Origin of the sequence: Salinivibrio costicola subsp. alcaliphilus (assembly GCF_001996185.1) — a bacterium.
GTDB classification, from domain to species: Bacteria; Pseudomonadota; Gammaproteobacteria; order Enterobacterales; family Vibrionaceae; genus Salinivibrio; species Salinivibrio costicola.
The window spans coordinates 1-113,401 of record NZ_MUFR01000004.1 but is presented as its reverse complement, the minus strand read 5'-3'; the positions used below and the strand labels follow the sequence as shown (position 1 = coordinate 113,401).

Below are 113,401 nucleotides of genomic sequence, written 5' to 3'. Positions count from 1 at the left end.
ACACACTGCCGTTAAGTGGCCTAAGCTGCCAAGGCTGTGTGAAAAAAGTGACGAAAGCGCTCGAGGATATCGACGGCGTTCGCATTGAGGACGTTGACACCCAATCACTCTCGCTTGAGACCTGGGGCGAAAGCGAACAATATTCTCTTCGCCAAGCCGTCTCAGCAATTGAATCGCTTGGCTATCATGTCGGCTACCGCCATCATTTCACGTTAAGTGGCTTAAACTGTGGCCGCTGTGTCGCTAAAGTAGAAGCAGCATTGGACGAGCAGCCCACCGTGTTTACACACGCCGTCAGCAAAACCCATGCCGAGGTGCACACGAGCTTGAGTGCTGATGCACTGATTGAGATTATCCACCAGCTGGGTTATCAAGCGGCACGCGCATCTGATAATGACGCAAACGTGAGCACTGACAACGAATCACCAGCGCAGACAGACGCACGTAACGCGAATCCAGAAACCTCAGAAGCATCAGAAGCATCAGAAGCATCGGAAGTATCGGAAGCCAAGTCATCCTCGGTCGATAATCCTGCAGATTCAAGCAAGGCCAGCCGTCAGCAATACGTATTATCCGGTATGACCTGCGCAAGCTGCGTGCAAAGCGTAGAAAATGCGATTAGCGGTGTGGATGGCGTGGCGAACGTGAGCGTTAACCTAGCCGAGCGTAGCGCGATTGTTAAAGGCAGTGCATCGTCAGACGCCATTGTTGCGGCAGTAGCAAACGCTGGCTATGGCGCGGAAAAAGTCGAAGACGATAATGATCGGCGTGAGCGCCAGCAAACCCAGCAAGCCAACGAGCTAAAAAACTTTAAACGCAGTACGTTCGCGGGCTTAGGCTTGGGGGCGCCACTGATGGCTTGGGGCGTATTCGGTGGCAGTATGACCATTCAATCGAGCCAAGATCAGTGGGCGTGGGGCGCCATTGCGGTGGTAACCCTCTTGCTTCTTGCAACCGGTGGCCGTCACTTCTTTGCCAATGCCTGGCAAGCGCTGATGCACAAACGTGCCACCATGGATACGTTGGTGGCGCTCGGTACCGGTGCCGCGTGGCTGTATTCCACCGCGGTGGTCATCGCACCTGCATTATTCCCAGAGCAAGCCCGTCATGTGTATTTTGAAGCCTCAGCCATGATCATTGGTTTGATTAGCTTAGGCCATGCGATTGAAGCACGTGCCCGTGCCAATACGTCTAAAGCACTCGACCAATTACTTGATTTACAGCCACCTACAGCCTTAGTCATTGAAAACGGACAAGAAACAGAGCGTCCGCTTGTTGAAGTGAAACAGGGAATGACACTGCGGGTTAAACCTGGCGCTAAGGTACCGGTTGATGGTGAAGTGGTTGATGGCAGCAGCTATATCGACGAATCCATGCTGACCGGTGAGCCTGTGCCTGTTCATAAAACAGCGGGGGACACGCTTCATGCCGGGACCGTGAACCAAAAAGGTGGCTTAACCTTTAAAGCCACTGGTGTGGGCAGCGATACCATGTTGGCACGTATTATTGATTTAGTGCGCGAAGCGCAAAGTAGTAAGCCTGAACTGGCGAAGCTTGCCGACCGTATTTCAGCGGTATTTGTGCCTATCGTGGTCGCCATTGCCATTGTTACCGCGGCTATCTGGTATTTTGTCGGTCCAGAGCCGTCGGTTAGCTACATGCTGGTCACCGCGACCACGGTGTTGATCATCGCCTGCCCCTGCGCGCTTGGCTTGGCGACCCCTCTATCCGTTACCGCTGCGGTGGGTCGCGCCGCCGAAGTCGGGGTCTTAATCCGTGATGCTGATGCGCTGCAAACCGCGGCAAAACTGCACACCTTGGTGTTTGATAAAACGGGCACACTGACCCGCGGCCAGCCCGAAGTCACGCATGTGAATGCTATTCACGGCGACCAAGAGCGCCTCATGGCAATTGCTGCCTCACTGGAGCAACACTCCGAGCACCCATTGGCCCAAGCGATTGTTGGCTATGCCAAGCAGCAGACACTGTCGTTGCCGACATCAAATGACTTTAACAGTGAATCTGGCAAAGGGATCCAGGCCAAGATCGACGGTGAACGTTACTACATCGGCAACCAAGCGTGGATGCAGGCACAAGGGATAGATACTGACGCCCACCAAACCGATATCGACGCCATGACTCAGCGTGGCGAAACCGCGATTTACCTTGCCAATGCGGACAGCGTACAAGCGCTTATTGGTGTCAGTGATCCGATTCGTGATGATGCCATAGACGCTATCGCTCGCCTGCAACAACAGGGGCTTGAGGTGATCATGCTCTCTGGCGACCACCCAGATACCGCCAATGCCATTGGCCGTCAGCTGGGCATTGATCACGTTATTGCCGGTGTGCTGCCTGATGGAAAATCGGAACAAATCCAGTCTCTCCAACAGCAAGGTAAATGCGTTGCCATGGTCGGTGATGGTATCAATGATGCGCCGGCACTTGCGCAAGCCGATGTCGGTGTGGCGATGGGCAGCGGCAGCGATATTGCGATAGAAAGCGCGCAAATTACGCTGATGCACCAACACCTTGGCGCCTTGGCAGACGCCATTGGGCTATCTCAAGCCGCGGTACGCAACATGAAACAAAATCTCTTTGGTGCCTTTATCTACAACACCTTGGGGATCCCGATCGCTGCCGGCATCCTTTACCCCTTTACCGGCATGTTGCTCAGTCCGGTGATCGCGGGTGGCGCAATGGCGCTCTCTTCGATCACGGTGGTGACCAATGCAAACCGATTACGTTTTTTCAAAATAAAATCAGACGATAAGTAACAAGGAGCGATAATGAAGCGTTTACAACTACTTGTAGCAACAGTGGGCCTAATGAGTGCCTCGGCGATGGCCGCGAGCGGTGTGGTGTATAAATCCCCCAGCTGTGGCTGCTGCGACGATTGGGTTGAGCATATGGAGCAAGCCGGCTTTGAGCTAGAGGTAAAACCGCATGACAACATGGCGTCAGTCAAGCAAGACATGGGCGTCCCAGCTGATATGCAGTCATGTCATACCGCACGTATTAATGGCTATGTGATTGAGGGACACGTTCCTGCCCAAGAGGTGAAAAAGCTCTTGGCCACCAATACGGGGTTAGAAGGACTGGCCGTTGCAGGCATGCCGATTGGCTCACCAGGTATGGAATACGGCGATCGTCAACAGCCTTATACGGTCATGGCGTTTGATAAGGCAGGCAATACCCAAGCATTCCAGCACTACCCTAAGCCTTAAGTGCTGGACCGAGAAAACGAAAAAACCCCAGCCAAAAGGCTGGGGTTTTACGTTGGTCGGTGAAGAGGGATTTGATGGGGCGGCCCCCGCGGGACCGGCTCCCGGCCCCGACCAAATACGCTCTCCACTACCTGGATAGTGGTCGGTGAAGAGGGATTCGATGCGACCGGGCTCCCGGCCCCCGACCAAATGCGCTCTCCACTACCTGAATAGTGGTCGGTGAAGAGGGATTCGAACCCCCGACCCTCTGGTCCCAAACCAGATGCGCTACCAAACTGCGCTATTCACCGTTAATGCTTTTTACGTCAACCAAGTAATCTTAGTTTACTCAGTTTTAAAATAGTGGTCGGTGAAGAGGGATTCGATGCGACCGGGCTCCCGGCCCCCGACCAAACGCGCTCTCCACTACCTTGATAGTGGTCGGTGAAGAGGGATTCGATTGGACCGGCTCCCGGCCCCCGACCAAATACGCTCTCCACTACCTGAATAGTGGTCGGTGAAGAGGGATTCGAACCCCCGACCCTCTGGTCCCAAACCAGATGCGCTACCAAACTGCGCTATTCACCGACATATGACAAGTTTTACGAACTGATGTTCGTCTTGTCAAGCACAGAGCTATGCGATCAAATGCATCCCCGTGCTGAGGTCGCCTATCATACTCAAGCATCACGAAACCTCAAGCCCTAATCACGTATTTTTTCTCCCCTCTCAGTTAAACGGTGAAAGTCGCATCAATTGCGAGCAAATTGTGATCGCATCGTTGTTAACAAGTGTTGATAAATTGTTCGACATTTCTATTGATCTTGATCAGTATTCAACACAGTTCCTATTGGCATTCTGACCCTACATTAACGGACACGAGGGTACAGACTATGGACTTTTGGCTTGATCTACTTTTCGGCAACGCCGTGGGCTTGTCATCCATGATTGTCATCATCTGTACATTTGCCCTGATCAGTTTCTTTGGCGGCTATTTTGTCTACAAAGTGATGACATCTAAACTTCAATAACCTGTTTTATTGCCTACCTATCTTTAAGCAAACTTGCTTAACCTAGTGTTACACGGTTGGTCACAGAGTGTGGCGCTAGGTTTCTTTTTTTATTTTCGTTTATACTGTCCCAAATGACTCCACGACGTAGATGGCCCTGTAGTGATGAGTGATAAAAACGAATTTGAGCTATTCCGAGAAATGATGTCTGACGTGGCGCCAATCGAACAGGACACGGTTGAGGACCAAGCCGGACCGCACTCGCCGACTGAAGCGCAACTTGCCCGTCAGTACGCAGCACAGAGGTTAGCTCACAGTAATCCTGAGTATCTATCACTGGATTATGCCACCATGGTTAAACCCGACGACGTCATGGCTTATAAGCGGGATGGCGTGCAAGACGGGGTCTTTCGCAAGCTACGCTTGGGTAAATATGACATTAATGCTCGGCTTGATCTGCACAAGATGTCGTTGGAAAAAGCCCGTGATGAAATTCTCCGCTTCCTAAAGCAGTGCCAACGAATGGACGTGCGTACCGTGATTATCGTTCACGGTAAAGGCGAAAGGAGCAACCCACCGGCAATGATGAAAAGCTATGTCTGCCAGTGGCTGCAACAAATTTCTGACGTGCTCTGCTTTCATTCTGCTCTGAGGCATCAAGGCGGCTCGGGTGCGCTGTATGTGATGCTCAAAAAGAGCCAAGAGAAAAAGTTAGAAACCCGCGAACGACATCTCAGTCACCGTGCCTGAACAACAAAAAGACTGGCGAGTTGCCAGTCTTTTTGCTTTATTGCTTTATTTTCTTTACTGCTTTACTGCAGCGTAAATACCACGCGTATTGCCAGCGCGATTAAAACCACCCCTGACAGCTTGTCAATCCAAGCGCCACGATGACGGATTTTGTCAACAATGGTGGGGCTTGAGAGCAAAAATGCCACCAATGTATACCAAAGCCCGTCAATCAATAACGGGGTTAGCACAATCACACTGCGACTGAATAAGTCAGACCCTACTGCGACGAATTGACTGAATAAGGCAATAAAAAAGAGCGCCAGTTTAGGGTTTAGCATGGAAATCATCGCGCCATCACGCGCCGCTTCGCTAAGGCTTGCGGTTTTGCCCGCCTCTAGCTTTGCCGCGACGCCGCCTTTGCTCAGGAGTGATTTGATCCCTAACCAACCGAGATACGCCGCCCCTGCGTAGGCGATAATCGTGAACAAGATAGGCGATTGTTTAAAGATAACCGCTAACCCTAACATGGTAATTAACGCATACAGGCCAACACCAAACGCATGGGCCCATGAGGCGACAATGCCATGTAGGCGGCTGTTAGCGAGGCTATGTTTTGCCATCACCACCAAGCTGGGCCCTGGTGACATCGCTCCCAGCATACAAACTAAGGCTAACGATGCCCAAATGGTCAATGTCATGCTTGTTTATCCTCTTTTTTACTCGCCAATCGCGGCATACTGCCCCGCGGTTAACGTCATCAGATCGTCCGGGGATAGTTCAATTTCTAAACCGCGACGGCCCGCGCTAACGCACAGGGTTGAAAACTGTTTTGCTGAGGCATCTAAAAACGTCGGTAGACGCTTTTTCTGTCCGAGCGGACTAATGCCACCGACAAGGTATCCGGTTGCGCGTTGTGCCACCTGAGGGTCGGCCATGGTTGCTTTTTTCCCGCCCGCGGCTTTTGCGGCGGCTTTAAGGTTTAAGCTTCCTTTTACCGGCACAATAGCAACGGCCAGCTGTTTACTGTCACCATTGATACAAAACAATAAGGTTTTAAAGACTCGGGCCGGATCCTGCCCCAACGCTTGAACCGCTTCATCGCCAAAATTTGGATTATTTGGATCATGCGCATATTGATGAACCGAGAAGGCAATTCCCTGTTTTTCTGCCAATTTTATTGCTGGCGTCATAATGTTTCTCTACTACTCCAACACCGCATTATCATTACATAAAAAAAGCGGCACTGCATCGGTGCCGCTTTATCTTTATCGCCATTTTATCCGGTTTTATTTGTAAACAATCTCACCTTGTGGCGCATAATCGTTGACGTCGATGGGGCTGTTTGCTTCAAGGTAGTCTTTAAGCACCTCCGCATCGACAAAACCTGTGTTGACGTTACCTGGGTGGTTAGTCAGTTTTGGATAACCGTCACCGCCGGCCGCATTAAAGCTTGGCACGGTAAAGCGATAGGTTTTTTCCATATCAATCGGTTCGCCGCCAATTTTCACATCGTGAACGCTGCCGTTTTCAACCACCATTGAAACGCCGGCAAATTGGACATACGCGCCAGAGTCTGCAGGTTTGGTGCCAACCACATTGAGGTAATCCATCACTTCTTTACCGCTCATGTCGGTGTAAGTGACCATGTTGCCAAATGGCTGCACTTTAAGCACGTCTTTGTAAGTGATATCACCGGCGATAATAGAGTCACGCACACCGCCTGAATTCATCACCGCAAAGTCAGCGTTAGCGCGTTCCATATGCGACTTAGCAATTAAGCGGCCTAGGTTGGTTTGCTGGAAGCGCACCACATCACGATCGCCTTCTAGCTTGCCGTTACTCTCAGCAATCTTAACGTTGAGCTTCTCTTGGCCTTTGTCTTGGTATGGCTTCAAGAAGTCATACAAAGCTTGGTCTTTTGCTATTTCATCTTGAATAAAGACGCGCTGGCTCTCACCATCAACCTTGATTTTCTTTTTCAGGTTCACAGGAATAAGATCGTAGCTGACAAGATTTAAATCGCCATTCTGGAATTCAAACTCGGCTTTACCGACATATTTACCCCATTCATGGGCTTGCATGATCCACGCGCCGTTTTGCTGGTCTGGGGTACACGCATCACCGGGCTCGAAACTCTCGTTATACGTGTTCGGTCCTTCCATACAAACCGGCTCTTGTGAATGGCCGCCGATGATAAGGTCAAGGTCGCCATCATCCATATAGCGCGCCAACGCCACATCACCCGGGGCGTTTACACCGCTTTTGCCATCGGCATAGTGGCCCATATGGGTTGCCGCAATAATGATATCCGGCTTTTCGGTTTCTTTGAGCTTGGCGATCACTTTTTTCGCTTCTGCTTTCGGATCACGGAAATCAAGCGAGCCAATGTACTCAGGGTTACCAATTTTCGCGGTATCTTCTGTGGTCAGACCGACAACCGCAATTTTTAAGCCATTGCGCTCAAACATCTCGTAGGCCTGGAATTTACGCTCGCCCGTTTCTTTATCGTAAATGTTGGCAGACAGCATTGGAAAATCGGTCCACTGCATTTGCTGCTCGAGCACGCTCAATGGGTTATCAAACTCGTGGTTACCAATTGCCATGGCGTCGTAACCGATGCGCGTCATCCCTTTAAAATCCGGTTCCGCGTGGAGTAGATCAGACTCTGGGACACCGGTATTGATGTCACCGCCTGAGAGCAGTAGCACTTCACTGCCTTCTGCTTGTGCTTCTGTACGCAGCTCATCGATCAGCGTTTTGCGCGCGGCCATGCCGTATTCGCCATAGCGGTTGTGCCAGAAACGACCGTGATTGTCGTTGGTATGAAGAATGGTGAGTTTATAAGTGGTATCTGGCGCCCAACCTTGCTCTGGTGTCTCAGAGCCTGAGTTGGCACACCCTGCCAATGATGCAATTAACGCAGCACTAACCGCTGCCTTTAAACAAAGACGTTCCTTCATGATCATAGACCTTTTTAGCGAGGGATAAACCACCATCGACATCATTGTCGGTGGTTAGAAAACGCTATCTAGTCTAAAAGAATTGTTGCTATAGCGCTGAGCCATTTCATATTTTTGTTGCGATGATCACTATACGATATCCAAAATTACTGACTTTGGTGATCGGGGCAAAATTTCTAGAGCCAAGACTCTAAGCCATTAAAAAACGGTGCAGCCTTTGCTTATCTAATGAGACAGGCAAAGCCAGCACCGTGGTTTTATCAAGTGACGGTTACGCGCGGCGCGCTTGCCACCAATGACGACTACTAACAGCAATTAAGGCAGAAGCGGCTAAAAAGAAACAGTAGTAAGAATGGCTGACAATCACTAAAGGAGATAGCCCAAAGCTTGCACCGAGTAACAGAATTTGTGCGCCATAAGGAATCATGCCCTGCACGACACATGAAAAGATATCCAACAAGCTTGCACTTCGCTTAGCCGGTACGGAATGCTCAGTTGCTATATTTTTAGCCACTTGGCCCGAGACAACAATGGCCACGGTATTATTGGCCGTGCACAAGTTAGCGAAAGACACTAACAAGGCGATGCCAAACTCGCTCGCACGAGAATGATGCTGACCTTGGTTTTTCTGAAAGCGGACAATCACTTTATTGACTGTGTTGGTCAAAAAGCTTAATCCACCTTGGCAACGCATCAATTCAGCAATACCACCAATCATTAACGAGAGTACGAAGATTTCTTGCATGCTGGCAAAGCCGTCTTTGACCTCTTGGCTAAACGTCATCAAGGTAAAGTCAGGCGTGCTCATCAGACCCACGCCCATCGCCAGCAAAATACCTGAAGTCAGGACAACAAACACATTTAGTCCCGCCAGGGCCAATACGATGATCGAAAGGTAAGGGATAACCGCCAAGTAGTTAATGCTCTCAGGCGCTTCAACTGGCGCACTTTGATTATTAAATACAAACAGAATGATCGCAGCGATGGCAGCAGGAATGGCAATGCCAACGTTTTCTTTAAACTTGTCACGCATGCTACAGCCTTGTGAGCGCGTGGCCGCGATTGTGGTATCAGAGATAAACGATAAGTTATCGCCAAACATCGCGCCGCTCAGCAATACACCTGCCATGACAGCGGGCGATTGACCGGTTGCAGTGGCCATGTTCAATGCAAAAGGCGCAAGCGCGGCAATGGTGCCCATCGAGGTGCCCATTGCGGTGGAAATAAACGCCGCAATCACAAACAAGCCCGGCAGAATAAGGCTTTCGGGGATCAGCGCTAAACCAAGATTGACCGTGGCTTCCACGCCCCCGGTTGCATCCGCCACCGAAGAAAACGCGCCAGCCAGCAAGTAGATTAAACACATGGCAATAATATCACCATGTCCCATGCCACGAATGAGCTGCTCAATGGCCGTATTCAGGCGCTCACGGCTTAGGCCAATGGCCAAGATCACCGCGGGTAAAATCGCGACGTGTGCAGGCAATTGATAAAAGGCGTAGTCGACACCTTCTAAGGTAAAATACACGCCCGATCCAATAAAAAGGATTAAAAATAAAATCAGGGGAAGCAGTGCAAGCGCAGAAGGCTTCGGTGTGGTGTTTGCTGATGTTGTCATCGCAGTTTTGTTATACCTCTTATAAAACTGTCAACAAGATTACAGCCCTCTAGCCGTCCAGTCAACAAATAGACGTCTAAACATCTAAAAAACGAAGAGACACAAAAAAAGCTGCCAACGTTGGGCAGCTTTTTTATGGGTATCGATAGGCCGGATTAGCGAATATCGATATCTTCAAAGCTTTTGATCACATCATCCAGGGCTTTCATTTGCGCGAGGAAAGGCTCGAGTTTATTCAGCGGCAGGGCTGAGGGGCCATCACAACGGGCATTATCTGGGTCTGGGTGCGCTTCGATAAACAAGCCAGCAATTTTAGTGCCTAGACCTGCACGTGCTAAATCAACGGTTTGCTGACGACGGCCGCCGGATGCAGCGCCTTGCGGATCGCGACACTGGAGCGCATGGGTCACATCAAAAATAATTGGGCTACCGTTTGAGGCTTTTTTCATCACATCAAAACCCAGCATATCAACGACCAGGTTATCGTAACCATGGCAGCTACCACGCTCACACAAAATCACCTTCTCGTTGCCGCACTCAGCAAATTTATCAACAATGTTGCCCACTTGCCCCGGGCTCATAAATTGAGGCTTTTTCACGTTAATCACCGCATCAGTTTTGGCCATGGTTTCGACCAAATCGGTCTGGCGAGCCAAAAACGCCGGTAACTGAATCACGTCGGCGACTTCCGCCACGGGCGCGGCTTGGTATTGCTCGTGAATATCGGTGATCACTTTGACGCCAAAGGTGCGCTTGAGCTCTTCAAAAATCTTTAACCCTTCTTCCATCCCTGGGCCACGGTAAGAGTGCACCGAGGAGCGATTCGCCTTATCAAACGACGCTTTAAAGACGTAAGGAATGCCAAGTTTGTCAGTCACTTTGACGTAATGCTCACAAATTTGCATCGCTAAATCACGTGACTCCAGCACATTCATGCCAGCAAACAAGGTGAACGGGCGATCATTCGCAACAGGTGTATCGCCAATATGGACGGTTTTTTGCGTCATAGGGGTATCCTTTATCATGCGTTAACACGCATTAATGTAACGTCGGTTGCTCTTCGTTAAGCGCTTTCACTTGCATTTTTAACAGCTCAGCGGCCGGATCGTCCGGGCACTGCTCAATAAAATATTCATAGTCGGTCGCCGCTACGCGATCGCAATCCAACTGCTGAAAAATATAGCCACGATCACGAATTTCGTAAGGATCGTCTGGGCTAAAGGTCAACGCAAGCTCACTACAACGCAGTGCCAGGGCGTACTTTTCTTCGCGTAATAAAGCACTTTTGGCCACCGTCAGCCAACGACCAATAATGGTTGGATTGTCGCTCGGCAATAAGTGTGAATCCTCAAGCTCCGCCAGCGGCCCTTGGCTCCCTTTTAACCAACCGCGTAAAGTACGTTGGCTCACACGTTCGCCATTGAAGGGGTTAATAAACACAGGAGCGTTATCCAGTTGATCAATTCTCAACACTAATTGACTAGGAAAAGCGATGGGTTGAACGGGTAAAGATAAGCGCTCACAGAGGTATAAAAACACTGCCCCCAGTGAAGCGGGGATCCCGGTTTTACGCGCTAAGACTTTATCCAAAAAGACATTATCGGAAGAAAAGTACTGTTCGATATCGCCTTTAAACTGCCATTGGTGATAAAAAAGACGGCATAATCCCTCAAGACGCAGCGCCATATCGGGCTCGGCGCCGAGCTGATGCTCCGCTTCATCCGCGAGACGATCGAGAGAGGCCTTCACTTGATGAGCGTCGATCGACGCGTCAATGGCATGGTTGAGGCTGATAGCCCCTTCTGCCAGTGTTAGCGAATCTAATTGTTGATCGGTTAATGGCATCATATTTATCCCATTAGGTGTGGAACTTTAATCAGTGCTAAGTTAGCGGCGGCATAGGCCCACCCTAATGCACCAAAAAACGCCAGTGTCCGGAACAGTTTGCCGCGGCTGTAGTGTAAAGCAACAAAGCCTAATGCAATGTAAGCCAGTACACAGGTCAGCTTTTCGGTTAACCACGCACCAGACTCTGTAAACGGTATAAAACCGGTGACAAAAATCAATGCGACACCGGTGGTCAATAACAAGGTGTCGACCACGTGCGGCGTGACCTTGACCCATTTTTTGTTCATCATCTCGCTATCACGCATCACCCATACGAAACGGATCACGAATAAAGAGAGGCTTAATACCACGGTCAGTAAGTGGGTGTGCTTGAGGGCCATGTAGATCATAATGATTCCTGCTTCCTGTCAGTCTCAATTAACGTCGCTGTGCCAAGGTGATTCTATCGAGCCCAGCGTAATCTTGTTGGGTTTGGAGATTGTGCCAACCCGCTTCTTTCCATACACGACGCACCGCTTCTCCCTGGTTGTAGCCGTGTTCGACCATCAACCAGCCAGAGGCGACTAAGTAATCGGGGGCGGATTGACCAATATAACGAATATCTGCCAACCCACTGTCTTCAGCCACCAGCGCACTCATGGGCTCAAAACGAACATCCCCTTGTTGCAGATGCGGATCCGTCTCATCGATGTAAGGCGGATTACTGACAATCAGATCAAACCGATGCATATCGCTTAACGCCTTAAACCAGTCACTTTGAATAAAGTGGACGTTGTTAATTTGATGCGCATCCGCGTTTCGGCTTGCCAACATCACTGCTTCTGGCATCAAATCAACGCCCACAACGGTGATATCGGGGCGCTCACTGGCAATGGCTAATGCCACCGCTCCCGTGCCGGTGCCTAAGTCTAACACCCGACAAGGGGTCGCTGGCAGAAGCGCTAACGCCTGCTCTACCAAGAGTTCGGTTTCTGGACGCGGGATCAACGTCGCTGGCGACACATTCAGTCTCAGGGTCCAAAAGTCACGGTAGCCCAGAATGTATGCAATCGGCTCTCCTTGCAGTCGGCGGGCAAACAGCTGACGAAATTGCGCCAGTTGTGCCGCGGTGAGTTTGCGCTCGGGCCAGGTATAGAGATAGCTGGTAGGTTGCGCTAACACATGGCAGAGCAAGGCTTTGACATCAATGCCCGCTGAGCCACCGGATAATGCGGTGAGCTCAGTGGTGCTATCGGCCAGCAACGCGCCTATCGTGACTGTCATTATGGATGCTCAGACAAGGCCGCTAATTGATCCGCTTGATGCTCTTGAATCACAGGATCCACCAAGCTATCGAGATCCCCTTGCATCACATCGTCTAAACGATACAAGGTTAAGTTAATGCGATGATCGGAGACGCGACCTTGCGGATAGTTATAAGTCCGAATCCGATCGGAACGATCGCCCGAGCCAAGCAGGTTACGACGGGTTGAGGCTTCCTCAGCGGCGCGTTTTTCTTCTTCCGCTTTAATCAAACGTGCTGCCAGTACTGACATGGCTTTGGCGCGGTTTTTATGTTGTGAACGCTCATCTTGGCATTCCACCACAGTGCCGGTCGGCAAGTGAGTAATGCGAATCGCAGAGTCCGTGGTGTTGACGTGCTGCCCCCCCGCTCCTGAGGCTCGGAAGGTGTCAACTTTCAAGTCGGCCGGATTAATTTCAGGGGCTTCCGTTTCTGGCACTTCAGGCAAAATCGCCACGGTACACGCTGACGTATGGACGCGACCTTGCGACTCGGTGGCAGGTACGCGTTGTACACGGTGACCGCCGGATTCAAATTTCAGCACACCGTAGGCGCCTTCGCCAGCCACACGTGCAATGACTTCTTTAAAGCCGCCGTGCTCTCCTCCACTGGCACTGATCATTTCCAGCTTCCAACCGCGTTGCTCGGCATAACGGCTATACATGCGGAACAAGTCACCCGCAAAAATCCCGGCTTCGTCGCCACCGGCCCCAGCACGGATTTCCAAAAAGCAGTTACGGTCATCGTTCGGGTCTTTCGGCAACAATAAGATTTGCAGCTGATCGGTCAACGCAACAATGCTTTGCTCGGCTTGCGCGACTTCTTCTTGCGCCATCTCGCGCATGTCAGGATCATCTTCGTTGGCCATTTCTTGCGCTGCCGCGAGGTCTTCTTTGGCTTGCTTAAACGCCGTAAAACATTTGATCACTTCTTCCAGCTGCGCGTACTCTTTCGACAGCGCACGAAATTTGTTCTGCTCACTAATGATTTCAGGCGTTCCGAGCAGGTGTTGTACTTCCTCGTAGCGCTCCGCCAGCGATTCTAGCTTCGCTAATATTGATGCTTTCATAAATCTCTTCGTTAGTTGTCGCTGTCCAGCCCCAAGCACGTACGCATCACGGCCAGTTTATCGGGCTCACCATTTTGGGCAGCCTGCTGCATCGCTTGTGTCGGAGGGTGGATCAGTTTATTGGTCAGGCGGTTACTAAGCTGGCGTAATACGCTTTCTGCGTCAGCCCCATTGGCAAGGGCTTGAATACTCTGCGCCAGCTCCGCCTGTTTAATGTGTTCGGACTGTGTCCGGTATTGCTTGATGCTATCTACCGCTTCGCGTGAACGTAACCAGCGCATAAAGTCGGCGCTTTCTTCGGTGACAATGGCTTCTGCTTGGATCGCGGCCAACTTTCGTTGTTCTCGATTGTGCTCCACGATGGATTGTAAGTCATCCACACTGTACAAATAAGCATCCGATAAGTTGCCCACTTTCTCGTCTATGTCTCGTGGTACCGCGATATCGATTAACAGCATGGGTTGGTGGCGTCGCTGTTTCAAGGCTTTTTCAACCATCGCTTTTTCAATCAAAGGCATGGGCGCCGCCGTTGAACTGATCACGATATCGGCGTGGCAAAGCTGCTCGGGTAACGCGTCTAAGCCAATCACTTTGGCATCAAACTGTTCAGCTAAACATTGAGCGCGCGATTGCGTACGGTTCGCAAAGATAATTTGGCTGCATTGATGCTCATGCAAATGTCTCGCAACCAGTTCAATCGTTTCTCCCGCGCCAACCAACAATGTGGTGACGTCCGCTAAGGATTCAAAAATCTGGCGGGCCAACGTACAGGCCGCAAATGCAACAGATACCGCGTTGCCACCAATTTCGGTCTCGGTTCGTACCCGTTTTGCCACCGCAAAGGTTTTGTGGAACAATTTTTCCAACGAGCCGGAAATCATATCGGCATCACTGGCACTGGCGTACGCTTGTTTAACTTGACCTAATATCTGCGGCTCACCTAACACCAAAGAATCTAATCCACAGGCAACACGCATCAGATGCTTCACCGCAGATTGTTCCTCGTGATAATAAATGCTTGCCATCAAACTTTCGCCACTGAGTTGATGAAAGCGTGTGAGCCATTCAACCAAGACCCCGACACCAGGCTGATTTAACTCGGCGTAGATTTCGGTGCGATTGCAGGTTGAGACAATCACACAGCTGCGCACCTGCGGATGCTCGGAAAGCTGCCCTAACGCCTGCTCCAGTTGTTGCGGCGAAAAGGCGACCTTTTCCCGCAGCTCGACGGGGGCCGTTTTGTGATTGATTCCGAGAACTAACAGGCTCATGAAGCGTTGTTACCGACAGCACCAGTAAGGATTGGAGCGGGGGATTTTACTTGATGCCCCCCGTGAATTAAAGCGAACATTGTATCGCAGTATTTTCGTGGTGCGGAAATGTGAAGCCTCACGAGATTGATGACAGACTGGCCAACAACAACTATACCCATTCTTTCCTCCCGCACGGCTAAGTGCCTAACTGACTTCTCTCACCTCGGCGCTTATGGCAAAGTAATGCCAAATGCTGATCACTGTCTGTTGACGTTATAAAAGGATACTCGCTTTCATGTTCTCCTGTATACGTACTGTTTTCTCTTGTATACGCGCTGGTTTCTCTTTTATGCGCACTGGCTTCCCTTGTATACGCGCTGGTTTCTCTTGTATACGAATCAGTATGTTGACGGTCGTCTTTGCGGTGCTCTCTGGCTGTGCAACGGCGCCGGCTCCTACCACAGAATGGCAAACGCATCGCGCATCGCTTGAGACCATAGACTGTTATACCGCACGCGGTAAGGTGGCTTTTATCGCACCAGATACGCGCTTTTCTGCCAACCTTTACTGGCGCCATTCTCCGACTGAATCGACACTGCGGCTAACGAATTTTTTGGGAACCACCCTGTTGTCTCTAACCATGAATGCGCAAGGTGCGACCTTGGTTGATGATCAGGGCAAGCAATACCAAGACCCTAATCCAGCCCGTTTGATCGCCTATTTGACCGGCGCCCATTTACCCGTTGACGCGCTTGCCCCTTGGTTGATTGGCCTACCACGCGCACAAGACCGCTTTTCACTCGGCCCCGATAACCGCTTGGCCGCCCTCGACGACACACAAGGTTGGGATATCGATTATCAAGGCTACAGCGCCGAGACCCAGCCTGCGCTTCCAACTCGAATCACGCTCAGTAACGACCAGCAAACGATCAAACTGATGATTTCTACTTGGACACTCGATAATGACTGAAACAACCTACTGGCCAGCGCCAGCGAAACTTAACTTATTTCTTTATATCAATGGACGCCAAGCTAATGGTTATCACGAACTGCAAACCTTGTTTCAGTTTTTAGATCACGGTGACACCTTGGCTATTACGCCTAATCACAGCGGCACGATCAACCTTAGCCCCGCCATTGACGGCGTCGATGAGAAAGACAATCTGATTATCAAAGCCGCCAAGGCGCTGCAAAATCATACCGGATGCTCACAAGGCGCAGATATTCATCTGGAAAAACATTTGCCCATGGGCGGCGGGCTGGGCGGAGGCTCATCAGATGCAGCCACGACCTTGGTGGCGTTGAATCATTTATGGCAAACCCAGGTGAGCCAGACTACACTGGCAAACATTGGCCTAGGCTTGGGGGCTGACGTGCCTATTTTCATTCACGGTCATGCGGCGTTGGCGGAAGGCGTTGGCGAAAAATTGACGTCTGTATGCCCTGATGAGAAATATTACTTGGTGGTTAAGCCAGATGTGTCTATTTCGACCGCTGCAATTTTTACTCATCCAGACTTGCAAAGAAGTACGCCAAAGCGCACAGTTTCTGAGCTTATGGAGCAAAAATACGAAAACGATTGCGAAAAGATAGCCCGTAAACAATTCCCCGAGGTTGATAAGGCTGTTTCGTGGCTGCTAGAATATGCGCCGTCTAGGATGACTGGGACAGGCGCGTGCGTGTTTGCCGAGTTTGACACCGCACATGATGCCCAGAACACACTCGACACTATGCCTAACTGGCTGACAGGGTTTGTTGCACGAGGGTTGAACCGATCGCCCCTACTCGATGCGCTACAACAACTCGATGCACGACAGCAACACACTGTGAGCCAGTGACTATTAAATGGATGCAACCCGAGGTTTCCACCGTGCCTGATATGAAGCTGTTCGCTGGTAACGCGACACCCGTTCTCGCCCAACGTATCGCAAACCGTCTTTACATGTCACTGGGTGACGCCACTGTTGGCCGTTTTTCTGACGGTGAAGTGTGTGTTCAGATTAACGAGAACGTGCGCGGTAGTGACGTGTTCGTCATCCAATCTACCTGTGCACCGACCAATGACAACTTAATGGAATTGGTCGTGATGATAGATGCGTTCCGACGTGCGTCGGCTGGCCGCATAACCGCAGTTATCCCCTACTTTGGTTATGCCCGTCAAGACCGCCGCGTACGCTCCTCCCGTGTTCCTATCACCGCAAAAGTTATTGCAGATTTCCTTTCTAACGTTGGCGTTGACCGCGTACTCACTGTGGACCTCCACGCAGAACAAATTCAAGGCTTTTTCGACGTCCCTGTTGATAATATCTTCGGTACCCCTGTGCTGCTTGAAGACATGCTGGCGAAAAATTTAGAAGACCCAGTGGTCGTTTCTCCTGATATTGGCGGGGTTGTGCGAGCGCGTGCGACGGCCAAACTATTGGATGACACTGACATTGCCATCATTGATAAGCGCCGTCCGCGTGCTAACGTGTCGCAAGTCATGCACTTGATTGGCGACGTTGAAGGCCGTGACTGCATCATTGTTGATGACATGATTGATACCGGTGGCACCCTGTGTAAAGCCGCCGAAGCCCTGAAGAACCGTGGCGCTAAGCGTGTATTCGCCTATGCAACGCATCCGGTATTCTCGGGGGATGCAGCGAAGAATATCGCTGAGTCCGTCATTGATGAAATTGTGGTCACTGACTCCACACCATTGAGCGCCGAAATTCAAGCAACCGGGCGTGTGTCTCAATTAACACTGTCGGGCATGCTGGCAGAAGCGATTCGCCGTATCAGTAATGAAGAGTCGATCTCTGCAATGTTTAATTCTTAACGCATTGTCATAGACCGACAAGAAACACCCTGCCCTTGTGCAGGGTGTTTTTTTATTGCCCATTTTGAATGGCTGACTCGATTCTTTAGCCATATCAATGGTAGGATATGGCGCCTTTTTGCGTGGGCTCGATGCTCACCGGCTACGATAAGTAGATAGATAGCGAGAAACGTCGTGAGTAATCAAATCCGCTTACTAGTGGGATTGGCCAATCCAGGCCCTGAATACAGCCAAACGCGCCATAATGCCGGTGCTTGGGTCGTTCAGGAGCTAGCACGTATTCACAACGTGCCGCTAAAAGAAGAGAAAAAGTTCTTCGGCTTAACCGGCCGTATCAATGTACATGGACACGATCTCCGTGTGTTGATCCCGACCACGTACATGAACTTGTCGGGTAAAGCGGTGCAAGCCATGGCCAACTTTTACAATATTCCCGTCGACGCCATCATGGTGGCGCATGACGAGCTAGACTTACCACCCGGTGTGGCCAAGTTTAAGCAAGGTGGTGGACACGGTGGCCATAATGGCCTGCGTGATACCATTAGCAAACTTGCAAATGACAAATCGTTTTATCGGCTTCGGATAGGCATCGGTCATCCGGGTCACAAGGATAAGGTAGCGGGATACGTGCTTACCAAAGCCCCCGCTAATGAGCAGAGCCTGCTAGAGCAGGCCACTGACGAGGCAGTACGCAGCCTCGAGATCCTGCTCAAAGATGATCTCGCCAAGGCGCAAAATCGTCTACATACCTTCAAAGCACAGTAATTTTGATTAAAGGGTTACCATCTCATGGGTTTTAAATGTGGCATCGTGGGTCTACCAAACGTAGGCAAATCCACTCTGTTTAATGCACTGACCAAGGCCGGCATTGATGCGGCTAACTTTCCATTTTGTACGATTGAACCCAATACGGGCGTGGTCCCTGTTCCTGATCTACGCTTGGATGCGCTGGCGAAAATTGTCAATCCACAGAAAGTGCTCCCCACCACGATGGAGTTCGTTGACATCGCCGGCTTAGTGGCCGGCGCATCGCGCGGTGAAGGTTTAGGGAACAAGTTCCTAGCGAACATCCGTGAAACCGATGCGATTGGTCATGTGGTACGTTGCTTTGAGAATGACAATATCGTTCACGTGGCAGGTAAAGTGGATCCGGCTGATGATATCGACGTGATTAACACCGAGCTTGCGCTGGCTGATCTTGAAAGCTGTGAGCGTGCGATGCAGCGCAACGCCAAAAAAGCCAAAGGTGGCGATAAAGATGCCAAATTTGAGCTAACCGTGCTTGAAAAACTGCTCCCCGTCCTAGAAGAAGGCAAGATGTTGCGCTCGGTCGAACTGAGCAAAGAAGAAGCCGCAGCAGTACAATACCTTAACTTTTTGACGCTTAAGCCGACCATGTACATTGCCAACGTTAATGATGATGGTTTTGAAAACAACCCATACCTCGACAAAGTGCGAGAGATTGCCGCCCAAGAAGACGCAACCGTGGTGGCCGTGTGTGCGGAAATCGAAGGCGAGATTGCCGAGTTAGATGCCGAAGAAGCGGCGGCTTTCTTGGATGAAATGGGGCTAGAAGAGCCAGGCCTAAACCGCGTGATTCGCGCCGGTTACGAGCTACTCACTCTGCACACCTATTTTACCGCAGGCGTGAAAGAAGTACGTGCTTGGACGGTGCCGATTGGCTCGACCGCGCCACAGGCGGCGGGTAAAATCCATACCGACTTTGAAAAAGGCTTTATTCGTGCCGAAGTGGTTGGCTATGATGATTATATCGCTAACAATGGTGAAAACGGCGCCAAAGATGCCGGTAAATGGCGCTTGGAAGGGAAAGAATATATCGTTAAAGATGGCGATGTGATTCACTTCCGTTTCAACGTTTAATACGCACATACGTTATGCTTTAGGGTGCGTTGTCGAGACCCCATCCTATTGATATTTAGACCAGCCTCCGGGCTGGTTTTTTTATTCCCATCATTCAACGTTCTCCGCCACCTACTCGGTAGGCTTTGCCGTTAAATTGTTCAAAATGGCGATTATTGCAGCCAATGAATGCAAAATCACAAAAAAAACAATAACGAGACCTTGACGACTTTCGCCCAGATCCGCATAATTCGCAGCGTCTTAAGGCACTATGCCTGACAGAGTGGCTACGTAGCTCAGTTGGTTAGAGCACATCACTCATAATGATGGGGTCACAGGTTCGAATCCCGTCGTAGCCACCATTAATTTTATAATTCGGCATGATGTTTAAATGGCCGGGTTAGGTAACACCTACTGGGGTATCGCCAAGCGGTAAGGCAACGGGTTTTGATCTCGTCATTCCCAGGTTCGAATCCTGGTACCCCAGCCATATTAAAAAGCCCACACCATGTGGGCTTTTTTGCGTTTAGGGGCTCGTGTTCACTTAATCCGTTAAAGCGCTATCCCCATTTTGGCTAGTTCCGCGCGGCATTGCTGTACATCGGTAAAGGGTATGCCCGCCATGCCCAGCGCTTTCGCACCTTCCACGTTCGCAATTCTGTCATCCAAAAACACGCAAGAAGCTGGGTCAAGGTGGTAGTCATCCAACAAGCGTTGATAAATAGCAGGTTCAGGTTTCAAACACCCTACTTCGGCTGACACGATGGCACCATCAAACAGCGACCAAAACGCATAGCGCTGTTTTAAGAACGCAACAATTTCGCGCACATTATCGGTTAACGCATAAACCCCATATCCGGCCTGTTTGGCCGAGTGAAGTAACTCGACACTGCCGTAAAGACAAATCTGAGTCTGTTTAATGTAATAAAACAGCGCTTCAAGCTGTGCGGGGCTAAGCGCCGTATCATCGGCAAAACGCTGCTTGGCTTGCGCCTCGGTGAGCGTGCCACGATTCAGCGCTTGCCAAGTATCGCTCTGGAAGATTTGATTGGCATGCGCGTGGGCATCTGTCGCTTCCCCTAAGGTTAAGCGGATAATTTCTTCTGGTGACCAACGCACGATCACATTGCCAATATCAAAAATAATCGTCTGGTAGTTCGCCATATCACGTCCTTGTTCTTGTCGCGAAGGCTAGAGCCCTAACGCATACTTCAATACATGTTTTTTCACCGGGCCGCTGTGTTCAGCCAGTTTAAACACCGCATTACGTGCCAGTTTTAAAGGCGTGATTCGGTTACTAAACGCGGCATAAAACACATCCATCCCGGTTTGCATCACCATGTTATCCGTACGGCGTGCTTTTTCGTACGCCGCTAACGTTGACTCTGCTTGCCATTGTGCGCCTGCATCGGCACAGGCATCCAGCAACGCGCTCACGTCTTTGAAGCCTAAGTTCACCCCTTGCCCCGCGAGCGGGTTAATGGTGTGGGCGGCATCTCCCATGACTACTACGCCGTTACGATGGTACTGCTGGGCATGACGACGCGTTAGCGGAAATGCGCCCCAGTTGATGGGGGTGACATCACCCACTTGTGGTGGGAAATGGCGCCCTATCTCGGCTTTAAGCTGCTCAGCATTGAGCTGACACAACTGTTGAACTCGCGCCGGGCTGTCATACCACACTAATGAGGCATTGTTGCCGCACAATGGCAGTAATGACCGCGGCCCTGAGGGAAAGAATTGCTGCCAGGTAATATCTTGTTGGGGCGCGGCCGTTTCGACATGAATTAACATGCAATGCTGACGATAATCCCAGCTGGTAAGACCGATTTGCGCGTAATCTCGCACTTTCGAGTGGGCACCGTCGGCACCAATCAACCAGGGCGCTTCTAGTGTTTCGCCACTGTCTAATTGGAGTTGATGCAGACCGCCCGCCTGCGTCATACCCGTGATAGAGGTCGGTGAGACAAGGTGCAAATTGTCAAAACGAGCAAACTGTTGCCACAAGCCGAGTTGAATCAAGCGGTTCTCGACCATATATCCTAACTGTGGTAATTCGAGTTGGTCGGCACTGAAACACACACGGCTGTCTTCTGCTTCCCAGGTTTCTAATCGTCGATAGGGACAGACTCGCATGGCTTCAATGTCGGCCCATGCGCCTAAGTCTTGAAGCAAACTGACAGACGCATGAGATATCGCAGACACCCGTAAATCCATCGGTTGTGACGCATGGAAAGGATCCGGTTCTTGGCGTTCTATCAATGCCACCTGCCGACCTTGGCGGGCAAGTCCTAATGCGGCAGCGGCACCGACCATGCCACCGCCGACAATAATAATTTCAAATTGATTCATGACTGTCTCTTTGTCCCGTTAATGCCAGCATTCTACTGAAGGTAAACGAGAATTCGATATCAATCCGATCAAAGTGGGGGCAAATTCGCTTTTCCGATCTCGTTTTGCGGCGTCGGCTCAATCACTTATCCAGATTGACACCATTTCTCCCAGCCTGTGATCTGGTCAGCGATATAGGAAAGCAGTACAATACGCGGCTTGCCAAGCTGATTGACTGATTAAAAACCATACAGCTTGAAAGGGTAATGTCGACCATAAGATTAATAATGAGCGTGAAGTTACATGGCTAAGAAACTGCTGATCAAAACCTGGGGTTGCCAAATGAATGAGTATGACTCATCCAAGATGGCAGATCTGCTAAATTCTGCCGGTGGCTATGAGCTGACCGAACAACCAGAAGACGCAGATGTTCTCCTCCTCAATACCTGTTCAATTCGTGAAAAAGCACAAGAAAAGGTATTCCACCAACTGGGGCGTTGGAAAACACTCAAAGACAAGAATCCAGAGCTGGTGATCGGCGTTGGTGGTTGTGTGGCAACCCAAGAAGGCGATCACATCCGCGAGCGTGCGCCTTATGTGGACGTCATTTTTGGCCCCCAAACGCTACATCGCCTGCCTGAAATGATAAAACAATCACGTGGCGATAGCGGCACAGTGATGGACATTACCTTCCCAGAAATTGAGAAGTTTGACAGTCTGCCTGAGCCGCGTGCCGATGGCGCGACAGCGTTTGTCTCCATTATGGAAGGCTGCTCGAAATACTGTACGTTCTGTGTTGTGCCGTATACGCGCGGCGAAGAAGTGAGCCGTCCGCTCGACGATGTGCTGTTCGAAATTGCCCAGCTTGCCGAGCAAGGTGTGCGTGAGGTAAACCTGCTAGGCCAGAATGTGAATGCCTATCGCGGTGAGACCCATGATGGCGACATCTGTACCTTTGCTGACTTACTGCGCTATGTCGCCGCTATCGATGGTATTGATCGCATTCGCTACACCACCAGTCACCCGGTTGAGTTTACCGATGATATCATTGAGGTGTATCGTGATACGCCAGAAGTGGTGAGCTTTTTGCACTTGCCGGTACAAAGTGGCTCTGATCGAATCTTGACCATGATGAAACGCCCGCACACGGCGATTGAGTACAAATCCAAGATCCGTAAGTTGCGTCAGGCACGTCCCGATATCACCATCAGCTCAGACTTTATCGTCGGCTTCCCGGGAGAAACCGAGCAAGACTTTGAAGCGACCATGAAGCTGATTACCGATATCGACTTTGATATGAGCTTCAGCTTTGTGTATTCACCTCGCCCAGGGACGCCAGCGGCAGATATGCCTGACGACACACCAGAGCAAGTGAAAAAAGAACGCCTGTACCGTTTGCAGCAGCAAGTGAACAGCCAAGCGATGCGCTATTCACGTATGATGCTAGAAACCGAACAACGTATCTTAGTCGAAGGGCCATCGCGTAAGAATCTTATGGAGCTGCGCGGCCGTACTGAGAATAACCGAGTGGTCAACTTTGAAGGCTCTGTCGATTTGATTGGCCAATTTGTTGACGTAAAAATTACTGAAGTGATGCCAAACTCGCTCCGCGGTGAGCTGGTTCGTACCGAAAAAGATATGGACTTGCGTGTCGCCGTCTCGCCAACCGAAATCATGGCGAAGACGCGCAACGAAAACGAGCTTGGTGTTGGTGTATACACGCCATAACGCGTTCATCAATTCAACGGCGTCGGGTGACCGGCGCCGAAAGCGAGGATAATCTTGTCTAAAATCATCTCTCTTGACCTTACATTAGAACCTGCCGACAACACCCGTCTTGCCAACTTATGTGGCCCGTTTGACGATAATATCAAACAACTAGAGCGCCGCTTGGGTGTTGAAATTAGCCACCGCCATAATGCCTTTACGGTGATGGGCAAACCTCACACCGCCAACGCCGCCGTCGACATCTTAAAGCGGCTGTATGTGGATACGGCCCCCGTGCGTGGCAGTTCGCCCGACATTGAGCCCGAAGCCATTCATTTGGCGATCAAAGAGTCTGGCGTGTTAGAACAGAACACCGAATCGAGCATCCCTTACGGTAAAGAGATTAACATCAAGACCAAAAAAGGGGTGATTAAACCGCGCACGCCAAATCAGGCGCAATACATCGCCAATATGGTCAATCATGACATTACTTTTGGCATTGGTCCGGCGGGCACAGGTAAAACCTACCTCGCCGTCGCAGCCGCGGTAGACGCGCTGGAACGCCAAGAGATTCGTCGGATTTTGTTAACACGTCCAGCGGTTGAGGCGGGTGAAAAGTTAGGCTTTTTACCTGGCGATCTCAGCCAGAAAGTCGATCCTTACTTGCGTCCACTCTACGATGCCTTGTTTGAGATGCTCGGTTTCGAGCGGGTCGAAAAACTGATTGATCGTAATGTGATCGAGGTAGCACCGCTGGCTTATATGCGTGGCCGAACCTTGAATGATGCTTTTATCATCTTAGATGAAAGCCAAAACACCACGGTCGAGCAGATGAAAATGTTCCTGACTCGGATTGGCTTTAATTCACGGGCCGTCATCACCGGTGACGTTACCCAAGTCGATTTACCGCGCAATGCCCGCTCAGGGCTACGCCATGCGATTGAAGTGCTGTCTGACGTGAATGAAATTAGCTTTCACTTCTTCCAAGCCGACGATGTGGTGCGCCACCAAGTGGTTACTCGTATTGTTCAGGCCTATGATAAGTGGGAAGCAGAAGATGCGAAGGCACGCAAAGAGGCTGAAGCACGTCGCCGAGAAGCGCGTGAAGCACAGCAGGTCGCGGTGCAACCAACCTCTATCCCACCACAGGACCCATCATGAGCTATTACGTCGATGTGCAGGTCGCCTGTGATGACGAACAGGGGCTGCCCAGTGATGACCAGCTTCAAGCTTGGTTTGAACATGCAATACGCGAAGCCAAGCCTCAAGCGGAAGTGACGATCCGGATTGTGGATGAAGGTGAGAGCCAGAGCTTAAATCGCGACTATCGTGGCAAAGATAAACCGACGAATGTGTTATCTTTCCCCTTTGAAGCACCTCCTGGGGTAGACATAGATTTACTCGGTGATCTGGTGGTATGTCGCCAAGTTGTTGAACAAGAGGCACAGCAGCAAGGCAAAACGCTGATGGATCACTGGGCACATATGGTCGTCCATGGTAGCTTACACTTATTGGGCTACGACCATATTGAGGATGATGAAGCCGAGCAAATGGAAGCCTTGGAACGAAAGATCCTGGCAACCATGGGGGTCAGTGACCCTTATGCGAATGACTTCATTGAGCGTTAACTAACTGAATGAAATTGAATGAACGACGATAATTCGCAAAACGCAGACGGTCCGAGTAGGAAGACCTTCTTCGAACGGCTGGGTCAGTTTTTCCAAGCTGATCCAAAAGACAGACAAGAACTGGTGGACGTATTTCGCGACTCAGAGCAAAACGCCCTGATCGATCAGGACACCCGGGATATGCTGGAAGGTGTGATGCAAATCTCTGACATGCGTGTGAGAGATATCATGATACCCCGTTCGCAGATGGTAATCGTTGAACGATCGCAGTCATTGGAAGCGATCATTAATATTATTATTGATGCCCAACACTCACGTTATCCTGTGATCAGTGATGACAAAGACCATGTTGAAGGCATCTTGCTTGCGAAAGATTTGTTGCGCTATCTGCGCCCCGATGCTGAAGATTTCGACATCGAAAAGGTCTTACGCCCTGTTGTGGTGGTACCAGAGAGTAAGCGGGTTGACCGTCTACTTAAAGAGTTCCAAGAAGAACGCTACCACATGGCGATCGTCATCGATGAATTCGGTGGGGTATCAGGTGTTGTCACCATTGAAGATATTCTCGAAGAAATTGTAGGCGAGATCGAAGACGAGTATGACGATGAGGAAGAGCAAGAGATTCGCCAACTCAGTCGCCATACCTTCTCGATGAAAGCACTGACCACCTTAGAAGACTTTAACGAGCATTTTGGCGCCCAGTTCCAAGATGACGTGGTAGACACTATCGGTGGGTTGGTTATGACCAGTTTTGGTCATCTTCCTGATCGTGGTGAAGAAGTCGACATTGGTGACTACCATTTTAAAGTGACGGCCGCTGATAGTCGTCGTATCATTCAGCTACAAGTTACCATTCCAGACAGTAGCGAATCGAACAGTGAAAACGCCTAACCGTTTACGCCCATTGGGGCAGCCATTATTGGCTGCCCTTTTTGGTGCGCTTGCCACCCTCGCCTTTTCCCCTTTTTCCTATTGGCCCTTTATGTTGGTCGCGCTCTGGGGCTTGTTACTTCTTCTGCAAGTTGCTTCCTCGCCCAAACGCGCGGCTTGGATAGGTTTTAGCTGGGGGCTCGGCCAGTTTACAACTGGGGTAAGCTGGGTGTATGTCAGTATTGACCATTTTGGCGGGATGCCTGTGATCGCAGGCCTGTTTTTGATGGCACTGCTTATCGTCTATTTATCGCTTTACCCCGCGCTATTCGGCTGGCTGATACATAAATCACCCATCAAGCAAGCGGGCATAAAATGGACGATGCTGGCACCTGCCTTGTGGTTAGTGGTTGATTGGTTAAGAGGTTGGGTATTTACCGGTTTTCCCTGGTTATGGCCAGGTTATAGCCAAATAGACAGCCCGTTTGCGGGTATCGCCCCGGTACTGGGTGTACAAGGGATCACGCTCGTCTTGGTGTCGCTTGCGGGCTTAGCCGCCTTGGTGACCCCCCATTGGGGACAATGGCAGGGGCGTGTTCGCCTCTTCGGTATGATCGCTATCATAGGGCTTTTTGCCGTCAGTGAAGGGCTCGGGTCGGTCAAGTGGACAACCAAAACCGATCAGCAGCAAACGGTCTCACTGATCCAAGGCAACGTCCCTCAAGCACTCAAGTGGCGCGCCGACCAACGCTGGCCAACCTTGATGAAGTATCTGGATTTAACCCGTCAACATTGGGACAGTGACGTGGTGATTTGGCCAGAAGCCGCCATTCCCGCATTAGAGCGAGATCTTCCCCGCTTTTTTTCGCAGTTAGACCAAGCGGGCAAGCACAATCAAACCACGGTGATCACGGGGGCGCTCGATCAGCGTGAGGATGGCACCTATTTTAATAATGTGCTCGCGCTCGGTGCAAAAACACCGCGCTATCAGTATCCAGCACCCGCCCAGTACAGCAAACATCACTTACTCCCCTTTGGCGAGTTTGTGCCGTTTGAGTCACTGCTGCGTCCTTTGGCGCCGATTTTTAATCTGCCCATGTCGTCATTTTCTCCAGGCGAAGCGATTCAATCAGCTTTGCCTGCGAACGGCTGGGAATACATTACCGCCCTGTGTTATGAAATTGCGTTTCCCGCGCAAATCCGTGAAAACCTCACCGCCAGTAGCGACGCCATTATTACCCTCTCAAATGACGCCTGGTTTGGCCGCTCTATTGGGCCTTGGCAACATCTAGAAATTGCGCGTATGCGCGCGCTCGAGTTCGGATTACCCGTGATCCGAGCCACCAATAACGGGGTGACGGCTTTAGTCGATGAACGCGGTCAGATTGACGCCTCATTGCCACAATTTAAGACGCAAGTTTTAACCACACAAATTACTCAAACACAGGGGCTGACACCCTACCGTCAATGGGGAAACGGACCGCTTTGGATGTGGATTGTTATCAGTGGCCTGGTGAGCCTGATTGCTTGGCGTCGTGCTACTTATCCACAAAAAGGCTAGCGGTCGTCGCTAGCCTTTAGGTTTGACTATTGCTTTTCAGGTCAGATTAAGACGTCCACACAAACCACAGGCGTTGATTGTCGGTTGAATCGGCATCGCGGCTATCCGTCAGTGCTGGGGTAGCAAACAACAACTCGGTTGTCTGCTTGTCACTATCAGTATCGGATACAGCAGTCTCACTCTTGTCCTCTAACATCGTGCTGTCTTGCTCTTCAGCGGGTGCCATCGTACGTGCCTCACGCTCTTGAGGCGTCATCAAGCGAATATGTCGATTGGCGGTGAGCTCGTTGATTAGTGCTTGTTGAGAGGCCGCTAAACGTACATCGAAAATCAGGGTATCATCGTTTAATTCTGCTAAGTGCACCTGTTGTAGCGCATTTAACCCCGCTAATGTGCGCTCAAGATCGACATAGTCATCGCCGTTATCCATGCCTGCAATGGCAATTTGAAGCGATGCACGCTCATCATCGTTATCGAGTACCACACCAGTTTGCTCGGCATAGTAATCAGCAATAGTATCAATCATGGCTTGGGCATTATTGGCTTGCCCGCGAGTTTGATCTGATTGCATGTCACTGGTATCAGGGAAGAATTGCCAACGGATCCCTTGCTCAGTCAACTTTCCGATCACAATGCCATCGGGCTGGTAGCGCTGACTGGCTTGCTCAACAGGATCAATAAAGCCGCCCCACAGATCACTGCTAGAGATCGCCATCAAATCATCAAAGTCACCCACCGGAATTAACACCGGCAGGCCGCGTATGGCCGCTGCATCACGTAGTTGGTCAATCACAGGACGCCCACTTTGCTCCCAAATAATTTGCCGGTCGCCATCACGGTCATCGACAAGCCACACTAATACTGCTGGGCGAGGGCTCCCCCATAAAGGCAACCCTGCCTGGCGCAGCACGGCGCGAATTTTTTGACTATCAAACCCGACTTCGAGTGTTCGCTGTGCGGCACCATCAGATTGATCCTTGCTTTCTCCATATCCGAGCTGAGAGATGAAACCATCAACGTCTTGCTGCGCTTGCTCGACCGCAGGATTATCCGACACCTCGCGTTGTCCCGAGACTTTAGTCAGTACCGCGATCAGCGCTTGTTTTTTTGCCGCTTGTTGTGAGGTTTGCGCGCCATTATCCAGCGGGATACTGGCATGATAAAGGGGGCTTGCCATCGCACTTGGCAACCAAACACAGGCAATAAGGGCCAACAAAAATCGATTCATAGTTTTTCCACATGGATAAATGGGCGTCCAGCGATCATAAGCGGATAGCGCTAGGTTCAGCAATCCTCAATTGTAAAAAAGAGAGGACAAAGGGGGTCGCACCACCAGCAAACACCATTGATTCGATGCCATCAAGGCGAGCAAGCGATCATGAGGCTAACTATGTTTGCATATGGATTAAAATGAAATCCGTTACATCATTTATTTGCTACCGATCTCACATTTAAAAACATGATGGGAATCACATAAACGCTTTGTGCTAGCATTGCGCGATTTTTTTTGGAGGTGAGATTATGTTGCAAGTTTTACAAGGGGCACAAATGCTGTTCGTCGCATTTGGTGCCTTGGTGTTAGTGCCACTGTTAACCGGGCTCGACCCGAACGTCGCACTCTTTGGGGCCGGGATCGGTACCCTGATATTCCAAGTCATCACCCGCCGCTCTGTCCCTATCTTCCTTGCCTCTTCCTTCGCTTTTATTGCTCCCATTTTGTACGGCGTCAACAATTTTGGTATTCCCGCCACCATGGGTGGCCTCATGGCAGCCGGTGTGATCTATTTATTGATGGGCGCCATCATTCGGATTAAAGGCGTGGATATTATTCACAAGCTCCTGCCACCGGTTGTAGTTGGCCCTGTGATTATGGTTATCGGCCTTGGGTTGGCTCCCACCGCCGTGAATATGGCACTCGGTAAAACCGGCGATGGGAGTGAGCAGTTAATTGCGGGGGATATGGCTATCTGGATCTCTTTGCTGTCATTGCTCACGACCATTGCAGTGAGTGTCTTTGCGAAAGGCTTTTTCAAATTAGTCCCGATTATGGCAGGGATTGTGGTGGGCTATGTTGCCAGCCTCGTCGTTGGTATTGTTGACTTTACTCAAGTTGCGAATGCGAGCTGGTTGATGATGCCTGCTTTTACCCTCCCAGAGTTTAACATCAATGCCATCTTATTTATGATCCCTGTCGCCATCGCGCCTGCCGTTGAGCACGTAGGCGATATGCTGGCCATTTCCAATGTCACCCGTAAAGACTATCTGAAAAAGCCAGGCCTACACCGCACGATGGCCGGTGATGGTGCCGCAACCATTGCCGCTTCACTGTTCGGCGCGCCACCTAATACCACGTATAGTGAAGTGACGGGCGCGGTAATGCTGACCAAAGCGTTTAACCCCAAAATCATGACCTATGCGGCGGTCACTGCCATCGTACTCGCCTTTGTGGGTAAGCTCGGGGCAATGCTGCTTACCATTCCTTTACCAGTGATGGGCGGGATTATGATCTTGCTGTTTGGCTCTATTGCGACCGTCGGGCTCAATACCTTGATTCGTAATCAAGTCGACCTACATGATTCGCGTAACCTTGCCATTGTTGGTGTCACCTTGGTATTTGGTATCGGCGGCATGGCGTTTGGCATTGGCGATTTTAGCCTGCAAGGTATTAGCCTGTGTGGTGTGGTAGCGATTGTGCTCAACTTGGTACTCCCGCGCCAAATGGGCGAAAACCATATTGTTGACAGTGCGCAAATGGAAGAAGAAAAGCACTAATCCCCCAACCTTCATCCATTAAAAAGGGCGCTGACATTCAGCGCCCTTATCTTTTGTCATCAGACTAACGTACCTAGTCTTCAAGATAACCGGATTTAGCTTTGTGCTGCGCGCGCTTCAACCAGCTTGATCGCTTGGTCGATGCGAGCAACTACCCGATCTTTACCAATCAGGTGCATCACCGCATCAACAGATGGGGATTGACCGCCACCCGTGACTGCAACACGCAATGGCATGCCGACTTTACCCATACCAACGTCTAGCTCTGCACACGTATCGGCAATCACCGCTTTCAGGGCATCAACCGTCCAATCATCCAGCGCTTCAATCTTGCCTTTTGCTACTTGCAACGGCGCTAAAGCGACGGGACGCAGATGTTTTTTCGCGGCGGCCGCGTCTATTTCATCAAAGTCTTGGTAGAAGTAACGGCTTTGCGCGGCTAATTCCACCAAGGTGTTGCAGCGCTCGCCAACCAATCCAATGACGTCTGTCAAGGCAGGGCCTTGGCTAGCGTCAATCTGTTGTTGATCAAGATGCCATTGCAAGTGCTTAGCGACCTCGTCCGGATCACCATGCTTAATGTAATGGTTGTTCAACCAATGCAGTTTCTCCGTATTGAACGCTGACGCCGACTTGCTGATCGCTCCCAATGAGAAAAATTCAATCATTTCTTCCATTGAAAATATCTCTTGGTCACCGTGCGACCAACCAAGACGCACAAGGTAGTTACGCAACGCTTGCGGCAAGAAGCCTTGATCACGGTACTGCATGACGCTGACCGCACCGTGGCGTTTAGACAATTTGGCGCCATCGTCGCCTAGAATCATCGAGCAATGAGCAAACTCAGGAACGGGCGCGCCCAGTGCCTCGTAGATATTAATCTGGCGCGGCGTGTTGTTAATGTGATCTTCGCCGCGGACAACTTGGGTGATCCCCATGTCCCAATCATCCACGACGACGCAGAAGTTGTAAGTTGGGCTGCCATCCGTTCGACGAATAATTAGATCGTCAAGCTCGCTGTTGGCAATCTCAATACGACCACGAATTTTGTCGTCAAAAACAACCTTACCCTCTTTCGGGTTGCGGAAACGGATCACATGCGGGTCATCCGCCTTGGCTTGGCTGTTTGCTTCAACCACTTTGGGGTGATTAGCATCGTAACGTGCCTTTAAGCCATTCGCTTTTTGCTCTTCACGAATGGTGTCCAAAAGATCTTTGGGCGCATAACACTTGTAGGCTTTGTCTTCGGCCAGCAACTGATCGACTAATTCGTTATAACGATCAAAGCGCTTGGTTTGGTAGTACGGCCCTTCATCCCAATCAAGACCTAACCATTCCATGCCGGTTAAAATAGCATCAACCGCTTCTTGGGTTGAGCGTTCGATATCAGTATCTTCAATTCGCAAGACAAATTGACCGCCTTGGCTGCGTGCTGCTAACCAAGAATACAGTGCGGTACGTGCACCGCCCACGTGCAAAAAGCCGGTTGGGCTGGGGGCAAAGCGGGTTTTGATAGTCATTAGGATCCCTATCCCAGTGCTGAGAATGATGAGTAACGGTTAGTTTACCAGTCTAGGTAAATTCCACAATCAGGCCATGTGCAGAGGCTGCACATGGCCATGTAAACTACTGGTTGATTAAGGCGATCATCGCGTCTTCGTCGAGGACTGTTACGCCAAGATCTTGTGCTTTCGTCAGTTTAGAGCCAGCCGCTTCACCGGCGATCAACATATCGGTTTTTGCCGAGACACTGCCGGTCACTTTCGCGCCCAGTGCTTGTAACGCCGTTTTGGCATCGGTGCGTGACATTTGCGATAGCGTACCGGTCAGCACAATGGTTTTCCCCGCCAGCGGTTGTGCCTGTTCGTCTGATGGCGCACTCACCGCTGGCCAGTGAATGCCGGTGTTGAGCAGCGCATCTAAAACCGCTTGGTTATGTGGCTCAGCAAAAAAGCGAACGATATGACCCGCGACAATGGCGCCCACATCAGGTACCGCAATCAGTGCTTCTTCATCCGCTGCACGCAGAGCGCCTAAGGTTTTAAAATGCAGGGCAAGATTTTGCGCGGTAGCTTCACCGACTTCTCGGATCCCAAGCGCATAGATAAAGCGTGATAACGTCGTCGCTTTGGCTTTATCCAACGCATCAACCAAATTTTGCGCCGATTTCGGCCCCATTCGATCGAGCTGCGTCACACGCCCTGGGGTTAAAGTGAAGAGATCGGCAGGCGTTTCAATCAGCTCTTTTTCAATTAACTGCTCGACAATTTTATCGCCTAGGCCGTCAATATCCATTGCCTTGCGTGAGGCAAAGTGTTTAATCGCTTCTTTACGCTGAGCCAGACAAATAAGCCCGCCGGTGCAGCGTGCGACCGCCTCACCCTCAATGCGGATCACGGCCGACTCACAGACCGGACAGGCGTCGGGAAACACAATCGGTTTCGCCTGCGCCGGACGCCGGCTTTCCACGACGCCAACCACTTGTGGGATCACATCACCCGCACGGCGAATGACCACAGTATCGCCAATGTGCACGCCTAAACGTTCTATTTCATCACCGTTATGTAAGGTCGCGTTGCTCACCGTCACGCCCCCGACAAAAACAGGTTCAAGCTTAGCCACTGGTGTGATAGCGCCCGTGCGGCCAACTTGAAATTCAACATCGTTGAGGCGGGTGATTTCTTCTTGTGCCGGAAATTTATAGGCAATCGCCCAGCGTGGTGCCCGTGCAACAAATCCGAGCGTTTCTTGGCTGGCTATCTTGTCCACTTTGATCACCACCCCATCAATTTCATAGGGCAGATCATCACGGCGAGCCAGAATATCTTGGTAGTAGGCTTTAACGCCCTCAAGCCCCGACACTTGTTTTACTTCTGGGCTCAGGGCAAGCCCCCATTTTTTAAGCCTATTTAAGCGCTCGCTCTGCCCTTCTCCGAACGGTGTCGACATCACGCCCACCGCATAGGCATAAAAGCTCAGCGGTCGATTGGCGGCGACTTTCGAGTCAAGTTGACGCAGGCTACCCGCCGCAGCGTTCCGTGGGTTAGCGAAGGTTTTATCGCCACGCTTTAACGCTGCCTCATTAAGCGCTTCAAAACCTGCTTTCGGCATAAACACTTCGCCACGCACTTCTAAACGCTCAGGCCAATCCCCTGCTTGCAAGGTCAATGGGACATTGCGAATCGTTTTTACATTGTGCGTAATATTCTCGCCCGTGGTCCCATCGCCTCGCGTCGCGGCCTGCACCAATACACCGTTTTCATAAATCAGGCTGACAGCCAAGCCATCAAGCTTTGGTTCACAGGTATAGGTGACGGGTTCAGTGTTACCGAGTCTGTCTTTGACTCGGCGCTCAAAATCGACGAGATCATCATCACTGAACGCGTTACCAAGCGACAACATCGCCAGCTCATGGGTAACGGTTTCAAAAGCGCTCAGTGGCGCGCCGCCTACACGCTGGCTAGGCGAATCTGACGTCACCCATTCAGGATGCTCAGCTTCAATGGCCAGCAACGTTTGCATCAAACGATCGTATTCGGCATCGGGCAGCTCAGGTCTGTCTTCAACGTAATAACGGTAGGCGTGATAGTTGAGCTGATGCTTAATGTCATCAAGTTGTTGTTTACTGTAAGCCATGGTTTGGTTCGTCGTATCAGCAGAGTTGCAGACAAGTATATCGATAAATCGCCAACAGCGGGAGCCATGTCCCGCTGTCCGTCTAAGCAATCATCAATCGGTGTTAAGCGCGTTACGAGGCGTTGAAGGCTTTCACTCGCTCACGGTATTCATCAAGGCGTGATGGTGTCATCATTGAGCGGGCATCATCTAATACCAATCCACCCAACTCATCCGCAATTTGTTGTGCCGTTTGCAGCATCAATTTAAAGTTTTGCTCTGGCTCACCGTAGCAAGGTAGCGTCATAAAAAAGCTGACCCCTGGCGTTTCAAAGCTCTCTGAGTGACTCACATCAAAGGTGCCGGGCTTGACCATATTCGCGACGCTGAATAGAACCTTACCACTGCCAGATAAGTCTGAATGACGATGATAAATCCCCATGTCACCAAAGCGCAGTCCATATTGCTCAAGGGTCGGAATTAAGTCCAAACCACTAAATACCGCATTATTATTGGCATGCACGTGTAAGACTAATACTTCGGTATCGTCGGGCTCATCGGCTTGGGTTGCCGTTTTTTCTGACTGTTCTGACGCACGCTCGTGGCTTTCATGCTCATCAACCTCAGCTTGAGTCGCCTCGTCGGTATGCATTGTTTCCGCTTCTGGTGGCGCGGAGGCGATATTGGCAGCTTCTGTCTCTCCTGTCTCGTCGCCATCATTGGAAGCAACCGACGCAGAGACAAAGCTAGGATCATCATCGGTTGCCGACATTGACGGGTAAAGCGTTTGTTCTGAGTCAGACGCCACCTGAGTGTCACCGGCAAATAGAGGATCAACATCAGGCTTGTCGCCGAAGCTGACAGCAGGCTCCTGACGCGCGGGCTTTTCATTGCCATGCTTAGTATTGCTGACCACTCTCACCGCACCAATACCGTCTTGGTCAAACTTTTGCGCGTCGTTATCGTCTTCCAGTTTTCCCAAGGGCTTTTCGCCGAACTTGGTCGTCTTTTCTTTCTTGTTTGTCCAGAGACCATGCAAAAGCAAAGCTGCAATTGCTAATGCTCCCAAAACAATCAGTACAAGGCGCAATTCCTGCATCATTGATTCTCAAATCTATCTATGTTCAGCGTTTTGATTAGCTTATGTCACAACGCCGACAGCTTTGCAAACGTTAGTGGAATCATAAGCGGGGCCCGATGGCTGACGCAATGCGTTAATGGTCAACTTAGTTAACTGTATCAAAAGTTGGGAAGAATTTAACGAATCGAGACACACAAATCCGTAAACTTTCCCATTATGGGGTCATTGTCATCGCCATGGCTCCCCCATACTATAACCGCAAACCGTCAGTCGATACCGTAAACCATCAAGGAGAAACAATGAACAACGCGACACGCCCTCGTCCTCAAAGCGGCGCGGGCTACCTTTTTCAGGGGTTTTCATTAATGATGACCCCCGGATTACGCCGCTTTGTGATCATTCCGATCCTCGTGAATGTGCTGCTACTCGGCGGGGCGTTTATCTATTTACTCTCACAATTTAGTGAATGGCTCGATCACTGGATGGCTATGCTACCTGAGTGGTTATCCTGGCTCTCGTTTGTGATTTGGCCTTTGGTCGTGATTGCGATTTTAGTGGTGTTCTCCTACGCATTCAGTACTCTCGCTAACTGGATTGCGGCGCCATTCAACGGCTTATTGTCTGAGCATCTGGAAGCGAAACTCACCGGTGCCCCCGCGCCCGACGATGGGGTAACGGGACTTATCAAGGATGTACCGCGTGTTATGAAGCGCGAGTGGCAAAAGCTAACCTATTACATACCCAAAGCACTCGGATTATTGTTATTGCTTTGGATCCCCGCCATTGGCCAAACCTTAGGCCCTGTGCTTTGGTTTTTATTTAGCGCTTGGATGATGGCCATTCAGTATTGCGACTACCCGTTCGATAACCATAAGGTCGCTTTCCCAACCATGCGCGATACTCTCAAACAACAGCGAGGCACCTCGTTGAGCTTTGGCGCAGTCGTCATGTTGTTTACGATGACACCTTTACTGAATCTCATCGTCATGCCTGCCGCAGTATGTGGTGCAACCGCCATGTGGGTCGATCGCCATAAAGAGCAGTTGGGGCGTAATTAGCGCCCTTTACGCTTTCACACTCACAATAAGATATAACCAACCGATCCTTTCAAAAACAGGCATTAGCGATATGCTTGGAGCAGTGATTTAAATCGGTGTCATGAAGGAACGATACAATGGGCAAGATTTACGAAGACAATACGCAAACAATTGGCCATACCCCACTGGTACGCCTAAACCGTGTTGCTAAGCCGAATGTGTTAGCAAAAGTAGAAGCACGTAACCCAAGCTTTAGTGTGAAGTGCCGCATCGGTGCCAACATGATCTGGGATGCGGAAAAAAAAGGCACCCTGAAACCAGGCATTGAGCTGATTGAACCTACGAGTGGTAATACCGGGGTTGCGCTGGCTTATGTTGCCGCAGCGCGCGGGTATAAATTGACGCTTACCATGCCAGAGTCGATGAGCCTTGAGCGTCGTAAGCTACTTAAAGCGATGGGCGCGACATTGGTGCTCACCGAAGCGCCTAAAGGGATGAAAGGCGCAATTGCGAAAGCAGAGGAAATCATGGCGCAAGCGCCTGGTAAATATCTTATGCTCCAGCAGTTCGACAACCCAGCCAACCCAGAAATTCACGAAAAGACCACAGGCCCTGAGATCTGGGAAGATACTGACGGTGAAATCGATGTGTTTGTTGCCGGTGTCGGCACCGGGGGGACACTGACCGGTGTGAGCCGCTATATCAAAAACACGCAAGGGAAAGCCATTACCACCGTCGCAGTGGAGCCCGCGGAGTCACCCGTGATTGCTCAAACTATTGCTGGCCAAGACGTACAACCGGCCCCTCATAAAATTCAGGGCATCGGCGCCGGCTTTGTCCCAAAAAACTTGGATATCAAGTTAGTTGATCAGGTCGTTTCTGTGAGCTCAGATGAAGCGATTGCCATGGCACGCCGCTTGATGGAAGAAGAAGGTATCCTAGGTGGGATCTCATCAGGCGCAGCCGTTGTCGCCGCGAACAAAATTGCCGAGCTCCCCGAGTTTGCGAATAAGACGATTGTCACAATTTTACCAAGTGCCGCCGAGCGTTATCTCAGTTCGCCACTATTTGCTGGCATGTTCACTGAGCTGGAAACAGAGCAGTAACAGCAGGTTAGCAATCTTCAACTGGTTTCTTCCCACAACAAAGGCCCAAATTGGGCCTTTTTTGTTTGATTTTTATATTAAGCTTTAGTAAAACACAGCAACATTTTTATTTTCCGCATCAAAATAAAAGCCCTTGAGGCGAGTGAGTGGAAGGTCAAAAATGAGAGAAAGATGACATGAAATTGACATGGATTAAGCTATCTGGTCGATTTCTTGGTTAGGTTAGCGTCAACGGATAGCGAAATCGCCCGTTAGCGGTTAAGCTAACCTTATATTTAATACATAGATTTAAAAAAATACAGAAACGGGGTGAATCATGTATCAGAAGCAAGTTGAAATTAGTGCAGAAAACGGCCTACACACTCGTCCAGCGGCGCAGTTCGTCAAAGAAGCAAAAAGCTATGACGCTGACATTACTGTTGAGTCGAACGGTAAGAGCGCGAGCGCGAAAAGCCTATTTAAACTGCAAACCCTTGGCTTGACCAAAGGCACCAAGGTGACTATCTCTGCTGAAGGTGCGCAAGCACAACAAGCCGTTGATCACCTGGTAAAACTGATGGACGAGCTGGAGTAATCCGGCTCTTTTTCTATCGGTTTTAAGTTGGATAAACGTAAGGTAAAGCTATGATTTCAGGCATCCTGGCATCACCTGGTATTGCTTTTGGTAAAGCACTGCTGTTGCAAGAAGAAGACGTTGTCATCAATAAAGATAAGATTGATGCGTCTCGAATTGAAAAAGAAATTCAGCGCGTATTGGATGCTCGCGAACAGTCTAAGACGCAACTCGAAGCGATCAAAGACAAAGCAAGGGAAACCTTCGGCGAAGAGAAAGAAGCGATCTTCGAAGGTCACATCATGCTGCTAGAAGATGAAGAGCTGGAAGACGAGATTGTCAGCTTCATCAAATCTAACCATGCCACTGCAGATCACGCGATTTACGCTGTGATTGAAGAGCAGGCGGTGACGCTTGAATCTCTGGATGATGATTATCTGAAAGAGCGTGCGGCAGATATCCGTGATATTGGTTCTCGTTTTGTTAAAAACGCACTCGGCATCAACATGGTGTCTCTGAGCGCGATCAACGAAGAGGTGATCCTGGTTGCGAATGATCTGACGCCTTCAGAAACAGCACAGGTTGACCTGAATTATGTGCTCGGTTTTATCACCGATATCGGTGGTCGCACCTCGCACTCGTCGATCATGGCACGCTCGTTAGAGCTTCCAGCGATTGTGGGCACTAACAACGCCACCGCCAATGTTAAAAACGGTGACATGTTGGTGCTTGATGCAATTAACAACCAAATTGTCGTTAATCCTTCTGACGACGAGCTCAACAAGTTTAAAGCGATTCGTGATCAACACATCGCGGAAAAAGCCGAGCTCGCGAAGCTCAAAGACTTGCCTGCTATCACATTAGACGGCCACCAAGTCGAAGTGTGCGGCAACGTGGGCACAGTAAAAGACTGTGACGGTGTAAACCGTAACGGTGGTGAAGGTGTGGGTCTTTATCGCACTGAGTTCTTGTTCATGGACCGTGACTCGCTCCCTACTGAAGAAGAGCAATATCAAGCGTATAAGGCGGTCGCAAAAGCGATTGATGGTCACCCAGTGATCATTCGCACCATGGACATTGGCGGTGACAAAGATCTGCCTTATATGGACCTGCCTGAAGAAATGAACCCATTCTTGGGCTGGCGAGCCGTCCGTATCAGTCTTGACCGTCGCGAAATTCTCCGCGATCAGCTACGTGCGATTCTACGTGCATCGGCACACGGTAAAATTCGTGTCATGTTCCCGATGATTATTTCTGTCGAAGAAATCCGCGAGCTAAAAGAAGCGATTGAAACCTACAAAGCAGAGCTACGCCAAGAAGGCCTCGACTTTGATGCTGATCTTGAAATCGGTGTAATGGTTGAGACACCGGCCGCGGCTGCAATCGCTCACCACCTCGCGAAAGAAGTGGAATTTTTCAGCATCGGCACTAACGATTTGACCCAATACACCTTAGCGGTCGATCGTGGTAATGAGCTTATTTCACACCTGTACAATCCACTGTCTCCTGCAGTACTAACGGTTATCAAGCAAGTGATTGATGCCTCACATGCTGAAGGAAAATGGACGGGGATGTGCGGAGAGCTTGCAGGTGATGAGAAAGCAACGTTACTATTGATGGGAATGGGTTTGGATGAGTTCAGCATGAGTGCCATTTCTATCCCTCGCATCAAGAAGATTATCCGTAATGCCAACTTTGCTGATGTGAAAGCGATGGCCGACACAGCGCTCACTTTGCCAACTGCGGCAGAAATCGAGGCCTATGTCGAAAAATTTATTGCGGAAAAAACCGCTTGCTAATATACAATCAGCAAAGAATTACTGCTTAGGAGCAACACTATGGGTCTGTTCGACAAACTGAAGAAGTTGGTGTCTGAAGACAGCAACGACGCTAGTGCTATTGAAATTATCGCCCCATTGTCGGGTGAGATCGTCAACATCGAAGACGTGCCTGACGTTGTGTTTGCTGAGAAAATCGTCGGTGATGGTGTTGCGATTAAGCCATCTGGTGACAAAATGGTAGCGCCAGTAAACGGCACTATCGGTAAGATTTTCGAAACCAACCACGCTTTCTCAATTGAGTCAGACGATGGCGTCGAGCTTTTTGTTCACTTTGGTATCGACACCGTCGAGCTGAAAGGCGAAGGCTTCAAGCGCATTGCCGAAGAAGGTCAAACGGTTAAAGCCGGTGATACCGTGATTGAATTTGATTTAGCGACACTCGAAGAGAAAGCGAAATCAACACTGACACCTGTTGTGATCTCGAATATGGATGAGATCAAAGAGTTGACCAAACTATCAGGTGCCGTCACTGTGGGTGAAACCCCAGTATTACGCGTCACCAAGTAATAAACCGTCTCTGGTTTAGACAAACGCAGCCAATTGGCTGCGTTTTTTTTAAGCCATCGCTCGGCCATCACTCGTAAACTGAAAAAAGAAGCGTTTGACGCGTCGGCTTCTTGCCCAATAAAGGCTTGCCCAAGCTAGCCAAAGGCCGTGTAAAGCAAGCAGCCAATCAAACTGCCCCCCAGTGACGATGAACGTTTGCCAGACTTGATAAGCTTCCCATAGCCATAATAGCCAAACCCACCAATAGCCAATGTGCCAGTGTTGTCTTAGCCATTCAGGCGCTCTGTCGCAGTTACCGACTAATAACAACAACCCGAGCGGCACCACGCCAATTGCCAAGCTTATATAAAACGCCGATAACTCAGGATAAACCAGCGCGAGCAACTCACTACCCTGCTCTCGACTCACGCCAGCCATTGCCAATAGCCACCACGCGCGGCTTAATAACAGTAAACACAACACGGCAATCTGCGGTGCCTTGATATACCCTTTGTCGTCAAAGTGATGAAATGTATCCATAAGCTTATTGATTGAGAAGTCACATATTTACCATGGCGACATGCAATAAAAACTGCAAGCCTAAAAGTAAAATTTGTTATCCTTGGCTGGAGTTATTTATTAAGCGTTACATGGAGCCCTTATGGCCAAAGCCAAAGCCAACGCGACGATTTCGCCAGAAACGCAACAAGACGCCATGCGCGTTGCGAAAGCCACACAAAAACCGGGACAAACAAAAGCGCAGACCAAACTGATTGCACAAGGGATTGAAAAAGGGATTGCCCAATATAAAAAGGAACAAAAAGCAAAAGCACGCGAGCAGGATAAAGCACGAAAAAAACAACAAAATAAACCATCAAGCGCCGCGCCTGTAAAAGCATCTCAAGCCCCGGTCGATGATCTTACCCCCGCTGAACCTGGGTTAGATAAAAGCTACAGCAGTCTCCCATGGCTTTTACTTGTGATAAGCTGGATAGGGTTCATTGGCTATATATTGGTGAGGGCGTAATGTGGAAGCGACTGATAACGGTTATAGGGATCATCACTTTGGCTGGCTGCAGCAAAGGAGAAACGATGGCTAAACATCCGCCAGTGACGGCCTGTGGCGATAGTCCCAACTGTGTGTCCACGGCAGATACCCGAGAAAAATTCCAGCTGGCACCGCTTTATATCGCCAACGACAACGTGACGTTTTCAGCCATTGTCGCGCATATCGCCGCCATGCCGCGCGCTGAGGTCGTCACCTCGCAAGATAATTACGCACACTTACGCTTCACCACTAAGGTGCTGCGCTTTGTGGATGATGTTGAAGTCTCGCTTGAGGGCAACCAGATCGCCCTTCGCTCCGCATCTCGGATTGGCTACTATGACTTTGGCGCCAACCGTCAACGTGCCGAGGTCATTCGCCAACGTTTAACCGACGCTGAGCTTATCACGCCTTAAGCGAGCAGCTAGTTGATATAAGAGCGAATATCGCGCTTTTTATCTTCGACCCAATCACGGCGGAACGGTCCCCAGTCTTTAAGCTGGTAGTAACCGTCGTTATGACGCTTTCCATCTTGGATAAAAGTCATATCAATACCGAGCCCAGACAGTGATTTCAATACATCTTGGATCGTACGACGGGGCCAGCCTGTCGCCTCGATAAGGCGTGGCACATTTGGGCGTTCCATTTCTTCTACCAACACGGCAAGATAGAGACGCCGGGCGAATACCGGGTTTAGTTCCATATGAACCTCCAACAGTTACGAATGTTCCCATTATTCATGCCGCCTGCGAAGAGGCTTTGCGTTTGATCAAAAGGCCATCAAATCGACGTGCTGCAGACTCATTTAGTGGCACATTTCACACGCTTCATCCCTTATCGCATCGCCAAACGGCCCCTTCCCCACTATTGCGTTCAATGTTGAGCGATGTCACTCTTAATTGTCCGTAAATAATGATGATAACGACCATGACAACTGTATTTGGCATTAAAAACTGCGACACCCTAAAAAAAGCCCTTAAATGGTTGGATAACCAAGGCATTAACTATCAGTATCACGATTACCGCAAGACGGGGTTAGATGCCGAGATGTTACAGACCTTTGTTGCCGAATTAGGGTGGGAGCCTTTGATTAACAAGCGTGGCACCACTTATCGCCAGCTAAGTGACGAACAAAAAGCCAGCTTAGACCAACCCCGTGCGATTGCGATCATGTTAGACAATCCAGCGATCATTAAACGCCCTTTACTCGTACACGAAGGGAAGTACTATCTTGGCTTTAAAGAGAGCCAATACGCTGAGATTTTCGCGTAATGTAAGCACTTATTTACTGTTGCTGTAAGGAAACTCCAATGACTGATACTGCTACGCTGGCTTTGGCAAAAGACTTGATCAATCGTGAGTCGGTCACACCGGAAGACGCGGGTTGCCAAGCTCAAATGATTGCTCGATTAGAAGCCCTGGGCTTTACGATTGAAACCATGGTGTTTGACGATACCACCAACCTTTGGGCGCGACGGGGCACTGATGGGCCGCTCTTCACGTTTGCGGGCCACACCGATGTCGTCCCCGCTGGCCCGCGCGATCAATGGCATACGCCGCCATTTGAAGCCACTGTCATTGACGATCACCTTCATGGACGTGGCGCCGCGGACATGAAGGGCTCACTCGCCGCCATGGTTGTGGCTGTTGAGCGCTTTATTGCCGAGCATCCAGACCACTCGGGTTCACTCGCGTTTCTGATCACGTCGGATGAAGAAGGACCCTTTATAAATGGCACCACACGTGTCGTCGATACGCTGATGGCTCGAAATGAGAAAATCGACATGTGTATTGTCGGTGAACCCTCAAGTACGAATCACGTCGGTGATGTGGTCAAAAACGGTCGTCGCGGATCCATCACTGGCGATTTGTACGTTAAAGGAATACAAGGCCATGTCGCCTATCCGCACCTTGCAAGTAATCCTGTCCATCAGGCCATGCCAGCGCTAACAGAGTTAGTGCAAACAGTGTGGGATAATGGCAATGCTTTTTTCCCACCGACAAGCTTTCAAATCCCAAATATTGAGGCAGGTACCGGCGCAGCCAATGTGGTCCCGGGTGAGTGTCATGTGCAATTTAACTTCCGCTTTAGTACCGAGCTAGATAGTGAAACCATCAAACAGCGAGTTTATTCTATTTTGGACGCGCACGGGCTCGACTACACCTTAGAATGGACCCACAGTGGTGACCCGTTTTTGACCGATGAAGGTACCTTGCTTGATGCAGTTGTGGCCGCGGTTGAAGAGGTGAATCATCAAACGCCGCAATTACTGACAACCGGTGGCACCTCCGATGGTCGTTTTATCGCCCAGATGGGCGCTCAAGTGATTGAGCTGGGTCCGGTCAATGCCACGATTCATAAGGTCAATGAGTGTGTGAGTATTCCTGACTTAGAAAAGCTGACCGACATGTACCAAAAAGTGTTGGAAAAGGCGCTACCGTGAGCCTATGCGCAGCACAGTTGATTGGGCAAGACTCTTCAGCCCTTCAACCAATGAACGCGCAACCTGGGGCGCCCTGTTTGCATCAGGATGTGTTATCTGACGTCGCCGCCTTACAACAGGCGGCGAGTCGTGCTGGGTTCGCGTTGAGCGTCGCCAGTGGTTATCGCGCTTTTGAACGCCAGTTGGCGATCTGGAATGGTAAATTTAACGGCGATCTGCCTGTCCTTGATGCTCACAGCCAACCAATGGATATAACCCGCTTATCAGACAAGGAACGGGTGCACGCGATCTTGCGCTGGTCGGCGTTACCCGGCGCCAGTCGACATCATTGGGGAACAGACATGGATGTGTACGATAAGCAGTCTCTTATCCCTGATCAGCCGCTGGCTTTAACGCCCCCCGAATACGACAGCGGCCCGCAAGCGGCCTTTTCTTCTTGGCTACATGCCAATGTATCAGCATTTGGTTTCTTTCTTCCTTATGCGAGATACCAAGGCGGGGTTGCCAGAGAGCCATGGCACATCAGCCATATTGCCACCAGTGCGTCAATGTTATCCGCTTTCTCTCAGGATATGCTCGCGGCTGCGATCACCCATGCGCCGATTTGTGGGAAAGACGCTATCCTCGGCCAATTAGATTGGATATATTCAACTTACGTCACCAACTTATGCGAGGTGGAAAGATGGAATGGCTAACCAATCCTTATGTGATTATTACCATTGTGGTCGCCGTGGTCGTGAGTAACATCATGGCGCTCAAATACACCGCCAACGCCAAGTTTGGGCTTAAATACAAAGACAAGCCTGATAAGCATCAACGTTCAGCGCCTGACGATGACGCAAACGATAATACCGACCTCCCTACTGATAAGAGCGACGATAAAAAATAGCGCCATATCCATGGCGCTATTTTATTTACACGGTGCTATTATCTTCACACGCGACGCAATCGTTTGCTTTTTAAGCCAAAAAATTATAGGGCTAAGCCGATACGCTTTGCTACTTCGATATAAGCTTCTACCACACCACCTAGACCTTGGCGGAAGCGATCTTTATCCAATTTTTCTCGCGTGTTGGCATCCCACAAACGACAGCCATCTGGGCTAAACTCATCGCCAAGGACAATATTACCGTTGACGTCAACGCCAAACTCCAGCTTGTAGTCCACCAGCAATAAGTCACCCTCAGCAAACAGCGCCTTAAGCACATCGTTAACCTGATACGTCAGCGACTTCATGGTCGCTAATTGGGCTTGGCTCGCGAACCCTAAGGACTCACACAGTGATTCATTGACCATAGGATCATGCAGCGCATCGTTTTTTAAAAACAACTCAAAAGTGGGTGGAGTGAGTGCTGTGCCCTCTTCTACGCCCAGTCGGCGACAAAGTGAGCCCGCGGCAATGTTTCTTACCACACACTCAACCGGGATCATATCGAGCTTTTTCACCACGCACTCGGTATCGGACAACAGTTGGTCCATTTGGGTGGGAATACCTGCCTGCTCAAGCTTTTGCATGATGAAGTGATTGAACTTGTTATTCACTTCACCTTTTCGCTCAAGTTGCTCAACACGCTCACCATCAAACGCAGAGGTGTCATTGCGAAAGTGCAGAACAAAGCGGTTTTCATCATCGGTTGCATAAACAGATTTTGCCTTACCGCGATACAACTCAGCACGTTTTTCCATTACCTATTCTCTCCATTAGGCGCTAAAAAATAAGGGACGCTGTCTGGCGTCCCTATAAGATTACTGCGATGTGGCCTGGCTAAGCTGCGCAATGGCCGCTTTCAGCGCTGGGCTAAGCGCTTCTAACGTTGCTTTTTTAACCGGCTTTCCATCACTGTCGGTCACATTGATTGAGGTGCGGTTGCCTAAATCCCCTAACAATAGTGTGTAGCTATTGTCCGGCAGCGAGATAGGTTCAACCCCAAGGGCTTGCCAACGCTCATCATTCGGCGCAACGTGACGCGTTTTCACCGTACCTTGCGATTGGTTGCGGCTTTCTACCGTAAATCCGAGCGGTTTAATCATCTCAGGAAGTTTTTCCCATACGACCTCATACGGAGCACGCGCAATAATCACTGGCAAGCCACTTCGATCAGTACCAAAACTCATCGGAATATCTGACTGACGTTGCGCAGCTAAACGGCGCGCCTCTGCACGTAGTGCTGCATCATGGCTCACCGTAATCAGATTGGTCATTAAGGTGTTATAGCGTTCCTGCTCTGCCGGCGTCAAAGGTTCATCACTGGCCTTGGCGCGTGAATCAATCATATTGACGCCCAGTGCAAATCGCCGCCCTTGTTCGAGTCGTGATAGGCGGAACCGAGCCTGATGAGCACTGTCTTCTTTTTCCCAAGCGATCCAGCCGGTGTCAATTTGATCTGCGGCTTGTGTCTCAACAGGAATGGTCTTATCGTTCGCCAGACGTTCAACGGTTTCCCATAATTGGGTAAGCTGCTGCTCATTGGCAACCGCGACGGTTATTCCACGACTGTCACGCTCAATACGCGCCCCTGGCACTAAATCAAGCACTTGACGCGGCGGACGAATATCGACATTTTTGCCGATTTCGCCCTTAAAGTCTTGCTCAGGGATCTGATAATTGGTGGAAAAGTAAGGCGCTTGATCCGGCAAGGTTTGCCACTGCGACAGCGGGGTCGTTTGCAAGTAGCTAAAATCATCTTTGGCTTGACGGCGTTGCTCGGCGCCACCACTACAGGCCACCAGCCCGGTGACCATGATGGCACAAAGGCCGAGCTTAAATACTGGTTTCATTGACACTCCAACGGCTTAAACAACACCCGCAACCTGCATGGCCTCTCGGACATCGGGACGCAAATGCTCGCTTAATTCGGTTAATGGCAGACGAAGATGGCCATCCGCAATCAATCCCATTTCTCGGACTGCCCACTTCACAGGGATCGGATTGGCTTCGTCAAAAAGGTGACGATGTAAAGGGATCAGCGTCTCGTTGATTGCATGCGCTTGGTCTGCTTCACCGGCGCGCGCCAATTGAATCATTTTGGCCATTGCCGCAGCGGCAACATTGTTAGTGACCGAAATCACACCATGTCCACCAGCAAGGACAAAATCTAGCCCTGTTAAATCATCACCACTAAATAAGAGGAAGTCATCGCCACAAAGTTCCCGATGAATGGCGACACGACTGACATCGGCAGTGGCATCTTTTAGGCCGATAATATTGTCAAAGGTCGCTAGGCGCGCCACCGTTTCAGGCTGAATATCTACGGCGGTACGACCGGGAACATTATAGAGAATCTGAGGTAAGTCGGTCGCTTCGGCAATGGCTTTATAATGCTGGAATAAGCCTTCTTGCGTCGGCTTGTTGTAATAAGGGGTCACACTCAAACAAGCGGCTACGCCCGACCCGGCAAACATTTTACTGAAAGTGATCGCTTCGTGGGTGGCATTTGCCCCCGTACCTGCAATAACGGGAATCCGTCCATCCGCAAATTCCAAGGTCTTTAGGACCACTTTAATGTGCTCATCCACGGTTACTGTCGACGACTCACCCGTTGTGCCCACTGCGACAATCGCATCTGTGCCCGCTTGGATATGAAACTCGACCAGTTTTTTCAGGCTAACGTAATCCACCTCGCCATGTGCATCCATTGGTGTGACGAGCGCCACTATGCTTCCAGAAACCATGTTCGTCTCCCTTATTGGTGATGCTTGCAATGTTACTTTTGGCGCTGGGTAAACACAAGAATAACCCTGCGCGCTGGCGTGTCTTATTCGACATTTCTTACCGCTACATTCAAGTTTGCGATTTTATCATTGAATCAGCGTCTCGTTAGCGTCAATAAAAGGTCAAACACTGTCAAGAGCGTGATCGTAATATCAAAAACTTGCGTAATCTCGAGCACCCTCTATCATCGTCAATTCGGTTTACCGACAAAAAAGGAAACGCAGCGCATGCAAACATTAACGGAAGGCGCTCTAGCGCCCGATTTTTCATTGCAAGATCAAAATGGCGACACCGTCACGCTTAGCCAGTTTCAAGGCGAAAAACGCGTCCTCGTGTATTTTTACCCCAAAGCAATGACACCAGGCTGCACCACACAAGCCTGCTCTTTGCGTGATACTAAGGCCGAGCTCGACGCGCTGGATACCGTGGTGTTAGGTATCAGCCCGGATCCCGTCAAAAAGATCGCCCGCTTTGTCGCGCGCGATGAACTCAATTTCACCCTACTGAGCGACGAAGATCATGCGGTTGCGGATGCATTTGGCGTCTGGGGACCCAAGAAGTTCATGGGGAAAGAATATGACGGCATTCATCGCCTCAGCTTTTTGGTCGGCAAAGATGGCAAAATTGAACATGTGTTCAATAAGTTTAAGACCAAAGATCATCACCAAGTGGTATTGGACTTCCTGAACCAAGCCTAGGACGGCGCCTTATCCTGCCTGTTAACAAAAAAGCGCACGATGAATCGTGCGCTTTTTTCAAACGATGACCATGGGTTCACTCAGCCCACAGGCTTTGCCAATGCTTCTGGATAACCACGCTGTACCGCAAATTCACACGCAGCGCTGACAATCTTAGCGGTCGACGGGCGCGTCATGACGTAATGAGAGGTTGGCGAAATCCAGCCGGCATCTTCAAATTGCGTCAGGACTTTGTTTATCGCCGTCAGCGCCGAGGAGGCTTTCACGATTTCCATCCGAGCGTAGCGCTCACCATCGAAAGACACATCCGACGCCCGCAGCGACGGGTCCTCACCGGGAATTTGTTGCGCTCCACACAAGGGTTTTCCTCCGACTTCGGCCTGCTTAAATTCAGGCAGCCATTGAGCAAAATGTTCGATGGCCCGGTCCGTGCGCTGGCACACTTGATCCCAGTCCCAACCTTGATCGATGTTTTTAACATAGCGCGCGTCGACATTCGGTTGCGCCGATTGCACTGAGCTTTTCACCAAGCCACGTTCAAAGAGGGTCACGTCTTGCGTCATGCCGTGCAGTTGAAAGAAACCATCAGGATAAGGCGTCAGTTGTGCCATACCTTGTGGCGTGCCTCGCTGGCCATGAACAATAATTTCTGGCCATTGGTACTCCGTCGACGTCCAGTGGGCGACGTACGCTGCCTTGTACTCAACCAGACGCTGACGCCCGAAGCCCGCCATATCGTCAATGGTCCCGGTGCGAAACCCCGCCGCATTAATCAGATAGTCAACCTCGGTGGTGTGCGATTGGCCTGCCTTATCTTGATATGTCACTTGCCAACCCGACGCTGTCTGCTGCGTATCCACGACCTTATGATTAAAGTTGAGTTGGCAATGCGGCACGTCGGCAAGCGTCAATTGCGCTTCAGCGGCGAGGCGAAATACACTCAGCCCGTATTCTTGCACCAATACCAACGGATACTTCATCGCACTTAGGTCCAGCGACTGCGCAACCGGCCACATCCACTGATCAGCCGAATCGGTTATACTGCGATAATCTTTTACTTTCAGCGCTTCAAGGTCTGATTGCTGATACAGGCGGAAATAATCAGCAGGTTCGCCCATCACTTTGTTGGCGCTATCAAGCTCGACCAATTGCGCATAACGCTCGCGCAAGGTTTCTAATCGTGCAATCACACTATCTAACGATCCTGGGTCTTGTTCTGGCACCGCCAACACCGTTGGGCGGCGATTCACAGAGTGCGGATACATGCGTACGGTCGCAACGGACTGGTCCAGTAAGGTTAAGCACTGATCGAGCGAGATTTCTCGATACAAATTGCCGCCCGCATGAAGATGACAGATAGGTGGGCCACTGACTAGCCCGGTTCCCGCTTCAAACACTTGGGTATCAATACCACGTTCAGCCAGTCGCATGGCCGCTGTCGTGCCCGCCACGCCGCCACCGATCACAGCGACGCGGAACCCCTCTAAATGCGTATGTTCTTGCCTGTTTTGTACCATGCCAACCCTGTTTTTCATTACTACTTCTGTGGGCCAAACTGATCACGGTAAAGCCTGTGCTCGTGCCGCTCAGCTCCTTTACTTAGGAGCCTGAAAACAAGATGGATCACTCTACGTCTTTTTTTGGATCATCATCGAGCTCAATTTCAGGCAATGCTTGCCATACCGCTTTCACTAACGTCGCCAATGGAATGGCAAAAAATACCCCCCAAAAGCCCCAGAGTCCACCGAAAACCAGTACGGCTATGATGAGTGCCACCGGGTGTAAATTGACCGCTTCCGAGAAAAGCACCGGCACAAGGACGTTACCGTCAAGGGTTTGAATCACGCCGTAAGCAATCATCACATACCAAAACCCGGGCTCAAGTCCCCATTGGAAAAGGGCCACGATCGCTATCGGCACCGTAACAATGGCCGCCCCGATATAGGGGACAAGGACAGAAAAGCCGGTGGCGACACTTAGCAACACGGCATAGCGGAGATCGAGTAACATGAAAGTCAGATAGCTGGTGATACCAACAATAATAATCTCGGTCACTTTCCCGCGAATGTAATTCGATATCTGTTGGTTCATCTCATGACCAACCCGAGAGGCAAGGCGGCGATTACGCGGCAATAATCCTTTAAACATCGCCAACATTTGCGTTTTATCTTTCAGTAAGAAGAAAACCAAGAGCGGGACCAAAATCAAATAGACCGCTAGCGCCACGATGTTCACCAGCGATGATAACGATCCCCTTACCAAGGTTTCCCCAATGTTGAGGACTTTAAACTGCAAGGCATCGACCAGTGTGTTCACCATATGCGGATTAATTAATCCTGGATAGCGCTCGGGTAAGCTCATCATCAGCATCTGCATGTTATTAAACATATTCGGCACATCGGCCACTAGGCTTATCCCTTGATTCCAAATCGTCGGTACCAAGCCAAACAACGCCATGAATGTGAAGCTGGCAAACAAGGCGATCACCACCAAAACCGATAACGTGCGAGGCAGCCCCAGTCGACTAAGACGATTGACTGGCCAATCGAGTAAATACGCCATGACAATGGCCACGAGTAAAGGCGCCAATAAGTTGCCGAAAAAATAGATGGTGACAAAACCGACCAAAAGAATCAGCACTAGGCTGACCGCATGTGGGTCGGAAAAGCGTCGCCGATACCAGCGATGTAACAATTCAAACATATCAGGCTCGTTATTGTTTTGTGACGTGTAAACGCGAGGCTGGCGTATCTAACCAAGCAATGGTAAATCCTTCACGAGTAAAGTAGGTTGGAATATCGTTTTTCGCGCCTTGATCGCCCAGTAAAATCACTAACTGCTCGCCGGCACGCAACGACGCTGCTGCACGCTTGGCGAGTAGCAGGGCCATTGGGCAAACATGTGCTCGTAAATCAAGAGTTTGACATTCCATTCTGTCTCACCGGTCGGTATTATCGTTGGTATTGTAATGGACATTAGATAGAACGCCAACGAAACCCAGACAGGTTTTATCGGTCTGTACTTAAGTACACTTGCGTATTTTAAAAGGTAATGACACTTATGCCGCCACGTGCATCTTGCTCCTGGAGAGGAAAAACGGCTCGCCGCCTCGTCGCCTATGCGCTTGCAGGGACATTGGTCAGTGCGCCTGTGTCAGCAAACGTCGAGTCATATCAAAGTGATTTGCCTAACATTGGCACCGCTGCCGCGAGTACGCTGTCGGTGGCAAAAGAAAAAGAGTTTGGTGATGCTTATATGCGAATGCTACGAGCCAGCAAACCCATTATTGATGATCCTTTACTCGGTGAATATGTTAACGCCCTCGGGCATCGGTTGGTGGCGAACGCCAACGATGTCCGCACGCCCTTCCAGTTTATTTTGATTGATAATCAAGCGATCAATGCGTTTGCCTTTTTTGGCGGGTATGTAGCCATGCATTCTGGGCTTTTCCTGCATGCCAAGACAGAAAGCGAACTGGCATCTGTGATGGCGCACGAAATCGCGCACGTAACCCAACGCCACCTTGCGCGCAGCATGGAAGCGCAGGCACAAACCTCGCCGCTGACGGTTGCCGCTTTAGTTGGCTCTTTAATGCTCGCGATTGCAGCGCCTGAAGCAGGCATAGCCGCAGCTCATGCAGCAACGGCGGGGAGTATGCAAAGCCAAATAAACTTTACCCGCCGTAACGAAGAAGAGGCCGACCGCGTCGGAATTGAAACCCTCGCTCGCGCGGATTTCGATGTTGAGGCGATGCCACGCTTTTTCTCTCGGTTAGCCGATGAGTACCGCTACGCCAGTCAAATGCCGGAGTATTTCAGCACTCACCCATTACCCGCGTCTCGGATCACAGATTCACGCGCGCGGGCGCGTCAGTATCCTCAAAAAAGCGTGCCCGACTCTCCCGATTACCAACTCGCACGAGCGCGGATCGTTGCACGATATAGCGGTATCGCTGATCGTTCCGCCATGGACTGGTTTGAACGGCGTCATAAAGCAGCATCGCCAGCGGAAAAACATAGCCTTGATTACGGCATAGCGCTGTTGGATATTGATGCACAGCGCTATCAACAAGCGCGTGAGAAGCTGGCGCCCCTCATTAAAGCTCAACCCAATAATCGTTTTTATATTGACGCGATGACCGACTTAGATATTGGCGAAAAGCAGTATGACAGCGCCTTATCCCGCCTGAATCAAGCCTTGAGCCAGCAGCCTAACAATCGCGTATTGTTGCTTAATCACGCTTACACCTTGGTAAAAGCCAAGCGTGGCGGTGAAGCGATCAAGGCATTAGAGCGCTACACTCACCAGCATGCCGATGACAGCAACGGATGGTTTTTGTTACAACAAGCGTACGAAAGCACTGGCACACACCGTGACGGCGAATTAGCTGCTCAAGGAGAGCGTTACGCGCTGCGCGGTCAATGGAGCAAAGCCATTCGTAACTACACCCAAGCCGCTCAACTGGCTGAGTTAGGCAGCTTGGCACAAGCACGTTATGATGCACGTATCGATCAATTACGCCATCAGCAGGCACGCTTTAAAGCGCTCAGTGATCGTTAACTCAACTTAAAAAGGATAGATGTTGTGAGCCCCATTACTCTGTACCACAATCCACGTTGCTCAAAAAGTCGAGAAACCCTCAAGCTGCTTGAGTCAGAGGGCGTCACGCCGACAATCGTTAAATATTTAGAGACGCCATTATCTGCTGATACGCTCCGTGAGTTAAAGCGACAGCTGGGCATGGCATCATTTCGCGACATGATGCGCACCAAAGAAGCGGATTACAAGGCAGCCAATTTGGGCGATGCTTCGGTAGAAGAAGCCCAATTGTTGGAGGCGATGGTTAATCACCCAAAACTGATTGAACGTCCCATTGCCGTTCAAGGCGACAAAGCGATCATCGGCCGCCCACCCGAAAATGTATTGGTATTCGTTCAATGACACAAGTTCTCGTGCTTTATTACAGCCGTTCAGGTAATACACGTAAGCTTGCTCAACAAGTCGCACGCGGTATTGAAGCGCAAGGCGTTGAGGCGGTGTTGCGAACTGTGCCCGAGCTGCCTGCTTATGCCGATGGCAAAATACCGGCCGTCTCGCCAAACGATCCCTTTGTCACCCGTCAGGATCTATTAGATTGCCATGGCCTCGCGCTCGGCAGTCCGGTACGTTTTGGCAACATGGCCGCGCCATTGAAGCAATTTATCGATAGTACTAGTGGCGAATGGTTATCGGGTGCCTTAATTGATAAACCCGCCGCGGTCTTTGGCGCCGGATCAATGCTTCATGGTGGCCAAGAAACCACGCTGCTCACGATGACCCTCCCCTTACTTCATCATGGTATGATGTTAGTCGGTGTTCCACACAGCGAGCGTGCGCTTCATACAACGGAAGGCGGCGGTTCCCCTTACGGTGCATCCAGTGTTGCGGAGCCACATCACCCTTTAATGGCCGACGAAAAGCAAATCGCAAAAACATTAGGCCAACGCTTGGCGCGTTTTGCCCACACTTTTTACCACCACCTAAGATAAAAGGACAGAATCGTGACAGATCCTCGGCTCGCCTTCATGCGCAAATTGTCTTTGCTGAGTAACCTTGGCCTCATTGCTTGGGTGGTCGCGTGGCATGCTTACTTATCGCCCCATCCTCACTTGAATGCATGGGCGGTGACCATTGGCTGGACAATCCCTTTACTGCTCCCTTTACCTGGGATCATCAAAGGCAAAGCGTTTACCCATGCATGGGCCAACTTTATTTTGATGTTCTATTTTTTACACGCCCTTACCATTCTCTATGTCGATGAAGGAGAACGGTGGATGGCTGCTGCAGAGCTCGTCTTCATCACCGCGGCATTTGCTTGTAATATTGTCTTTGCCCGTTGGATGGGGCAATCACAAGGCCTAAAGCTGCCACGGCTTTCTCAAGTCGAAAAAGAAGAACGCCAGCGCTTTGAAGGTCGCGACGACGCCTCTTAGGCACCTTTGGCCACGGATAGACCGACCCGCGCTTTAAAACCAAACGCAAAAGCCAAGCTCTAAAACTTGGCTTACACCGGGTAAGGGCGGCGAGAAAAGTAGCGATGACCACATTGCGTACACGGTGCAATCACATCGACCCGGCTGTGCCGCGTTTGATGATGGCACTGTTCACATTGCAACACGCCCAGTCCGACAATTTCACCCGCTTCATAAACGCCATGATGTTGAAGATCATCGAACACTTCACGCCACTCTAGCTGCGTACGGTCGGTGATCTCTGCCAATTGTTCCCAAATCGAGTTGGCAATCAGATCGTTAAACACCTGACTATCAATCTCTTCGGTTTGAGATTTATCGTACTGTTCACCGAACGCTTTCACATCACGTTTAAAGTATGCCTCGATCAAGGCCCATTCATCTTTGGTCAGATCGGCCGCGGCTTTGAGGTATTGATCAGACAAGGTCACCCAATGAGACAGTGCCTCGGGGCTGTTTTCTAACGCCTCTTTTACCCGCTCGATGATACTTTGTTGGGGTTCTTTCTCTTTATTCATGGTCCTGTCCTGATTCAAGTGTTGTTGCGGTCTCTGCCTTTCGTTATTCTATGCTGATATTTCTCTTTCAGGTTTTACCTTTCTCACAGAATCTCGGAAGCCATCGATGCAAGAACAATATAGCCCGCAAGATATTGAACAAAAAGTTCAAGCCCATTGGGATGACAATAAAACCTTTGTGGTTCATGAAGACCCTAACAAAGAAAAATTCTACTGTCTTTCTATGTTTCCTTACCCAAGTGGCCGACTGCACATGGGGCATGTCCGTAACTACACCATCGGTGATGTCATTTCCCGTTATCAGCGACTGCAAGGCAAGAATGTGATGCAGCCGATTGGTTGGGATGCGTTTGGCCTTCCTGCCGAAGGCGCTGCGATCAAAAACAAAACCGCGCCCGCGCCTTGGACTTACGAAAACATTGATTACATGAAAGGCCAGCTAAAAATGCTGGGCTTTGGCTACGACTGGAGCCGTGAAGTCGCCACCTGTAGTCCCGATTACTACCGCTGGGAGCAAGGCTTCTTTACCACGCTCTACAACAAGGGGCTGGTTTATAAAAAGACCTCATCAGTGAACTGGTGTCCCAACGATCAGACCGTGCTCGCCAATGAGCAAGTTCACGAAGGTTGCTGCTGGCGCTGCGATACGCCGGTTGAGCAAAAAGAAATCCCGCAGTGGTTTATTAAAATCACCGATTACGCAGAAGAGCTACTGCAAGACATCGACAAACTGGACGGCTGGCCAGACATGGTAAAAACCATGCAGCGTAACTGGATTGGTCGCTCAGAAGGTGTCGAGCTGACGTTTGATGTTGAAGGCGATCACCCCGCACTCGACGTTTACACCACGCGTCCAGATACGCTGATGGGCGTCACTTACGTGGGGATTGCCGCCGGTCACCCCCTCGCGGAGGCGGCGGCCAAAGACAACCCTGCCCTCGCTGAATTCGTACAAGAGTGCCGTAACACCAAAGTTGCCGAAGCCGAGCTGGCGACCATGGAGAAAAAAGGCATGGCGACCGGTTTGTATGCCACGCACCCATTGAACGGGCGTCGTGTCCCTATCTTTGTCGCTAACTTTGTATTGATGGATTACGGCACTGGCGCCGTGATGGCGGTGCCTGCTCACGACCAACGCGACTTCGAATTTGCTCATAAGTACGCGCTGGATATCGAGCCGGTGATCCTCGATGAAAACGGCCATGCGCCCGATTTGTCAGAACAAGCGTATACCGAAAAAGGTAAGCTGTTTAACTCGGGTGAGTTTGACGGGTTAGATTTTAACGCGGCCTTCGATGCGATTGCGAGCAAGCTTGAATCGCTAGGTAAAGGCAAGAAAACGGTTAATTTCCGTTTACGTGATTGGGGCGTCTCTCGTCAGCGTTATTGGGGTGCGCCAATTCCGATGCTGAATACCGAAGACGGTGAGGTCGTGCCCGTCCCAGCTGAGCAGCTGCCCGTGATCCTGCCAGAAGATGTGGTGATGGATGGTGTACAAAGCCCTATCAAAGCTGACAAGCAATGGGCACAAACGCAATATCAAGGTAAGCCAGCGCTGCGTGAAACCGACACTTTCGATACCTTTATGGAGTCGTCGTGGTACTACGCACGTTATTGCTCACCGCAAGCGGATCAAATGCTCGACCCAAGCGCCGCCAATTATTGGCTACCGGTCGATCAGTATATCGGTGGCATTGAGCACGCTTGTATGCACCTGTTGTATTCGCGCTTTTTCCATAAACTATTGCGCGATGAAAATATGGTCGATAGCGACGAGCCATTCAAGCAGTTACTCTGTCAGGGTATGGTGCTCGCCGATGCATTTTATTACACCGACGAAAAAGGGGTACGTGTTTGGGTCTCGCCGACTGATGTGACCGTTGAACGGGACACCAAAGGGCAAATTATTCATGCGGTCGACAGCCAAGGGAACGCCGTCACCCACGCAGGCATGACCAAGATGTCAAAGTCGAAGAACAACGGCATTGATCCCCAATTAATGGTGGAAAAATACGGTGCCGATACCATGCGTCTCTTTATGATGTTTGCCGCACCGGCGGACATGACGTTGGAATGGCAAGAGTCTGGCGTGGAAGGTTCACACCGTTTCTTACGCCGTGTTTGGAAACTGGTCTATGAGCACACCCACAAAGGCGACGTTACTGCGCTGGCAGTCGATACGCTCAATAATGATCAAAAAGCCTTGCGCCGTGATGTGCACAAAGCCATCGCCAAAGTCAGTGATGACATGGGCCGTCGTCAGACGTTCAACACCGCCATTGCCGCGATCATGGAGCTGATGAATCGCTTAGTTAAAGCGCCACAGGACAATGAACAAGACCGTGCTGTTTTAGACGAAGCACTCAAAGCCGTGGTATTGATGCTATATCCCATCACCCCGCACATCTGCTTTACGCTTTGGCAGGCCCTGGGCGAAACCGATATCGACAGTGCCGATTGGCCGCAAGCCGATAAAGCGGCCTTGGTCGAGGAGGAAAAGCTAATCATTGTGCAAGTAAACGGTAAGCTACGTGCCAAGATCACCGTGGCCGCCGACGCCGAGAAAGAAGCCGTTGAAGCACAAGCCATGTCAGACGAAAACGTGGTCAAATTTACCGACGGTAAAACGGTTCGCAAAGTCATTTATGTACCAGGGAAACTGGTTAATATTGTTGCTAACTAACAAGGAGCGATGGAGTGGATCTGTTTAACACTGTGCTTCGCTCCCTGCTCGTCGCGATGGTCTCACTGACCATCGCGTCTTGCGGGTTTGCCTTGCGTGGCAGCTATAATTTGCCCGATGAGGTAGACAAAGTGTCATTGACGAGTTTTGACCCCTATGGGGAGCTGACTCGCCAAATGCGCAACGCTTTGCGTCAACATAACGTTCAGATGGTGTCACCCTCTGACGACGTGGCGAATATCGAGTTGCTTAGCGAAAGTGATAGTGCACAAACTTTGTCGCTCTATCAAAACAGCCGAGTGGCAGAGAAAGAGTTTCGCTATGTTGCACGTTATCGTGTCACCGTGCCGGGGAAAGGTAGCTACACCTACAACACGACCTTAAGCCGTAACTTTCTCGATAACCCACTGACCGCGTTGGCCAAATCAGTCGAGCAAAATAAGTTAGTCGCAGAAATGCGTACCGAGGCGACCCGTCAAATTATGCGTCAACTGTCTCAACTGAAAGGGGATATCGCCGCATTTGAGCGTCAGCAAGCAGAACAAGCGGCATTAGAGCAACTCGAACAGAGAGAGGCGCCCACTGAGCCCAATGTGATCATCGAAACGCGTCAAACTGAAACACAGCCCGCGCAATGATGAGAGCCTATCCAGAACAATTGACGCAGCAGCTTAATCAGCCACTGCGTCAAACTTACTTAGTCTTTGGCACCGATCCTTTGTTAAAGCTCGAGTCTCGTGATGCCATTTGCCACGCGGCACGCTCACAAGGCTTTGAAGAGCATCATAAGTTTATGATTGATAGCCAATTAGATTGGCAAGAAGTGTTTGACTGCTGCCAAGCCCTCAGTTTGTTTTCCTCTCGGCAGATTATTGAATTGACCTGTCCTGAAAATGGCCTGAGCAGCGCCCAAGCCAAGAAACTGACCGAGCTTGCCAGCTACCTCCATCCTGATATTCTCTTGCTCGTTCAAGGCGAGCGGCTCAATAAAAAGCAAGAAAGTGCCAAGTGGTTTACTACGTTGGCAAAGCAAGCCTTGTATGTAGTTTGCCAAACCCCAGATGCACGTCACTTGCCCCGTTTTATTGAAAAGCGCTGCCGCCATCTCGGGCTACAACCCGATCAACCCGCGCTGCAATTGCTTGCCCAATGGCATGAAGGCAACTTACTCGCGCTGGTGCAAAGTTTACAAATCCTCCACTTACTTTATCCCGATGGTGCCCTTACCTTACCTCGGATTGAGAGTGCGTTGTCGCGGCATCATCACTTCACCCCTTTCCAACTGACCGATGCGCTACTTGCCGGTAAGGCCAATCGCGCGCAGCGTATTATCGAACAACTGCATGCTGAAGGCGAAGAGCCCACCTTGTTACTGCGTTTGATCCAAAAAGAACTCAAACAACTCTATACAATCCAAGAGCAAGGGCAACAAGGGCGACCACTCAACGTGCTATTCGATCAGTTGCGTGTTTGGCAAGCGCGTAGACCCATGATCACCGCAGCACTCAATCGGCTAAACAAAGTGCGTCTCGCCTCATTACTGCGCCAGCTCGCTGAGTTAGAGATACAGTTAAAAACCGATTTTGGCAGTGACCCTTGGCCTAACCTGCACTATTTTTGTGCACTTATGTGCCAACCGGCCGAACCTCTGGCGCCCTAGCGTGTCCAAAGGGCTGCTAAGTGATATACTGCCACTGAATATAATCAGCACATACATCGAGGTTCTCTTTGCAAGCTACCGAATTAAAACAGTTTGTCGCCGACAAAGTCGATGAGTTAAAAGCCAGCGATATCGTGACGCTAGACGTACGAGATAAATCCTGCATCACTGACTTTTTGGTGCTTTGTACAGGCAATTCACGTCGCCATGTGGCTTCAATTGCCGAGCACGTTTGTGAGCAAGCCCAAGCGGCTGATATTGGCGCCATGGGGACAGAAGGCAAAGATGACAGTGAGTGGGTCGTTGTCGATTTAGGCGACGTCATGGTTCATGTCATGCAAGAAGAACAACGCCAACTTTATCAACTGGAAAAGCTCTGGAATTAATCCATGAAAATCCAGTTGATTGCAGTCGGCAACAAAATGCCCAAGTGGGTACAACAAGGCTTTGATGAATATCAGCGCCGCTTTCCAAAAGACATGCCACTTGAGCTGGTTGAAGTGCCTGCCGGTAAACGCGGTAAAAATGCAGACATTGCCCGCATATTACAAAAAGAAGGCGAAGCCATGCTCGCTGCGGTAAATCGTGGTAGTCGTATCGTTACCTTAGATATTCCCGGCAAGCCTTGGAATACGCCACAATTAGCCAGTCAACTCGAAAAGTGGAAACTGGACGGGCGCGATGTCGCCATTTTAATTGGTGGCCCAGAAGGGTTGGCCCCCGATTGTAAAGCAGCCGCTGAGCAAAGCTGGTCACTTTCGCCTCTGACCCTGCCCCACCCACTGGTTCGCGTCATCATGGCGGAGAGCCTGTATCGCGCTTGGAGTCTCACCACCAACCATCCTTATCATCGAGAATAACGACAGATGAAGCGCCAACGAGTTGAAATCCGAGACCACAGTACCGAGGCTGCGTTATTTGTGCGCCGCGCTATTGTCTCTTTTGTCGGCATTATGGCGCTTGTTGGAGCGTTGCTCACCAACCTTTATCATATTCAAGTAACCGAGCATCAAGACTACCAAACTCGCTCAAATGATAATCGTATTAAAGTGGTCCCTGTCGCGCCTAACCGTGGCCTCATTTATGACCGCCATGGAAAACTGCTGGCTGAAAACCGCCCGGTTTATCATTTAGAAGTGACCCCCGAGCAAGTCGATGATATGTCGGCAACCTTGGCCAAGCTTAAGCGCTTGTTGTCGCTGGATGACAAAGATATTGCACGTTTTCAACAAGAACGTCGCCGCTCTCGCCGTTTTAATGCCGTGGCACTCAAAACACAACTGACTGACAAAGAGGTCGCGATTTTTTCCGCCCACCAGCATCAATTTACCGGGGTTGAAATCAAAGCCTATCTAAAACGTCATTACCCATATGGCGATGCGTTGACACACGTGCTGGGTTATGTCGCAAGAATTAATGATCGCGATATTGCCAAGTTGCGACAAAAAGACGTGCTCAATAACTACCGAGCGACGCGTGACATTGGCAAACTCGGGATAGAAAAATATTATGAGCCCGAGTTACACGGAAAAGCCGGCTATCAGGAAGTCGAAGTGAATAGCAGAGGTCGTGTAATCCGGACACTTCAATACGTTCCCCCTGAGCCCGGTAAAGACTTAATCCTCAACCTCGATATTGATTTGCAGCTTTACGTACGCGGTATTCTTGGCGATCGCCGAGGTGCAGTGGTGGTGGTTGATCCTGATACCTCCGGGGTTTTGGCCATGGTATCGACCCCAAGCTATGACCCGAACTTATTCGTCCACGGCATTTCGAGTAAACAGTATCAGCAATTACTCAATAATAAAGATCGCCCACTGGTGAATCGGGCGACCCTAGGCATTTATCCCCCCGCCTCAACGGTGAAGCCTTTTATCGCTGTCTCTGCCTTGGAAGAAGGCGTAGTCACCACCCAGACCACCCGCAATGACCCTGGTTATTGGCGCATCCCTAATTCAGACACCCGTCCATTCCGTGACTGGCGTCCCTGGGGCCATGGCCGCGTTAATATTGTTCAATCGATTGAAGAATCGGTTGATACGTTTTTCTATCAAATCGCCTACGATATGGGGATTGATAAATTATCATCATGGATGGGGAAGTTCGGTTTTGGTCATTACACTGGCATTGATATTCAAGAAGAGAGCAGTGCCAATATGCCTAACCGAGAATGGAAAATGAGCCGCTATCGGCAACCTTGGTACAAAGGTGACACCATTCCGGTTGGTATTGGACAAGGCTACTGGACGGCGACACCCATGCAGATTGTTAAAGCACTCACGGTGTTGCTTAACCGTGGGGAAGTGAAAGCCCCAAAACTATTAATGAAAACCCGCGATGAAACGGGTGAACACAAACCGAAGGCTGAGCCATTTCCACCGATAAAAGGGGTCGAGGACAAATATTGGGATGTGGGACTAAAAGGCATGCAATTGGTTAATCATGGGCGTAAAGGGACAGCGCGTCGTGCTTTCCGCTCCGCGGAGTATCTATCGGGAGGAAAATCCGGCACCGCTCAGGTCTTTGGCTTAGGCGAAAACGAAGAGTATAACGCCGATGAAATCGCCGAACATCTGCGCGATCATGCGCTATTTATGGGGTTCGCGCCTTTTGAAAATCCCGAAGTCGCAGTATCTATGGTGTTAGAAAATGCCGGTGGCGGGTCAAGCAATGGTGCGCCGATCGCACGCCGTATCTTCGATCATATTCTAGTGGAAGACAAAGAGACGGAGGAGGAAAAATAATGAGTTCTTTAGCTCAAGCCAGCACCAAACGCTCTTTTTTTGACCGCTTACATCTCGATTTGCCCATGCTGATTGGTGTTTTGTTGCTAATGGGCTTCGGGCTGGTGGTCATGTATAGCGCAAGCGGACAAAGCCTGGCGATGATGGAACGCCAAGCCATTCGCATGACGCTGGCACTTGCCGTCATGTTTGCACTCGCTCAAGTTCCTCCTCGCCACTATGAGTTTTGGTCACCCTATTTGTACACCGTAGGCGTGGTGTTATTAGCGGCGGTATTACTCGTCGGCGAAACCGCCAAAGGGGCGCAACGCTGGCTTGATCTGGGTTTTGTCACATTCCAGCCTTCAGAAATCATTAAATTGGCGGTGCCTTTAATGCTGGCTCGCTTTATTGGTAAAGATCCCCTCCCCCCGAAAACATCTACTTTGCTGATCGCGCTATTCTTGTTGTTGTTCCCTACGCTCATGATTGCCAAACAACCCGATTTAGGGACCTCGATATTGATCGCCGCATCCGGCATATTCGTGTTGTTCCTGGCCGGTATCAGTTGGAAAATCATCACCTCTGCTGTCGTCGCGCTTGCCAGCTTTATACCTGTGCTTTGGTTTTTCCTGATGCATGATTACCAACGTACACGAGTGCTGACCTTGTTTAATCCCGAATCGGATCCACTCGGTGCCGGCTATCACATTATCCAATCAAAGATCGCGATAGGGTCGGGCGGCTTAACCGGCAAAGGCTGGCTCCATGGAACACAATCGCAACTCGAGTTTCTCCCTGAACGTCATACTGATTTTATTTTTGCCGTCATCGCCGAAGAATGGGGCTTAGTAGGTGTTTGCGTGCTACTGGCTTTATATGTGTTTTTGATTGGGCGAGGATTAATGTTGGCAAGCCGAGCACAAACCGCCTTTGGCCGTATGATGGCGGGCAGTATTGTGTTGAGCTTTTTTGTTTATGTTTTTGTCAACATTGGCATGGTAAGCGGTATTTTACCTGTGGTTGGAGTACCCTTACCTTTAATCAGCTATGGTGGCACCTCAATGGTCACGCTCATGGCCGGTTTTGGTATTCTCATGTCCATTCATACTCACCGTAAAATGTTATCCAGGGCATAAACATGCGAGCTATTCTTGTTGTTATTACTCCCCTTTTATTCAGCGCCTGTAGCAACCAGCAAGGGCGCTACGATATGCATAATGACAAAGCCCCAGAGCGGGTTCTACGAACCATTCATGTTGAGGACGCACACCCTAAATATGAGCCTTATAGCCTCGCGGGTAATAAGGATTACACGTTAAACGGGCAGTCATACAAGATTTTACGTAAGCCAAAAGGGTATCAAGAAGCAGGAATTGCCTCCTGGTATGGAGAGAAGTTTCACGGCCATCGCACCTCTAATGGCGAGGTCTACGATATGTACTCCATGTCTGCGGCGCACAAAACCTTGCCCTTGCCGAGCTATGTCGAAGTCACTAACCAAAACAATGGCAAAAAAGCGGTCGTACGTGTCAATGACCGCGGTCCTTTTCACAATCAACGCGTGATTGATCTTAGCTATGCCGCCGCGAAGAAGTTGGACGTGTTAAAAACCGGCACGGCGCCTGTCTCACTGCGGCTTATCTCCCCTGAAAAACCCAAGGAAGATGAGTGGCACTCCGCCCGGCACCATGCCTATTATGTTCAACTGGCGGCGCTTTCAGATGGTTTAAAAGCCAATCAAACCGCGGAACAATTAGCAAAAAGCCATGGTCTACCTACCCATATCGCGCGCCGTGACCAAGTTTATCGCGTACGTTTTGGTCCGTTTTACGACCGTGGCCAAGCACAACAAGCTATGCGCACAGCAAAACAGCACCAATTGCCGGGCGCCTTTATCGTCACCGAGGCACTTGTGAGTACTGACTCATCGGTAACAAGTGCCAAAACAGATAATCAATAAGTTAAAGAAATCGAGCCTGTCGCTCTCTACGCAATTTGGTATAGTGACAAATACAGTATCGACATCGATAACCGACAAAAGTACTAACAATGATGAATAAAACCGTTTTTCGCATACGCGCGCTGCTTTCCGCGGCTGTGCTCACCACAGCGACTGTCCAAGCCGCGCCCGCTGTCGTCCCTGATGCACCGCAAATTGCGGCGAAAGGATATGTGCTTATGGATTACCATTCTGGCAAAGTGTTGGCAGAATATAATGCTCATGAGCGCCTCAACCCAGCCAGCTTAACCAAAATGATGACCAGCTACGTCATCGGCCAAGAAGTCGAGCGTGGTAACATTTCAATGGACGATGATGTTGTCATTAGCGAAAACGCTTGGGCAAAAAATTACCCTGAATCGTCAAAAATGTTTATCGAGGTCGGCACCACGGTCAAAGCGGCCGATCTAAACCGCGGTATCATCATCCAATCCGGTAATGATGCCTGTGTGGCGATGGCAGAACATGTTGCGGGCTCGGAAGACGCCTTTGTCGATTTGATGAACCGCTGGGGCGAAAGCTTGGGCATGAACAGCTCGCATTTTTCTAATGTGCATGGTTTAGACTCTCAAAATTTGTATACCACCCCCTATGATATGGCGTTACTCGGCCAAGCGCTGATTCGTGATGTGCCAGAAGAGTATCGGATATACAAAGAAAAAGCCTTTACCTACAACGGCATTACTCAATACAACCGTAATGGCTTGCTCTGGGATAAAAGCCTGAATGTCGATGGCATTAAAACGGGCCACACTGATGGGGCCGGTTACAACCTCGTCACGTCAGCGACTGAGGGCGACATGCGTCTTATTTCAGTTGTCATGGGGACGAAGAGTGCAAATGCCCGTAAGGCTGAGAGTAAAAAGCTGCTGAACTATGGTTTCCGTTTCTTTGAAACAGTTGCACCGCATAAGGCCAATGAAACCTTTGTCACTGAGAAAGTATGGATGGGTGATACAGACGAAGTCGCGCTAGGCGTCACCGAAGATACCTTTGTCACGCTTCCTCGCGGTAAAGCACGCGATTTGAAAGCGAGCTTTGTTTTAGAACAAACCCTCGAAGCGCCTATCAGTCAGGGCGACGTGGTCGGTAAGTTGTTCTATCAAGTTGATGATGAAGACATCGCTGAATATCCTCTGGTTGCCCTCAACGATGTCGAAAAAGGCGGTATCTTTAGCCGTTTCATTGACTACATCGTGATGATGCTCAAAAACTTACTTGGATAACCTCCACTTTACGCCGCCCTACAACCTCGTGGGCGGCTTGTTTTCTGACTCTTAGCCGATTAGTATTTCGCGTTAATCGTGATCAATCGCACAAACGTGTGTCTTAACAGACATACTGTTAGGAGTTTACATGCAAGAGCAACCAAAATTAAAAGACCTGCTGGAGTTTCCTTGCCAATTTACCTACAAGGTCGTGGGCCAAGCGAAACCTGAGCTACCGGATCAAGTGTTAAGCGTTATTCAACGCCATGCGCCGGGAGACTATAGCCCCGCCGTCAAACCGAGTGCAAAAGGCAATTATCACTCTGTGTCTATTACCATTAAAGCGACCTCCATTGAGCAAGTTGAGACGCTTTATAAAGAACTCAGCGATATTGATATCGTCCGTATGGTCCTTTAATTCAAATACCCACACGACTGGCGGCTTTTAATCACGCCGCCAGGCTCTATAATATCGCCACTGACAACAATATGGGAAATGGGTTTGCAGCACCAACTCGTTGTGAGACACCTCGGCCGTCAACCGTATTCACGTGTTTGGGAACAGATGCGTGACTTCACCGACACACGTGATGAACAGACCCAAGATGAGGTCTGGTTGGTTGAACATGACCCCGTTTTTACCCAAGGGCAAGCGGGAAAAACGGAACATATTTTGGTCCCGGGAGACATTCCAGTCGTACAATCAGACCGTGGGGGGCAAGTTACCTATCATGGTCCCGGTCAGCTGATTGCCTATTTCCTGATTAATCTTAAAAGAAAAAAAGTCGGTGTGCGGGCACTGGTTAGTCATATTGAAAATCTAATCGTTGACACGCTGGCACACTTCCACGTCGACGCTTACGCGCGACCCGATGCACCTGGCGTTTACGTTAACGATGCAAAAATATGTTCTCTTGGGCTCCGCATCCGTCGCGGATGCTCATTCCACGGATTGGCACTAAACATCAATATGGATTTATCACCATTCCAGCGCATCAACCCATGTGGGTATGCCGGTATGGCCATGACGCAACTGAGCGATCAGGTTGATCACGTCACACTCGCTGACGTCCAACCTGTGCTGGTAGACACTTTAACTCAACAGTTAGGTTACTCTCAGGTTGAGTTTACAACGGAAAGCAGCGATTTATGAGCAAACCGATTCAGATGGAACGCGGCGTTAAATACCGCGACGCCGATAAAATGGCGCTTATCCCGGTCAAAAATATGCAGACCGAGCAAAAAGAAGTGCTGCGCAAGCCTGATTGGATGAAAATCAAGCTCCCGGCTGAAACTGCGCGTATAAAAGAAATTAAAGACGCGATGCGTAAAAATAACCTCCACTCGGTGTGTGAGGAAGCGTCGTGTCCTAACTTGGCTGAGTGCTTTAGCCACGGTACGGCAACCTTTATGATTCTGGGTGCCATCTGTACACGTCGTTGCCCTTTCTGTGATGTGGCCCATGGCCGCCCTGTGGCCCCTGACAGTGAAGAGCCAAAGCATTTGGCACAAACTATCAAGGACATGAAGCTACGTTATGTGGTGATCACCTCGGTGGATCGTGATGATCTCCGCGACGGCGGCGCTCAGCATTTTGTCGATTGCACCCGTGAGATCCGTACGCTTAACCCTGATATTCAAATAGAGACACTGGTCCCTGACTTCCGTGGTCGTATGGATAAAGCCCTCGATATCTTGCGTGACAATCCACCCGATGTGTTCAACCACAACCTTGAAACGGCACCGCGTTTGTACCGAAAAGCGCGCCCCGGCGCTAATTATCAGTGGTCACTGGATCTGTTGCAAAAGTTTGGCGAAATGCATCCAGACGTACCAACCAAGTCAGGATTGATGATGGGTCTCGGTGAGACCAAAGAAGAAATTATCGAGGTGCTCAAAGACTTACGTGCGCATGGTGTCACAATGCTAACGCTAGGACAGTACCTCGCCCCAAGCCGTCACCACTTGCCGGTTGAGCGCTATGTGCCGCCAGAAGAATTCGATGAATTAAAAGAAATCGCGCTAGATCTTGGCTTTACGCATGCAGCCTGTGGCCCGTTTGTTCGCTCCTCTTATCATGCAGACTTGCAAGCAAAAGGCGTTGAAGTGAAATAGTCTTATCGCGTGGGTACATGGTAAATAGTGGGTACACGGATAAATAAGAAAAAGCCGCAAGTGCTGAATGCACTTGCGGCTTTTCTAGTCGGTTAGGACTGACTAACTTTCGCCATTATACGCGCGATAAGTAATCCGCCTTACCAACCCATTTATAGGTCGTTAGCTCTTCGAGTCCCATCGGACCGCGGGCATGGAGCTTTTGAGTGGATACCGCCACTTCAGCGCCAAGACCAAACTGCGCACCATCGGTAAAACGCGTTGATGCATTGACATACACAGCCGCCGATCCGGCACCGTTGATAAAGGCTTCAGCCGATTGTAAATCATTAGTCAGTATGGCATCGGAGTGACTCGCGTTATGGGTCCTCATGTGCGCAAGCGCCTGATCCACGTCATCAACAACAGCCACACCCAGTGTCGGCCCTAGCCACTCAGTATCAAAGTCACCCGTTTGTGCTTCACGTAACTGCTCAACACCATCCAGATAGGGTAATGCACTTGATGCGGCAACAACATTCAGCTTATGTTGATTAAACAGCGTGACTAAACGCGAGAACAACTGCGCAGCTACGTCCTTATGCACTAACAAGGTGTCTAATGCATTGCACGCTGATGGGCGATCTGCTTTTGCATTGAGGATCACCTCTGGCGCTCTATCAAGATCAGCACTGTGATCAACATACAGATGACTAATACCAAAACCACCGATAATGACAGGAATGGTACTGTTTTGCTTGCACATTTTATGCAGCCCTGCCCCACCACGGGGAATAATCATATCGACGTAATCATCAAGGGTCAGCAGTTCAGAGACGAGGGCGCGATCAGGCTTATCAATATACTGAACGGACGCGAGCGGAAGGCCCGCTTTTTCTAACCCAGTTTGGATCACATTCACCAGCACCTGGTTGGTTGCGAACGTTTCTTTGCCGCCGCGTAAAATGCTGGCGTTGCCGGTTTTCAAACATAATGCGGCAATATCGATGGTGACATTTGGACGCGCTTCATAAATCACACCAATCACGCCCAGAGGCTCACGTCGCTTGGATAATGACAGGCCATTTTCGAGCAGTTTATGATCGAACTGTTGACCGACAGGATCGGCTAATGCGATGACTTGCCTAACGTCTTTTGCCATATTGGTGAGACGTTCTGGGGTCAGTGTGAGTCTATCCAACATCGCGGCATCCATCTGTGCCTCGCGAGCGGCGGCAAGATCGATTTGGTTTGCGGCTAAAATGGCCGCCTGCTGTGCATCAAGTTCATCGGCAATGATCGCTAACGCCTGGTTTTTCGTCGCGGTCGATGTGATTGCCAGTTGGTAAGCGGCATCTTTTGCCGACTTACCCATCGTTTGTAAGCTCATCTGTTATTCGTCTCTTCTATTCTTCTCTGCTTGGATGTTATTCGTCGATGACCACAAGATCGTCGCGATGCATCGCAACCGGTCCATACTCATAGCCTAAAATATCTGCAATCTGTTGGCTATGTGCGCCGGCAATACGGCGCAAATCACGTGCGGCATAACGACAGATCCCCCGGGCCAGACACTTACCATCAACCGATTCAATACGTGCCACTTCGCCACGGACAAACTCGCCTTTCACAGCGACAATCCCTTTGCTCAACAAACTGCTTCCGTTTTGCGTCACTGCTGTGGCGGCACCGGCATCTACCACGATCTCGCCTGCTGGAGGAGGACCCGCCAAAATCCAACGCTTGCGGCTTTCTAACGGACTGTCTAAGGGTAAAAAGCGTGTCCCCGCATTATCACCGGCGGCAGCTTTTTGGATCACCTCCGGCTTACTGCCTGCTGCAATGGTGACTTCGACACCGGCTCGACGACCAATATCCGCCGCTTGCAGTTTGGTCGCCATACCTCCGGTGCCCAAGCCACCGACACTGCCTCCGGCTAATTTGCGTAAGGTTTCATCAATCGTGTGCACTTCACGAATTAATTCAGCGTCAGGATTCGCGCGAGGATCGGCGGTAAAGAGGCCAGGCTGATCCGTTAAGAGCAAAAGCTTGTCAGCATCCGCTAAAATCGCGACCAGTGCCGACAAGTTATCATTGTCTCCAACTTTTATTTCAGCGGTGGCCACCGCATCGTTTTCGTTCACAATCGGGATGATACCGTTATCTAGCAACGCATGAAGCATGTCACGGGCATTGAGAAAACGTTCTCGGTGTTCTAAATCGGCGCGAGTTAATAACATTTGCCCAACCTGAAAGCCGTATAAACTAAACAGGTGTTCCCACGTTTGAATCAAACGACACTGGCCAACGGCGGCAAGCATTTGCTTATTTGCAACCGTATCGGCTAATACCGGATAACCAAGATGCTCTCGCCCTGCTGCAATGGCTGCAGATGAGACGATAATGACCTGATGGCCTTGTTGTCTTAACCTTGCACATTGGCGGACTAACTCAACCATATGTGCTTGATCCAGGCGCGTCGAGCCGCCCGTAAGCACACTGGTGCCCAATTTAACCACGAGAGTTTGCGAGGGAATGTTGGCTGCTAGGCCACCATCTTGAAATGCGTCTTGAATAGTCATGCTTGCCTGATCCACAAAAGCTTAGGTGTCTCTTTTATCAATCCCTTGCTCATTTAACAAGAGCTGGGATCAGGCAATTCACGGTTACTTGGCGCCCGTCAGTTTAGGCTCGGTGAGCGCGGCGCTGGGTGACAAGGATAGATCGAGCTCTTGGTCTAGCAAGGTATACAGCTTGGTATAAAAGTTAGTTAGCGTTTTGTCTACCGCTTCCCTCGCCTCTTGAGGAATTGACTCATTCACCCAATCCCCTTTGTGGTCATAAAGACCAAACCCATAGCGATAATTGAACCCGTCTTCGGTGGGGGCTAACTCAAACCACCATCCCCAGAATTCTCGCGCATCAGGATCTTTTTCCGCATCCACACATACGGACAGGCTATCAAAAAAGTAACGTTCTGGTGCCGATATCCCCTCTCGAAAATAGGGGCCCAAAGCCGTAAATCGCGTTTTTAATCGTCCATGTGAAAGCGTCGTTTTATCGCTCATCGTGTCCTCCAGTGGCACTTTAACGTCCTTGTACATGGTATATCATGCGGTTAACGTTCAGGTGAATGTCAATCCTTCGCTTTCGGCGGTAGATCACACCTTCGATGCGGGCCACCGCCTCTTATGATAGGTTTAAAGCATGTCTGTAAACCATTTGACGGTTTCTGTGAGTGCACGATGATAGCCATCGTGTAATGGCGTGTTTGGGAGGGTAACGGCTTTCCCTCCGCGACTGTATCGCGCGATCAACTGGTTATCTGACTCCGGACACACAGGATCATCTTTTAAGCTTAGCGCGAGAATCGGTACGTCTGTGCGGCGGCCAGTGAGCAGACCTTGATTTTTTAATGACCACGCTTGTAAGCGCGTTTTCAAGGTATCGATAGGCAGCCGGCGTCCTATGCGAGAGCCTAAGGTATCTAGGTACATGGGTGGCATTTTCTTCATTCTTGTCGCATCGGTGAGTAATGCATGCACAATCCCCCCCAGTGACGCACTGGCCTTGATACGATGTGGTTCTAAAAATGCCATCCGTACTGCTGGGTTAGCCCCAAAACGGATACCCATGGTGCCGACGCGATGGTGATCCGCCCATGGCACATCAGCGAGCTTATCAAGCATCGCCGCATGCAAGCGGCTGGTGTCTTCGTTTAAATGCCAGTGGCTGCTGTGGCCCACCGATGGCATATCAAGCGTCAGTACCGCGATATCGGCAGGAGCAAAGTAATCGACAAATAAGCGCCAGAGATCGGTTTGTAAACTATCAAGGCTGCCACTCAAGATCACAACCGGCAAGGTGGCGTCTGTACGTGGTAAATAGAGATACCCTTTTAACGTCTTACCGTCTAATTGCGTTTCGACAGTCTTCACCGTAAACGGCAGTTGTGACATTGCTTTTTCAAACGCTTTAAATGCCAAGGTTTCGGCCTGTAAGGCAAGGTTGTCCCCTTTAAGATGAGGGTAAGCCGCGATACCAAAGTAAGTACACGCCTGAAGCCACTGTTCACTCGCCTGCTCAGCCTTTCCTTCATCCGCCAACACTTTGGCTTTTTTTTGGTGTTGCATCCCTACCGCGGTCCACTCATAGTTCCAATTACCCGCTCGGTAACCTTCAACCGTATCCAATAACGCATCAACAGAACGGGTATTGTCAGAAGAGGCAATACGAGAAAAGATCGCTTCCATTTCGACCGGGTCGACCCCTTGCCAAGTCCACTGACCACGACGACGCATACGGTACCAACTCGATTCGCTGTCACCATCAAATGCCGAGTAATTGGCTTGCTGGCTTTGTTGAACTGCACCAAATAGTGTTGATGTTTCAGTAGCATGTTTGTGTTTAGCAAAAAGCGTCACCGATAGGTTTTGTGATTCTTTCTTGGACACACCCACTCCTAGGCTTTTTTGTAACGTGATGTTAGTTTAAACCATACACATAGCAAGACCATGATTTTCCGCACTTAATCACAGGAATAAAAACGCCGCGTGAAAACGCGGCGTTTTGGCTCAATCCGGTACGCTATTTACGTTGCCAACGGCATTTATTTTGCAATCGGATCAACATAGCTGACCGCCATATCCCAAGGCTGCTCAATCCAAGTATCTTGCGGAATATCAACGACGTAGTCATCAACAAGAGACTTGCCCGCTGGCTTCGCACTCACGGTCACAAAACGTGCTTTGGGGTAGAGTTGACGCACCATTTCAGCCGTCCCGCCCGTATCCACGAGATCGTCAACCACAATAAAACCGTCACCATCACCGGGCGCTTGCTTGACGACACGCATATCGCGTTGATGGTCGTGGTCATAACTGGAAATACAGACTGTGTCGACATGGCGAATACCCAGCTCACGGGCAAGAATGGCAGCAGGGACCAAACCACCGCGGGTAACGGCGATAATACCTTGCCATTGCTCTGCGGGAAGCAACTTTTCTGCCAATTGCCGGGTGTACATCTGCATATTGTCCCAGGTAATAATAAACTTAGTGCTCATGGTGAAAACCTCGTGGCGTCTCTCGCCTTATTTTAATGTCAATGTGGGCAAGTTGCTTTACACTAAGAAGACAAACTTGAGTAAGAACAACCCCGCCAAAATCCAGATACTGACAGGAACTTCTCGCCCTTTGCCCGCAAAGGTTTTTACGGCACAAAACGCAATAAAGCCAAGCCCAATACCGCTTGCTATTGAATAAGTCAGCGGCATCAGCAAACACACCACCACAACAGGCGCAGCCTCAGTCAGATCACGCCAATTAATGCTCACCAAACCTGACATCATCAAGATGGCCACATAAAATAAGGCGCCAGCAGTCGCATAGGCAGGCACCATACCTGCTAACGGTGCAAAAAAGAGCGCCAGTAAAAACAGAATACCAACAACCACAGCGGTCAATCCCGTGCGACCACCAGCGGCAACTCCTGATACGCTCTCAATGTAAGATGTTGTGTTTGACGTGCCTAAAAGCGCCCCGACTGATGTCGCGGTACTATCTGCCAGTAATGCACGATTTAAGCGCGGTAGTTTACCATCTTTATCCAAAAGTTCCGCGCGCTGTGCCACACCCACTAAGGTTCCTGCAGTATCAAAAAGATCGACAAATAAAAATGCGAACACAATCGACACTAATCCCACTTCAAACGCGCCAGAAAAATCGAGTTGCATAAAAGTCGGCGCTAAACTCGGCGGCGCGGACATCACACCACCGTATGCCACATCACCGGCGATGACACCGATGATCGTGACCGCCAAAATGGCAATCATTACCGCCCCTTTCATTCCTCGGTGCACTAAACCGATGGTCAGAAAGAAACCAAGTGCCGCCATGGCGGGAGCAAAGGCTGTCACATCACCGAGCGCGACCAATGTTGCTGGGTGGTCAACGACAATCCCGGCGTTTTGCAACGCAATGAGCGCCAAAAAAAGTCCGATACCGGCTGATATACCGGTTCGTAGTGCCATTGGAATCGAATTAATGATCCATTCACGCACGCGCAAGACACTTAACAAAATGAAACATAACCCGGAGATAAATACGGCGGCTAGCGCAACCTGCCAAGAGTGCCCCATTTGTAAAACCACGGTGTAGGTGAAAAAGGCATTCAGTCCCATCCCCGGCGCCTGTGCGACTGGATAGTTTGCCACAATCCCCATCACTAGACAGCCAACCGCTGCCGCTAGACAGGTGGCGACAAAGACAGCGCCTTTATCCATGCCCGCCTCAGCCAAAATAGAGGGATTGACGAAAATGATATACGCCATGGTTAAAAAAGTGGTGAACCCGGCGATGACTTCAGTACGAAGATCGGTGCCGTGGGCTTTAAGTTGAAATAAACGCTCTAACATCGGTTTTGTCCCAAACTAAAAAGTGATGTATCGCTAGATACCAAAAGGAAAACGTTTGCGTATTTAAAATTGGCGCAAATCTTACCGATCGATCGCTAAAATTTCCAGCGCTAAAATCATTTAGTAGTGACGAGGAGGTAGAGGAAGAGAACATTCTGTGGCAGCGCGTCGATATAACTAGACAAGTACGATTTATAGACAAAAAACTTATAAAAAAAACGCCACACATTGTGTGGCGCCAGAATAAAAGCTTTTGCTTTCTGGATCAGAAATTTCTCTGTAAGAGCGGGGGAATCATAAAACTTACTTGCGGTAGCCGAACGAAGCCGGATACGTAAAACCTTTGGTGTAGACTGACTGCTGATTCCAGTAGTAGCTCGATACCATGCCTTCCATTTTTACCTCTCTCAAGTTTAAACCAATGTTGTTCACATTTATCTCGGTTCCTTGGAGGCGAATGCTCGGGTTCACTCCATGAACAACTGGCAAGCGATGTTGCCAATGTCTAGATAATATACCAAAGGTAATTTATTTACAAGCTTTAAGGTGATGGGAGTCACAAAAAGTTCATATATGTAATTTAATTACAAAAATAACGCCTAGTTTGATTGGCATAGCGGGTTTTTATCCATGTCTGTTGCCGTGATAGCGACAGTGATATGCTTGGGTTTGTTTTTCCATTTCAGTGAGACCTGCTGCATAAAAGGTCAACCATAAAATATAATGGAGTTTATCGTGTCTGACATTAGCCAATTATCACCGCGCCCTGTTTGGGCGTTTTTCGACCAAATCTGTGCTATCCCTCATCCTTCTTATCATGAGTCACAGTTAGCCCAGTTTATTATCGATTGGGCAAAGGGACGTGGTTTAGCGGTTCGTCAAGATAACGCCGGTAACCTATTCATTCGTAAACCAGCCACTCCCGGCATGGAGAACCGCAAGGGCGTAGTCTTACAAGCCCACCTCGATATGGTGCCTCAGAAGAATGAAAATACCGATCACGATTTTACCCGCGATCCTATTCGTCCCTATGTGGATGGGGAGTGGGTCACTGCCGATGGCACCACGTTAGGTGCGGATAACGGTATGGGGATGGCATCCTGCCTTGCTGTTCTCGATGCCGATGATATCGAGCACGGTCCACTTGAAGTATTGCTCACCACCAACGAAGAAGCAGGTATGGATGGCGCGTTTGGGCTTGAAGCAGGCTGGCTAACAGGTGACATACTGCTCAATACCGACTCAGAGCAAGAAGGGGAAGTGTACATGGGCTGCGCGGGTGGCGTGGATGCCAGTATGCATTTTCCACTCGAGCGACAAGCGATAGAGGAAGATCTGGCACGCTTTACGATTGGCATTAAAGGATTAAAAGGGGGCCACTCGGGCGTGGATATTCACACGGGCCGAGCGAATGCCAATAAATTATTAGCCCGTTTTCTGAGCCATCATCTTGATGATGTCGACATGAGCCTACTCGCGATACGTGGTGGTACATTACGCAATGCCATTCCTCGTGAAGCGTTTGCCGATATTGCCGTGCCTGCATCGCAAAAAGACGCACTGGCTGGCGCTGTTGACCGGTTCGCGACGCTGCTACAAGACGAGTTAGGCCGCTTGGAAGAGCAAGTGACCTTGGTAATGGAATCCACTGACAATGCAACTAATCCTCTCACACGCGCCGTCCAATCACGTTTATTAGCGGCCTTAAATGCTGCGCCTAACGGGGTAGTGAGAATGAGTGATGATGTCCCTGGCGTGGTCGAAACATCACTTAACCTCGGCGTGATTAATACTGAGGAAGATAAAATTACCGCCTTATTTCTGATCCGTTCATTGATCGACTCAGGCCGTGAGAACGTGCAAAGCATGCTGCAATCACTGGCAAGCTTAGCGAATGTTAATGTCGAGTTTTCAGGCGCCTACCCAGGTTGGAAACCGGATCCCGATTCAGAGATTATGCATATTTTCCGCGATACCTATGAAGGAATCTATCAGCGTAAACCTGACATCATGGTCATTCATGCGGGGCTAGAGTGTGGCCTATTTAAACAGCCCTATCCCAACATGGATATGATTTCATTTGGTCCGACTATCAAGTTTCCGCATTCTCCCGATGAGAAAGTAAATATCGATAGTGTTGGGCACTATTGGCAACAAATGCAGGCGATTTTAAAAGCGATTCCAGTTAAAACGGCCTAGCCGAGTAGACTCAGTTGGGGGGCGGTATCGTCTCCCAACCCAACCGACAAACCAATCAGGCGAATACCCCGCCCTTCCCCTCGATAAAAGGCTTCGTGTAACAAGGTATCAAACAAGGCGCGGTCCAAGGACTCACATCGGTGTGCGACCGTGGTGGTTTGAAAGTCATTAAACTTCATTTTGATCCCTTGCCGGCAAATTCGTCCCCCTGCATCAGCTTTTTCTAATCGCGTCAGCAATTCATCGTATAAACGATCAATCCACGGCAAACAGGCATCAAGCAAGTTTAGATCCTCAGACAAGGTTTTTTCGACTCCGACGGATTTCCGTATACGCTCAACTTGCACCTCACGTCGGTCAATGCCATGAGCACGCTGCCAAAGCACGGAACCAAATTTACCAAAGCGCTGGACAAGCATTGATGGATCCGCGGTTTGAATATCATGGCAGGTAAACAGATTCCATTCATGCAACTTGGTCAAGGTGACCCGTCCCACACCAGGAATAGACTGTAAAGGGAGATCGCGAACAAAGTGTTCAACTTGGTCGGGTGACACCACGCAAATACCATCGGGTTTGTTTTTATCCGACGCTACTTTGGCGATAAATTTAATCGGCGCCACGCCCGCTGAGGCCGTTAATCCTAACTCATGACGAATGTCTCGCCGAATTGCTTCGGCTATTAAGGTTGCAGAATTTTGATAACATTGAGTCTCAGAGACATCGAGGTAGGCTTCATCAAGGGAAAGCGGTTCTATGGTATCGGTATAGCGATGAAAAATAGCATGCAACTGTTGAGAGATGCGACGATATTTCGCCATGTCGCCACGCATCACTGTCAAGCCGGGACACAGCTTTAATGCTTGAGCGGTGGCCATCGCAGAACGTATGCCAAACCGCCGCGCGGGATAATTACAGGTAGCAATGACACCGCGTCCATCGGCAGAGCCACCAATGGCTAAAGGAATAGACTGTAAAGCCGGATTATCGCGCATTTCTACTGCGGCATAAAAACAATCCATATCAATATGAATGATTTTTCTGCTCATGCTCCGGCCTTTTCATCAGAGTTCAGACGGGTTAGCCACGCGCTTTATAAAATGACGCGTTGGCAAAACACGTTAGATGATTTGATTTTTTTTCCACTCACGCGTTTTCTCCGCCCGTGCTTCGCGTTTTTTTCGTGCATCGCACGGCTCTGGGCAGTCACACTCTTTTTCAATACCGATCGCCCCCAAGCCACCACAGCTGCCGCTGATGGTTTTTTGCTGAACGATATAGCCGATCGCCATACCCGCAATGACAAGGAGAAAGATTGCGAAGGTGATAAGAAAGACTGACATAATTGCTCACCTATTATTGGTCGTGATGCTCAGCGCCCTGAGATGCGCTGAGCGAGTAACACGCATTACGCGTGCTTTACATCGTACTGCCTCAACGGCACTGACGCTGTACATAAAGACACTAACGCTGCAAATAAGGTTTAAACGCCTCTGACGCGATTTCTTCAAACCCATCGTCTGTTTTTACTACCATAAATACAGGAATATTCGCTTTGTTGGCTAATTCCATCGCTTTATCTGGCCCAAGTACCATGAAGCCCGTGGCTAAGCCATCAGCCGTCATACAAGACGGATCAAGCACGGTTACTGAGACCAAGTGATGATTGATCGGACGTCCTGTCGCAGGATCGATAATGTGCGAATAACGCATACCATCACTTTCAAAGTAGTTGCGATAGTCGCCAGATGTGGCAACCGCCATATCGCCTGGCTCGACGATCTCTTGTACTGACTGCGCTCCCGCACTCGGTTTCTCAATCGCGATACGCCAAGGCACTTGATCTTGGTTCATACCTTTTAATTGTAACTCACCACCAATCTCAACCAAATAGTTATCGAGTCCTAAATCGCCAAGGTAGTTCGCCACAACATCCACCCCGTACCCTTTCGCAATGGTTGATAAGTCAACATACAAGTCAGGGTTGGTTTTTATGAGTCGACGCCCGTCTACACTAAGGTGTTCTAAGCCCGTCATCGCCATCCGTGACGCTATCTCTTCATCACTGGGAATAGTCTCCGGTCGCTTTTCTGGCCCAAAACTCCAAAGGTTAACCAGTGGCCCCACTGTGACATCAAGCGCGCCTTGGGTAAATTGATTCAGCCGAATCGCCTCGTTAATCACGGTGATTGTCGCTGGAGAGACAGAAACAGGTGAGTTCGCTTGGTGCTGATTGAATTGACTCAATTCGGAGTCTGTTCGGTAAGTCGACATCTGATCGTTGACTGTTTCTAAACGCTGATCGATAGCCGCTTGAACGACATCCTGCGAGGGAGTAGCGTCCGTCGCGATATATTTGATCGAATAATAGGTCCCCATCGTCTCGCCCGTAAGATGCACAAGCTCAGGGGCGCGCTCACAACCGACAAGGCCTGCAACCACGGCAACGACTGTTGCACAGCGTAACCAAAACTTCTTCATAGTGGTGTCCTTCGACATCAGGTTTATACGTAAAATGGCTGGCCCTTGGGCCAGCCATTACAAGGTCAGACAAACAATCAGTGCCTATCCGCCGAAATCATCCAACATGATGTTTTCGTCTTCAACACCAAGATCTTTAAGCAAGCCAATCACGGCAGCGTTCATCATTGGTGGCCCACACATGTAATACTCGCAGTCTTCCGGTGCTTCATGGTCTTTCAGATAGTTTTCATAAAGCACATTATGGATAAAGCCAGTATCACCCTCCCAGTTATCTTCTGGTAGCGGGTCGGACAGTGCGCAATACCAGTTGAAGTTCTCATTTTGCTCTTGGAGCATATCGAAATCTTCAACGTAGAACATTTCACGTTTAGACCGCGCGCCATACCAGAACGTAATCTTACGATCCGTGTTAAGACGTTTGAGCTGGTCAAAGATATGTGAGCGCATTGGCGCCATACCTGCACCACCGCCGATAAATACCATCTCTGCGTCGGTGTCTTTGGCGAAAAACTCCCCAAATGGACCCGAGATAGTGCACTTGTCACCCGGCTTTAATGACCAAATGTAAGAGGACATCTGGCCCGGTGGCACGTCTGGGTTACGCGGTGGTGGCGTCGCCACACGTACGTTAAGCATGATAATACCCTCTTCTTCAGGGTAGTTAGCCATGGAGTACGCACGAATAATGTCTTCATCTACCTTAGACTCGTAACGGAAAAGGTTGAACTTCTCCCAGTCTTCACGGTATTCCTCAGGAATATCAAAATCCGAGTACTTAATATGGTGTGGTGGCGCCTCAATTTGAATATAACCACCGGCACGGAAAGGTACCGATTCACCATCTGGAATACGTAATTTAAGCTCTTTGATAAACGTGGCTTGGTTATCGTTAGAAATAACTTCACAATCCCACTTCTTCACACCAAAGATCTCTTCTGGCAGCTCAATCTTCATATCTTGCTTAATAGCAACTTGACACGATAGACGCTCACCTTCACGCGCTTCACCTTTGGTAATGTGATCAAGCTCGGTCGGTAGAATGTCACCACCGCCTTCTTTAATCTTCACACGACATTGACCGCATGAACCACCGCCACCACAGGCAGAAGACACAAATACACCAGCACCAGCCAGTGCGCCAAGCAGTTTTCCGCCTGGCTGAGTGACGATCGCTTTTTCAGGATCGTCATTAATATCGATTGTGATGTCTCCGGTTGGTACCAGCTTCGATTTGGCGAATAAAATCACCATCACCAATGCCAGTATTATCAGAGTAAACATCACCACACCAAGAATAATGTCCATTGACTATTCCTTTCCTCGCAGTTTACCCGGCTTACAGTTGCACACCAGAGAAAGACATAAAGCCCAATGCCATCAGACCTACTGAGATAAAGGTGATCCCTAATCCTCGTAGTGCAGGTGGCACATCTGAATACTTCATTTTCTCGCGGATCCCCGCCAGCGCGACGATGGCTAACATCCAGCCCACACCCGAACCAAAGCCATAAACGACCGACTCGGCGAAGTTGTAATCACGTTGTACCATAAATGATACGCCACCAAAGATGGCACAGTTCACTGTAATCAACGGTAGGAAAATACCGAGTGCGTTGTAGAGCGGCGGGAAGAACCGATCCAAGACCATTTCCAAGATTTGTACCAAAGCAGCAATAACACCGATAAAGGTCACAAAGTTCAGAAAGCTCAGATCCACCCCTTTAACCAACGCATCTTCACGTAGGATAAGGTTGTAAACCAGGTTGTTAACCGGTACCGAAATAGTCAGTACCACCACAACAGCGACACCGAGGCCGAACGCCGTTTTCACTTTCTTAGACACCGCCAAGAAAGTACACATGCCGAGGAAGAATGCCAACGCCATGTTCTCAATAAAGATTGAGCGCACCAGCAGGCTTAGATAGTGTTCCATGTGCTGTTACTCCTTCGCTTCAACTTGTTCTGGTTTGAAGGTACGCACAATCCAAATCAAAAAGCCGATGAGGAAGAATGCAGAGGGGGCTAACAGCATCATGCCGTTAGGCTGATACCAACCACCTTCGCTGACAACCGGCAGGATTGATACGCCAAAGACAGAGCCAGAGCCCAGAAGCTCGCGGAAGAAAGCCACTGTCATCAGAACAAAACCATAACCCAACGCGTTACCAATACCATCCATGAATGACGGTAATGGCGATGACTTCATTGCATAGGCTTCTGCGCGTCCCATCACGATACAGTTGGTGATGATCAGCCCCACGAAGACCGAAAGCTGCTTAGAGATGTCATAAACAAACGCTTTCAGCGTTTCGTCAACCACGATAACTAATGAAGCGATGATCGCCATTTGAACGATGATACGTACACTATTAGGAATGTGGTTGCGAATCAGCGACACGAAAAAGTTCGACATTGCGGTAACGAACATCACCGCCAGTGTCATGACAAAGGCTGTCTGCATCTGCGTAGTCACCGCTAGTGCCGAACACACCCCGAGAACCTGTAAGGCAATCGGGTTGTTGTCTAGCACCGGCGATAGCAGATTTTTCTTCAGTTCTTTCGCTTCAGCCATTGGTCAGGCCTCCCTCACGAACTTTTGCTAAGAACGGGCCAAAACCCTGCTCACCTAGCCAGAAATTAAATTGATTCTGAACACCGTTACTGGTCAGCGTTGCACCAGAAAGCGCATCAATGCCGTGCTCGCTTCCTTCAGGTGCGCCGCCTTTGACGATTCGAATGGCTGGCTCGCCTTGCTCGTTGAACAGTTTTTTACCATCCCACTTCGCGCGCCATTTCGGGTTTTCGACCTCGCCACCTAAGCCAGGGGTTTCACCTTGCTCATAGTAAACGATATCAGCAACCGTGTTACCATCCGGCTCAACCGCGACAAACGCGTACATCATACTCCATAGGCCTGAGCCTTTTACGGGGAGAATGAGGCGCTGTATATCACCCGAATCATTTTTCACGACGTAGACTTTAGCGACATCAGCACGACGGCCAATGTCTGCTACATTCTCTTCGCTACTTAGCTTTTTCGAGAGGCTAGGATCTTTCGCGGCTGCGCGCTGATCATAATCAGCTGCATCAGCAACATTGACAGCATCCGGGCTGACATAGTCGCCCTTTTCAAGGCTGACTAAGCGCGTTTCAATATACTTGTTGTAAGCATCGTTAATCGCGCTCTTACCACCCGCCACATCGACACCTGCGACCGAAAGGATGTTCTTTTGTACGTCTAATTTTGCGTTCATTTGTTGCAAAGGACGTAACGCCACCGCTGCACCAGACACCACGATTGAGCACACTAAGCTCAACGCGATAACAACGATCAGCGTCTTTTTAATACTATCGTTACTACTTGCCATTACGAGCCAGTCTCCGTTTGATGTTGCCCTGAATCACCAAGTTATCAAAGAGAGGTGCAAACAGGTTAGCGAACAAGATCGCCAGCATCATACCTTCTGGATATGCTGGGTTTACCACACGAATGATCACTGCCATGGCACCGATCAATGCGCCATACCACCATTTCGCTTTATTGGTAAACGCAGCAGATACCGGGTCTGTTGCCATGAACATCATACCGAATGCAAAACCACCCAGCACCAAGTGCCAGTAGAACGGCATGCTGAACATCGGGTTCGTATCTGAACCAATCAGATTAAACAAGGTCGCCGCAACGGCCATGCCCAAAAAGGTACCCAAGATGATGCGCCATGACGCGATCCGCATGTATACCAAGGCTGCACCGCCAATTAAGATGGCAATGGTGGAGACTTCACCAATTGAACCTGGGATATTACCAATAAAGGCGTCCATCCAAGTCATGGTTTGACCACTAACATTGTGCATCAGTGCTGATTGGCCACCGGTGTACCATTGGCTTAGCGCGGTTGCACCTGAGTAACCATCAGCTGCAGTCCATACCAAATCACCCGAGATCTGTGCTGGATAGGCAAAGAACAAGAACGCACGACCGGCCAATGCTGGGTTCAAGAAGTTACGTCCCGTTCCGCCAAAGATCTCTTTTGCAACGACCACACCAAAGGTGATACCGAGCGCGGCTTGCCATAATGGCAATGTCGGCGGCACGATGAGGGCAAACAAAATGGATGTAACAAAGAAACCTTCGTTTACTTCGTGTTTACGCACGATGCAGAAAAGTACTTCCCAGAAACCACCCACAATAAAGACGGTGGCATAAATAGGCAGGAAGTAGGTGGCACCGAGAATGGTTTTGGTCCCCCAGCTTGCAGCCGCTAGCGGCCCAGCGATGGACTCGGTTAACCAATAATGCCAGTTTCCACTAATGACCTGCGCAAGCTGATCGCCTGAATACAAGTCCATCAAGCCCATAATCGCTTGGTTACCTGTGTTGTACATCCCCCAGAACATCGCTGGGAACACCGCAAGCCAAACCATGATCATGATGCGTTTCAAATCGATACTGTCACGCACATGCGCGCCGGCTTTGGTCACCATACCTGGCGTGTATAAAATGGTCGCAACCGCTTCATACAAGGCAAACCACTTTTCGTGTTTACCGCCTGGCTCAAAGTGTGGCTCGATTTGCTCTAAAAAGTTTTTCAGGCTCATCTGTTACCCTTCCTTCTCAATTTTTTCCAGGCTCTCGCGGAGCATTGGACCAAATTCGTACTTGCCTGGGCAGACAAAGGTACAAAGGGCCAAATCTTCAGGATCTAACTCCAGCGCGCCTAGCTGTTGCATGCTATCTGTATCGCCGGCACAGATATCACGCAGCAACATGGTTGGCTCGATATCTAGCGGCATCACTCGCTCATAATTACCGATCGGCACCATGGAACGATCACTGCCATTGGTGGAGGTGGTTAAATTGAAAAGCTGACCTTTAAACAAATGGCCAAGATAAGCGCGCGTCACTGAGAAGCGATTTTTACCGGGTGCTAGCCAGCCAAATAGTTCTTTCTCGTTACCTTCGCGAAGTACCGAGACCTGCATATGGAAACGACCTAGATAGGCATGTGGGCCAGTAGCTTTGGTACCAGATAGCACAGAGCCAGAAATCACACGGCTTTCGCCAGCCATTAGCTCGCCATCTACCAGCTCATCGAGATTAGCGCCAAGCTGGGTACGAATGAGGCGTGGCTGACTGACCATAGGACCCGCAATAGACACAACACGGTCCGTATGGATTTCACCGGCTAGGAATAGATGCCCAAACGCAATCACATCTTGATAGTTGAGATGCCACACCTGCTTTTCCATATCAACAGAACGCAAGTAATGGATATGGGTACCAACCAGTCCTGCTGGGTGAGGACCAGCAAAAACGTGTTGTTCGACATTAGATTGCTTGCTGGTTGGGAGCTCAACGTCCGCTTTGCACACAAAGACAGATTTGTCCGTGAGGCGCGATACGACGTCTAAACCAGCCACGAAGGCCTCTTTTTGTTCATCAATGATCACTTTAGGATCCGCGGCGAGCGGATTGGTGTCCATTGCGTTAACAAAAATAGCTTCGGGTTCAGCATCAATCGCTGGAGAACGGCTGAACGGTCGGGTGCGGAGCGCGGTCCACATCCCAGACTCAACCAGTTGATCAACAACGGCTTGACGGTCTAGCGAGGCTAATTGCGACGCTTCGTACTTATTGAAGGTAACTTGCTCATTTCCATCGACTTCAATGACGACAGACTGAAGAACACGCTTGGCACCGCGATTGACTTCAACCACTTTACCAGCTGCGGGCGCAGTAAATTTGACGCCAGGGTTTTTCTTATCTTCGAAAACCACTTGGCCTTTCTTCACTACATCACCCACTCGCGCATGCATAGTGGGGCGCATTCCAACGTACTCTTCGCCAAGCAAGGCGACTTTCTTGATGGCTGGACCATCACTTATCACCTGAGTAGGAGTCCCTGCGATGGGGATATCCAAACCCTTTTTTATTGTAATCATACGCACTTGCACTACATTAACGGGAAAAAGAATTCTGTTATTGCGCAGTTAAAGACACGACTTTCGACTGAATGGCGGCCTAAAGGCACACCGTCGCAACATCCTGCTAACCATTTCATCACACAAAGGCAACCTAGGTTAGTCTTTAAGCACGATATTCTATCACTAACCCCAGCACTGATTCTATGGATATTGTCACTCGGGCGTGGCAATTATCCATACCTGTACAAACAATGCGCGTTGTAACTTCACAGTTTTACTGTTGTTTTTTTACGCGTTGCAGACAGCTGTTGACCGAGACAGTCACGGATTAACACTTGTCTGGCCGTAATCAATACCAAGCAGACACCAGGCCTTTATGTAAGAAATTGTTGCCATGAGGTAAAAGATAAAATCATGTCCACTCTCACTGGTCTAAGACGCATTCACGTCACCACCCCGACATGCCGGAGAGTCAGGCGCTTGGGTCTGCGCTTGCCATTCTTGCGGTGAATAGGTGTGAATCGCAAGCGCGTGAACCTCACCCGCCAATTCATCCGCGAGTGTGCTATTCACCGCTCTATGGCGCTGAATAAGCCGCTGGTCGCTGAATAGCTCCGAGACAACCACCACCTTGAAATGACTTTCCGCGCCTTCAGGCACATTGTGCATATAACTTTCGTTGTGTACCTCAAGGTGGGCCGGCGTGAAAGCCCGCGTCAGTTTTTCTGTTATTTCTGTTTCAATTTTCATGACGTCCCCAAAATCTCCGGGCGACCTGCCCAGATTTTAGCCGTTATTGATAAAATTGCGAATCGAGTGATGGATCAAGCAACGACAGGCAGTTTGCCCTCGTTTACATTGCAGTTATCGCTTGAGTGCGACAATATACGCAGTCCGTAACCCCCGATGCAAACGCGCCAATGAAAACACTACTCCCGATTCCAGGTAGCGAATCAGCCTTGACGCTACACCGTTACCCGCAGCGAAAAAATGAGACGCTACAAGCCTTCGATGCCGCCGATGAGTATATGATTGCGCACGCGAGCACATGGTCAGTAGGTAAAAATGCGCGAATATTGATCATTAATGATCAATTTGGCGCACTCAGTTGCTGGGCCAGCCAGCAAGGATTTGATGTTTTTCAAGTCAGCGATTCGGTTATTTCGCAGCAAGCGACGATTGAGAATCTGGCACACAATGATCTCGCGGGTATCACTCAGCTTACCAGCTTAGATACCTTACCGGCGGATATCGATGCGGTGATGTTACGCGTACCGAAAAGCAGTAAAATGCTCACTTGGCAACTTCAGCAACTCGCTAGTGTCACTGATGCGCATACGCTTGTGCTAGCGAGTGCTAAAGCGAAAGAGATCCATACCTCGACCCTTAATCAGTTTGAGCATTGGCTGGGGGCAACAACCACCTCGCTGGCGAAGAAAAAAGCGCGTTTGATTTTTACCACACCGACCAAGCAACTGGTACCGCAGCCCGATCCGGTCAACGATGTCGACGTACCAGAATTCTCGATGCGACTGGCTAACTGGCCCAATGTTTTCTCGGCCAAGAAACTCGATATTGCCGCGTATTTAATGCTGCCGCACATTCCGAGTCAGGCACATTTAAAACGCATTGTCGATTTAGGCTGCGGTAACGGCGTATTGGCATTACAAGCGGCACGAAATAATCCAGCGGCGTTCATTTATGCGGTCGATGAAAGCCATATGGCCGTCGCCAGCGCAAAACACAATCTGAATCGCCATGATATCGACTCACGCCGTTTTCTCTGTGAGGCCAGAGATTGCCTCACCGGTTTTGAGCATACAGATATCGATCTTGTGCTCTGTAACCCACCCTTCCACCAGCAGCAAACCATTACCGATCATATTGCTTGGCAAATGTTTTGTGACGCAAAACGTGTTCTGACCACGAATGGCGAGCTTTTAGTCATTGGCAATCGTCATCTCGGCTATCATACTAAGCTTAAACGTCTTTTTGGTCATGTCACTGTCGTTGCGTCGAATAAAAAATTCGTTATTCTCAAGGCAGTCAATGCCTAATATTAAGAAAAGGAAGCCGAACCCCATGAAAAAACTGATTATTGCTATCGCTGTATTAGTCCTTGCTGGCTGTTCGACACCCCGTGAGCCACAGCTGACTATCGCACCCTCTCCGGCGTCATCCAATCAGCAGCAAGTCAACAATCTTCCGGTCGTGGTGAAGAGTAAAGACTTACGTACCGCACAATTCGTTGCGGTTATCGATAGCGGTCGCTCCAATGTCAAACCGCTGCACGCCAGCCAGAATTTGCGTGTGGTATTAGAAGACACGCTGTCTCGTCAACTGTCATCACAAGGGTTTCGAGTGGTTGCCAATGGCCCGGGAGTGTTGCGCCTCGACATTCTTGATGCCTTAGTCCGAGTCAAACACACCGTGTTTAAACATGACATGGAAGCATCGGTCCAATTACAGCTCGTTGCTGAATCCCCTGAGGGTCGCTTTGTTAAGCGTTATACCGGGAAATCGACGCAAAGCGGTGTAAGCAGTGCATCACCTGATGATATAGAACTGGCGCTGAATAACTTGCTTGAAGCGGTGTTACAAGACATTGCCGACGACGAGCAACTCCTTGATCATATGAAAGCACACTTTTAAGCATGGTATGTCGTTCGCTTCTCTGGATTCTTGTGCTGGTCATCACGCCAGTGCAAGCCAGTGTCATGGTTAAAGTCGAAACCACTTTGGGTGATTTTGCGGTAAAACTAAACCCACAAAAAGCGCCTAAAACCGTGGCCAACTTTTTGCGTTATGTTGACGATGGCAGTTATGTCGGGACGCAGTTTCATCGCGTGATCCCACGATTTGTCGTGCAAGGCGGCGGGTTTGATAAAGCCCTGAATCGCCGACCAAGCTACGAGCCGGTAGACAATGAATCATCTAACGGTTTGAAGAATCGGCGAGCGACAATCGCCATGGCACGTACGCAAGAGCCCGACTCCGCCACCCGGCAGTTTTATATCAACATCCGTGATAATGGCTTTTTAGACGCCACGCCCAATAAAGTGGGGTATACGGTTTTTGGTCGAGTCGTGGAGGGCTTTAATACGCTCCAAACGATGACCGAGCAACCCACAGTGACCGTCCCGAGCAAACGCATGCAAGATGTACCGCAACAGCCGATTGTTATCACTAATATCTACCGGATGTCCTCTCAATAGCGACAAGTAGGCTAACCACTATGCTGTCATCCAAGTTCAAAACGACATTGGCGCCCTACGCCGATCGTCGTTTACTTTTTGTTTTCTTAATGGGTTGCTGTAGTGGCTTTCCCTGGGTGTTGATTGGCTCCAACTTAAATGGTTGGTTGGCTGACGAGGGCCTATCACGCACCGCGATTGGTCTATTTGGTTCGGTTTTCGTCCTGTATGCGGTCAACTTTTTATGGGCGCCATTACTCGACCGCATTAAGATCCCTTTTCTATCTCAGCGCTTGGGTCAGCGCCGCAGTTGGATTTTTTCGACTCAAGCTATTATGTTGATTGCCACCTTGGCGTTGTCACAACTTGACTTACAAGGGCTTAAAGCGGTCGATCCTTGGGTTACTACTGTGGTGTTATCCTCACTTATCTTTGCGATTGCATTGGCCTCTTCCACCCAGGATATTGCCATTGACGCCTTTCGGATTGATAACTTTGCTGAACATGAGACTGATAAGTTTCCGCTGGCATCAGCGATGTCTGTGATTGGTTGGTGGACCGGCTATTCGGTGCCAGGTTATGTTGGCTTTGTTAACGCCGATGCCATCGGTTGGAATCATGTTTATGTGATCATGGCAGGCTTTATCGGCTTAATGGCATTGGCGACGCTGTATGTGAAAGAACCAGAAAGTGACCGCGAACAGCGCCAAGATGCCGCCACTCGCCACTATTTGGCGCAAGGATACAGTGGCTTGCGTGCGTGGCTGGCGGTCACCGTGGTCGAGCCCTTTGCCGAGTTTTTCCGTCGCAATGGGGTGAAAGTAGCATTAACCCTGTTGCTGTTTGTATTTTTATTCAAACTGGGTGAAGCCTTCCTCGGACGGATGTCGATCGTGTTTTATAAAGATGTCGGCTTTACCAATGAACAAATTGGTTACTACTCCAAACTTGTCGGTTGGGGCCTCACCGTGGTCTACACCCTGATTGGTAGTTATATCAATTTGCGTTTCGGTGTGATTAAAGGGCTGTTTATTGGTGGCGTGGCCATGGCCTCCAGCAACCTGATGTTTGCCTGGCTGGCGATGGTTGGGCCCAACGAGCACCTGCTGCTGGGCGCAATCTTAGTCGATAACTTTACGTCAGCGTTTGCAACCATTGCATTCGTGTCATTCTTAACCTTCTTAACGGGTCGTGCGTTTTCAGCCACTCAGTACGCCCTCTTAGCGTCGTTGGGAAATCTAGGCCGCACCACGGTCGCCTCCTTTAGTGGCATGATGGTGGACTGGTTGGATAGCTGGTCAACATTTTTCGTAATAACCGCTCTGATGGTGATTCCTGGGCTGGTCATGCTGATCTATATTGGCAGGCAATTCCGCCAATCCTCGTCACAAAACGATCAAGCACCTGAACACTGCCCAGATTCACGTCGCAACTGATCCCACGTATCACAGTGGAGTGCAAAGTTTTGCTCTCCACTGTCGTCTAATTATCAACAAAGATCACATAAAACTGCCATGTAAACCGTTACAACTTGCAGCTGATCACAGCCTATTTGTGTGTCTATATTTATTGCATTCTTTATAGTGAACTTAATCAATATACTGCTCTTAACAAACGCGCACCGCGTAATTAACACCCAGCAGAGGCAGTCACTATGAAAAAATCCCTACTCGCACTCGCCGTTATCGCCGCAAGCAGCGTATCTGTTGCCAACGCCGCCGATTACTCCGATGACATTTACAAAAATGATCACAAATGGCTTCAATTTAATGCTATGTATGCCATCGATGAAAAAGCACAGTTCGACTTTGGCGAAGGCACAGAGAAAGATCATAACTACCTAGAAATGGAGTTTGGCGGCCGCAAAGGCGTGGTCGATCTTTATGGTTATGTCGATATTTTTGACTTGGGTGAAGACGATAGCAGCAACAACAATAAAAAGGGTCAGTCCAAGCTGTTCATGAAGCTCGCACCCCGCTTCTCGATTGATGGCATCACCGGGCAAGACTTGTCGTTTGGTCCTGTGCAAGAAGTCTATTTCTCGACCTTGTTTAACTGGGATGGGGGCAACGATATTGTTAATAATTCATTCTGGGGGGTTGGTGCCGATGTTGAACTGCCTTGGTTTGGCAAAGTGGGCATGAACCTTTACGGTTTGTATGACATCAACAAAAAAGATTGGAATGGCTATCAATTCTCCACCAACTGGTTTAAGCCTTTCCACTTCTTTGACAACGGCAGTTTCCTGTCTTATCAAGGCTATATCGATTACCAATTTGGTGCCGACGATACCTTTAAAGGCAACAACCAAGCGACCCACGGCGGTGCGATGTTTAACGGCCTGTACTGGCATTCAGATAACTACGCCCTCGGTTATGGCCTAAAAGCCTATAATGATGTTTATCTTTTTGAAGATGGTAATGCCAACAATGTCACAGAGAAGGTTGCTGACAGTTCAGGCATCTCTCACTACCTAAACGCCACCTACAAATTCTAACTGACTAGCGCGCCGGCCCTCGTCGGCGCGCTGCTTTCCTGCTTTGCCCTTCATCCTCTATGGTTATGATACACTGAGGTTTTAACCAAGCAGGCCATGTGATGAGGATTACCCTAATTGGTGCTGGCGCCATTGGCACATTATGGGCAGTGAAACTAACCCAAGCAGGACATAGCGTTAGTCTGGTCACGCGAGACCACGCAAGTGAACGCACCCTTTCTTTAGACGGCACATCGTTCACCTTGCCCGCCAACCAAACCGCTTTGATGCAACAAAGCGATCTCTGGTTAGTCTGCACCAAAGCCTATGATATCCAAGCCGCATTGCTTCCCTATCTATTCTATTTACACCCAGAGACTCTGGTTGTACTTATGCATAATGGAATGGGACCGCATCAATGGTTGGCAACACAGTTACCTGACGCTCAACCTCTGCTGCTTGCTACCACATCTCATGGTGTCTGTCGCGCCCGTACCGGTGATTATCAGCACACCGGGCATGGACCAACCGCTATTGGACCAGGCAATCAAGCCGGCCATGCCTGCACCTTTATTGCCGAGGTGTTTGATCATGCCCTTCCCACCGCGACGTGGAAGCGCGACATTTTTCAGTCACTTTGGTATAAACTGGCGATCAACAGCGTAATTAACCCACTGACCGCGGTGCATGGCATTCAAAATGGTGAGTTGCTCAAAGTTGACTACGATCCTATCATTCGCGAACTGTGCCAAGAGTTAGCCAATGTGATGCGCGCTGAAGGCGTCCACACCTCTGTGACAGAGATCCGCCAACAGATTGATACCGTAGTAAAAGCAACCGCAAACAACTATTCATCCATGAATCGTGATGTCTTCTATCAACGTCCGACAGAGCTCGAATACATTACCGGTTATGTGTTGCAGCGCGCGGCCGAACACCACATATCGGCCCCGCATCATCAGCAGCTCTATCAGGCGGTACAACAAGGTCAACGGCATAAGGAATCCTCATGAGTCAACAACGTCTCCTCATTTGTATGGCCCCCGGCAGCGAAGAAATAGAAGCAGTCACCGTGATTGACGTGATGCGACGAGCGGGGTTTGACGTGACTGTCGCCAGTGCGGCACCTGATGGAACGCTCACCCTCACCGGCTCTCGTGGGGTGGTGATCGTCTGTGACACCACACTCGCCGCGGTGGCCGATCAACCATTTGATTGCGTGGTTTTACCGGGTGGCATCGACGGCGCACAATGTTTAGGTGACAGCACGCTGGTAACAGAGATCATTAAGCAGCAGCAAAGCGATCAGGCTTGGGTCGCGGCGATTTGTGCGGCGCCGGCTTTAGTTCTGCAACGCCACCAGCTGTTCCCTCGATCTCATATGAGCTGCCATCCGAGTGTCAGTGAGCAGATCCCCGAACAATGGCTCAGTCGGCGCCGAGTGATGACTGATTATGATCACCGTTTAATTACTAGTCAGGGACCCGGCTCAGCGATGGAGTTCGCGATTGAAATCGTGCATGTACTTGGCGGCAAAAAGCTGGCCTGGCAGGTCGCTGAGCCTATGATGCCGTTGCCTCAATTGCATTATGAGAAAAAATTCAGCGAAGGATAAATCGGCTCAGCGCCTAATCGCAAACAGGCAGCCGATTGGGCTGCCTGTTTTTTACGTTCACAATGATTAAACCCGATAGACTTTCACATTCTCAAAGCCCATATCTTTGAGGTACAGGGCTTGCAGTCGACTCATTACGCCACGTTCACAATAGAGCAAATAGGTTTTACTTTGGTCAAGATCACCGAATTGCGTCGCCAACTTAAAGAAGGGAATATGAGCGACGTTCGCACCTTCAACCTTGAGTGGTTTGTCTTCTTGCTCTTCGCGGCTGCGAATATCTAAAACGACGGAATCTTTATCAACCTCGTTGACCCATTCCGCTTCTGGCGCTTTCTCTTTGCTTAGCGCTTCAATGGCACGGATATCCATGATCGTCGCCTGATCAACCGCTTGTTCTAACAAGCTAAAGTCAAACTTTGATTCCTCATGCTCCAACTTGGCTTTTTCCGCTTTGACCGTGGGCTTTTTCGAAATCACCCCACAGTACTCAGGCATGGTTTTGGCAAAATCTTCGGTGCCAATTTTGCGTGCAGTATCAATAATATCTTCTTTATCCCAGTTGATCAGCGGGCGCAAAATCAGGCTATCAGTGACGTTATCAATCATGCGCAAGTTAGTGAGTGTCTGACTAGATACTTGACCCAAAGCCTCGCCAGTTACCAAGGCCTGAATACCGAAGCGCTCTGCAACCATGCTCGCCGCACGCACAAACATGCGTTTCAACACCACGCCCATCTGACCGTTATCAACGTTTTCGAGAATGCTATTAACCACCGGCTCGAAATCAATCGAAATAAACTTCACTTTGGCCGAGGAACCAAATTTATTCCAAAGATAGTGAGAAACCTGCTGCACACCCGTTTCATGAGATTTGCCGCCAAGATTAAAAAAGCAATAGTGAACCTTACTACCACGTTTTATATGCAGGTAACTCGACACCCCTGAGTCGAAGCCGCCCGATATCAAGCTCAGTACGTCTTCTTGCGTACCCAGCGGGAAGCCGCCTAAGCCGGTATGACGATGCTTCACCAAGTTCAGCTTATCGTGGTCAACTTCCATCATCACGGTTACGTCAGGCTTTTTCAGCTGTACGCTTGCCGACGAAACAGCTTGGTTTAACCCACCGCCCACATAGCGTTCAAGCTCAATAGAACTAAAGTCATGCTTGCCGCGGCGTTTGGCTCGGACACAAAACGTTTTTCCTTCAATTTGATCACGCACTCCCTCTAAAGTGAGTGTATAAATATGATGCAAATCGTTAAACAGTGTCTGCTCTACCTCAAGCACAGTTTGGACGCCAGGCGTGTTAGTTAGCACATCCAGCACCAGCTGACGCTCGTCCGGTTGTTTTAATGTCACCTCAATGTGATCCCGACGGTTATATACCGCCGTATTACCAGTCCGACGCTTTAGAATATTACGAATATTGCATTCGAGGATTTTAGTAAAACGCTTTCTGACTGACTCGCTTTTGACGATCACCTCAGGGTGAATTTTAACAATAAACTTCATAACCGGTTCGATACAGCTGGAAATAAAGCCGCGGATTATACAATAACCAAGGCGCCGCTGAAACCGGCTATTTTTGTGTCTATTAAACGGCAATAAGGCGACGCTCACGCATCGGAATCGATAAGTCGTGACCGTCGCAGAGGATGTTAAGGGATGGGATCATCCACATCATCAGCAGAGATCTCGTCTGAAAAGCTCGGTTTCCCTTGCATCACAGCGATTTCTACACGCCGGTTGGCGGCCCGATTGTCGGGAGAGCTATTCGGAGCTCGTGGCTGTGTGTCGGCCAAGCCTTCTACCTTCATCCGCAAATGGTTAAAGCCGGGCACTTTTTCCATTTCCTGTGCCACTGAGACCGCACGCTGTGCGGAGATGTCCCAGTTAGATCGATATAGCTCAGACTCCAGCGGTGTGCTGTCGGTATGGCCTGACACTTTAATTTCTCCAGGAACATCTTTTACCAGCTGCGCAATTTGGCGCACCATGGGGCGGAACTTAGGCTGCAAAAACGCAGAATTGGGAGGAAACGCCCCCTTTTCTTGAACGCGGATAACCAGCTGCTGACCTAGGTTTTCAACCTCGATAGCGCCTTCTTCTATCTCGCGCTGCAACGCCTGCATCAAGGCTTTTTGTAACTGCTCAAGTTGCTCTTGCATCCGTTGTTGTTCAAGCTGTGATGCAACCTGAGCACTCGATCCACCTTCTTTGTCAGAGGTTGTCCGCTGCGATCCGCCAGAGCGATCATCTTGCCCCTCTTGAAAGTCCAAAGTGCGCTGCGTCATGTCAATGGTTTGCTGCATGATCACTTCAATGGGCGTCGGCTCTGGGCGGCCAGGGCGAAACTCTTGTGCAATCACACTGGTCCCTTTAGGAATATCTTTCACCTCAAGGACGTTTTGTACCCCAAACGCAAATTTCATCGAGCCAGCGATTTGCTTAAATTTGAGCACGTCCATTTCTGAAAAGGACAACAGAAGGACGAAAAAGCACATGAGCAGTGACATCAAGTCTGCAAACGTCCCCATCCAAGGCGGTAAGCCGGGAGGCGGGCATTTGCATTCCTCTTCTTCTTGCTGTTGTGCCATGAGGACTCCTTAAATCTCGCTATTTTTGATGTTCAACGCAGACGCTTTAATTATCGACATCCACTGCACGCTTGCCTTCATTAAGGTAATTTTTCAAAAAGTCATCAATCACACGTGGGTTTTGACCATCTTGAATCGCGAGTAAGCCGTCCATAATAAGACGACGGTTTAACTTCTCTTGTTCTTTGCGTAGTGCGAGCTTGTTGGCAATCGGGGTCGCCACCATATTTGCCAGCATCGCCCCGTACATAGTCGTCAGCAAAGCCACTGCCATTGCCGGGCCGATGGCCTTAGGATCATCCATGTTAGAAAGCATGGCAACCAGACCAATCAAGGTCCCGATCATCCCCATTGCTGGGGCGACATCCGCTAACGCGTTATAAAAACCAATACCGTGATCATGCCGCTCTTCCGTCAAGCTGATATCTTTCTTCAAGGTGGCACGAACTACATCCGCATCATGGCCATCAACGAGCAAGTCGACACCTTTTTGCATAAACGAATTATTCACTTCCATTTCTTCGAGGGCGAGAAACCCGCCTTTACGAGCAGCATCTGCCATTTCGATAATCTTGGCAATCAAATCTTCCGGGTCATCAGACTTAAACATAAAAGCCTTACCCGCGATTTTAAAACTGCCAAAAAATTGCCCCATCGTGTATTTGGTTAAGACAACAAATAGACTGCCCCCGATAACGATCAACACAGATGGAACGTCAAAATACATGTTCATGGTGCCGCCCAGCAGCATCGCCATGACAACGAATGCGAACGAACCAAGCATGCCGATGAGCGTCGCTATATCCACGTCAGTCTCCCTTAACTACCATTAAGTCATTGTTGTTCATTTTCAGGGTATTGGTTATATCGGCAACCAATCCTTTAGGTTTAGCGTAAATCCGTCAATATCAATAAGGATAACATGCCATTTACCGCTTGGGGTAAGAACACAAAATCGGCCTCTGCGGTTTGACCACTTTTCACCGCTGAGTTACCGTCTAGCCTTTCTTTTCTAATTTTATGGCATCATGGCTGTGAAGAAACCAGAAAATATGACCTTTGAGGACACGCTCAAAGAGTTAGACAGTATCGTTGGCGCGTTAGAGTCCGGCGAATTGCCGCTTGATACGGCAATGAAACGCTTCGAGCGTGGTATCACCTTAACCCGTCAAGGGCAAAAAACCTTGGCGGACGCCGAGCAACGGGTCGAGATCTTGCTTTCGCAAGAAGACGATGGGCCACTGACTGAGTTTTCCCCCCAAGACGATGACTAGTACTGTTGCAAAAGAGACTCTGCGCGAGACGCAAACGCGAAGTAACCGACAACTTGAATCCTGGCTTTATACCCTAGACCATCAGGAACAACCTCTTATTCAAGCGATGCGCCATGGCTTGTTATTGGGAGGAAAACGGATTCGCCCGTTTTTAACCTATGCGACGGGGCAACTTTTCGGTATACCGCTTGCGCAGCTCGACACACCCGCAGTAGCAGTAGAGTGTATTCATGCTTATTCATTAATCCATGACGATTTACCGGCGATGGACAACGACAGTTTGCGCCGTGGTCAGCCGACTTGTCATGTTGCATTCGATGAAGCGACGGCGATTCTCGCCGGTGATGCGCTACAAACACTGGCTTTTACCGTGCTTGCTGAAGGTGAACTCAATCCAAATGCCCAACCATACCGTATCGATATGGTGAAAGTATTGGCCAATGCAAGTGGCGCATCCGGGATGTGTCTGGGTCAATCACTTGATTTAGCCGCAGAAGGCCGAGCCGTTGATTTATATGCTTTGAAGCAAATTCATCGTAATAAAACCGGTGCACTCATTAAAGCGGCGGTACGATTGGGGGCCTATGCGGCTGGGGAGACTGGGGTGAAACACCTCGGATCGTTAGACCGATTTGCGGATGCTATCGGGCTCGCATTCCAAGTTCAGGATGATATTTTGGACATCACCAGCGATACGCAAACGCTTGGAAAGCCTCAAGGTTCCGATGTGAATGCGGAGAAGAGCACCTACCCTGCTTTACTGGGGCTGGCTGGCGCGCAAGAAAAAGCGGCGCAACTTTACCAAGAAGCACTACACGCCTTGGAGGCGATCCCCTACAATACCGAGCAACTGGAAGTTTTTGCCCGATATATCATCGAGCGCAACAACTAGCATGATTAATAAAAGCGCCGAACCATTATGACATTGGATATATCAAAATACCCAACCCTCGCGCTTGCTGATACGCCTGAAGAGTTACGCACCTTACCGCGTGACCACTTGCCTCAGTTGTGCGAGGAGTTACGTACCTATTTACTTAACACAGTGAGCCATTCCAGCGGCCATTTTGCCTCAGGGCTGGGAACGGTGGAACTCACTGTGGCGCTGCATTATGTCTATAATACGCCGTTTGACCATCTTGTTTGGGATGTAGGGCATCAAGCTTACCCCCACAAAATCTTAACCGGACGGCGGGAGCAGATGCCCACGATCCGGAAAAAAGATGGCCTTCACCCCTTCCCTTGGCGAGAAGAAAGCCCTTACGATGTGCTGTCAGTCGGGCACTCTTCGACCTCAATCAGCGCAGCTCTCGGGATGGCTATCTGCGCGGAAAAAGAAGGGCAAAACCGGCGCGTAGTCAGTGTGATTGGCGACGGCGCCATCACCGCGGGGATGGCTTTTGAAGCCATGAACCACGCTGGGGATGTGAAGCCCGATATGTTGGTCGTACTGAATGACAATGAGATGTCTATCTCAGAAAATGTCGGCGCCTTGAATAATCATTTTGCGCAATTGCTTTCTGGCAATGTCTATACCAGCATTCGCGAAGGCGGCAAAAAAGTGCTCTCCGGCGCCCCCCCGATTAAAGAATTGGTACGTCGTGCGGAAGAACACCTCAAAGGCATGGTCGTGCCTGGCACCATGTTTGAAGAGTTAGGCTTTAATTACATTGGTCCGATTGATGGGCACGATGTCGAAGAGCTGGTCAAAACCCTTAAAAATATGCGCCACCTAAAAGGGCCGCAATTTTTACATGTGATGACCAAAAAAGGCAAAGGTTACGCGCCGGCAGAAAACGATCCGATTGGCTATCATGCTGTCCCCAAGTTTGATCCGAGCGTGTATACGTTACCTAAGTCTAAGCCTTCCAGCCCCAGCTTTTCCAATGTGTTTGGTGATTGGCTTTGTGATATGGCCGAACAAGATGACAAATTGTTAGCCATCACGCCAGCCATGCGAGAAGGGTCTGGCATGGTCCGCTTTTCTAAGGCACACCCAGATAAATATTTTGATGTCGCTATCGCGGAACAACACTCGGTAACGCTTGCCGCGGGTATGGCGATTGGAACCTATCATCCGGTGGTCGCGATTTATTCGACCTTTCTACAACGCGCTTATGATCAGCTCATTCATGATGTCGCGATCATGAATCTTCCGGTGTTATTTGCGATTGATCGCGGTGGTATTGTCGGCGCCGACGGTCAAACTCACCAAGGTGCGTTTGATTTGAGTTACTTACGGTGCATTCCAAATTTGGTTGTCATGACGCCCAGTGATGAAAACGAATGCCGTCAAATGCTGTATACCGGTCATACTCATGATGGTCCCGCCGCAGTGCGGTACCCTCGAGGCAGCGGGATGGGCGCTGTTATTGACGATAAAATGCAAGCTATCCCCGTGGGTAAAGGCGTGGTCAAACGTCAAGGTGAACACATCGCCATTCTGAATTTTGGCACCTTACTGCCAAGCGTATTGGACGCGGCAGACACACTCAACGCAACGGTTGTCGATATGCGCTTTGCTAAGCCGCTTGATCACACACTGATCGAGGAGATGGCAAAAGCCCATGACTGCTTGGTGACCGTGGAAGAGAATGCGGTAGCGGGCGGCGCTGGCTCTGGCGTCATTGAAACATTGATGGCGCAAGGCACGGTGAAACCCGTCCTGCAAATAGGCTTACCCGATCGTTTTATTTCGCAAGGCACACAACAAGAAATCCATGCCGATATCGAATTAGACAGCACCGGCATTGAAGCCCAAATCCGGCGCTACCTCGCTAAGCTAGGTTAAGCTAAGCCCCTGAAACTAAAAAAACCGCTAGTACTTAGCGGTTTTTTTGTTTTTCCAAACGATTAATTTGATGACTTGGCGTCTGGCTACTTGGCTTCTGACGACTTAATGGCTTGGTTACTTAATGACCTAGTTACTTAGTTACTTAGTGCCAAAAATCTTATCGCCAGCATCGCCCAAACCAGGAACAATATAGCCGTTATCATCTAACTTCTCATCAATGGCAGCAGTATAAAGCTCCACATCAGGATGTGCTTTTTTCAGTGCTTCGATCCCTTCAGGCGCTGAGACCAAAACCAAAACCTTAATTTGCTGACAGCCCTGCTCTTTCAACAAATCGATCGTCGCAATCATAGAGCCACCGGTTGCTAACATCGGATCCACGACCAAGGCCATTCGCTCATCGATGTTGCTCGCCAGCTTATGAAAATAAGGCACAGGTTCAAGGGTTTCTTCGTCACGATAGACACCCACGACACTGATCCGCGCGCCAGGAACGTGCTCTAAGACACCATCCATCATACCGAGTCCAGCACGAAGGATAGGCACCACAGTCACTTTTTTACCTTTAATTTGGTCGACATCAACCGGGCCATCCCAGCCATCGATCGTCACTTTTTCTGTATCGAAGTCTGAGGTGGCTTCATAAGTCAACAGGCTACCTACTTCGGTGGCAAGCTCACGAAACCGCTTGGTGCTGATATCACGTTCACGCATCAAGCCGATTTTATGTTTGACTAACGGGTGCCTTACTTCCACGACCTTCATCTTAGACTCCTTACAAAAAACAAATTCTCGGTAGTATACATGAAAGTAATTTGCTAGCGTAGAGATAGCGCTTGATATATCGTTTAGAATCTCACCAAACTGCTCGCGCAAACGTTTTCCTTTCACTGAATGCGCTGATAGAATAGCGCCGACTTTTGATTTCCAACTCCGGCGAGGAATTGCAGTGAGCGGTAAACAATCATCTCTTAGCTATAAAGATGCAGGTGTCGACATTGATGCCGGCAACGCACTGGTCGATCGTATTAAAGGTGTGGTGAAACAAACACATCGCCCTGAAGTGATGGGAGGACTAGGCGGTTTTGGTGCACTTTGTTCATTGCCAACCAAATACAAAGAGCCCGTACTGGTGTCTGGTACGGATGGCGTTGGAACCAAGCTACGCCTTGCATTGGACGCGAATAAACATGACACAATTGGCATCGATTTGGTGGCGATGTGTGTCAACGATCTGATTGTGCAAGGCGCAGAGCCGTTATTTTTTCTTGATTACTATGCCACAGGAAAGCTCGACGTCGACGTCGCTGCCAATGTCGTGACCGGAATCGCACACGGCTGCCAACAAGCCGGCTGTGCCCTGATCGGCGGCGAAACCGCTGAAATGCCGGGAATGTATAGTGGCGACGATTATGATGTCGCTGGCTTTTGTGTCGGGGTGGCGGAAAAGTCGGCGCTGATTGATGGCAGCAATGTCGGCGATGGCGATGCACTGATTGGCCTTGCGTCCAGTGGTCCGCACTCAAACGGTTATTCCCTGATCCGTAAAATCCTCGATGTGAGCCAAGCGGATCTCAGCACGCCATTGGCCGGTCAACCGCTTATCGAACATTTGTTGGCACCGACCCGTATTTACGTCAAATCTGTCTTAGCGCTGCAGGAGCAAACCTCAATCCACGCGGTGTCGCATATCACAGGTGGCGGTTTTTGGGAGAACATTCCCCGCGTATTACCTGCAGGGACAAAAGCAGTGATCGACAATAACAGCTGGCAGTGGCCTGCAATTTTTAACTGGCTGCAAGAAAAAGGCAATGTCAGCGATTACGAAATGCTACGTACGTTTAATTGTGGTGTTGGCTTGGTCATTGCGCTACCACAAACTGAAGCAGAGAAAGCAATTGCTTTACTCAATGAAGTAGGAGAAACCGCTTGGCAACTGGGTCATATTGCCCATGCAAACGCTAATGAAGCGCAAGTGGAGCTCACAGAATGAAACGCATTGTTGTGTTAATTTCTGGTAGTGGCTCAAACCTGCAAGCGCTCATTGATCAGTTTCATCAGGGGCATCAGGCACGCATCGTTGCTGTTATCGCCAATAAAGCAAACGTGTATGGCCTAACACGTGCCGAGCAAGCCGATATTCCCGCTCAGGTCGTTGCTAATACAGCGTATGCCAGCCGCGAAGACTATGACGCGGCTTTGGTTCGGGCTATCGATGTTCATCAACCCGACTTAGTGGTATTGGCTGGCTTTATGCGTATTTTAACCCCAGGTTTTGTCAGCCATTACGCAGGGCGGATGCTGAATATTCACCCATCACTGCTCCCTAAATACACGGGACTACATACCCACCAGCGCGCGATTGATGCTGGCGACAAAGAGCATGGGACGTCGGTACATTTTGTCACGGAAGAACTTGATGGTGGGCCTGTGATATTACAAGCTCGCGTCCCTATCTTTGCCGATGATGAGATTGATTCCGTCGCCGCCCGTGTTCAACAACAAGAACACCGAATCTATCCATTAGTGGTTAAATGGTTTATTGATGGACGGCTTAAAATGGAAGCTGGGAAAGCTTGGTTGGACAATCAACCACTCGGTCCTTCAGGCCATGCAGCTGACGATTGACCGGCATTGCGATGAACAGGCGCCTCGGCGCCTGTTCGATCATGATGTGGCGACGCTCGCTTGGTTCGAGCAATAGACCTCGCCAAAGTGGAACACGCAGTACTCCCCTTCTTGCATCTTATGCCAGCTCTCATTATTGGTCAGCGGCTGCGTCGCAATCACTGAAACAATATCATCCGGCGTTGTCTGCTCGTGAAAATCAACTGTCATTTCTTGATCGATCAAACTCGCTCGACCAAATGGCGCACGACGTGTAATCCAATGCAGATTATTGGTGCAATACGCCATCACATAATCGCCATCGCTAAACAGCATGTTATATACGCCAAGCGCGCGCAGTCGGTCACAGCGTGAAGCAATAAAATCAAACACCTCACACATGTTGTCCGGTTGCTTTGGATAATGCTTAAACAGCTCGTTTAACAACCAACAAAAGGCCTTTTCACTATCGGTCTCTCCCACGGGTTTGAAATGTCCCGTCTCGAGACTTTCAAACCCAGAGAGTTGGCCATTATGGGCAAAGGTCCAATGGCGTCCCCAAATTTCTCGCGTAAAAGGATGTGTGTTTTCCAAGCTCACGCCGCCTCGGTTCGCTTGACGAATATGACTAACGACCGAACAGCTTTTGATCGGATAACTGGTTACAAGCTCCGCGACTTTAGATTGACTGCTGGGGGCCGGATCTTTAAAGGTACGAAATCCTTTACCCTCATAAAAAGTAATCCCCCAACCATCACGATGCGGACCTGTTTTTCCGCCCCGTTGAATTAAGCCGGTAAAACTAAAACAGATATCCGTAGGGACGTTGGCACTCATGCCAAGCAACTCACACATTCTTTCGTCTACCTCTGCGAATTATGCTGCCATTTCCTTTTCCACCAATTGGATCAGAATATGGATAATTTTGATATGAACTTCTTGAATGCGATCAGCATAACCAAAGTGTGGAACCCGAATTTCGATGTCCGCTAGCCCGGCCATTTTGCCGCCATCTTTTCCCGTTAGCATGATTGTTTTCATGCCCTTTTTCTGAGCCGCTTCCATCGCGTTTAAGATGTTCCCTGAATTCCCCGAGGTCGATAGGCCAAACAGAACGTCCCCCTTCATACCCACGGCTTCAACATAACGGGAGAAAACATACTCGTAGCCAAAGTCGTTGGAGACACAGGAAATATGACTCGGATCGGAAATGGCAATCGCCGGGTAGCCTGGACGGTTTTCGCGGTAACGCCCGGTGAGTTCTTCAGCAAAATGCATCGCATCACAATGTGAGCCACCATTACCACAAGACAACACCTTGCCGCTGGCCTTAAAACTATCAGCAAGGAGTGTCGCCGCTTTTTCAATCTGCTGGATGTTATTGTCATCACTCAAAAATGCAGTTAACACATCGGCTGCTTCTGAAAGCTCACCGCGAATAAGATCTTGGTACATGGCACCTTCCCACTGTTAACAAATATCACGCCCGTTAGGCATCAGTCAGTTCAACTATCAGTGTACCCGTATCGTTTTAGGACTGTCGACTACCGTTATCATCCAGCAAGCGAGCTCGGTCACGTTTGCTTGAATGGCAACCTATCTTTCCATTTGTGCAATAACTGCAGTGAAGATTTTCTGACCTTGCAGGCCAGGTCACACCGTATGATTTTACAATTATTTAATTTTTTGGTTACATTGAGTGGTACGACCTCTTACCACGACACGTAAGAGCCTAATTAAACCGAAGGAGATGACGTGATGGCAACAGGGTTATATATCGTCGCCATGCTAATACTGGCCGGCGTACTCGCATACCATCGTGCTAAGTTGCTGGTATCGACTGCCGTACTGGCAGCCGGATTAGTTGTAGGGACAGTCATAGGGAGTGTGGGGCAAATTACTTGGTTAATTTTTGCCGTCATTGCTCTACCACTAAATATTGTGACATTTCGTCGCAATTGGCTGAGTAAGCCTGCATTTAAAGCCTTTAAATCCGTGATGCCAGAAATGTCAGCAACGGAGAAAGAAGCGATCGACGCAGGCACCGTCTGGTGGGAAGCCGATTTATTCCGCGGCGCCCCGGATTGGAACAAATTGCATGATATTCCGGCCCCCACACTTAGCGCTGAAGAACAAGCCTTCCTCGATGGACCTGTTAATGAGGTCTGTCGCATGGTTGATGACTACCAGGTCACGCACGAGCTTGCCGATCTTCCCGAAGAGGTGTGGCAGTATCTGAAGGACAATAAGTTCTTCGCCATGATCATCAAAAAACAATATGGTGGCTTAGAGTTTTCCGCATATGCACAGTCTTTAGTACTGCAAAAACTGTCGGGGGTTTCTGGTGTACTGTCGTCAACCGTGGGTGTTCCTAACTCGCTCGGCCCTGGTGAACTACTTCAGCATTATGGTACCGAGGATCAGAAAGACCACTATCTCCCTCGCCTTGCCCAGGGTAAGGAGATCCCTTGTTTTGCATTAACCAGTCCAGAAGCCGGTTCGGATGCGGGCTCTATTCCAGACTACGGCGTAGTGACCAAAGGCGTTTGGAACGGTGAAGAAGTCCTGGGAATGAAAATCACCTGGAACAAACGCTATATCACGCTTGCACCGGTAGCGACTGTCTTAGGCTTGGCATTTAAGCTACGCGACCCCGATCATTTACTCGGTGATCAAGACGAGCTCGGCATCACTTGCGCATTGATCCCAACCGATATGGAAGGTGTGCAAATTGGTCGCCGCCATTTCCCATTGAACGTGCCTTTCCAAAATGGCCCGACTCAAGGTAACGAAGTCTTTGTTCCGATGGACTTTATTATTGGCGGGCAAAAAATGGCCGGTCAAGGCTGGCGCATGTTGATGGAGTGCTTGTCTATTGGTCGCGGTATCACGCTGCCTTCAAATACCACGGGTGGGCTTAAATCGGCTGCACTTGCAACCGGCGCTTACGCACGTATTCGTCGTCAGTTCAAATTGCCGATTGGTAAAATGGAAGGGATCGAAGAGCCGCTGGCTCGCATCGCGGGTAATGCCTATGTTATGGATGCCGCGAGTGCGTTGACCGTGACAGGGATTGATGCAGGCGAAAAACCCTCTGTTATCTCGGCAATCGTCAAATATCACTGTACCCACCGTAGCCAGCAGAGCGTCATTGATGCGATGGATGTTATTGGTGGTAAAGGCATCTGTTTAGGGCCGAAAAACTATTTGGGCCGGAATTACCAGGGCTCACCGATTGCTATCACCGTGGAAGGTGCGAATATTCTGACCCGCTCAATGATTATCTTTGGCCAGGGAGCGATTCGTTGTCACCCATTTGTCTTAGATGAGATTCGTGCGAGCGAGAATAGCGATCAGCAAGCGGCACTTGCAGCATTTGACAAAGCACTGTTCGGTCACGTCGGCTTTGTATTTAGCAATGTTGCTCGCACCCTTTGGCTTGGTTTAACCGATGGACGTTTCTCGAAAGCACCACGCAAAGACGCGACACATCGTTACTACCAGCAGATGAATCGCTACAGCTCTGCGCTGGCACTGCTTGCTGATGTCTCTATGGCGGTATTGGGCGGTAACCTGAAACGTAAAGAGCGCTTATCCGCGCGCTTGGGGGATGTGCTTAGCCAGCTCTACTTAGCATCCGCGACCATGAAGCGTTACGCTGACGAAGGCTACCAGACCGAGGATCTTCCTTTGGTTCATTGGGGCATGCAAGACGCGATGTACCAAACAGAGCAAGCATTGGATGGTTTTCTCGCAAACTTCCCGAATCGTGTGATTGCCGGGTTAGTAAGGGCCTTGGTGTTCCCTCTTGGTAGAGGACGCCGCCAGCCGGGTGATCGTCTGGATGGTAAATTGGCAGTGATTTTACAATCACCTAGTGCGACGCGTGACCGGATTGGTCGTGGTCAATTCTTTGAGCCAGGCAATGCGATCGGCAATATCGAGAAAGCGTTGCATGACATCCTCAAGGCTGAGCCTATCCATAAGAAGGTCTGTGACGGTCTTGGCGAGAAGTTGCCGTTCATGTTCCTGGATCAAGTAGCCGATAAAGGGTTACACGCTGGCGTCATTTCCGAGCAAGAAGCCGACTTACTGCGAGAAGCCGAGCAAGGTCGACTCGAAACAATCAATGTCGATGACTTTGATCCTGCCGAGTTACCTGCCGCGTCAGTCAAAGAAAACAAGATGCATAATGCGGCATAACCGCACTGTATTTTGAGCGCACCACTAAAAGAGAGGGATTTCCCTCTCTTTTTTTATCATTAACCACGGCTAAATTTTATCATTCGCCACGGTTAAACATTTTTATTCGATCCATCAATATCCAGCTCATCCGTCTCTTCACTTGCCTCCTTTGACTCCGCATCTTTATCTGGTGGCGGAGCTTCAAGCTCTTGCGCGGCTTCAGCTAATTTTCGTGCTTTACGCTTTTTCAGCACAAACCAGGTTGCGGCGCCAATCAAGATGACAAGTAAATTACCTAAGCCAATAATAATGAGAGACGTTGTACGTGCTTCAGCCTGCTCTCTTTCTCGTCTCCGTGCCTCGGCGGCCTCCATCATTGCCTGCTCACGCGCTTCGCGCTCTGCTTCAGCTTGTTCTAGCGCTGCGTAATCTGTAACAGCAAAAGTTTGCTCTGGTAAGGGGAAAACCAGGGAGCGACCCGACAATTGGTCTGTCGCGTATAGTGTTGAGAGCCATTTATATTGCCCAGGCGTACTCGCATAGGGAATATCGAGCGAGAGTGTCTCTGACTTTTCCTCACTATTTTTTTGATAAACCGTTGTCTTGCCTTCGGTATCAGTAAACTTGGCATGAACAGACACGCTGCCGGGCTCAATGCTAGCTTGTTCCATTTGGATAGTTAACTGATGCGGCTCATCATCTATTTGGCTTTGCTTAAAAGTCGCCATGAGTGGCGTCGGGTAAACGAGGACTTCTTGCTCAAGGGTACGAAAGAAGATCCCATTTCCCGATGTCACGCGTGCTCGATACTTACCTGGCATCACATCAATAGGAAGCGAAACAGTAAAGATCCCATCATTAGGCGCTTCATCCAGTCCTGTTCCATCATCACTAAACTGGCCGAGCGATTTTGGCTGAGGACGTTGGTCAGGATTAAGCGAGGCAGGATCGTCAACAAACTCAGAAAAACTAACGGTGAGATCCACACGCCGAATAAAGTCTCGCAGATTGAGGGGGTCATCACCTAACATTAATCGTGCGGTGAATTTAATCGCTTCACCTTGATAAAGCCGACTGGGCAAATCTTCCACTTTCATGCGCAAGTCGCTCAGCACTTTCACTTTGTTATCAGGGCTAACGCGACCAATGGCTTGCCACGGCCCGGGCATCGGATCGCTAATCGATACAATGTCCATATCAGCCTCTTGATGCCAAGAGACATTATCGGGATGCCGCCATGCATAATATTTGCTTCCGTCAGGCCGAACCAAGACCACGGGCATGCTGGGTTTTTCTCGATAAATGACAAACGCAGCACGCTCAATCGTTGGGTCAACGCGAAAGCGGTTTTCCAGCAGCCGGATTTCTTGCTCGTTGGCGTGTGCCAATAAAGGGAAACAAAAACAAACTGCCCACCACCGCTTTCTCATGCCTGCTCCTACTGCCGCCAAAGACAGCTGCCGTTTTGTTCAATAAAGTCTAACCGCGCTTCATGCGCACTCATTTCATCGGCCGATGCAGGGATGACCTTTAGCGATTTCTGACGCTTAACCGTTCTCGGCGCCATTGGACTTGCATTATCAGTATCGGTCCCTGCATTAAAGGATAAATCTGTTTGTCCACCCGTCATTAACAGATAGACGTCAGCTAGTATCTCCGCATCCAGTAAAGCCCCGTGTAATGTGCGCCTTGAGTTATCAATGCCATAGCGATCACACAATACATCCAAGTTATTACGTTTGCCTGGGAAGATTTTCTTCGCCATTGCCAAGGTATCTGTGACTGTGCAAATCTCATTGGTTCGCACCGATACCCCGAGGTTTTTAAACTCATGGTCCATAAACCCCACATCAAAGGGCGCATTATGAGCAATCAACTCAGCACCTTGAATAAAATCGACGAAGGCCTGATGCACGTGCGTATAGGCAGGCTTATCTGCTAAAAATGCATCAGTAATACCATGCACTGAAATCGCTTCAGGGTCGATCGCGCGCGTGGGTTTGATGTAGGCATGAAAGTGCCGACCGGTGAGTTTGCGATTGATAATCTCAACGGCACCGATTTCTATAATATTGTGACCTCGGTAGTGAGGCCCACCTTCGCGGTTCATACCTGTGGTTTCGGTATCTAACACGATGAGACGATCGTAATTCGCTTTCATGGCAATAACTGTGTCAAACTTGGCTCAGATGAATAGCCTATAGTATCAAAGATGACCAAGCAGGTAGAAATTTTCACAGATGGTTCATGCCTCGGTAACCCAGGTCCTGGGGGGTATGGTGTGGTAATGCGCTATAAGCAGCATGAAAAAACGCTGAGTGCTGGGTTTACCCTCACCACCAACAACCGCATGGAGTTGATGGCCGCGATTGTCGGGTTACAAGCGTTAAAAGATTCCTGCGAAGTGGTTCTGACCACGGACAGCCAATACGTTCGCCAAGGAATTACCCAGTGGATCCATAACTGGAAAAAGCGCCAGTGGAAAACGGCGGATAAGAAGCCGGTTAAAAATGCCGACCTGTGGCAGCAATTAGATCAGGTGGCAGCCAACCACCAGATCACGTGGAACTGGGTAAAAGGCCACGCCGGTCACCCTGAAAATGAACGTTGTGATGAGCTCGCACGTCAAGCCGCTAACCAACCAACCGAAACAGATGAAGGCTATCAGCCTCCCGCATAAAAGCATGGTGCGCTAACCGCCGTTAGGTACAACTCCCCCTAGCGGCGATACCGCTTGCTTTAGTTTCCAACGGGGCTTAATCGGTTTAAGTGGATAACTGCGTTTGCGCGCCATAATAAGATAAATAGATCCTAACGCGGGCGTTATCATACTGGCGCTACTTTCAACCCACGCATGGCGAGTGTTGGGGCGTTGTGTTGGCCATAGACCCATTTGATGTGCGGTAATGATTTCATAGTTCATAACACTTAACCAATCTTTGACGCGCAGCGGTGAAAACATTCGTCCTCCCCAAGGTAGGCGCTGATGTCGACCTCTAATCAGCTTTTTCATCCCCAGGAGACTGGTTGGATTAACGCCAGAAAGAATCAAACAACCATCGTCAATCATCACGCGATCGACCTCTCTTAGTAATCGGTGCGGGTCGTCGCTATAATCAAGTTGGTGTGCGAGTAAACAGACATCAAAGGACTTTTGGATAAACGGTAAGGCATAGTGGGCAGCCGTGAGGTTACGCATCGGATTGTGTTTATCGACACAGACTTGGTGTTGAATGTTACACTGTTTACTAACTAGCTCGCAGCTTAATCCACCTAATTTAAGCAAATGATAGCCGAATAAAGTAGGCAGACACTCATCCAGCCGGGTTTGCAATTGGGTGCGCGCCCAATCACCGTAGGCAACCTGGTCCCATGTATAGGGATAGTCAAACTGATGTTCAATGCGCGCTGGTTTCATTATTAAGGCTCATTCTATCGCTGGAGAACCCAATGCTTCACGTCAAAAGCATACCTGCATTTAACGATAATTACATATGGCTCATTATTAGTGAAGATAATCGATGCGCCGTGGTCGATCCCGGTGAAGCAAGTCAGGTTATTGACTATCTCAAAGCAAATACGTTGACACTGTCTTGTATTCTTATCACACATCACCACTGGGATCATACGAATGGTATTGAGGAGCTTGTCCGTTTCGCACCCAGCGCCCAAGTTATCGGACCGGAGATCAAACCTATCCCGCGCTTAAGTATGGCAGTGGGAGATGGCGATCAGATTGATGTTTTCGATCATCGATTTTTAGTGGTCGGAGTTGAAGGACATACTGATGATCACATCGCTTTTGTTGGCGATGGGAAGCTGTTTTGTGGTGATGCGCTATTCTCTGCTGGCTGTGGCCGCTTGCTTGGGGGCACCGCAGCACAAGCGCTAAATTCGCTTAAGAAGCTAGCCTCCTTGCCGATTGAAACAGAGGTCTATTGCGCCCACGAGTATACCGCTGCCAATGTTGCCTTCGCACTCACTGTCGAACCTGAAAACGATGATCTCCATTTGTATCGCGAAGAAGTCAACCGATTACGCGCTCAGGAAAAACAAACACTACCGAGCACCATTGGACGCGAAAAACGTATCAATCCGTTTTTGCGCATTCATGAGCCAAGCGTAATTCAAGCGGTCAGCGGGCGTGCGCAAAATAACACTGAATTAGAAGTTTTCCGCGCGTTACGTCAGTGGAAGGACGAATTTTGAGCTGAGTCTCTTGTCATCAGTGAGACCAGCCCCTATCATCATCGGCTATTTTGGACGAAGGTTTTTATGCCATGAAGTACCGTTTAGTTTTATTGAGCACACTGTTGCTGAGCGGCTGTCAGTCAACGGGTGACACTCAAGACACGGATACCGCCCACAAAGCGCCTCCTATTGCGGGCCAGAAGGCTTCATCTGCGCCCACAGAGACCGCAGTAACACCAGAGAAAGCGGTACCTAACCAACCCACGGTACTCTCACCGCAAAAACAAGAGGATGTTTGGCAGCGGATCAGTATGCAACTCTCCTTGCCTGTCCCAAATAATGCATCGGTGAGGCGGTATCGAAATTGGTATTTAAACTACCCTAATCACCTCGCAACCGTGACTGAGCGCGCGACGCCCTTTTTACACCTTATTGTTGAAAAAGTAGAAGCTCGTAATATGCCACTCGAGCTGGCACTGCTGCCTGTTGTTGAAAGCTCGTTTGATCAGTTTGCCTATTCTCATGGTAGAGCCGCGGGCTTATGGCAGTTTGTTCCTGCTACGGGGCGACGCTTTGGCTTAGAACAAAACTGGTGGTATGACGGCCGACGTGATGTGGCCCAATCAACCGATGCCGCACTTGATTACCTCGAGTACTTGCACGGCATGTTTGATGGCAACTGGTTACACGCAATCGCGGCGTACAATTCCGGCGAAGGGCGCGTATCAAGAGCGATCCGACGTAACGAGCAGCGCGGAAAACCGACCGATTTCTGGCACCTTGACCTTCCTAAAGAGACCAGCAGTTATGTGCCCAAACTCATCGCACTGGGTGACGTGCTGCGCAATAAAAACAAATACGGTTTAGATCTCCCTGAAATCCCTAACCAGCCAGTGTTAACCATGGTCGATCCGGGTATGCAAATGGATCTCGCGTTAGCAGCTAACTATGCCGGTTTGACTGTGTCAGAACTGCAAAGCCTTAATCCAGCCTATAACCACTGGGCAACGTCTCCATCGGGCCCAACTCACCTTTTACTGCCGAATGATAAGGTGGCGCACTTCAATACCGAGCTCGCGAAAAATAAGAATCAGGGACTTCGTGTCGAACGCTATGCGGTTAAGTCGGGCGATAGCCTAAGTGAGATAGCAGACCAGTATAATACCACGGTAAAAGTACTCAAACGCGCGAATCAGTTACGCTCATCACGCATTCGTGTGGGTCAACGCTTAATGATCCCGGTATCGCTCAAAGATGAGTCTCAATACACGCTAAGTGCTCCTCAACGGTTGGCCGCCTTGCAGGCTGCCGAGCGTGATGGTTATAAGCGTACTCACACAGTACGTCAGGGAGATAGTTTTTGGACGATTGCGCGTCGTTATGACGTGGATTATCGCCAACTCGCGAAGTGGAACGGCATGAGTCCTCGCGACACTTTAAGCATTGGTCAACAGCTCGTTGTGTGGGATAAAGAAAACAATACGCAACGTATTCGCACAATCACCTACCGTATTCGCCAAGGTGATTCACTGAGCACGATTGCACATCGATATAAGGTATCCGTGTCAGATTTAATCAAATGGAACCAACTGCGCCAGAACGCATATATCCAACCGGGACAACAGTTGACGCTTCATATTGATATTTCACGGAGTAGTGGCTCATGATGCAAGCCTCAACCAATCCATTTTATGCCTTACGTGACACCGTACTCCGACCAAGTGCGTGTTTCGCCGCACTAAGTCAACGACCAGCGTGGGGCTGGGTTGCTTATTTACTAATGTGCTTGAGCGCGATTGCGTTTTGGAGTGCTTATTTTGATCACACGGATGTATCAACCCTTCAGCAAGCACTGGCTCAACAGCTGTCCATACCTCAAGCAGAAGCGGAAAAGTGGTTACAACGAGAAACACTCCTAGCCTCTGAAGTATTGGGGGATTGGTTTGGTCGTGCCGCGGTAATTTTTGCCTTAGCCCTTTGGTTCCGGTTATCCACCAAGCAAGAGGCACCTAACTTTGGCTATCGTCACTGGTTAGCGGCATCCTGCTTTATTTTCCTGCCGGCAGTCATTGGTGATTTAGCAAGCTATACCAATATGACACTCGCACCGAGCTTTATCCTTCCGGCTCATGCTGATCTCAATAGTCTGAATGGCCTGCTCAAGCTACCGCTGACATCACCCTGGACAGCCTGGGCAGCCAGTTTACCCTTGCTCCTACCATGGTACTGGGTCCTCAGTATTACCGCTATTGGTACCTGGACACCGTTAAATCAAGGTAAAGCCATTGTTGTCGCCACTCTCCCCTGGGTAGCTGTTTTCGGTGGCTGGGCGATCATCATTGCTGTGAGTTAATCCATTACAGCTATGGGTTAATGCATCACACGCGACGAGCGCTCACCCTAGCACCTTAAGTTGTGCCTCCATCGCCGCATGATCGGAGGCACCATTATCAATCGCACTGGCCTGCTCCACGGTCAATCCGCGATAGAATATATGATCTAAAGGCAGCCCAAACTTAGTCATCCGCTGGTCCGGTTGAAAATGCATTTCTTGTAAAGACAAACGCGACACCATCGCTCTGACTGCTTCTAATCGCCGTTGCGACCACGTATTAAAATCCCCTGCCAAGATAATCGGTCCATCAACACGTAACAAGGCTTGCTCAAGCGCTGCTAATTGCTTTTTATAAGCCGCCATCGCGTAAGTGAAGTTAATGCTATGAATATTGACCACAGCCAGTCGCTGACCATTGGAAAGCTGATACTCACTGTACAGTGCACTTTTGGGCAAGCGTAAATAGGGCTCTACCGCTGTATAAGCGCAGCTATGGAGAGGATTAACCTGAGAAAGATTCATAACCCCAGCGACCGCATCTTGCATCGCAAACGCATAGGCTTGATCATAATGAAGTGATGACTGTGTAATCCAGCGCGCGAGTTGAGGCCCAAAACTCGCTTCCTGTAATAGCATAAGACGATGCGGATCTCGATACTGCGTCAATGCTGTATCCCATTGTGGCCGCTGCTGTTTGTAAATGTTCCAAACCAGCAAAGAGAAATGGCCTTGTTCATCCAGCGGTAATGAATGGGTATAATCAACACATTGGCGATAAATACCAGAGACAGTGTGTAACTGTGACCCATCGGGGACAGTAAAGTAACCATTGACACCCACTATGGCCGTTGGGACTAAAATGGCGCTTCCCCAGGCCACTACCTTGCCAATACGTCGTTTCATTACTTAATTACCACCATAAAGCTCACCACTGAAAGTATAGGTTGCCCCTACATCGGGCGCCGATTTTGCGATCGTTAATGCCTAAATACAAGTGATAAACACACCTTATCACTTGCCGCACACTTGATGTCAGAGATAGGATAGAAAAGCAATGATAACAAGGTGTATTCATGGAGCGACGCCTATGCTCAATAATCTATTTGTTTACGGTACTCTTTGTCCAGACGAAGAGAACCACCACCTGCTCGCTGATATGAAAGGGAGCTGGCACAAAGCCAGCATACAAGCAATACGCACCGACCGTGGCTGGGGATCGGCAGCAGGGCACCCAGGGATCGAGTTAAGTGATAACGCAAAGGACAGAGTAAAAGGCTGGTTATTTAAAGCTGACGATCTTTCAACGAGATTAGCGCAGATCGATCAATTTGAAGGCGCGGGCTACCAACGAGTGATTGTTGAAGTGGAATATAAACATACAAGCGGAGAAGACACCAAGCATACCACCGCCTTCACTTATGAACTCTGTTTTAGTCATCAGCCTAATGCGAGCGGGCCAAGCCAATTTGTCGCCAAAAACGACTAATAAGTGCTCTTACTCATAAACACAAAAAACCACCAATAAGCCAGTGTATCGAGTGATACTTGTATAAAAAAAGCACCGACATAAGTCGGTGCTTTTTAGGTGGCAGGGGTAGAGGGATTCGACCGGGCTGGCGACCCAGCGGACTGGCGCCCCAGCCCCCAACACGCAGATCTAACTGCCACACCAAAACCATCAATAAGCCAATGTATCGAGTGATACTTGTATAAAAAAAGCACCGACATAAGTCGGTGCTTTTTAGGTGGCAGGGGTAGAGGGATTCGAACCCCCAACACGCGGATTTGGAATCCGCTGCTCTGCCAGTTGGAGCTATACCCCTATAAGTAGTGGCGGAGTGGACGGGACTCGAACCCGCGACCCCCGGCGTGACAGGCCGGTATTCTAACCAACTGAACTACCACTCCGCACCAATTCTTTCTCATCAAAGTCTTACACTTAATTGCTTTGATGCTTAAATTTTTTCTAACTAAAGCCTAATACTAAGCGCTAATTAGATAATGAGAGCCTGGCGATGTCCTACTCTCACATGGGGAGACCCCACACTACCATCGGCGCTGCTTC

The 113,401-nt window shown here is 49.7% G+C and carries 114 protein-coding genes and 6 tRNA genes (1 of these 120 cut by a window edge); 64 read left to right on the top strand and 56 right to left on the bottom strand.

Annotated elements, in window-relative coordinates:
- Window positions 1-2,777, top strand: the 3' portion of a protein-coding gene (locus tag BZJ21_RS02510) for a cation transporter (protein ID WP_174566331.1). 31 nt of this gene lie to the left of the window's left edge; only the last 2,777 of its 2,808 coding nucleotides appear in the window; the start codon falls outside the window, past its left edge; it ends in the stop codon at window positions 2,775-2,777.
- A 12-nt stretch (window positions 2,778-2,789) separates the two neighbouring features.
- Window positions 2,790-3,227, top strand: coding sequence for a DUF411 domain-containing protein (locus BZJ21_RS02505; RefSeq protein ID WP_077460072.1), 438 nt, complete (start codon window positions 2,790-2,792; stop codon window positions 3,225-3,227).
- 213 nt (window positions 3,228-3,440) lie between these two features.
- Here BZJ21_RS02505 and BZJ21_RS02500 read toward each other — a convergent pair.
- Window positions 3,441-3,517, bottom strand: a tRNA-Pro gene (locus tag BZJ21_RS02500).
- A 200-nt stretch (window positions 3,518-3,717) separates the two neighbouring features.
- Window positions 3,718-3,794 (bottom strand) — tRNA-Pro (locus tag BZJ21_RS02495).
- A 305-nt stretch (window positions 3,795-4,099) separates the two neighbouring features.
- Between BZJ21_RS02495 and BZJ21_RS02490 the strand changes: the two genes are divergently transcribed.
- Both BZJ21_RS02490 and smrA read left to right on the top strand, forming a co-directional pair.
- Window positions 4,100-4,237, top strand: coding sequence for a DUF3149 domain-containing protein (locus BZJ21_RS02490; protein WP_077669041.1), 138 nt, complete (start codon window positions 4,100-4,102; stop codon window positions 4,235-4,237).
- A gap of 144 nt (window positions 4,238-4,381) precedes the next feature.
- Entirely contained in the window at window positions 4,382-4,966 is a 585-nt protein-coding gene (smrA, locus tag BZJ21_RS02485) for a DNA endonuclease SmrA (RefSeq protein WP_077669040.1), read from the top strand.
- Window positions 4,967-5,028: 62 nt separating this feature from the next.
- Here the strand turns inward: smrA and BZJ21_RS02480 are convergent, their stop codons facing one another.
- From BZJ21_RS02480 to hemA, 10 genes are all read right to left on the bottom strand, one after another.
- A complete protein-coding gene (locus tag BZJ21_RS02480; protein WP_077460070.1) occupies window positions 5,029-5,646 on the bottom strand; it encodes a LysE family translocator in 618 nt (205 codons plus the stop codon).
- An 18-nt stretch (window positions 5,647-5,664) separates the two neighbouring features.
- On the bottom strand, window positions 5,665-6,138 hold the full coding sequence (gene ybaK, locus BZJ21_RS02475) for a Cys-tRNA(Pro) deacylase (RefSeq protein ID WP_025744494.1): 474 nt from the start codon (window positions 6,136-6,138) through the stop codon (window positions 5,665-5,667).
- Between the two features lie 96 nt (window positions 6,139-6,234).
- Window positions 6,235-7,908, bottom strand: a complete 1,674-nt coding sequence (ushA, locus tag BZJ21_RS02470; RefSeq protein WP_077660760.1) for a bifunctional UDP-sugar hydrolase/5'-nucleotidase UshA — start codon at window positions 7,906-7,908, stop codon at window positions 6,235-6,237.
- Between the two features lie 271 nt (window positions 7,909-8,179).
- Window positions 8,180-9,526 (bottom strand): Na+/H+ antiporter NhaC family protein, encoded by a 1,347-nt coding sequence (locus tag BZJ21_RS02465; RefSeq protein WP_077660759.1) that lies wholly within the window; start codon window positions 9,524-9,526, stop codon window positions 8,180-8,182.
- Between the two features lie 155 nt (window positions 9,527-9,681).
- Window positions 9,682-10,533, bottom strand: coding sequence for a 3-deoxy-8-phosphooctulonate synthase (gene kdsA / locus BZJ21_RS02460; RefSeq protein WP_077647147.1), 852 nt, complete (start codon window positions 10,531-10,533; stop codon window positions 9,682-9,684).
- A 31-nt stretch (window positions 10,534-10,564) separates the two neighbouring features.
- On the bottom strand, window positions 10,565-11,374 hold the full coding sequence (locus BZJ21_RS02455; RefSeq protein ID WP_025744492.1) for a SirB1 family protein: 810 nt from the start codon (window positions 11,372-11,374) through the stop codon (window positions 10,565-10,567).
- Window positions 11,375-11,376: 2 nt separating this feature from the next.
- Complete coding sequence (locus BZJ21_RS02450) at window positions 11,377-11,760, bottom strand: SirB2 family protein (protein WP_025673295.1); 384 nt, start codon at window positions 11,758-11,760, stop codon at window positions 11,377-11,379.
- A 31-nt stretch (window positions 11,761-11,791) separates the two neighbouring features.
- A complete protein-coding gene (gene prmC / locus BZJ21_RS02445; RefSeq protein WP_077669039.1) occupies window positions 11,792-12,637 on the bottom strand; it encodes a peptide chain release factor N(5)-glutamine methyltransferase in 846 nt (281 codons plus the stop codon).
- The gene (gene prfA / locus BZJ21_RS02440; protein WP_077575927.1) at window positions 12,637-13,725 is read right to left on the bottom strand and encodes a peptide chain release factor 1; all 1,089 of its coding nucleotides are present in this window, start codon (window positions 13,723-13,725) and stop codon (window positions 12,637-12,639) included. The genes prmC and prfA overlap by 1 nt, the downstream gene beginning before the upstream one ends.
- An 11-nt stretch (window positions 13,726-13,736) precedes the next feature.
- Window positions 13,737-14,996, bottom strand: coding sequence for a glutamyl-tRNA reductase (hemA, locus tag BZJ21_RS02435; RefSeq protein WP_077460061.1), 1,260 nt, complete (start codon window positions 14,994-14,996; stop codon window positions 13,737-13,739).
- Between the two features lie 385 nt (window positions 14,997-15,381).
- Between hemA and lolB the strand changes: the two genes are divergently transcribed.
- From lolB to BZJ21_RS02400, 7 genes are all read left to right on the top strand, one after another.
- Window positions 15,382-15,948 (top strand): lipoprotein insertase outer membrane protein LolB, encoded by a 567-nt coding sequence (gene lolB, locus BZJ21_RS02430; RefSeq protein ID WP_158075494.1) that lies wholly within the window; start codon window positions 15,382-15,384, stop codon window positions 15,946-15,948.
- Complete coding sequence (gene ispE, locus BZJ21_RS02425) at window positions 15,941-16,816, top strand: 4-(cytidine 5'-diphospho)-2-C-methyl-D-erythritol kinase (protein WP_394329752.1); 876 nt, start codon at window positions 15,941-15,943, stop codon at window positions 16,814-16,816. The genes lolB and ispE overlap by 8 nt, the downstream gene beginning before the upstream one ends.
- Window positions 16,817-16,848: 32 nt before the next feature.
- Window positions 16,849-17,796, top strand: coding sequence for a ribose-phosphate pyrophosphokinase (locus BZJ21_RS02420; RefSeq protein ID WP_025673291.1), 948 nt, complete (start codon window positions 16,849-16,851; stop codon window positions 17,794-17,796).
- Window positions 17,797-17,970: 174 nt separating this feature from the next.
- Entirely contained in the window at window positions 17,971-18,561 is a 591-nt protein-coding gene (pth, locus tag BZJ21_RS02415; RefSeq protein ID WP_077460058.1) for an aminoacyl-tRNA hydrolase, read from the top strand.
- A 24-nt stretch (window positions 18,562-18,585) separates the two neighbouring features.
- Window positions 18,586-19,677: a redox-regulated ATPase YchF gene (ychF, locus tag BZJ21_RS02410; RefSeq protein WP_025744486.1), complete on the top strand. Its 1,092-nt coding sequence runs from the start codon at window positions 18,586-18,588 to the stop codon at window positions 19,675-19,677.
- Between the two features lie 264 nt (window positions 19,678-19,941).
- Window positions 19,942-20,018, top strand: a tRNA-Met gene (locus BZJ21_RS02405).
- A 53-nt stretch (window positions 20,019-20,071) separates the two neighbouring features.
- A tRNA-Gln gene (locus BZJ21_RS02400) sits at window positions 20,072-20,146 on the top strand.
- A 62-nt stretch (window positions 20,147-20,208) separates the two neighbouring features.
- Here BZJ21_RS02400 and BZJ21_RS02395 read toward each other — a convergent pair.
- Both BZJ21_RS02395 and BZJ21_RS02390 read right to left on the bottom strand, forming a co-directional pair.
- Entirely contained in the window at window positions 20,209-20,820 is a 612-nt protein-coding gene (locus tag BZJ21_RS02395) for an HAD family hydrolase (protein ID WP_077669036.1), read from the bottom strand.
- Between the two features lie 27 nt (window positions 20,821-20,847).
- Window positions 20,848-22,008, bottom strand: coding sequence for a 2-octaprenyl-3-methyl-6-methoxy-1,4-benzoquinol hydroxylase (locus BZJ21_RS02390; protein WP_077669035.1), 1,161 nt, complete (start codon window positions 22,006-22,008; stop codon window positions 20,848-20,850).
- A 282-nt stretch (window positions 22,009-22,290) separates the two neighbouring features.
- Between BZJ21_RS02390 and miaB the strand changes: the two genes are divergently transcribed.
- Genes miaB through lnt form a run of 5 tightly spaced genes read left to right on the top strand, consistent with a single transcriptional unit; the run spans window position 22,291 to window position 27,753 of the window.
- A complete protein-coding gene (gene miaB, locus BZJ21_RS02385) occupies window positions 22,291-23,715 on the top strand; it encodes a tRNA (N6-isopentenyl adenosine(37)-C2)-methylthiotransferase MiaB (protein WP_077461589.1) in 1,425 nt (474 codons plus the stop codon).
- 54 nt (window positions 23,716-23,769) lie between these two features.
- Window positions 23,770-24,855 (top strand): PhoH family protein, encoded by a 1,086-nt coding sequence (locus BZJ21_RS02380; RefSeq protein ID WP_077461590.1) that lies wholly within the window; start codon window positions 23,770-23,772, stop codon window positions 24,853-24,855.
- The gene (ybeY, locus tag BZJ21_RS02375; RefSeq protein WP_025744482.1) at window positions 24,852-25,322 is read left to right on the top strand and encodes an rRNA maturation RNase YbeY; all 471 of its coding nucleotides are present in this window, start codon (window positions 24,852-24,854) and stop codon (window positions 25,320-25,322) included. The genes BZJ21_RS02380 and ybeY overlap by 4 nt, the downstream gene beginning before the upstream one ends.
- 18 nt (window positions 25,323-25,340) lie before the next feature.
- Window positions 25,341-26,213: a CNNM family magnesium/cobalt transport protein CorC gene (gene corC, locus BZJ21_RS02370; RefSeq protein ID WP_025744481.1), complete on the top strand. Its 873-nt coding sequence runs from the start codon at window positions 25,341-25,343 to the stop codon at window positions 26,211-26,213.
- Entirely contained in the window at window positions 26,200-27,753 is a 1,554-nt protein-coding gene (gene lnt, locus BZJ21_RS02365; RefSeq protein WP_077669034.1) for an apolipoprotein N-acyltransferase, read from the top strand. Before corC ends, lnt begins: the two co-directional genes overlap by 14 nt.
- A 46-nt stretch (window positions 27,754-27,799) precedes the next feature.
- Here lnt and BZJ21_RS02360 read toward each other — a convergent pair whose 3' ends face one another.
- Window positions 27,800-28,981, bottom strand: coding sequence for a DUF2066 domain-containing protein (locus tag BZJ21_RS02360; RefSeq protein ID WP_077669033.1), 1,182 nt, complete (start codon window positions 28,979-28,981; stop codon window positions 27,800-27,802).
- A 293-nt stretch (window positions 28,982-29,274) separates the two neighbouring features.
- Between BZJ21_RS02360 and BZJ21_RS02355 the strand changes: the two genes are divergently transcribed.
- Window positions 29,275-30,525, top strand: coding sequence for a uracil-xanthine permease family protein (locus tag BZJ21_RS02355; protein WP_077647135.1), 1,251 nt, complete (start codon window positions 29,275-29,277; stop codon window positions 30,523-30,525).
- 95 nt (window positions 30,526-30,620) lie between these two features.
- Here BZJ21_RS02355 and gltX read toward each other — a convergent pair whose 3' ends face one another.
- The 3 genes from gltX to zipA all read right to left on the bottom strand — a co-directional run bounded on the left by gltX (window position 30,621) and on the right by zipA (window position 35,242).
- Window positions 30,621-32,045 (bottom strand): glutamate--tRNA ligase, encoded by a 1,425-nt coding sequence (gene gltX, locus BZJ21_RS02350; RefSeq protein WP_077669032.1) that lies wholly within the window; start codon window positions 32,043-32,045, stop codon window positions 30,621-30,623.
- Between the two features lie 106 nt (window positions 32,046-32,151).
- A complete protein-coding gene (gene ligA, locus BZJ21_RS02345) occupies window positions 32,152-34,161 on the bottom strand; it encodes an NAD-dependent DNA ligase LigA (RefSeq protein ID WP_077669031.1) in 2,010 nt (669 codons plus the stop codon).
- 112 nt (window positions 34,162-34,273) lie between these two features.
- Entirely contained in the window at window positions 34,274-35,242 is a 969-nt protein-coding gene (gene zipA, locus BZJ21_RS02340) for a cell division protein ZipA (RefSeq protein WP_077461596.1), read from the bottom strand.
- Window positions 35,243-35,520: 278 nt separating this feature from the next.
- On the opposite strand from zipA, the gene cysZ reads away from it, so the two are divergent.
- The 5 genes from cysZ (at window position 35,521) to crr (ending at window position 40,265) form a co-directional block, all read left to right on the top strand.
- Window positions 35,521-36,279, top strand: a complete 759-nt coding sequence (cysZ, locus tag BZJ21_RS02335) for a sulfate transporter CysZ (RefSeq protein ID WP_077669030.1) — start codon at window positions 35,521-35,523, stop codon at window positions 36,277-36,279.
- A gap of 116 nt (window positions 36,280-36,395) precedes the next feature.
- Window positions 36,396-37,364: a cysteine synthase A gene (cysK, locus tag BZJ21_RS02330; RefSeq protein ID WP_077461598.1), complete on the top strand. Its 969-nt coding sequence runs from the start codon at window positions 36,396-36,398 to the stop codon at window positions 37,362-37,364.
- 316 nt (window positions 37,365-37,680) lie between these two features.
- Complete coding sequence (locus tag BZJ21_RS02325) at window positions 37,681-37,938, top strand: HPr family phosphocarrier protein (protein ID WP_025673281.1); 258 nt, start codon at window positions 37,681-37,683, stop codon at window positions 37,936-37,938.
- 50 nt (window positions 37,939-37,988) lie between these two features.
- A complete protein-coding gene (gene ptsI, locus BZJ21_RS02320) occupies window positions 37,989-39,716 on the top strand; it encodes a phosphoenolpyruvate-protein phosphotransferase PtsI (RefSeq protein WP_077575939.1) in 1,728 nt (575 codons plus the stop codon).
- Window positions 39,717-39,755: 39 nt separating this feature from the next.
- Window positions 39,756-40,265 (top strand): PTS glucose transporter subunit IIA, encoded by a 510-nt coding sequence (gene crr / locus BZJ21_RS02315; RefSeq protein ID WP_025744475.1) that lies wholly within the window; start codon window positions 39,756-39,758, stop codon window positions 40,263-40,265.
- Between the two features lie 48 nt (window positions 40,266-40,313).
- Here the strand turns inward: crr and BZJ21_RS02310 are convergent, their stop codons facing one another.
- Window positions 40,314-40,784 (bottom strand): DUF2919 family protein, encoded by a 471-nt coding sequence (locus BZJ21_RS02310; RefSeq protein WP_077461600.1) that lies wholly within the window; start codon window positions 40,782-40,784, stop codon window positions 40,314-40,316.
- A gap of 121 nt (window positions 40,785-40,905) precedes the next feature.
- On the opposite strand from BZJ21_RS02310, the gene BZJ21_RS02305 reads away from it, so the two are divergent.
- Entirely contained in the window at window positions 40,906-41,271 is a 366-nt protein-coding gene (locus BZJ21_RS02305; protein WP_077461601.1) for a DUF2956 domain-containing protein, read from the top strand.
- A 65-nt stretch (window positions 41,272-41,336) separates the two neighbouring features.
- Entirely contained in the window at window positions 41,337-41,705 is a 369-nt protein-coding gene (locus BZJ21_RS02300; RefSeq protein ID WP_158075493.1) for a DUF1499 domain-containing protein, read from the top strand.
- 8 nt (window positions 41,706-41,713) lie between these two features.
- Here the strand turns inward: BZJ21_RS02300 and BZJ21_RS02295 are convergent, their stop codons facing one another.
- Complete coding sequence (locus BZJ21_RS02295; protein ID WP_077461603.1) at window positions 41,714-41,992, bottom strand: winged helix-turn-helix domain-containing protein; 279 nt, start codon at window positions 41,990-41,992, stop codon at window positions 41,714-41,716.
- Window positions 41,993-42,216: 224 nt separating this feature from the next.
- On the opposite strand from BZJ21_RS02295, the gene BZJ21_RS02290 reads away from it, so the two are divergent.
- The 4 genes from BZJ21_RS02290 to BZJ21_RS02275 are packed head-to-tail and all read left to right on the top strand — an operon-like array spanning window position 42,217 to window position 44,622.
- Entirely contained in the window at window positions 42,217-42,561 is a 345-nt protein-coding gene (locus BZJ21_RS02290; protein ID WP_077575941.1) for an ArsC family reductase, read from the top strand.
- Between the two features lie 38 nt (window positions 42,562-42,599).
- Window positions 42,600-43,733 (top strand): succinyl-diaminopimelate desuccinylase, encoded by a 1,134-nt coding sequence (gene dapE, locus BZJ21_RS02285; protein ID WP_077669028.1) that lies wholly within the window; start codon window positions 42,600-42,602, stop codon window positions 43,731-43,733.
- Window positions 43,730-44,428, top strand: coding sequence for a M15 family metallopeptidase (locus BZJ21_RS02280; RefSeq protein ID WP_236719502.1), 699 nt, complete (start codon window positions 43,730-43,732; stop codon window positions 44,426-44,428). Before dapE ends, BZJ21_RS02280 begins: the two co-directional genes overlap by 4 nt.
- Window positions 44,416-44,622 (top strand): DUF2897 family protein, encoded by a 207-nt coding sequence (locus BZJ21_RS02275; protein ID WP_077669027.1) that lies wholly within the window; start codon window positions 44,416-44,418, stop codon window positions 44,620-44,622. Before BZJ21_RS02280 ends, BZJ21_RS02275 begins: the two co-directional genes overlap by 13 nt.
- Before the next feature lie 83 nt (window positions 44,623-44,705).
- On the opposite strand, the gene purC is transcribed toward BZJ21_RS02275, so the two are convergent.
- The 3 genes from purC to dapA are packed head-to-tail and all read right to left on the bottom strand — an operon-like array spanning window position 44,706 to window position 47,405.
- Window positions 44,706-45,419 (bottom strand): phosphoribosylaminoimidazolesuccinocarboxamide synthase, encoded by a 714-nt coding sequence (gene purC, locus BZJ21_RS02270; protein WP_077669026.1) that lies wholly within the window; start codon window positions 45,417-45,419, stop codon window positions 44,706-44,708.
- A gap of 60 nt (window positions 45,420-45,479) precedes the next feature.
- Entirely contained in the window at window positions 45,480-46,511 is a 1,032-nt protein-coding gene (gene bamC, locus BZJ21_RS02265) for an outer membrane protein assembly factor BamC (RefSeq protein ID WP_077669025.1), read from the bottom strand.
- Between the two features lie 15 nt (window positions 46,512-46,526).
- Window positions 46,527-47,405, bottom strand: coding sequence for a 4-hydroxy-tetrahydrodipicolinate synthase (gene dapA, locus BZJ21_RS02260; protein WP_025744469.1), 879 nt, complete (start codon window positions 47,403-47,405; stop codon window positions 46,527-46,529).
- Between the two features lie 267 nt (window positions 47,406-47,672).
- Between dapA and bcp the strand changes: the two genes are divergently transcribed.
- Window positions 47,673-48,143, top strand: coding sequence for a thioredoxin-dependent thiol peroxidase (bcp, locus tag BZJ21_RS02255; RefSeq protein ID WP_077575946.1), 471 nt, complete (start codon window positions 47,673-47,675; stop codon window positions 48,141-48,143).
- A gap of 80 nt (window positions 48,144-48,223) precedes the next feature.
- On the opposite strand, the gene BZJ21_RS02250 is transcribed toward bcp, so the two are convergent.
- The 3 genes from BZJ21_RS02250 to BZJ21_RS02240 all read right to left on the bottom strand — a co-directional run bounded on the left by BZJ21_RS02250 (window position 48,224) and on the right by BZJ21_RS02240 (window position 51,075).
- Window positions 48,224-49,678: an FAD-dependent oxidoreductase gene (locus BZJ21_RS02250; RefSeq protein WP_077669024.1), complete on the bottom strand. Its 1,455-nt coding sequence runs from the start codon at window positions 49,676-49,678 to the stop codon at window positions 48,224-48,226.
- An 88-nt stretch (window positions 49,679-49,766) separates the two neighbouring features.
- On the bottom strand, window positions 49,767-50,846 hold the full coding sequence (locus BZJ21_RS02245; RefSeq protein ID WP_077669023.1) for an AI-2E family transporter: 1,080 nt from the start codon (window positions 50,844-50,846) through the stop codon (window positions 49,767-49,769).
- A gap of 10 nt (window positions 50,847-50,856) precedes the next feature.
- Complete coding sequence (locus BZJ21_RS02240; protein ID WP_025744467.1) at window positions 50,857-51,075, bottom strand: sulfurtransferase TusA family protein; 219 nt, start codon at window positions 51,073-51,075, stop codon at window positions 50,857-50,859.
- 128 nt (window positions 51,076-51,203) lie between these two features.
- On the opposite strand from BZJ21_RS02240, the gene bepA reads away from it, so the two are divergent.
- The 4 genes from bepA to BZJ21_RS02220 are packed head-to-tail and all read left to right on the top strand — an operon-like array spanning window position 51,204 to window position 54,115.
- Window positions 51,204-52,703 carry a beta-barrel assembly-enhancing protease gene (gene bepA / locus BZJ21_RS02235; protein ID WP_077669022.1) on the top strand — a complete coding sequence of 500 codons (1,500 nt, stop codon included), beginning with the start codon at window positions 51,204-51,206 and terminating at the stop codon, window positions 52,701-52,703.
- Between the two features lie 24 nt (window positions 52,704-52,727).
- A complete protein-coding gene (gene arsC / locus BZJ21_RS02230) occupies window positions 52,728-53,084 on the top strand; it encodes an arsenate reductase (glutaredoxin) (RefSeq protein WP_077669021.1) in 357 nt (118 codons plus the stop codon).
- Window positions 53,081-53,671, top strand: a complete 591-nt coding sequence (wrbA, locus tag BZJ21_RS02225) for an NAD(P)H:quinone oxidoreductase (protein WP_077669020.1) — start codon at window positions 53,081-53,083, stop codon at window positions 53,669-53,671. The genes arsC and wrbA overlap by 4 nt, the downstream gene beginning before the upstream one ends.
- A gap of 36 nt (window positions 53,672-53,707) precedes the next feature.
- Window positions 53,708-54,115, top strand: coding sequence for a DUF2069 domain-containing protein (locus BZJ21_RS02220; protein WP_077669019.1), 408 nt, complete (start codon window positions 53,708-53,710; stop codon window positions 54,113-54,115).
- 71 nt (window positions 54,116-54,186) lie between these two features.
- Here the strand turns inward: BZJ21_RS02220 and BZJ21_RS02215 are convergent, their stop codons facing one another.
- The gene (locus tag BZJ21_RS02215; protein ID WP_077461613.1) at window positions 54,187-54,672 is read right to left on the bottom strand and encodes a zinc ribbon-containing protein; all 486 of its coding nucleotides are present in this window, start codon (window positions 54,670-54,672) and stop codon (window positions 54,187-54,189) included.
- Between the two features lie 106 nt (window positions 54,673-54,778).
- Here BZJ21_RS02215 and leuS point away from each other — a divergent pair, with 106 nt between their 5' ends.
- The 12 genes from leuS (at window position 54,779) to lipA (ending at window position 67,063) form a co-directional block, all read left to right on the top strand.
- Window positions 54,779-57,355: a leucine--tRNA ligase gene (gene leuS, locus BZJ21_RS02210; RefSeq protein WP_077669018.1), complete on the top strand. Its 2,577-nt coding sequence runs from the start codon at window positions 54,779-54,781 to the stop codon at window positions 57,353-57,355.
- Between the two features lie 14 nt (window positions 57,356-57,369).
- Complete coding sequence (locus BZJ21_RS02205) at window positions 57,370-57,993, top strand: LPS-assembly lipoprotein LptE (RefSeq protein ID WP_077669017.1); 624 nt, start codon at window positions 57,370-57,372, stop codon at window positions 57,991-57,993.
- A complete protein-coding gene (gene holA / locus BZJ21_RS02200; RefSeq protein ID WP_077669056.1) occupies window positions 57,993-59,015 on the top strand; it encodes a DNA polymerase III subunit delta in 1,023 nt (340 codons plus the stop codon). Before BZJ21_RS02205 ends, holA begins: the two co-directional genes overlap by 1 nt.
- Before the next feature lie 68 nt (window positions 59,016-59,083).
- Window positions 59,084-59,401 carry a ribosome silencing factor gene (gene rsfS, locus BZJ21_RS02195; RefSeq protein ID WP_077461616.1) on the top strand — a complete coding sequence of 106 codons (318 nt, stop codon included), beginning with the start codon at window positions 59,084-59,086 and terminating at the stop codon, window positions 59,399-59,401.
- Window positions 59,402-59,404: 3 nt separating this feature from the next.
- The gene (rlmH, locus tag BZJ21_RS02190; RefSeq protein WP_025744459.1) at window positions 59,405-59,875 is read left to right on the top strand and encodes a 23S rRNA (pseudouridine(1915)-N(3))-methyltransferase RlmH; all 471 of its coding nucleotides are present in this window, start codon (window positions 59,405-59,407) and stop codon (window positions 59,873-59,875) included.
- Window positions 59,876-59,881: 6 nt separating this feature from the next.
- Entirely contained in the window at window positions 59,882-61,759 is a 1,878-nt protein-coding gene (mrdA, locus tag BZJ21_RS02185; RefSeq protein ID WP_077669016.1) for a penicillin-binding protein 2, read from the top strand.
- The gene (gene rodA, locus BZJ21_RS02180; protein ID WP_077669015.1) at window positions 61,759-62,877 is read left to right on the top strand and encodes a rod shape-determining protein RodA; all 1,119 of its coding nucleotides are present in this window, start codon (window positions 61,759-61,761) and stop codon (window positions 62,875-62,877) included. Before mrdA ends, rodA begins: the two co-directional genes overlap by 1 nt.
- A 2-nt stretch (window positions 62,878-62,879) precedes the next feature.
- Window positions 62,880-63,701: a septal ring lytic transglycosylase RlpA family protein gene (locus tag BZJ21_RS02175; protein ID WP_077669014.1), complete on the top strand. Its 822-nt coding sequence runs from the start codon at window positions 62,880-62,882 to the stop codon at window positions 63,699-63,701.
- A gap of 92 nt (window positions 63,702-63,793) precedes the next feature.
- A complete protein-coding gene (locus BZJ21_RS02170) occupies window positions 63,794-64,966 on the top strand; it encodes a serine hydrolase (RefSeq protein ID WP_077669055.1) in 1,173 nt (390 codons plus the stop codon).
- A gap of 130 nt (window positions 64,967-65,096) precedes the next feature.
- A complete protein-coding gene (gene ybeD / locus BZJ21_RS02165; protein WP_025744456.1) occupies window positions 65,097-65,366 on the top strand; it encodes a DUF493 family protein YbeD in 270 nt (89 codons plus the stop codon).
- A gap of 78 nt (window positions 65,367-65,444) precedes the next feature.
- Window positions 65,445-66,101 carry a lipoyl(octanoyl) transferase LipB gene (lipB, locus tag BZJ21_RS02160; protein ID WP_077669013.1) on the top strand — a complete coding sequence of 219 codons (657 nt, stop codon included), beginning with the start codon at window positions 65,445-65,447 and terminating at the stop codon, window positions 66,099-66,101.
- Window positions 66,098-67,063 (top strand): lipoyl synthase, encoded by a 966-nt coding sequence (gene lipA, locus BZJ21_RS02155; RefSeq protein ID WP_025673790.1) that lies wholly within the window; start codon window positions 66,098-66,100, stop codon window positions 67,061-67,063. Before lipB ends, lipA begins: the two co-directional genes overlap by 4 nt.
- A gap of 115 nt (window positions 67,064-67,178) precedes the next feature.
- Here the strand turns inward: lipA and BZJ21_RS02150 are convergent, their stop codons facing one another.
- The 7 genes from BZJ21_RS02150 to BZJ21_RS16790 form a co-directional block, all read right to left on the bottom strand.
- Window positions 67,179-68,432, bottom strand: coding sequence for a glutamate-5-semialdehyde dehydrogenase (locus BZJ21_RS02150; protein ID WP_077669012.1), 1,254 nt, complete (start codon window positions 68,430-68,432; stop codon window positions 67,179-67,181).
- A gap of 37 nt (window positions 68,433-68,469) precedes the next feature.
- Window positions 68,470-69,624, bottom strand: a complete 1,155-nt coding sequence (proB, locus tag BZJ21_RS02145) for a glutamate 5-kinase (RefSeq protein WP_077461622.1) — start codon at window positions 69,622-69,624, stop codon at window positions 68,470-68,472.
- Between the two features lie 84 nt (window positions 69,625-69,708).
- Window positions 69,709-70,110: a sigma factor-binding protein Crl gene (gene crl, locus BZJ21_RS02140; RefSeq protein WP_077461623.1), complete on the bottom strand. Its 402-nt coding sequence runs from the start codon at window positions 70,108-70,110 to the stop codon at window positions 69,709-69,711.
- 132 nt (window positions 70,111-70,242) lie between these two features.
- Window positions 70,243-71,496 (bottom strand): esterase FrsA, encoded by a 1,254-nt coding sequence (gene frsA, locus BZJ21_RS02135; protein ID WP_077461624.1) that lies wholly within the window; start codon window positions 71,494-71,496, stop codon window positions 70,243-70,245.
- Between the two features lie 155 nt (window positions 71,497-71,651).
- Window positions 71,652-72,107: a xanthine phosphoribosyltransferase gene (gpt, locus tag BZJ21_RS02130; RefSeq protein ID WP_025744451.1), complete on the bottom strand. Its 456-nt coding sequence runs from the start codon at window positions 72,105-72,107 to the stop codon at window positions 71,652-71,654.
- A 57-nt stretch (window positions 72,108-72,164) separates the two neighbouring features.
- Window positions 72,165-73,457 carry an NCS2 family permease gene (locus tag BZJ21_RS02125; RefSeq protein ID WP_021024131.1) on the bottom strand — a complete coding sequence of 431 codons (1,293 nt, stop codon included), beginning with the start codon at window positions 73,455-73,457 and terminating at the stop codon, window positions 72,165-72,167.
- 303 nt (window positions 73,458-73,760) lie between these two features.
- Complete coding sequence (locus tag BZJ21_RS16790; protein ID WP_269087431.1) at window positions 73,761-73,889, bottom strand: hypothetical protein; 129 nt, start codon at window positions 73,887-73,889, stop codon at window positions 73,761-73,763.
- Between the two features lie 303 nt (window positions 73,890-74,192).
- Here BZJ21_RS16790 and BZJ21_RS02120 point away from each other — a divergent pair, with 303 nt between their 5' ends.
- Window positions 74,193-75,656: an aminoacyl-histidine dipeptidase gene (locus BZJ21_RS02120; protein ID WP_101494536.1), complete on the top strand. Its 1,464-nt coding sequence runs from the start codon at window positions 74,193-74,195 to the stop codon at window positions 75,654-75,656.
- Here the strand turns inward: BZJ21_RS02120 and dinB are convergent.
- The 10 genes from dinB to bolA form a co-directional block, all read right to left on the bottom strand.
- Window positions 75,653-76,705: a DNA polymerase IV gene (gene dinB, locus BZJ21_RS02115; RefSeq protein ID WP_021024133.1), complete on the bottom strand. Its 1,053-nt coding sequence runs from the start codon at window positions 76,703-76,705 to the stop codon at window positions 75,653-75,655. The two genes, BZJ21_RS02120 and dinB, sit on opposite strands and share 4 nt — an antisense overlap.
- A gap of 72 nt (window positions 76,706-76,777) precedes the next feature.
- Window positions 76,778-76,999 carry a (Na+)-NQR maturation NqrM gene (nqrM, locus tag BZJ21_RS02110; RefSeq protein WP_077661497.1) on the bottom strand — a complete coding sequence of 74 codons (222 nt, stop codon included), beginning with the start codon at window positions 76,997-76,999 and terminating at the stop codon, window positions 76,778-76,780.
- Window positions 77,000-77,120: 121 nt separating this feature from the next.
- Window positions 77,121-78,137 carry an FAD:protein FMN transferase gene (locus BZJ21_RS02105; protein ID WP_077669010.1) on the bottom strand — a complete coding sequence of 339 codons (1,017 nt, stop codon included), beginning with the start codon at window positions 78,135-78,137 and terminating at the stop codon, window positions 77,121-77,123.
- Between the two features lie 84 nt (window positions 78,138-78,221).
- Window positions 78,222-79,445, bottom strand: coding sequence for an NADH:ubiquinone reductase (Na(+)-transporting) subunit F (gene nqrF, locus BZJ21_RS02100; protein ID WP_077577236.1), 1,224 nt, complete (start codon window positions 79,443-79,445; stop codon window positions 78,222-78,224).
- 31 nt (window positions 79,446-79,476) lie between these two features.
- Window positions 79,477-80,073 carry an NADH:ubiquinone reductase (Na(+)-transporting) subunit E gene (gene nqrE / locus BZJ21_RS02095; protein ID WP_021024137.1) on the bottom strand — a complete coding sequence of 199 codons (597 nt, stop codon included), beginning with the start codon at window positions 80,071-80,073 and terminating at the stop codon, window positions 79,477-79,479.
- Between the two features lie 6 nt (window positions 80,074-80,079).
- Entirely contained in the window at window positions 80,080-80,712 is a 633-nt protein-coding gene (locus BZJ21_RS02090; RefSeq protein WP_021024138.1) for an NADH:ubiquinone reductase (Na(+)-transporting) subunit D, read from the bottom strand.
- Entirely contained in the window at window positions 80,705-81,508 is an 804-nt protein-coding gene (locus BZJ21_RS02085; RefSeq protein ID WP_021024139.1) for a Na(+)-translocating NADH-quinone reductase subunit C, read from the bottom strand. The genes BZJ21_RS02090 and BZJ21_RS02085 overlap by 8 nt, the downstream gene beginning before the upstream one ends.
- Entirely contained in the window at window positions 81,498-82,739 is a 1,242-nt protein-coding gene (locus BZJ21_RS02080; protein WP_021024140.1) for an NADH:ubiquinone reductase (Na(+)-transporting) subunit B, read from the bottom strand. Before BZJ21_RS02080 ends, BZJ21_RS02085 begins: the two co-directional genes overlap by 11 nt.
- Before the next feature lie 3 nt (window positions 82,740-82,742).
- Entirely contained in the window at window positions 82,743-84,083 is a 1,341-nt protein-coding gene (locus tag BZJ21_RS02075; RefSeq protein WP_077669054.1) for a Na(+)-translocating NADH-quinone reductase subunit A, read from the bottom strand.
- 414 nt (window positions 84,084-84,497) lie between these two features.
- Complete coding sequence (gene bolA / locus BZJ21_RS02070) at window positions 84,498-84,815, bottom strand: transcriptional regulator BolA (protein WP_077461629.1); 318 nt, start codon at window positions 84,813-84,815, stop codon at window positions 84,498-84,500.
- A gap of 170 nt (window positions 84,816-84,985) precedes the next feature.
- Between bolA and BZJ21_RS02065 the strand changes: the two genes are divergently transcribed.
- From BZJ21_RS02065 to BZJ21_RS02035, 7 genes are all read left to right on the top strand, one after another.
- The gene (locus BZJ21_RS02065) at window positions 84,986-86,122 is read left to right on the top strand and encodes a methyltransferase (RefSeq protein WP_077669009.1); all 1,137 of its coding nucleotides are present in this window, start codon (window positions 84,986-84,988) and stop codon (window positions 86,120-86,122) included.
- 25 nt (window positions 86,123-86,147) lie between these two features.
- A complete protein-coding gene (locus BZJ21_RS02060) occupies window positions 86,148-86,717 on the top strand; it encodes a YajG family lipoprotein (protein ID WP_021024144.1) in 570 nt (189 codons plus the stop codon).
- 2 nt (window positions 86,718-86,719) lie between these two features.
- Window positions 86,720-87,280 carry a peptidylprolyl isomerase gene (locus BZJ21_RS02055; protein WP_077647091.1) on the top strand — a complete coding sequence of 187 codons (561 nt, stop codon included), beginning with the start codon at window positions 86,720-86,722 and terminating at the stop codon, window positions 87,278-87,280.
- Between the two features lie 20 nt (window positions 87,281-87,300).
- The gene (locus tag BZJ21_RS02050) at window positions 87,301-88,695 is read left to right on the top strand and encodes an AmpG family muropeptide MFS transporter (RefSeq protein ID WP_077661493.1); all 1,395 of its coding nucleotides are present in this window, start codon (window positions 87,301-87,303) and stop codon (window positions 88,693-88,695) included.
- 218 nt (window positions 88,696-88,913) lie between these two features.
- The gene (locus tag BZJ21_RS02045; protein WP_077669008.1) at window positions 88,914-89,756 is read left to right on the top strand and encodes a nucleoside-specific channel-forming Tsx family protein; all 843 of its coding nucleotides are present in this window, start codon (window positions 88,914-88,916) and stop codon (window positions 89,754-89,756) included.
- Window positions 89,757-89,857: 101 nt separating this feature from the next.
- Entirely contained in the window at window positions 89,858-90,748 is an 891-nt protein-coding gene (locus tag BZJ21_RS02040; protein ID WP_077669007.1) for a ketopantoate reductase family protein, read from the top strand.
- Window positions 90,745-91,350, top strand: coding sequence for a DJ-1 family glyoxalase III (locus BZJ21_RS02035; protein WP_077577242.1), 606 nt, complete (start codon window positions 90,745-90,747; stop codon window positions 91,348-91,350). The genes BZJ21_RS02040 and BZJ21_RS02035 overlap by 4 nt, the downstream gene beginning before the upstream one ends.
- A gap of 66 nt (window positions 91,351-91,416) precedes the next feature.
- Here BZJ21_RS02035 and thiI read toward each other — a convergent pair whose 3' ends face one another.
- The 3 genes from thiI to pomA form a co-directional block, all read right to left on the bottom strand.
- Entirely contained in the window at window positions 91,417-92,865 is a 1,449-nt protein-coding gene (thiI, locus tag BZJ21_RS02030; RefSeq protein WP_077669006.1) for a tRNA uracil 4-sulfurtransferase ThiI, read from the bottom strand.
- Window positions 92,866-93,011: 146 nt separating this feature from the next.
- Window positions 93,012-93,950: a flagellar motor protein MotB gene (locus tag BZJ21_RS02025; protein ID WP_077669005.1), complete on the bottom strand. Its 939-nt coding sequence runs from the start codon at window positions 93,948-93,950 to the stop codon at window positions 93,012-93,014.
- Between the two features lie 46 nt (window positions 93,951-93,996).
- On the bottom strand, window positions 93,997-94,758 hold the full coding sequence (gene pomA, locus BZJ21_RS02020; protein ID WP_077669004.1) for a flagellar motor protein PomA: 762 nt from the start codon (window positions 94,756-94,758) through the stop codon (window positions 93,997-93,999).
- Between the two features lie 220 nt (window positions 94,759-94,978).
- Between pomA and xseB the strand changes: the two genes are divergently transcribed.
- Genes xseB through dxs form a run of 3 tightly spaced genes read left to right on the top strand, consistent with a single transcriptional unit; the run spans window position 94,979 to window position 98,015 of the window.
- Window positions 94,979-95,224, top strand: coding sequence for an exodeoxyribonuclease VII small subunit (xseB, locus tag BZJ21_RS02015; protein ID WP_077461639.1), 246 nt, complete (start codon window positions 94,979-94,981; stop codon window positions 95,222-95,224).
- Window positions 95,217-96,116: a (2E,6E)-farnesyl diphosphate synthase gene (gene ispA, locus BZJ21_RS02010; protein WP_077461640.1), complete on the top strand. Its 900-nt coding sequence runs from the start codon at window positions 95,217-95,219 to the stop codon at window positions 96,114-96,116. Before xseB ends, ispA begins: the two co-directional genes overlap by 8 nt.
- A gap of 27 nt (window positions 96,117-96,143) precedes the next feature.
- Window positions 96,144-98,015: a 1-deoxy-D-xylulose-5-phosphate synthase gene (dxs, locus tag BZJ21_RS02005; protein ID WP_077669003.1), complete on the top strand. Its 1,872-nt coding sequence runs from the start codon at window positions 96,144-96,146 to the stop codon at window positions 98,013-98,015.
- Between the two features lie 141 nt (window positions 98,016-98,156).
- On the opposite strand, the gene upp is transcribed toward dxs, so the two are convergent.
- Entirely contained in the window at window positions 98,157-98,783 is a 627-nt protein-coding gene (gene upp, locus BZJ21_RS02000) for a uracil phosphoribosyltransferase (RefSeq protein WP_021024156.1), read from the bottom strand.
- A gap of 184 nt (window positions 98,784-98,967) precedes the next feature.
- On the opposite strand from upp, the gene purM reads away from it, so the two are divergent.
- Window positions 98,968-100,011, top strand: a complete 1,044-nt coding sequence (gene purM, locus BZJ21_RS01995; protein WP_077669002.1) for a phosphoribosylformylglycinamidine cyclo-ligase — start codon at window positions 98,968-98,970, stop codon at window positions 100,009-100,011.
- Window positions 100,008-100,646, top strand: coding sequence for a phosphoribosylglycinamide formyltransferase (purN, locus tag BZJ21_RS01990; RefSeq protein ID WP_021024158.1), 639 nt, complete (start codon window positions 100,008-100,010; stop codon window positions 100,644-100,646). Before purM ends, purN begins: the two co-directional genes overlap by 4 nt.
- 39 nt (window positions 100,647-100,685) lie before the next feature.
- On the opposite strand, the gene BZJ21_RS01985 is transcribed toward purN, so the two are convergent.
- Together BZJ21_RS01985 and lpcA are read right to left on the bottom strand one after the other, a co-directional pair.
- Complete coding sequence (locus BZJ21_RS01985; RefSeq protein ID WP_077461644.1) at window positions 100,686-101,480, bottom strand: class II glutamine amidotransferase; 795 nt, start codon at window positions 101,478-101,480, stop codon at window positions 100,686-100,688.
- A 21-nt stretch (window positions 101,481-101,501) separates the two neighbouring features.
- Window positions 101,502-102,080, bottom strand: a complete 579-nt coding sequence (lpcA, locus tag BZJ21_RS01980; protein WP_021024160.1) for a D-sedoheptulose 7-phosphate isomerase — start codon at window positions 102,078-102,080, stop codon at window positions 101,502-101,504.
- A 303-nt stretch (window positions 102,081-102,383) separates the two neighbouring features.
- Here lpcA and fadE point away from each other — a divergent pair, with 303 nt between their 5' ends.
- Window positions 102,384-104,828 (top strand): acyl-CoA dehydrogenase FadE, encoded by a 2,445-nt coding sequence (gene fadE / locus BZJ21_RS01975; RefSeq protein ID WP_077669001.1) that lies wholly within the window; start codon window positions 102,384-102,386, stop codon window positions 104,826-104,828.
- Window positions 104,829-104,920: 92 nt separating this feature from the next.
- Here the strand turns inward: fadE and BZJ21_RS01970 are convergent, their stop codons facing one another.
- Entirely contained in the window at window positions 104,921-106,240 is a 1,320-nt protein-coding gene (locus BZJ21_RS01970; protein WP_077669000.1) for a TIGR03503 family protein, read from the bottom strand.
- Between the two features lie 8 nt (window positions 106,241-106,248).
- The gene (gene dnaQ, locus BZJ21_RS01965; protein ID WP_021024163.1) at window positions 106,249-106,971 is read right to left on the bottom strand and encodes a DNA polymerase III subunit epsilon; all 723 of its coding nucleotides are present in this window, start codon (window positions 106,969-106,971) and stop codon (window positions 106,249-106,251) included.
- Window positions 106,972-107,022: 51 nt separating this feature from the next.
- Between dnaQ and rnhA the strand changes: the two genes are divergently transcribed.
- Window positions 107,023-107,490, top strand: a complete 468-nt coding sequence (rnhA, locus tag BZJ21_RS01960; RefSeq protein WP_021024164.1) for a ribonuclease HI — start codon at window positions 107,023-107,025, stop codon at window positions 107,488-107,490.
- 12 nt (window positions 107,491-107,502) lie between these two features.
- Here the strand turns inward: rnhA and BZJ21_RS01955 are convergent, their stop codons facing one another.
- Window positions 107,503-108,228, bottom strand: a complete 726-nt coding sequence (locus BZJ21_RS01955; protein WP_077668999.1) for a class I SAM-dependent methyltransferase — start codon at window positions 108,226-108,228, stop codon at window positions 107,503-107,505.
- Between the two features lie 32 nt (window positions 108,229-108,260).
- On the opposite strand from BZJ21_RS01955, the gene gloB reads away from it, so the two are divergent.
- The 3 genes from gloB to BZJ21_RS01940 all read left to right on the top strand — a co-directional run bounded on the left by gloB (window position 108,261) and on the right by BZJ21_RS01940 (window position 111,354).
- Window positions 108,261-109,019, top strand: coding sequence for a hydroxyacylglutathione hydrolase (gene gloB / locus BZJ21_RS01950; protein WP_021024166.1), 759 nt, complete (start codon window positions 108,261-108,263; stop codon window positions 109,017-109,019).
- Window positions 109,020-109,090: 71 nt separating this feature from the next.
- Complete coding sequence (locus tag BZJ21_RS01945; RefSeq protein WP_077668998.1) at window positions 109,091-110,668, top strand: lytic transglycosylase; 1,578 nt, start codon at window positions 109,091-109,093, stop codon at window positions 110,666-110,668.
- Window positions 110,665-111,354 (top strand): YIP1 family protein, encoded by a 690-nt coding sequence (locus tag BZJ21_RS01940; RefSeq protein WP_236719501.1) that lies wholly within the window; start codon window positions 110,665-110,667, stop codon window positions 111,352-111,354. The genes BZJ21_RS01945 and BZJ21_RS01940 overlap by 4 nt, the downstream gene beginning before the upstream one ends.
- Window positions 111,355-111,396: 42 nt before the next feature.
- On the opposite strand, the gene BZJ21_RS01935 is transcribed toward BZJ21_RS01940, so the two are convergent.
- Entirely contained in the window at window positions 111,397-112,239 is an 843-nt protein-coding gene (locus BZJ21_RS01935; protein WP_077461649.1) for an endonuclease/exonuclease/phosphatase family protein, read from the bottom strand.
- A gap of 184 nt (window positions 112,240-112,423) precedes the next feature.
- On the opposite strand from BZJ21_RS01935, the gene BZJ21_RS01930 reads away from it, so the two are divergent.
- Complete coding sequence (locus tag BZJ21_RS01930; protein WP_158075492.1) at window positions 112,424-112,822, top strand: gamma-glutamylcyclotransferase family protein; 399 nt, start codon at window positions 112,424-112,426, stop codon at window positions 112,820-112,822.
- A gap of 260 nt (window positions 112,823-113,082) precedes the next feature.
- On the opposite strand, the gene BZJ21_RS01925 is transcribed toward BZJ21_RS01930, so the two are convergent.
- Window positions 113,083-113,159 (bottom strand) — tRNA-Trp (locus tag BZJ21_RS01925).
- Between the two features lie 8 nt (window positions 113,160-113,167).
- Window positions 113,168-113,244: transfer RNA gene (locus BZJ21_RS01920), tRNA-Asp, on the bottom strand.
- Between the last annotated feature and the right edge of the window lie 157 nt (window positions 113,245-113,401).

What these genes read in the sequence shown, in the direction of transcription:
- BZJ21_RS02480 (WP_077460070.1), bottom strand. Translation starts at nt 5,646, where the DNA reads ATGACATTGACCATTTGGGCATCGTTAGCCTTAGTTTGTATGCTGGGA.
- leuS (WP_077669018.1), top strand. Translation starts at nt 54,779, where the DNA reads ATGCAAGAACAATATAGCCCGCAAGATATTGAACAAAAAGTTCAAGCC.
- BZJ21_RS02465 (WP_077660759.1), bottom strand. Translation starts at nt 9,526, where the DNA reads ATGACAACATCAGCAAACACCACACCGAAGCCTTCTGCGCTTGCACTG.
- BZJ21_RS02045 (WP_077669008.1), top strand. Translation starts at nt 88,914, where the DNA reads ATGAAAAAATCCCTACTCGCACTCGCCGTTATCGCCGCAAGCAGCGTA.
- dapA (WP_025744469.1), bottom strand. Translation starts at nt 47,405, where the DNA reads ATGGTTTCTGGAAGCATAGTGGCGCTCGTCACACCAATGGATGCACAT.
- BZJ21_RS01945 (WP_077668998.1), top strand. Translation starts at nt 109,091, where the DNA reads ATGAAGTACCGTTTAGTTTTATTGAGCACACTGTTGCTGAGCGGCTGT.
- BZJ21_RS01930 (WP_158075492.1), top strand. Translation starts at nt 112,424, where the DNA reads ATGCTCAATAATCTATTTGTTTACGGTACTCTTTGTCCAGACGAAGAG.
- smrA (WP_077669040.1), top strand. Translation starts at nt 4,382, where the DNA reads ATGAGTGATAAAAACGAATTTGAGCTATTCCGAGAAATGATGTCTGAC.
- BZJ21_RS02455 (WP_025744492.1), bottom strand. Translation starts at nt 11,374, where the DNA reads ATGATGCCATTAACCGATCAACAATTAGATTCGCTAACACTGGCAGAA.
- fadE (WP_077669001.1), top strand. Translation starts at nt 102,384, where the DNA reads ATGGCAACAGGGTTATATATCGTCGCCATGCTAATACTGGCCGGCGTA.
- BZJ21_RS02075 (WP_077669054.1), bottom strand. Translation starts at nt 84,083, where the DNA reads ATGATTACAATAAAAAAGGGTTTGGATATCCCCATCGCAGGGACTCCT.
- bepA (WP_077669022.1), top strand. Translation starts at nt 51,204, where the DNA reads ATGCCGCCACGTGCATCTTGCTCCTGGAGAGGAAAAACGGCTCGCCGC.
- nqrM (WP_077661497.1), bottom strand. Translation starts at nt 76,999, where the DNA reads ATGTCAGTCTTTCTTATCACCTTCGCAATCTTTCTCCTTGTCATTGCG.
- ispA (WP_077461640.1), top strand. Translation starts at nt 95,217, where the DNA reads ATGACTAGTACTGTTGCAAAAGAGACTCTGCGCGAGACGCAAACGCGA.
- lpcA (WP_021024160.1), bottom strand. Translation starts at nt 102,080, where the DNA reads ATGTACCAAGATCTTATTCGCGGTGAGCTTTCAGAAGCAGCCGATGTG.
- BZJ21_RS02250 (WP_077669024.1), bottom strand. Translation starts at nt 49,678, where the DNA reads ATGAAAAACAGGGTTGGCATGGTACAAAACAGGCAAGAACATACGCAT.
- xseB (WP_077461639.1), top strand. Translation starts at nt 94,979, where the DNA reads ATGGCTGTGAAGAAACCAGAAAATATGACCTTTGAGGACACGCTCAAA.
- lipA (WP_025673790.1), top strand. Translation starts at nt 66,098, where the DNA reads ATGAGCAAACCGATTCAGATGGAACGCGGCGTTAAATACCGCGACGCC.
- BZJ21_RS01935 (WP_077461649.1), bottom strand. Translation starts at nt 112,239, where the DNA reads ATGAAACGACGTATTGGCAAGGTAGTGGCCTGGGGAAGCGCCATTTTA.
- BZJ21_RS02325 (WP_025673281.1), top strand. Translation starts at nt 37,681, where the DNA reads ATGTATCAGAAGCAAGTTGAAATTAGTGCAGAAAACGGCCTACACACT.
- ushA (WP_077660760.1), bottom strand. Translation starts at nt 7,908, where the DNA reads ATGAAGGAACGTCTTTGTTTAAAGGCAGCGGTTAGTGCTGCGTTAATT.
- BZJ21_RS02090 (WP_021024138.1), bottom strand. Translation starts at nt 80,712, where the DNA reads ATGGCTGAAGCGAAAGAACTGAAGAAAAATCTGCTATCGCCGGTGCTA.
- mrdA (WP_077669016.1), top strand. Translation starts at nt 59,882, where the DNA reads ATGAAGCGCCAACGAGTTGAAATCCGAGACCACAGTACCGAGGCTGCG.
- kdsA (WP_077647147.1), bottom strand. Translation starts at nt 10,533, where the DNA reads ATGACGCAAAAAACCGTCCATATTGGCGATACACCTGTTGCGAATGAT.
- BZJ21_RS02305 (WP_077461601.1), top strand. Translation starts at nt 40,906, where the DNA reads ATGGCCAAAGCCAAAGCCAACGCGACGATTTCGCCAGAAACGCAACAA.
- holA (WP_077669056.1), top strand. Translation starts at nt 57,993, where the DNA reads ATGAGAGCCTATCCAGAACAATTGACGCAGCAGCTTAATCAGCCACTG.
- BZJ21_RS02125 (WP_021024131.1), bottom strand. Translation starts at nt 73,457, where the DNA reads ATGTTAGAGCGTTTATTTCAACTTAAAGCCCACGGCACCGATCTTCGT.
- BZJ21_RS01985 (WP_077461644.1), bottom strand. Translation starts at nt 101,480, where the DNA reads ATGTGTGAGTTGCTTGGCATGAGTGCCAACGTCCCTACGGATATCTGT.
- BZJ21_RS02295 (WP_077461603.1), bottom strand. Translation starts at nt 41,992, where the DNA reads ATGGAACTAAACCCGGTATTCGCCCGGCGTCTCTATCTTGCCGTGTTG.
- dnaQ (WP_021024163.1), bottom strand. Translation starts at nt 106,971, where the DNA reads ATGAAAGCGAATTACGATCGTCTCATCGTGTTAGATACCGAAACCACA.
- BZJ21_RS02395 (WP_077669036.1), bottom strand. Translation starts at nt 20,820, where the DNA reads ATGGCGAACTACCAGACGATTATTTTTGATATTGGCAATGTGATCGTG.
- ptsI (WP_077575939.1), top strand. Translation starts at nt 37,989, where the DNA reads ATGATTTCAGGCATCCTGGCATCACCTGGTATTGCTTTTGGTAAAGCA.
- rodA (WP_077669015.1), top strand. Translation starts at nt 61,759, where the DNA reads ATGAGTTCTTTAGCTCAAGCCAGCACCAAACGCTCTTTTTTTGACCGC.
- thiI (WP_077669006.1), bottom strand. Translation starts at nt 92,865, where the DNA reads ATGAAGTTTATTGTTAAAATTCACCCTGAGGTGATCGTCAAAAGCGAG.
- purN (WP_021024158.1), top strand. Translation starts at nt 100,008, where the DNA reads ATGAAACGCATTGTTGTGTTAATTTCTGGTAGTGGCTCAAACCTGCAA.
- crr (WP_025744475.1), top strand. Translation starts at nt 39,756, where the DNA reads ATGGGTCTGTTCGACAAACTGAAGAAGTTGGTGTCTGAAGACAGCAAC.
- BZJ21_RS02290 (WP_077575941.1), top strand. Translation starts at nt 42,217, where the DNA reads ATGACAACTGTATTTGGCATTAAAAACTGCGACACCCTAAAAAAAGCC.
- lipB (WP_077669013.1), top strand. Translation starts at nt 65,445, where the DNA reads ATGGGTTTGCAGCACCAACTCGTTGTGAGACACCTCGGCCGTCAACCG.
- bamC (WP_077669025.1), bottom strand. Translation starts at nt 46,511, where the DNA reads ATGAAACCAGTATTTAAGCTCGGCCTTTGTGCCATCATGGTCACCGGG.
- ybaK (WP_025744494.1), bottom strand. Translation starts at nt 6,138, where the DNA reads ATGACGCCAGCAATAAAATTGGCAGAAAAACAGGGAATTGCCTTCTCG.
- ybeY (WP_025744482.1), top strand. Translation starts at nt 24,852, where the DNA reads ATGAGCTATTACGTCGATGTGCAGGTCGCCTGTGATGACGAACAGGGG.
- BZJ21_RS02085 (WP_021024139.1), bottom strand. Translation starts at nt 81,508, where the DNA reads ATGGCAAGTAGTAACGATAGTATTAAAAAGACGCTGATCGTTGTTATC.
- dinB (WP_021024133.1), bottom strand. Translation starts at nt 76,705, where the DNA reads ATGAGCAGAAAAATCATTCATATTGATATGGATTGTTTTTATGCCGCA.
- rnhA (WP_021024164.1), top strand. Translation starts at nt 107,023, where the DNA reads ATGACCAAGCAGGTAGAAATTTTCACAGATGGTTCATGCCTCGGTAAC.
- hemA (WP_077460061.1), bottom strand. Translation starts at nt 14,996, where the DNA reads ATGAGCCTGTTAGTTCTCGGAATCAATCACAAAACGGCCCCCGTCGAG.
- cysZ (WP_077669030.1), top strand. Translation starts at nt 35,521, where the DNA reads ATGAACAACGCGACACGCCCTCGTCCTCAAAGCGGCGCGGGCTACCTT.
- bolA (WP_077461629.1), bottom strand. Translation starts at nt 84,815, where the DNA reads ATGAAAATTGAAACAGAAATAACAGAAAAACTGACGCGGGCTTTCACG.
- BZJ21_RS02390 (WP_077669035.1), bottom strand. Translation starts at nt 22,008, where the DNA reads ATGAATCAATTTGAAATTATTATTGTCGGCGGTGGCATGGTCGGTGCC.
- BZJ21_RS02035 (WP_077577242.1), top strand. Translation starts at nt 90,745, where the DNA reads ATGAGTCAACAACGTCTCCTCATTTGTATGGCCCCCGGCAGCGAAGAA.
- BZJ21_RS02275 (WP_077669027.1), top strand. Translation starts at nt 44,416, where the DNA reads ATGGAATGGCTAACCAATCCTTATGTGATTATTACCATTGTGGTCGCC.
- BZJ21_RS02050 (WP_077661493.1), top strand. Translation starts at nt 87,301, where the DNA reads ATGCTGTCATCCAAGTTCAAAACGACATTGGCGCCCTACGCCGATCGT.
- zipA (WP_077461596.1), bottom strand. Translation starts at nt 35,242, where the DNA reads ATGATGCAGGAATTGCGCCTTGTACTGATTGTTTTGGGAGCATTAGCA.
- BZJ21_RS02150 (WP_077669012.1), bottom strand. Translation starts at nt 68,432, where the DNA reads ATGAGCTTACAAACGATGGGTAAGTCGGCAAAAGATGCCGCTTACCAA.
- BZJ21_RS02310 (WP_077461600.1), bottom strand. Translation starts at nt 40,784, where the DNA reads ATGGATACATTTCATCACTTTGACGACAAAGGGTATATCAAGGCACCG.
- nqrE (WP_021024137.1), bottom strand. Translation starts at nt 80,073, where the DNA reads ATGGAACACTATCTAAGCCTGCTGGTGCGCTCAATCTTTATTGAGAAC.
- BZJ21_RS02040 (WP_077669007.1), top strand. Translation starts at nt 89,858, where the DNA reads ATGAGGATTACCCTAATTGGTGCTGGCGCCATTGGCACATTATGGGCA.
- prfA (WP_077575927.1), bottom strand. Translation starts at nt 13,725, where the DNA reads ATGAAAGCATCAATATTAGCGAAGCTAGAATCGCTGGCGGAGCGCTAC.
- lolB (WP_158075494.1), top strand. Translation starts at nt 15,382, where the DNA reads ATGTTGACGGTCGTCTTTGCGGTGCTCTCTGGCTGTGCAACGGCGCCG.
- rlmH (WP_025744459.1), top strand. Translation starts at nt 59,405, where the DNA reads ATGAAAATCCAGTTGATTGCAGTCGGCAACAAAATGCCCAAGTGGGTA.
- BZJ21_RS02220 (WP_077669019.1), top strand. Translation starts at nt 53,708, where the DNA reads ATGCGCAAATTGTCTTTGCTGAGTAACCTTGGCCTCATTGCTTGGGTG.
- dxs (WP_077669003.1), top strand. Translation starts at nt 96,144, where the DNA reads ATGACATTGGATATATCAAAATACCCAACCCTCGCGCTTGCTGATACG.
- BZJ21_RS02175 (WP_077669014.1), top strand. Translation starts at nt 62,880, where the DNA reads ATGCGAGCTATTCTTGTTGTTATTACTCCCCTTTTATTCAGCGCCTGT.
- cysK (WP_077461598.1), top strand. Translation starts at nt 36,396, where the DNA reads ATGGGCAAGATTTACGAAGACAATACGCAAACAATTGGCCATACCCCA.
- BZJ21_RS02080 (WP_021024140.1), bottom strand. Translation starts at nt 82,739, where the DNA reads ATGAGCCTGAAAAACTTTTTAGAGCAAATCGAGCCACACTTTGAGCCA.
- BZJ21_RS02060 (WP_021024144.1), top strand. Translation starts at nt 86,148, where the DNA reads ATGAAAAAACTGATTATTGCTATCGCTGTATTAGTCCTTGCTGGCTGT.
- BZJ21_RS02240 (WP_025744467.1), bottom strand. Translation starts at nt 51,075, where the DNA reads ATGGAATGTCAAACTCTTGATTTACGAGCACATGTTTGCCCAATGGCC.
- dapE (WP_077669028.1), top strand. Translation starts at nt 42,600, where the DNA reads ATGACTGATACTGCTACGCTGGCTTTGGCAAAAGACTTGATCAATCGT.
- ybeD (WP_025744456.1), top strand. Translation starts at nt 65,097, where the DNA reads ATGCAAGAGCAACCAAAATTAAAAGACCTGCTGGAGTTTCCTTGCCAA.
- BZJ21_RS02055 (WP_077647091.1), top strand. Translation starts at nt 86,720, where the DNA reads ATGGTATGTCGTTCGCTTCTCTGGATTCTTGTGCTGGTCATCACGCCA.
- ychF (WP_025744486.1), top strand. Translation starts at nt 18,586, where the DNA reads ATGGGTTTTAAATGTGGCATCGTGGGTCTACCAAACGTAGGCAAATCC.
- BZJ21_RS01970 (WP_077669000.1), bottom strand. Translation starts at nt 106,240, where the DNA reads ATGAGAAAGCGGTGGTGGGCAGTTTGTTTTTGTTTCCCTTTATTGGCA.
- prmC (WP_077669039.1), bottom strand. Translation starts at nt 12,637, where the DNA reads ATGACAGTCACGATAGGCGCGTTGCTGGCCGATAGCACCACTGAGCTC.
- BZJ21_RS02360 (WP_077669033.1), bottom strand. Translation starts at nt 28,981, where the DNA reads ATGAATCGATTTTTGTTGGCCCTTATTGCCTGTGTTTGGTTGCCAAGT.
- ligA (WP_077669031.1), bottom strand. Translation starts at nt 34,161, where the DNA reads ATGGCTTACAGTAAACAACAACTTGATGACATTAAGCATCAGCTCAAC.
- BZJ21_RS02215 (WP_077461613.1), bottom strand. Translation starts at nt 54,672, where the DNA reads ATGAATAAAGAGAAAGAACCCCAACAAAGTATCATCGAGCGGGTAAAA.
- nqrF (WP_077577236.1), bottom strand. Translation starts at nt 79,445, where the DNA reads ATGGACATTATTCTTGGTGTGGTGATGTTTACTCTGATAATACTGGCA.
- miaB (WP_077461589.1), top strand. Translation starts at nt 22,291, where the DNA reads ATGGCTAAGAAACTGCTGATCAAAACCTGGGGTTGCCAAATGAATGAG.
- gloB (WP_021024166.1), top strand. Translation starts at nt 108,261, where the DNA reads ATGCTTCACGTCAAAAGCATACCTGCATTTAACGATAATTACATATGG.
- crl (WP_077461623.1), bottom strand. Translation starts at nt 70,110, where the DNA reads ATGAGCGATAAAACGACGCTTTCACATGGACGATTAAAAACGCGATTT.
- BZJ21_RS02170 (WP_077669055.1), top strand. Translation starts at nt 63,794, where the DNA reads ATGAATAAAACCGTTTTTCGCATACGCGCGCTGCTTTCCGCGGCTGTG.
- corC (WP_025744481.1), top strand. Translation starts at nt 25,341, where the DNA reads ATGAACGACGATAATTCGCAAAACGCAGACGGTCCGAGTAGGAAGACC.
- BZJ21_RS01940 (WP_236719501.1), top strand. Translation starts at nt 110,665, where the DNA reads ATGATGCAAGCCTCAACCAATCCATTTTATGCCTTACGTGACACCGTA.
- BZJ21_RS02505 (WP_077460072.1), top strand. Translation starts at nt 2,790, where the DNA reads ATGAAGCGTTTACAACTACTTGTAGCAACAGTGGGCCTAATGAGTGCC.
- BZJ21_RS01955 (WP_077668999.1), bottom strand. Translation starts at nt 108,228, where the DNA reads ATGAAACCAGCGCGCATTGAACATCAGTTTGACTATCCCTATACATGG.
- BZJ21_RS02245 (WP_077669023.1), bottom strand. Translation starts at nt 50,846, where the DNA reads ATGTTTGAATTGTTACATCGCTGGTATCGGCGACGCTTTTCCGACCCA.
- upp (WP_021024156.1), bottom strand. Translation starts at nt 98,783, where the DNA reads ATGAAGGTCGTGGAAGTAAGGCACCCGTTAGTCAAACATAAAATCGGC.
- ispE (WP_394329752.1), top strand. Translation starts at nt 15,941, where the DNA reads ATGACTGAAACAACCTACTGGCCAGCGCCAGCGAAACTTAACTTATTT.
- gltX (WP_077669032.1), bottom strand. Translation starts at nt 32,045, where the DNA reads ATGACTATCAAAACCCGCTTTGCCCCCAGCCCAACCGGCTTTTTGCAC.
- proB (WP_077461622.1), bottom strand. Translation starts at nt 69,624, where the DNA reads ATGACTATTCAAGACGCATTTCAAGATGGTGGCCTAGCAGCCAACATT.
- BZJ21_RS02105 (WP_077669010.1), bottom strand. Translation starts at nt 78,137, where the DNA reads ATGAAGAAGTTTTGGTTACGCTGTGCAACAGTCGTTGCCGTGGTTGCA.
- BZJ21_RS02065 (WP_077669009.1), top strand. Translation starts at nt 84,986, where the DNA reads ATGAAAACACTACTCCCGATTCCAGGTAGCGAATCAGCCTTGACGCTA.
- purC (WP_077669026.1), bottom strand. Translation starts at nt 45,419, where the DNA reads ATGGAAAAACGTGCTGAGTTGTATCGCGGTAAGGCAAAATCTGTTTAT.
- BZJ21_RS02355 (WP_077647135.1), top strand. Translation starts at nt 29,275, where the DNA reads ATGTTGCAAGTTTTACAAGGGGCACAAATGCTGTTCGTCGCATTTGGT.
- BZJ21_RS02300 (WP_158075493.1), top strand. Translation starts at nt 41,337, where the DNA reads ATGGCTAAACATCCGCCAGTGACGGCCTGTGGCGATAGTCCCAACTGT.
- bcp (WP_077575946.1), top strand. Translation starts at nt 47,673, where the DNA reads ATGCAAACATTAACGGAAGGCGCTCTAGCGCCCGATTTTTCATTGCAA.
- BZJ21_RS02025 (WP_077669005.1), bottom strand. Translation starts at nt 93,950, where the DNA reads ATGGCACAACAGCAAGAAGAAGAGGAATGCAAATGCCCGCCTCCCGGC.
- gpt (WP_025744451.1), bottom strand. Translation starts at nt 72,107, where the DNA reads ATGAGCACTAAGTTTATTATTACCTGGGACAATATGCAGATGTACACC.
- wrbA (WP_077669020.1), top strand. Translation starts at nt 53,081, where the DNA reads ATGACACAAGTTCTCGTGCTTTATTACAGCCGTTCAGGTAATACACGT.
- BZJ21_RS02490 (WP_077669041.1), top strand. Translation starts at nt 4,100, where the DNA reads ATGGACTTTTGGCTTGATCTACTTTTCGGCAACGCCGTGGGCTTGTCA.